Origin of the sequence: Mesorhizobium sp. J18, from assembly GCF_007829525.1 — a bacterium.
Classification (GTDB): Bacteria; Pseudomonadota; Alphaproteobacteria; order Rhizobiales; family Rhizobiaceae; genus VLJP01.
On record NZ_VLJP01000023.1, the window covers coordinates 57,672 to 173,014 of the forward strand.

The following is a 115,343-nucleotide window of genomic DNA, read 5'->3' on the forward strand; positions in this document are numbered from 1 at the left end:
ATTTCCGCAATTGCTCCAGGTATTTTTCGTCAGATCTTTGAGTATCGCTGAAGCTATTCGGGACGGATGAGGATATGCTTCTTCTTGCCGAGCGAAAGTTTTATCACGCCTTCCGCGGTCATATCGTCACTGCCGATCACCCGACGCTCGTCCGAGACCGGCTGATCGTTGATGCGCACCGCGCCGCCCTGGACATGGCGGCGAGCTTCGCCATTGGAGGCCGCAAGGCCGGCCGTAACCATCAGGGATAGCAGACCGGTACCGGTTTCGATTGCAGTTTTGTCTATGGTAACGGTGGGCAGGCTCTCGGCCAGAGCGCCTTCCTCGAAGGTCTTGCGGGCGGTTTCCGCCGCCCGCTCGGCCGCGTCGCGGCCGTGCAGCATGGCTGTGACCTCGGTGGCGAGCACCTTCTTGGCCTCGTTGATCTCGGAGCCTTCAAGGGCTGCAAGGCGTGCGATCTCGTCGAGCGGAAGCGTCGTGTAGAGCTTCAAGAAACGTTCGACATCCGCATCCTCGGTGTTGCGCCAATATTGCCAGAAATCATAGGCCGACAGCATGTCCGCGTTGAGCCAGACAGCGCCGCTCAGCGATTTGCCCATTTTGGCTCCGGAAGCGGTAGTCAGCAGTGGCGAGGTCAGGGCATAAAGCTGCGGCGTGCCCATGCGATGGCCGAGGTCGATGCCGTTGACGATATTGCCCCACTGGTCTGAACCGCCCATCTGCAGCCGCACGCCGTAGCGACGGTTGAGCTCCACGAAGTCGTAGGCCTGCAGGATCATGTAATTGAATTCGAGGAAGGATAGCGACTGGTCGCGATCGAGCCTGAGCTTGACGGAATCGAAGCTCAGCATGCGGTTGACTGAGAAATGCCGGCCGACATCGCGCAGGAATTCGAGATAATTAAGCGGTAGAAGCCACTCGGCATTGTTCACCATAACCGCATCCTTCGGACCGTCGCCGAAAGTGAGGTAGTTGGCGAAAACCTTCCTGATGCCCTCGATATTCTGGCGGATCGTCTCGGGCGTCATCAGCTTGCGCGCCTCGTCCTTGAAGGATGGATCGCCTACCATGCCGGTGCCGCCGCCCATCAGGGCCACCGGGCGATGGCCGGTCTGCTGCAGCCAGTAAAGCATCATGATCTGGATCAGTCCGCCGGCATGCAGACTTGGTGCCGTCGGATCGAAGCCGATATAAGCCGTCACCGTTTCCTTCGCGAAGAGGTCGTCGAGGCCGGTTTCATCCGAGATCTGATGAATGAAACCGCGCTCGGAAAGAGTGCGCAGGAAGTCGGATTTGAAGGCGGACATGTGCTTTGCTTTCTGAGAATATCGATCGCCCGCGAGGAATAGCCATGCGGACCGGGCGCCTTTAGCATTTGCGGCATGGGAATCACAAGAAAAGTGACCAGTCACGTGAAAGTTGGCCGGCAATGACCCTGAAATGCGCGATCGGACTGATGAGCGGCACCTCCATGGACGGTATCGACGTCGCTCTCGTTGCCAGCGATGGGGAGAACCGCGTCGAACGCGGGCCGTCCGTGTTCGTATCCTATGAAGCAGCTTTTCGCAGAAAACTGGAAAAGAGCCTTGAAACGGCGAAGGCAATCGCAACCCGTTGTGAAAGACCAGGCGATCTTGCCGAAATCGAAAGGGAGATCACCGAGCGACACGCCAAGGCAGTGAAGCACTTTGTGGCGGAGGCCACGGGAAGCCTCAAACCGTCCCTGATCGGCTTTCACGGCCAGACCGTGCTGCACCGCCCTGAAAAGGGCATGACCGTGCAACTGGGGGATGGCCCGCTTCTGGCCCGGCTGACGGGCCTGCCGGTCGTCTATGACATGCGGGCCAACGACATGGTGCATGGCGGGCAAGGGGCTCCGCTGGTGCCGATCTACCATATGGCTTTGGCGAAGTCTTTGCCAAGCGATCTGGCGCGCTTCCCTGTCGCCTTCGTGAATATTGGTGGCATTTCCAACGTCACCTTCGTGCCTGCCGAAAGCTCTCCGATCGCCTTCGATACAGGACCGGGCAATGCCCTTATCGATCAATGGGTTGCGCAGGAAGGAGGCATACCCTTCGATGCCGACGGCAGGATCGCCAGCGAAGGCAGGGTGGTGACAGAAGTCGTGCAGCGCTATCTGCAAAGTCCGTTCTTCGATGCACCGGCCCCAAAATCGCTTGACCGCAATGATTTTACGCTGGAGCCTGCGCGAGGTATGGAACTGGCGGATGGAGCACGCACGCTCGCCAGCCTTTCCGCCGAGGCTATCCTGAAGGCTGTAGCCCATCTGCCGGAAAAGCCGAGGCTGTGGATCCTCAGCGGCGGCGGAAGGAAGAACCCGCATATCGTCAGCGACATGCGGGCAAAGGTTGGCTCGGCCGCCGTCATCCTCGCCGAGGATGCCGGCCTGAACGGCGATTCCATGGAGGCCGAAGCCTGGGCCTATCTCGCTGTGCGCTCGGAGAAAGGCCTGCCGTTGACTTTCCCGACGACGACTGGCTGCAGCGAGCCGGTAACAGGTGGCGTGCTGGCTGCGCCGACTGACCCTACCTGATCCGCTTCGGCCGTGGCTCGGCCAGCTCGCCGCGTAGCCGTCGATCGAGATAGTCGGAGCACTCGGCTATGAGCAGATCGACATTGTCCGTGTAGAAGTGATTGATCCCGGGCAGAGTCTTCTGCGTGATCGTAATGCCTTTCTGCGACTGCAGCTTGTCGACGAGGCCCTGAACATCCTTCGGCGGCGCGACCTTGTCGGCATCGCCATGGATGATCAGGCCTGAGGAGGGGCAGGGTGCCAGGAAGGAGAAGTCGTAGATGTTCGGCTGCGGGGAAATAGAGATGAAGCCCTCGATTTCCGGCCTGCGCATCAGGAGCTGCATGCCGATCCAGGCACCGAAGGAATAACCGGCGACCCAGCAGCTTTTCGAGTCGGGGTGCAGCGACTGCACCCAGTCCAGCGCGGCCGCGGCGTCTGAAAGCTCGCCGGTGCCATGGTCAAAAGCGCCCTGGCTGCGGCCGATGCCGCGGAAATTGAAGCGCAAGGTTGTGAAGCCGCGCTTCTGGAACATGTAGAAGAGATCATAGACGATCTTGTTGTTCATCGTTCCGCCGAACTGCGGATGCGGATGAAGAACGATGGCAATTGGTGCGTTCTTTTCCTTCGAGGGCTGGTAACGCCCTTCGAGGCGGCCGGCGGGACCTGTAAAAATGACTTCGGGCATAGGTACTCCCCATGGAGCCGCGTTGAAGTGCGTGAAAACGGAACATATGTTCCGACTGCCCTTGACGCGGCTCGACTGCCTCCATAGAAGCTAGTTTAGAACTGTTCAAAAGTGAGTGAGATGGTCACTCTCTTGATAAGCCGGGTAGATAGGACGGCTGGCCTTGAAAATTCAAGGAAATAACGCTGTCCCTGCCACCGAATGATCAACCGGACGGATTTTCGTGCGATATGGCCGGACAACGCAGCTATCTCGACTATAATGCCAGCGCACCGCTTTTACCTTCGGCGCGCGAGGCGATGAGGGCTGCGCTTGAGGTGGATGCCAATCCTTCATCGGTGCATGGTGAGGGCCGTGAGGCCCGCAGGATCATAGAAACGGCGCGCCGGCAGGTTGCCGCGCTCGTCAATGCCAAACCAGATCATGTGGTCTTCACTTCCGGCGCCACGGAAGCCGCTGCGACGCTGCTTTCGCCCGACTGGACCATGGGCCGCGCTCCGCTGCGCGCCTCGAAGCTCTATGTGGCGGCGTCCGATCATCCCTGTCTTTTGAGCGGGGGGCGGTTTGCTGCCAGCGATATCCGCAAGATCGGCGTCGATCGAAACGGCATCCTTGATATCGAGGAATTGAAGGCGGCGCTTGCTGGCCACGACCGTTCGGCCGGTTTGCCGCTGGTGGCGGTTCATATTGCCAATAACGAAACAGGCGTCATTCAACCCGTGCGCGAGATCGGCGCGGTAGTCAAAGAGGCAGGTGGTATTGCCGTCTTCGATGCGGTGCAGGCTGCAGGAAGGATTCTGCTGGACATTACCAAAGGTTATGCTGATTTCCTGATCCTTTCCTCGCATAAGATTGGTGGCCCGAAAGGGGCCGGCGCTATGGTCGGCGCGTCCGATCTCATGATGCCGCGCCCTCTGATCTGCGGCGGCGGACAGGAAAAAGGTCACCGCGCAGGAACCGAGAACACAGCGGCTATAGCAGGTTTCGGGGCGGCAGCGGTAGAAGCCTCCGCTGCGCTGGGGAAGGCAGGCGCAATTGCCGAAATGCGCGACCGGATCGAGGAAGTGATTGGCTCCATCATCCCCGACGCCGTTTTCTTTGGACGCCATGCCCCGCGCATTGCCAACACGACCTTTTTTGCGATACCCGGCGTCAAGGCGGAAACAGGCCAGATCGCTTTTGATCTCGCGGGCGTTGCGGTGTCGGCAGGGTCGGCATGCTCATCCGGGAAGGTCGGGCCCAGCCATGTGTTGAAGGCTATGGGCGTCGGTGATGAAGAAGGCGCGCTGAGAGTTTCAATCGGCCCGGCGACCAGCGAGAATGATCTGGAGCGATTCCGGGCTGCTCTTGCCGGGATTGCGCGGCGGCGTCGCTCCAGTGCGGAAGCGGCTTGAGATGGAGTTTGGAGAGGCGAGGCGCAAAAACCTGACTCATTAGAGCAGATTTTATGCTCGAAGTGGGTGAATTGGCCTATGCGCCATACTAAATACGGCTCAAACCGCTTCAGGCGGAGCCGGAATTGAAACTGCCGGGCCTTGACCCCGGCCAGGACGGAGAGTGCTGATGCCTGCTGTGCAGGAGACGATCGAGCAGGTCCGCAAGATCGACGTGGACCAGTATAAATACGGTTTCGAGACCATTATCGAAAGCGAGAAGGCCCCCAAGGGACTGAACGAGGATATCATCCGGTTCATTTCCGGGAAGAAGGGCGAGCCTGAATGGATGCTTGAATGGCGTCTCAACGCTTTCCGGCGCTGGCTCACGCTTGAGGAGCCCACCTGGGCGCGCGTCAGCTACCCGAAGATCGATTTTCAGGACATTCACTACTATGCCGCGCCCAAGAACCAGACCGGTCCGAGATCCTTGGACGAGGTCGACCCGGAACTGCTGCGCACCTATGAGAAGCTTGGTATCCCGCTGAAGGAGCAGGAGATCCTTGCCGGCGTCCGCAAGGCCGGCGAGCCGAGCGCGCTCGACGGTGCCGAGAACGACAATGTCTACCAGTCGGGCCGCGTGGCGGTCGATGCCGTCTTCGATTCGGTCTCGGTGGTGACGACCTTCAAGAAGGAACTCGCCAAGGCAGGCGTCATTTTCTGTTCGATTTCGGAGGCAATCCGCGAGCATCCCGAACTCGTGAAGAAGTATCTTGGTTCGGTAGTGCCAATTTCGGACAACTTCTATGCGACGCTGAATTCGGCGGTCTTTACGGATGGCTCTTTCGTCTATGTGCCGAAGGGCGTGCGCTGCCCGATGGAACTTTCCACTTATTTCCGTATCAACGAAAAGAATACTGGCCAATTCGAGCGTACGCTGATCATTGCCGACGAGGGGGCCTATGTCTCTTATCTCGAAGGCTGCACCGCCCCCCAGCGCGACGAGAACCAGCTCCACGCTGCCGTGGTCGAACTGATTGCCCTGGACGATGCCGAGATAAAATATTCCACCGTCCAGAATTGGTATCCGGGTGATGCCCAGGGCAAGGGCGGTATTTACAACTTCGTCACCAAACGCGGCGACTGTCGTGGGGACCGCTCGAAGATTTCGTGGACGCAGGTCGAAACTGGCTCGGCGATCACCTGGAAATATCCGAGCTGTATCCTGCGCGGCGACGACAGTAGAGGTGAGTTCTACTCGATCGCCGTCTCCAATGGACATCAACAGATCGATTCCGGCACCAAGATGATCCACCTCGGCAGGAACACGTCGAGCCGCATCATCTCCAAGGGCATTTCCGCCGGGAATTCGAACAACACCTATCGCGGGCAGGTCTCGATCCACAGGAAGGCCGAGAACGCACGCAATTTCACCAATTGCGACTCGCTGCTGATCGGCAATGACTGCGGCGCGCATACTGTGCCATATATCGAGGCGAAGAACTCGACTGCACAAGTTGAGCACGAGGCGACTACCTCGAAGATCTCCGAGGACCAGAAGTTCTACGTCATGCAGCGCGGCATCCCTGAGGAGGAGGCCATCGCGCTTATCGTCAACGGCTTCGTCAAGGACGTCATCCAGGAATTGCCGATGGAATTTGCCGTCGAGGCGCAGAAGCTGATCGGCATCTCTCTCGAGGGGAGCGTGGGATGACCGTCAAGCGCATATGGCATGGCTGGACGACACCTGAAAAAGCCGACGAGTATCAGAACCTGCTCCAGCGGGAAGTCTCGGTTGGAATCGAAAAGATGGAGATCGCAGGTCTGACCCGCTTCGAGATGATGCGGCGTGACCTTGGAGACGTGGTTGAGTTTGTCACGATCATGGAGTTCACGGACATCGAGGCAGTCAAGCGCTTTGTCGGTGAAGACTATGAACAGTGCTACGTGCCGCCGGCCGCCCGCGCCGTGCTGAAACGCTTTGAAGAGCGCTCGGCCCACTATGAGCTGCTTGAAGCGCGTACTTATTGAATTGAATGGATCAAAAATGCTCGAAATCAGAAATCTACACGCCCGTATCGCCGAAGACGGCACTGAGATCATCCGCGGCTTGAACCTGACAGTGAAGGCCGGCGAAGTCGCCGCCATCATGGGGCCGAACGGCTCCGGCAAGTCGACGCTGTCCTACATCCTGGCCGGCAAGGAAGACTATGAGGTTACCGAGGGTGACATCCTCTATAATGGCGAATCGATCCTCGAAATGGATCCGGCCGAGCGCGCAGCCGCCGGCATCTTCCTCGCCTTCCAGTATCCCATGGAGATACCGGGCGTTGCGACCATGGAGTTCCTCAAGGTCGCGATGAATGCGCAGCGCAAGGCGCGTGGCGAGGAAGAGCTGAAGATCCCTGACCTTCTGAAGCGTGTGCGCGGTGCCGCCGACTCGCTCGGCATGGACATGAACATGCTGAAGCGGCCGCTCAATGTCGGCTTCTCGGGCGGCGAGAAGAAACGCGCCGAGATTCTTCAGATGAAACTGCTGGAACCGAAGCTTTGCGTGCTGGATGAGACCGATTCCGGCCTCGACATCGACGCATTGAAGATCGTTGCCGACGGCGTTAACACGCTGCGCTCCCCGGATCGCGCGATCGTCGTCATCACGCATTACCAGCGGCTGCTCGAATATATCGTGCCGGATTCGGTGCATGTGCTCTATCGCGGCCAGGTGGTCAGGTCGGGCGACAAGAACCTGGCGCTGGAGCTGGAGAAGAACGGCTATGCTGGCGTCATCGGCGAAATGGCATAGGTGGATGCGATGAATATTCATGCGCAAACGACGCGGACCGCCGCCGAAACGGCTCTCCTCGACGCCTATGCCGGGCGCATTGCGAAGCTGCCGGGCGACGCATCCGTAACCGTCAAGCGGGACAATGCCGTTGAAGCCTTGAAGGCAGGCTTGCCGACCCGCAAGGTCGAGGCGTGGCATTATACCGATCTGCGCCGGCTGCTCTCCTCGATCCCGGCCTTCGACGCAACGGCCTATGCCGAGAAGATCGCGCCGGTCCTGACCGGTTCCTCCGTCCTGCCGGTGCTTAACGGCGTGGCCGATAAAGCTCCGACCGTCGAAGGGGCGAGCATCGCTACACTTGGCGAGAAGCTGGCAGATGGCAGCCTAGGCGACGTTCTTGGCATTGCTGATCGTGACGATACGATCGGCGCTATCAATTCCGCCTTTGTCGCGGACGGTTTCGTCATTGAGATCGCCGAGGGCGCCAAGATCACCGCGCCCATCGAACTGCAGAATGTGCAGGCCGGCGGCCAGACGCACAGCCGCTTCGTCGTCAAGGCCGGTGCCGGGTCCAAGGCTACCATCGTCGAACGGCAGACCGGAACGGGTGAGGCTCTGGTTTCCTCCGTCACCAATCTCGATGTCGGCGAGGGAGCCGAGTTGTTGTGGCTCATCCTGCAGGAGCAGCCGGAGGGTGCGACGCATCTTGGCCAGTTCAATGTCCGCATCGGCAAGGGATCGAAGCTGACCCTTTTCGTGATGAATACTGGCGGCAGGCTCGTGCGGCAGGAGATCAGGGCTTCCGCGGCAGGCCAGGACTCCGAGTTCAAGTTGCGCGGCGTCAACCTCTTGGCGGGGCAGACCCACTGCGACGTGACCATGGTGCTCGATCATCTGGCGCCGGATACCTACTCGACCGAAACGCTGCGCAATGTGGTTACCGGCAAGGCGCAGGGCGTCTTCCAAGGCCAGATTCGTGTTGCCCGCGAGGCGCAGAAGACCGACGCCAAGATGGCCTGCAACACGCTGCTCCTGTCTGACGAGGGCGAATTCTCCACCAAGCCGGAGCTGGAAATCTTCGCCGACGACGTCGCCTGCGGCCATGGCGCGACCGTGACAGAGATCGAGCAAGACCATCTGTTCTATCTGATGGCGCGCGGCATCGACGAGAAGTCCGCTCGCGGGCTGCTGGTCAAGGCTTTCGTCGCCGAGGTGATCGAGGAACTGGAAGACGAGACGGTGGTCGATGCCCTTGAGGAGAAGATCGGCCACTGGTTCGCCGAGCACGGGTGATATCTCCATATAGGCGGATGTCATCCCGGCCGAGGTGAAAGCAGAGGTCCATTCCGTGGTGATTGGGCCGAGCTTCGGCTTTCCGGTACGACGAAGTGAGAATGTTCCATGGACCAGAAGGTCGAACAGGCACCTTATGACGTCGAGGCCATCCGTCGCGATTTTCCGATCTTGTCGCGCGAGGTCTACGGCAAACCGCTCGTCTATCTGGATAGCGGCGCTTCGGCTCAGAAGCCCCAGGCTGTCATCGATGCGGTCACACATGCATATTCGAATGAATATGCGAATGTGCATCGCGGACTGCATTTCCTGTCGAACGCGGCGACGGATGCATATGAAAAGGCGCGAGAAACCGTCCGTGCCTTCCTGAACGCTCCGAGCGTCGAGCAGATCGTCTTCACCAAATCCACCACGGAGGCGATCAATACCGTCGCCTATGGCTACGCCATGCCGAGGACCGGCGAGGGCGACGAGATCGTGCTCTCGATCATGGAGCACCACTCCAACATCGTGCCGTGGCATTTCCTGCGCGAAAGGCAGGGGGCAAAGCTAGCCTGGATACCCGTAGACGATGACGGCGTCCTGCACATCGAAGAGTTCGAGAAGCAACTGACCGGGCGTACGAAGCTCGTCGCCATCACGCATATGTCGAACGTGCTCGGCACCGTCGCGCCGATCAAGGAAATAGTGCGCATTGCCCATGAACGCGGCATTCCGGTGCTGGTCGACGGCAGCCAAGGCGCGGTGCATCTGCCGGTCGACGTGCAGGACCTTGGCTGCGATTTCTACGTCTTTACCGGCCACAAGGTCTATGGGCCGTCCGGCATCGGCGTGCTCTATGGGCGCAAGGAGATGCTGGAGGCGATGCGGCCGTTCCAGGGCGGCGGCGAGATGATCGAGGACGTCACCCTGGACAACGTCACCTACAACGATCCTCCCCACCGCCTCGAGGCCGGCACGCCGCCAATCGTGCAGGCGATCGGCCTGGGTGCGGCGCTCGAATATATGCAGGGCGTGGGACGCGAGGCGATAGCCGCGCATGAGGCAGATCTCGTCAAATATGCACACGAGACGCTCGGGCGCATCAACTCGCTGCGCATATTCGGCAATGCGCCGGGCAAGGGCTCGATCGTCTCCTTCGAACTGGAAGGTATCCATGCCCATGACGTTTCGATGGTGATCGACCGGTCAGGCGTTGCCGTACGCGCGGGTACGCATTGCGCTCAGCCGCTACTGAAGCGCTTCGGCGTGACCTCGACATGCCGTGCCTCCTTCGCCATGTATAGTACCAGGGCGGAGATCGATACTCTGGCCGAGGCGCTGGAAAAGGCGCGTAAATTCTTCGGATGAAGCGATGACGGAATCGACGGAACAGATCGAACCGGAAAAGGCGGAAGAGACGGGAAAGGGTGCTTTCTCGGCCTCGGCCATCCCGCAGGAAGAACTCGCCAGGATGACGGACGATATCATCTCGGCGCTGAAGACGGTCTACGACCCGGAGATCCCGGCTGACATCTATGAGCTTGGCCTGATCTACAAGATCGACATCGAGGACGACCGTTCGGTCAAGATCGAGATGACGCTGACGGCTCCCGGCTGCCCGGTTGCCGGTGAGATGCCGGGCTGGGTGCAGAATGCCGTCAGCTCGGTCGAGGGCGTATCGAACGTCGAGGTGGACATGGTGTTCGATCCGCCCTGGACACCGGATCGCATGTCGGAGGAGGCGCAGGTTGCGCTCGGCTGGTATTGAGCGCATTGGGCTTGCATGACGGTCGAATCTTTACCATGTTCGTGACAGCATCATTCCGTGGGCCTTTAACCCGCGACGAATGGAGAAAGTGATGGGTCGTTTCGCAGTCATATCCTTGACAGACGCCGCCGCGGCGCGTGTCCGTGAAATTGTGGGTTCGCGCGAGGGGGCGGCGGGAGTCCGCGTGGGCATCAAGAAGGGTGGCTGCGCAGGTATGGAATATACGATCGATCTGGTGACTGAACCCAATCCCAAGGACGACCATATCGAGCATGAGGGCGCCCATGTCTGGGTTGCGCCTGAGGCGGCGCTGTTTCTGCTCGGCACGGAAATGGATTTCGAGGTGACGAAGCTGCGCACCGGCTTCACTTTCCGAAATCCCAACCAGACCTCGGCCTGTGGCTGCGGCGAATCGATCGAGTTGAAGCCGGCGGATCTGAAGGCGCTGGCCGAGGCCAGAGCCGCTGCTGCCTCCTGACTCTGTTTAATCCCATCGTATCTTGAACTGCGCCTTCATTCGACGGTGCAATTGTCACCCTCGCCAATCAATCCACCCACACCCCATTGCGCCTGTGCCATTGCGCGATCGATTCCTCCGGATAGAGATCGAACATAAGGTCGCCGTCGCGAATGTCAGGCTCTACCCATGAAGCCTTATATTTGAGCATCAGGTGAACGCTGCTCGGCGGCGCGGGCAGATCGCTGTCGATGGCGGAAGCGAACGGGTGCACGAGGTCCGGCCAGGTCGGATCATAGAGCCATAAGGCGGAGCCACATTCACGACAGAAGCGCCGCTCTCCTGTCGAAATATCGCAATGGGGATGCTCTTCGTCCTCTATTTCGGCACGGTAAAGCCCGAGGCGCTTCTCTCCCTTTATTTTCAGCGTTCTCGCGTCCGCGCCGAGATTGATCGCATAACCGCCGCCGCCCTGCTGCTTCCGACAAATGGAGCAATAGCACCGCTGGTAGGGGACCGGCGTGTGGCTTTGAACCTCGAAGCTGATCGCACCGCAACGGCACGAACCTTTCAACAGCACGGGCATGATCATCTCCTAATCTGCTCAATGACCGATGTTGCGCCACGGTTTCGGCAATGACAAATTCCCGTTGCGGCTGCATTATGGCTGTATGGACGATGATTATCTTCGTGAAATCTTCGACGGCCTCGGCCATGTCAGCGTCCGCAGGCTCTTCGGCGGCAAAGGCATCTACCACAACGGCCTGATTGTGGGCATCGCCCTTCGCGGCGAGGTCATGTTGAAAGGCGATGAGCAGTCCGCAGCAGAATACGAGGCGGCGGGAGCCGAACGCTGGACCTATCAGGGCAAGCGCCGTCCCGTGCAGATGCCTTATTGGAGGCTTCCGGCAGCGATCCTCGACGAGCCTGACGAACTGGCCCGATGGAGCCGGAAGGCTTACGAGGTCGCGCTACGATCGGAAAGGAAGGGCTAAACCTTGCCCGGAACTTTCATGAAATCCGGGATATTGTCGCCGAAGCCGACCGGAACCGGGCCGTCATCCCATCTGTCGTCGCCGCCGCGATCGCGGCGCTGCCGCCGTTCCTGATTGTCGGTCTTGATGGCCTGGCGCCTTTCGTCCTTCTGCTTTTCGGACCTTGGCTTCTCTGCTTCTTTCGCTTCTGCTGCTCGCGGTCGTTTCTCGTCGCGCTTCGACTCGTTGCGGCGGCTAGTGCGTCCGCGTTTCGGAGTTGCCTCGCTCTCGTCCTCGGGCGACAGGGTACTCAGATCACCGTCTAGCCATTCGATATCCTGACCGATCAGCTTCTCGATCGCATCCAGATATTTGGTGTCGGATTTGGTGACGATGGTGAAAGCCTTGCCTAGGCGTCCCGCTCGTCCGGTACGCCCGATGCGGTGCACATAGTCTTCCGCGTGTGTCGGCACGTCGAAATTAAAAACGTGGCTGACATCAGGAATGTCGAGCCCCCGTGCCGCTACGTCTGAAGCGACGAGGAGCTTCAGTTTCCCATTGCGGAAATTCTCCAGCATGGTCATGCGCGCGCGCTGATCCATGTCGCCGTGCAGCGCGCCGGCGTCGAATTCATGCCTCACCAGAGAGCGGAAGAGCAGGGCCACCTCCGACTTGCGGTTGCAGAAGATGATCGCATTCTTGAGGCTATCGCCCTCGGCGCGGATGAGGTCGCGCAGGCGCTCGCGTTTCGCCCACGGCTTGGCGCCGGACTTCACGAGACGTTGCGTTATCGTGGACGAAGTGCTGGCGGGTTTTGACACCTCGATGCGCACCGGTGCCTGCAGGAACTGTTGCGTCAGCTTGGTGATCTCCGGTGGCATGGTCGCGGAGAAGAACAGCGTCTGCCGCGTGAAGGGGATCAGCTTGCAGATACGCTCGATGTCCGGGATGAAACCCATGTCCAGCATGCGGTCCGCCTCATCGATGACGAGGATTTCAACGCCGGTCAGAAGCAGCTTGCCGCGCTCGAAATGGTCGAGCAGGCGACCAGGCGTGGCGATAAGCACATCGGCTCCGCGCTCGAGCTTCCTTTCCTGCTCGTCGAAAGACACGCCACCGATCAGGAGCGAGATGTTAAGACGGTGGTTCTTGCCGTATTTGATGAAATTCTCTTCGACCTGTGCGGCGAGCTCGCGCGTCGGTTCGAGAATGAGGGTGCGCGGCATGCGCGCTCGGGCACGGCCTTTTTCAAGCCGGGTGACCATGGGCAATACGAAAGCCGCCGTCTTGCCGGTGCCGGTCTGGGCAATGCCCAGTACATCCTTGCCTTGCAGCGCATGCGGAATGGCGCCAGACTGGATTGGCGTCGGCACTGTGTAACCGGCGTCTTGAACTGCGGAAAGGACCTTCGGCGAAAGGCCAAGGTCTGCAAATGTCAACGCTTCCTGAGCGGTCTGTTCGTCTAACGACACGTTTTTTTGGCTGTCTTTATCTTATGCGCCACGACAAAGCCGTGCGCATGCGCCATTCCGGCGCATTGCCTGAACCTCCGGTCGGCCTACGTCCTGAAAGCCGCCTTGTCAACAGAAAGCCTTGGAATGCCGAAACTTCTCGCCAGTGCGTTGCTTTCTGGTCAATAGCGGAATTGTTCCGACAAGATGCGCTCGTTCCAGGAATGACTGGCGTCAAACAGAAGCGTGACAGTCATGTCTTGTGATTCATGGACAGTAACCGTCGTTACCGATTTCACCTCGGTATGGTCGGCTACGGCGTTCACAGGACGTTTGCCTTCCTCCAGTATATCGAAGCGGACGGTTGCTCGATTGGACAGGAGCGCGCCGCGCCACCGCCGCGGCCGGAAGGGGCTGACAGGGGTAAGGGCCAGCAGCGGCGCGTCGAGCGGCAGGATGGGCCCGTGGGCGGAAAGATTATAGGCCGTCGAGCCGGCCGGTGTCGCCACCATCACGCCATCGCAGATCAGTTCATCGAGCCTCACCTGACCGTCTATGGAAATACGGATCTTGGCGGCCTGGTAGGATTGGCGGAAAAGGGAGATTTCGTTGATTGCCAGCGCCTTGGACGACCTGCCGGCGGCATCGGTTACGTCCATTTCGAGCGGCCTTATGGTTTCAGCCACGGCGGCTGCGATGCGCTCGCGCAGACCCTCCTCGCGATATTCGTTCATGAGGAAGCCGATGGTGCCGCGGTTCATGCCGTAGATCTTCTTGCCGCTGCCCATGGTCTCGCGCAGGGTCTGCAACATGAAGCCATCGCCGCCGAGCGCGACGATGACGTCGGCATCCTCCGGCCTTTCCTGTCCATATAGAGCCGAAAGCCGCTTCGCGGCCAGGCGGGCATCGTCCCAATCGGCGGAAACGAAGGAAAGGGCCATTTGAGGCTGGGTCATAGGTGAAGGCCCGACAAGGGTTGGCGATATCGCGCCCGAATTGACATGGTGCCCCCGGCAGGACTCGAACCCGCGACCCCCTGATTACAAATCAGGTGCTCTACCAACTGAGCTACAAGGGCACGGCGGCTCCGTTAGCATAATCGGCGCGCGAGTGAAATGCATTCTGCGCAAAACCATGCCGAAGGTGTACGGTATCGGCATCACTGTTTCCGAAAAAGCCCGCCGGCCAAAAGTCCAGGCACGGCGGGCTTGAGCTTTGTTACCTGAAGGTGCCTGTGTCATCCAGGCTCATGCGGATACTCAAATACTCCACCCGCACGGCCACCAGCCTACAGGTTCACGGTAAATGCAAGTTTAAGCCGTGTCGGGGAGGTCAAGTCCGCCGTTGCGCGACCTTTGTCGGACCACCCATTTCCTGGGAAACTGGTGCGGTCGAGAAGACTCGAACTTCCACGGGTTGCCCCACAGCGACCTCAACGCTGCGCGTCTACCAATTCCGCCACGACCGCACGCAACGAAACGCCGGCTCGCACCGGCCCGGCGCATGTAGCAAATCGGTTCCTCCGAAACAAGTCCGCTGACGGGCAAATATTGCGATTTGCTCCGTGCCGTCGCGGCGAGCTTTTCAGCCTCGCATTCGCGTGATCCTTATCGTGGATTTCGCTCACGCATCGTTCAAAACAGGGTGCCGATCCGTCAACCATTTGTGCATTGCGAGAGCAGCCTGACGAACACACCTAAGCAGCATCGGACGACGCATTTGATACGCCGCCACGATGCGAAGAACGAAGCGTCCCGGTCCCGCTGGCAGATGCCGGTTCCGGGCAAAATTTCAAAGGTGTAATATCATGAAGCGTATTCTTCTTACCTCCATCGCTGTTTTGGGACTGGCTGGTGTTGCTGCCGCACAGGAGGCTCCTGTTGCTGTTGGCAACTATGATGCGGCAGTTTTGCAGAGCCTCGACCCCAATCAGGCTCCGGCCGCCAATATCGATCTTCAGACGACCCAGTCGGTCCGTACCGACTACGGTTTTGCTGCGGCTTCCAGTACCCAGCAGGATCCGCTAGGCAGTGACAATTACAGCCGCTAAGGCGCATTTATAGGGCGATCGTCAGATCCTCCTTTGAACAACGCCCGTACCGGATGGCCGGTGCGGGCGTTTTTATTTGTCATTGAGGCGGGCGGTTTGCGGATAATCAGGTAAAGTCCGGCGCAGGGGGTTGTATTCGGCTCAAGGCGCGCTACAGGTGCGTTGCCCTTCAACCTCGTGTGCTGGAGACGTCGTTGAGCGAGCCGGACGAACAGATCAGGGACGGCAGCGAGCCCGAGGGTGCGCGCGCGGAAATCTACGAGGATGGCGTCATCACGGCGGCCTTCCTTGCCCATATCGGTGCGGCCATAGCCGATCGGGACACGCTGACGCTCAAGCAGGACGTCTCTCATCTGCACCAGTCGGAAATAGGCGACCTGCTCGAGGCGCTCATGCCCGAGCAGCGGCGCGCCCTTGTCGAACTGATGGGCGACGACTTCGACTTCACCGCCCTGACGGAGGTCGATGAAGCGATCCGCATGGACATTGTCGAGCATTTGCCGAACGCGCAGATCGCCCAGGCTGTCCAACAGCTCGATTCCGACGATGCCGTCTACATCCTGGAGGATCTGGACCCGCAGGATCAGGACGAGATCCTTGCGCAGCTTCCCTTTACCGAACGTATCCGGCTGCGCAGGTCTCTGGGCTATCCGGAAGAGACCGCCGGCCGGCGCATGCAGACCGAATTCGTCGCCGTGCCGCCCTTCTGGACGGTCGGCCAGACGATCGACTACATGCGCGAAGACAAGAATCTTCCCGACAGTTTCTCGCAGATATTCGTCATCGATCCGACCTTCCGGCTCGTCGGCGCCGTGGACCTCGACCGGATCCTGCGCACGCAGCGATCGGTGAAGATCGAAGACATCATGCACGAGACCCGCCACGCCATTCCGGCCACGATGGACCAGGAAGAGGCAGCGCAGGTTTTCGAACAATACGACCTGCTTTCGGCCGCTGTCGTGGACGAGAACGACCGGCTCGTCGGCGTGCTGACCATCGACGACGTAGTGGACGTGATTCAGGAAGAGGCCGAGGAAGACCTGATGCGTCTTGGCGGTGTCGGCGACGAAGAACTGTCGGACACGGTACTCGACGCCTCCCGGTCCCGCGTTCCCTGGCTAATGGTCAATCTGGTCACGGCCTTCATCGCGGCTTCGGTCATCAGCCTCTTCGACGGAACGATCCAGCAGATCGTGGCCCTTGCCGTGCTCATGCCGATCGTCGCCGGTATGGGCGGCAATGCCGCTTCGCAGACCATGACGGTTACCGTGCGCGCGCTCGCCACGCGCGATCTGGATATCTACAATGCCGGCCGCATCATCCGCCGCGAAATGGGTGTCGGAGCGTTGAACGGTGTCATCTTCGCCATTCTCATTGGCGCTGTTGCCGCCACATGGTTCCAGGATTTCAATCTCGGCGGCATCATTGCCGTGGCTATGATTGTCAATATGTTCGTGGCGGCCCTTGCGGGAATCCTCATTCCGCTTTTGCTCGACCGGCTTGGGGCCGATCCCGCCGTTGCTTCCGCGGTTTTCGTGACGACAATCACCGATGTGGTGGGCTTCTTTGCCTTCCTCGGACTGGCGACCTGGTGGTTCGGCCTCTTGTAGCGGCTATGTCCTGATCCTAGGCGGCAGCGAGGCGCGTGCGGCCGTCGGTTTTGAGCAGAATAAGTATCATCGCGGCGATGTTGAGCAGGTTCCAGGCGATGCCGTTGATGAAAGCAGCCTGATAAGAGCCTGTAAGGTCGTAGATCCATCCCGAAAGCCATCCGCCGAGCGCCATACCGGCGATCGTGGCCATGACGACGATGCCGACGCGCTGGCCCGCTTCCCGTGCCGGCAGGTATTCGCGTACGATGATGGCATAGCACGGCACTATGCCACCCTGCGATAGGCCGAAGATCAGGGACACGACGTAAAGCGACACCAGGCCATCGAAGGGGATGTAGAGGAAGAGCGAGAGGCACTGCAGCACCGAGCCGAGCAGCAGGGTCCGCACCCCGCCGATATAGTCGGCGATGAAGCCGGAAAGAAGCCGGCTGACAATCCCGCCCGCCAGCATCAGCGAAAGCATTTCGGCGCCACGCGCGACGCCGTAGCCGAGATCCACGCAATAGGCGACGATATGCACTTGCGGCATCGACATCGCCACGCAGCAGCCCAGCCCTGCCACGATGAGCAGAAGTTGCAGGGTCCGTGGCGACAAATCGATCTGCTTCAGGCGCGAAACGGCTGGAACGCCTTCTTCTCCCTGCTGGCTGTCAAAATGCAGCGCTCGCCGACGCAATAGCAGGGTCAGCGGTATGATCGTCGCGACGCAGAATATTCCGATAAGGGCGAAAGTCGTCCGCCACCCCCAGTCGGATAATGCGGCATTGATTATGCCAGGCCATATGACGCCTGCCAGATAGTTGCCGCTTGCAACAGCGGCCACGGCGATACCGCGACGCCTTTCGAACCAGTGGGAAATATCGGCAATCAGGGGCCCGAAAGTCGCCGAGCATCCAAAGCCGACCGTAAGCTGCAGGATCGTGAACTGCCAAATGGAAGTGCTGAAGGCCGACAGGATGAAGCCGGCGCCGAGAATGGCGCTTGCCACCGCCACCGGGAGGGCAACCCCGAATCGGTCGACATAGCGGCCGATGATGACATTGCCGAGCGCGAAGCCGATCATGGTCGAGGTGTAGGGCAGGGAGGCCTGAGCACGCTCGACTGCAAAATCGGCCTGGACCGAGGGAAGCACGACGATGAACGCCCACATGCCGACACTGCCGATCGTGCCCAGCAGGACGGCAACAGCCAGCCGGTACCAGGCATAGGAGCCGTCAATGACAGCCTCTTTAGGCGTGGCGGGATCGATAGGGCGCACGAAATTCCTCCCCGGACGCCAAAAAGGGGTCCATGAGAGCAATAGCGACCGGATGCTGCCGTGCAATAGGGCCAAGAAGCATTTCTCGGCTGGCCTGCCTCGTTGCTGACAACTGGCGACATGGCAATAATTGACTTTTACGTAAATGCCGTGGCACTCTTTCGTTCTTGCGTGAAGAAAAGCCGGCGAATGAGCAGCGAAATGCGGGAATATTATTCAATTACGGAACTTACCCGCGAATTCGACATTTCCACTCGAACCTTGCGGTTCTACGAGGACGAGGGCCTGCTTCATCCTGTCAGGCGCGGCCGGACACGTCTTTTCCGCCCGTCGGACCGCCACCTCATCCGCCAGATCCTGCGCGGCCGGCGCCTCGGCTTTTCAATCGCCGAGATTCGCGAAATCATCCAGATGTATCGCGAACCGCCAGGTGAGGTGGGCCAGCTTAACCTCATGATCAAGCGTATCGAGGAAAAGCGCCAGGAGCTGCGGCAGAAGCGAAAAGATCTGGAGGATACGCTGGCCGAGCTCGATCAGGCAGAAGAGGCCTGCCTGGAACGTCTGGTGGAGCTGGGCGTGAGCACCTGACAAATCCGCGTCGGCTCAGATCCAGCGACGGACCTTCTTCGTATAGTCGCGATAGCGCTTGCCGAAACGGATGGACAAGTGCCGTTCTTCCGGCTCGATGGCAAGTTTCTGCGTGGCGAAGGCGGCGATCAGCGCCAGGACGAAGAACCAGATGAAACCGGTGATGAAGCCGATGCCGAACATCAGCGTAGTGTTTCCGAGATAGATCGGATTGCGGCTGAAGCCGAACGGGCCGCTGGTGACGAGGTGGTCCGCGCCGCGCGTCGGCATCACGGTCGTCTGCGCCTTGTGAAGTGTACGGATGGCCATAAAGTCGAGTGCTACCGCCGCAACGGCCAGAAGCCAGCCGATCGCGAACAGCAGGTCGGATAGGGGCGGGCCGAACCATGGCAGCGGCACGGTAATCGACAATATGATAGCGATTGCAATCCCCAGAAGATAGATCATCGGCGGCCAGGGGAACCGGCTGGGTGCCGAATTGGTCTCACTCATTGCCACTCTCCGGTGCCGGCGGAAAGGAGACCAAATTGGTGCAATAGAGCGAGATGTCGTTCATCCTGGTCCTGGTTTCCTCACTCGGATTGGCAACGAAAATCTCGCCAAGAAGACCTTGCTCCTCCACTGCTGCCAGTGCGCAGCTACAATAGCGCGTGCAGAAGGCGCTGTCTTGGGCCTCGGTGCATTGCATGTCGCACGCTTGCATGAAGTTCGCTTGCGGCGATTGCGTCGGCGCCGGCCAAACCTGAGCAATAAGCCAGACGCAGGCGATCAGCACCGGCTGGTGGACAAGATAGAAGGCAAGGCTGTGCCGGCCTAGGAAAATCAACGGCCTCCCCAAGTTTCCGGTACGGATCGGAGCGTTTCGGTCGAACAGTCCCGCACCGGCGGCAATTCTGGCGGTTGCTATCCCGAGAAGCACTGCCCCGAACCACGGAAAGAGCGGCACATAATCGTTCGCCCGCGGATTGGTAGAGGAAAGGCCGACCCACCACCAGACAGGATGATCGAAGAAGGGTGAGCGTAAATAATTCGGCGCCGCAATGATGAAGACGGCAACGATAACGGTCAGCCAGACCGGCACACGCAGGAACAGCAGCCCGAGCACGCTTGCCAGCGCTATCTGGTGGAGGATGCCGAAAAAGATAAAGCCATTCGGGACTGCAAACCAAGTCACGGCCGAGATCGCTGCTGCGGCAGCGGCGATCATCAGGAGGCGGCGACCGAAGGAAGGCCAGTGGATAGCCCGACCATGGGCGAGGAACAGTCCGACGCCGACCAGGAAAAGGAAGGAGGAGGCAATGCAGCGGGCGAAAAGCCGCCAGCCGCCATGGGCTGTCGTGCCGACATCCATATAGCCGAAGAATTCCAGGTCCCAGCCGAAATGGTAGATCGCCATGGCGACGAGCGCGAGTCCGCGCGCTATGTCGATCAGTTCGAGACGGGGTTTGTCAGAAGCGGCTGGCTGCATTAGTTCTCATATGCCCTTGAGATTTGCCGCAAGATGATCCGGATTTCTCGGCTGGATTGCGGCACATCTCGTCTCACGCCAACCATTCGGAAGGAAGCACATGCACGATGTGAAAGCCAACGGGGCTTCGATACCGGCGATCGGTCTCGGCACCTGGACCCTCAAGGGTGATGAATGCGTCGATCTTGTAGAGCATGCGCTGAAGAACGGTTATCGCCATCTCGACACGGCTGCAAGCTATGGAAACGAAGTCGAGGTCGGCGAGGGACTGCGTGGCTCGGGTGTCGATCGCGACCAGGTCTTCGTTACGACCAAGGTCTGGTGGACGGATATCGCGCCGGGCGATTTCGAGCGATCCGCGGAGGCCAGCCTGACGCGGTTGGGCCTTGACCGGTTGGATCTTCTGCTCGTCCATTGGCCGAACCCGAAGGTGCCTCTCGAAGGCACGATCCGCTCGCTGAACGCCATGCGAGAGCAGGGTATAACCAGACATATCGGCGTCTCGAACTTCCCGACGAAGCTTCTAGCAGAGGCTATTCGGCTCTCTGATGCGCCGCTGGTGGCTAATCAGGTAGAGAACCACCCCTATCTCGATCAGAGCAAGGTCTATGAGGCCTGCCGCAAGGCCGATATCGCGATGGTGGCCTATAGCCCCCTCTATCGAGGCGGCGAACTGCTGGAGGAGCAGGCGATCAGGACGGCGGCGGAACAACACGGCAAGACGCCGGGTCAGATCGTGCTCAGATGGCAGGTCCAGCAGGACGGGGTGGTGGCCATCCCGCGCACCTCCAGGAAAGAGCGGCTTGCGGAAAATATAGGCATCTTCGACTTCACCCTGAGCGAGGAGGAAATGTCGGATATCTCGGCTCTGCGGAATGCCAACCGGCGTATTGCCAACTACGACTTCTCGCCGGAATGGGATTCTGCGTGATCCAATTTCATCCGCTTCGTTTTTGGGGCGGGCAAGGTCGATTTCCTGCTATTGCCGCTCCTGAAGGGGCGGCAATGCTTGCCGGTGAGGAAGCTCTGGCAGGAATCGATCCTATAAAATGGCAACGCAGGTTCGTCATCCAATCTGGCTTCCTGCAGTCCGCCAGCCGGGCGCACGCACTTTCGCCATTCTCTATGCACTGGAATCCTTCGCGCGCGCCTCCATCACCAGTCTCATTCCCATACAGGCCTATGACCTGCTGCATGACGAGCAGGCAGTCTCGCTCCTCTACACGCTCGTTGCCTTGCTCGGCCTGTCGGCCACGCTCTTCATGCCACTGCTTATTGAGCGTTTTGCGCGGCGCTGGGTCTATACGGTGGGTGTGGTGGCGCTGGTCGCCGGCTCGCTTTTCCTGCTGACCAATACGCTCGGAGGCCAAATCCTCGGCATGCTGATACGCGTATGCGGAGCCAGCGCGCTGTCGATTACCCTCAACCTCTACATTATGGACCATATCCGCAAGACGGAGTTCATGACGGCCGAATCGCTGCGGCTTGCCTGGTCGACGCTGGCCTGGACCGGCGGTCCGACGCTTGGCGTCTTCCTCTACGCGCGATTCGGGCTTCTCGCAGCGCATGGCGCGGTCATTCTCTTTTCCGCGATCCTGCTGTTCCTGTTCTGGTATTTTCGGCTTGGCGACAATCCACTGATCCGGCCCGGAAAGCTCCGCGCGCAGAATCCGATGAAGAATATCGGCCGCTTTATTGTCCAGCCACGTTTGCGCCTGGCCTGGCTTATTGCTTTCGGCCGCTCCTGTTTCTGGTCGACCTTCTTCATCTATGGGCCGTTGCTGATGGTCGCGACGGGACAGGGGGAGCTGGCGGGTGGCCTGCTCGTCTCAGGAGGCAACGCACTTTTGTTCACCGCACTCATCTGGGGCTGGTTCGGCAGGCGCTATGGCGCTAGGCGCACCATGGGCTTCGCATTCTTCGCCATGTCTGCCGCCCTGCTGGCTGCCGGCTATGCGGGAGAGACCGCCCCTCTGACGGCTGGCGGTCTGCTCCTTGTCTGTACCTTTTTCTGCATCGCGCTCGACGCGCTCGGCTCGACCGTCTTTATGCGTGCAGTAAGAGCCTATGAACGGCCACAGATGACGGCAGTCTATCGGACTTATCTCGATCTTTCGGAACTGACGCCGCCGCTGGTCTACTCGGTTGTGCTTGCTTTTACCGGGCTCGGCGGCGTGTTCGTCACGCTCGGAATCTTCTGCATCATCTGCGGTTGGTTCACCTGGTACTATCTTCCGAAACGGATCTAGCCCTAAGCATCCACGATCGGAACGAAACCGCCGAAGATCATGCGCTGGCCGTCAAAAGGCATGCTGCTCATATCTCCTTGCAAGCGCGGATCTTCCATCGTCTTCTTCATACCAATGTCGCGGATTTCCTTGGAAGGCCATTCGATCCAGGAATAGACGACCAGTTCGTCGTCCTTCGCCTTCACGGCACGTTTGTAGTCGGTGACCTTGCCGTCGGGCACGTCATCGCTCCAGGCTTCCACCACGCGGATAGCGCCATGGTCCTTGAAAACGGTTGCCGCTTTCGCCGCCATATCGTGATAGGCGTCCTTGTTGGCGGACGGGACCGCAAGCAGGAAACCGTCGGTATATCCCATGCTTCCGCCTCCTGCTTCGTCCACGAAGGGAGCAAAACCGCCAAAGATCATGCGCTGCCCGTCGAAAGGCATTGTGTCACCCATCTGTTTCATGCGCGGGTCGCTCATCATCTTCTGGTTGGCAGCGTCCCGGACCTCCTTCGAGGGATATTCGAACCAGCCGAAGACGACAACTTCATCATCCTTCGCCTGAACGGCACCCTTGAAGTCGGTGACCTTGCCGTCGGGCACGTCGTCGCCCCAGGCTTCAACCAGGCGGGTCACGCCGAACTCCCTGAAAAGCGGTGCTGCCTCGGCGGCGTGCTTGCGATAGGTTTCCTTGTTGGCGGCGGGCACCGCGACGACAAATCCTTCAATGTAACCCATTATCTTTCCTCCTGGTTTTTGCCGGCTCACACGGCCTCGGCAAGTTCGTGTTTGCGGAAGTGAGAAAGCTGTGCTTCCAGCGCCCTCTGGAAAGCGGGGCGCGCCTCGCATCGCGCCTGATATCGCGCGAGATTAGGGTGTTCCGCGACGAGATCGGTGTGACGCAGAATGCGCAGCACCGTCGTCATCATCAGATCGCCGGCGGTGAAGCGGTCTTCCAGATAATCCCGTTCGCCCAGCCAGCTCGAAAGCCGGCCAAGCCGCTCGCGCACATCCCTCTCCACCTGGGGGCGGCGTGCGCGTGCCCATTCTGCACCGGCGTTGAAAATGTCGATGCCGGCAAGTTCGGCTATCATGGGCTCGATGCTGTTGAGCGCGGCAGTTACCCAGCAGGCGGTGCGCGCCCGCTCCGCCGGATCGCGCGGCATCAGCACCTCCGACCGCTCGGCGATGTGCAGGACGATGGCGCCGCTCTCGAACATATGGATATCGCCCTCGTTGTAGATGGGCACCTGGCCGAAGGGCTGTTCGCGGAAATAGTCCTGCGGACGCGCGGTCTTGGCGTCGAGCAGCCGCTCGCGATAGGGGAGGCCCGCTTCCTCCAGCGCCCAGCGCACGCGCAAATCGCGCACCACGCCCTGGGCGAAATCAGGGACCCAGGAAAAGGCGCTGATCTCGATCTCGGCTTGCGTATTGACGGGCATGGCGTTTCCTCGTTTTTTGAGCTTGACAATATAAGTTGATATCAACATAATTTCTGCATGTCAAATAACGAAATCATTCCATTCGAAACAACGCACTACGTCCGTGACCATTGCTTGTGTCTGGCAACCCAGCGGGCGGCACGTTTTCTCGCCCGTCGTTATGACGATGCGTTGCGTCCCATCGGCCTTACAAGCGGACAGTTCTCGCTGCTGATGTCGCTGAACCGTCCTGAGCCGCCCTCGATCGGTTCAGTGGCAAGGCTACTGGCGATGGACCGCACCACGCTTACCGCCAACCTGAAGCCGCTTGAAAGGCGAGGGCTGGTGGAGACGAAGGTGGACCCGGCCGACCGGCGCGGCCGCCTTCTGAAGCTGACGGGGGCGGGGGGCACACTGCTGCAATCGGCTCTGCCGATCTGGAAGCAGATGCAAGAAGAAACCGAAAAGCTGCTCACAGGCACCAGCGCCGACCGCCTGCGCGACGGCTTGCGCGCCTTGTCCTAATCGCACACACGGGGCATCTAAAATTTAATGTCGGTCGGGCCTTCCGTGTGTCGCGCAATGGGTATCCAAGGCAGCTCTCCACAACCGGGCAGGATTTCGCCGCAATTTATGCTAATAGCCCGACATTGGCTTCGCGAATTGCCGAATCGGGCTCTGAGCGCCCATGGAGAGAGGGATCCTGTATGCTGAAGAAATCCATTATCGCCTTTACCGTCGCTGCCTTTGCTGCAGGCTGTACAACCGATCCCTATACGGGCCAGCAGAAGATTTCCAACACGGCCGGCGGGGCTGCGCTGGGTGCCCTTGCGGGCGCCGGTGCCGGCCTTCTCGTGGGCGGCGATGATCGTCGCAACGCACTGATCGGCGCGGGCATCGGCATGCTTGCGGGCGGTGCGGTCGGTGGCTACATGGACCAGCAGGAAGCCGAATTGCGCGCGCAGTTGCAGGGGACGGGGGTCAGCGTTACGCGCAACGGCGATTACATAACCCTCAATATGCCGTCGAACATCACTTTCGAGACGGATCGTGATTCGATCATGCCGGCCTTCTATCCGACGCTGAATTCCGTCACTCTCGTTCTGCAGAAATACAAGCAGACGCTGGTCGATGTTTACGGCCACACGGATTCGACCGGTAGCGACCAGTACAACATGGACCTTTCGCAGCGCCGTGCCTCGGCTGTTGCGAGCTATCTGACCGCTCAGGGTGTCGACAGCCGCCGCTTTGCCATCATCGGCATGGGTGAAACGCAGCCGATCGCTTCCAATGATACGGAGGCCGGCCGCGCGCAGAACCGCCGCGTGGAGATCCGCCTGTCGCCGCTGACAGGCGCTTGAGGCATTCTCAAGCGAGTTTAGGAAGGCGTCTGGGGAAACCGAGGCGCCTTTTCCTTGCGATTTGCACCACTTTCCCGAATCGCCAAGGGCCCTTTAAGGCAAGCGCCTTTCATTGCTTTCGGGTTCGCGTTGCAGAGGCGCTGTTCGCGCATCTCCGCCCGGAATGAATTAAGAACAAAATCCGATAATACATATAGATCAATGTGTTATCTCCTATTGCAAAATGAGAACAAAAAAGGTACAAAAAATATCAGGAGATCGGCCGGCAGGCCTTCGTCGTTGAGCAAGGGGTGATATATGATGGCGCAGAATTCATTGCGGCTTGTAGAGGATAACTCGGTGGACAAATCCAAGGCTCTGGATGCTGCGCTGTCGCAGATCGAGCGCGCCTTCGGCAAGGGCTCGATCATGCGCCTCGGCGCGAATGAGCAGGCGGTTGAGATCGAGACGGTATCGACCGGCTCGCTCGGCCTCGACATAGCGCTGGGCGTCGGCGGCTTACCGCGCGGCCGCATCATCGAGATCTATGGCCCGGAAAGCTCGGGTAAGACAACCCTTGCGCTTCATACTGTTGCTGAAGCGCAGAAGAAGGGCGGCATCTGCGGTTTTATCGATGCCGAGCATGCTTTGGACCCGGTCTATGCCCGCAAGCTGGGTGTCGATCTGGAGAATCTCCTGATCTCCCAACCCGATACGGGCGAGCAAGCGCTGGAAATCTGCGATACGCTGGTGCGCTCCGGCGCGATCGACGTGATCGTGGTCGATTCCGTCGCTGCGCTGACTCCGCGTGCGGAGATCGAAGGCGAGATGGGCGATTCCCTTCCGGGCATGCAGGCCCGCCTGATGAGCCAGGCGCTGCGCAAGCTGACCGCCTCCATCTCGCGCTCCAACACCATGGTGATCTTCATCAACCAGATTCGCATGAAGATCGGCGTGATGTTCGGTTCGCCGGAGACGACCACCGGCGGTAATGCGCTCAAATTTTATTCCTCCGTGCGCCTCGACATTCGCCGTATCGGCTCGGTCAAGGACCGCGACGAGGTGATCGGCAATCAGACCCGCGTCAAGGTCGTGAAGAACAAGCTTGCGCCGCCCTTTAAGCAGGTTGAGTTCGACATCATGTATGGCGAGGGAGTCTCCAAGACCGGAGAATTGATCGATCTTGGCGTCAAGGCTGGCGTGGTGGAAAAATCCGGCGCCTGGTTCTCCTATAATTCCCAGCGTCTCGGGCAGGGACGCGAGAACGCCAAGATATTCCTGCGTGACAATCCGGAAATGGCACGCGAGATCGAGACGGCGCTGAGGCAAAATGCAGGCCTGATCGCCGACCAGTTCCTCGACGATGGCCGGCCCGACGATCTGGACGACGTGGCGGAAGGCTAAGCAGCGCCGTAGCTTGTAATAGCAAGACGCCGCCTGCGAAAACGGGCGGCGTTTTTTTGGAACCCGACGATGGCCTGTCGGATCCTTTGCCTTCCGGCGATTATCGCGAGTTTCTGGACAGCTTTATGCGCGGAGGCTAAAAGGCCTCTTCCTTTTCCCGTCTTCTGAAACTGCGGGCTCCTCGCAAAGGCAAAAAAATGAGTGGCGTCAACGACATCCGGTCGACATTTCTCGGCTATTTCAACAGGAACGGGCATGAGATTGTCTCGTCCAGCCCGCTTGTCCCGCGCAATGATCCGACGCTGATGTTCACTAATGCGGGCATGGTGCAGTTCAAGAATGTTTTCACCGGCCTTGAGACTAGGCCCTATTCGCGAGCCGTGACGGCGCAAAAATGCGTTCGTGCCGGCGGCAAACACAACGACCTCGACAATGTTGGCTATACCGCGCGCCATCACACCTTTTTCGAGATGCTGGGGAATTTCTCCTTCGGTGATTATTTCAAGGACCTCGCGATCGAACTCGCCTGGAATCTGATCACCAAGGAGTTTGGCCTCAGCCGCGACCGCCTGCTGGTCACCATCTACCATACCGACGACGAGGCGGCGAACCATTGGAAAAAGATCGCCGGCTTGCCTGACGACCGTATCATCCGCATCGCCACCAGCGACAATTTCTGGGCCATGGGCGATACCGGCCCTTGCGGTCCGTGCTCGGAAATCTTCTACGATCACGGCGAAGGCATTCCCGGTGGCCCTCCGGGCAGCCCCGACGAGGATGGCGACCGCTTCATCGAGATCTGGAATCTCGTTTTCATGCAATACGAGCAGGTGACGAAAGAGGAACGCGTGGACCTGCCGCGGCCCTCCATCGACACCGGCATGGGGTTGGAGCGTATGGCGGCCGTCCTACAGGGCGTCCATGATAATTACGACATTGACCTTTTCAGGGCGCTGATCCGGGCTTCGGAGGAGGCGACCGGCGTCAAGGCGGAGGGAAAGAACGCCGCCAGCCACAAGGTGATCGCCGATCATCTGCGCGCTTCTAGCTTCCTTATCGCCGATGGCGTGCTGCCTTCGAACGAAGGGCGCGGCTATGTGCTGCGTCGTATCATGCGGCGCGCCATGCGTCATGCGCAGCTTCTTGGGGCGAGCGAGCCGCTGATGTGGCGACTTGTCCCGGCCCTCATACGAGAAATGGGGCAGGCCTATCCAGAACTGCAGCGAGGCCAGGCGCTGATCACGGAGACGCTGAAACTTGAGGAGACCCGTTTTCGCAAGACATTGGCGCGTGGACTGAACCTTCTAGCGGAGGCGACCGAGGGTATGTCCGAGGGTGCGCGGCTCGACGGCGAGACTGCGTTCAAGCTCTATGACACCTATGGTTTTCCGCTCGATCTGACACAGGATGCCCTGCGCCAAAGGGGCATCAGCGTCGACCTGGCAGGCTTCGATGCCGCCATGGAGCGGCAGAAGGCCGAGGCACGGGCGAGTTGGGCCGGTTCCGGCGAGGCGGCTACCGAGACCATATGGTTCGCCGTCAAGGAGCAGACGGGAGTCACCGAGTTCCTCGGTTACGAGACCGAAACTGCCGAAGGCGTGATCCAGGCGCTGGTTAAAGATAATGCCATCGTCGCAGCGGCGGAGAAGGGCGATGCGGTTGCTGTCGTCGTCAATCAGACGCCGTTTTACGGCGAATCCGGCGGCCAGGTCGGCGACACCGGAACCATTCGCGGTGACGGTTTTATCATTGAGGTCACCGATACGCAGAAGAAGGGTGACGGTCTTCTGGTGCATTACGGCCGTGTGATGAGTGGCAAGGTCGAGCCCGGTGACGAAGTTGCGCTGGAAGTCGATCATGCGCGGCGCACCCGGCTACGCTCCAACCATTCAGCTACGCATCTCATCCACGAGGCGCTGCGCGAGGTGCTCGGCACGCATGTCGCGCAGAAGGGATCGCTTGTCGCTCCCGACAGACTGCGTTTCGATTTCTCCCATCCGAAGCCGGTGACACCGGAGGAACTGGAGCGCATCGAAGCCTATGCCAATGAAATCGTGCTGCAAAACAGCCCGGTCGAGACGCGGTTGATGTCGGTCGATGACGCGATTGCCGAAGGGGCGATGGCACTTTTCGGCGAAAAATATGGAGATGAGGTCCGTGTCGTCAGCATGGGTACGGCGCTGCACGGCGACAAGGCCGGCAAGACCTATTCGCTGGAGCTCTGCGGCGGCACCCATGTGCGCGCGACGGGCGACATCGGTCTTGTCCGATTGCTGGGTGACAGTGCTGTTGCCGCCGGCGTCCGCCGTATCGAGGCTTTGACCGGCGAGGATGCGCGTCGCCATCTCGACGAACAGGATCGCCGGCTGAAAGCCGCGGCTGCGGCGCTGAAGGTCGCGCCTGCCGATGTCGTGTCGCGTATCGAGACCGTTTTGGAGGAGCGCCGCCGGCTTGAGCGCGAGCTTTCCGATGCGCGCAAGAAGCTGGCTCTCGGCGGCGGCATGTCAGCCGGAGCGGCGGAGACAGGTCCGGAAAATGTCGCCGGGGTCGGCTTTGTCGGCCGCGTTGTCGAAGGCGTTTCGGCCAAGGAACTGAAGCCGCTGGCCGACGAGGGCAAGAAGGCAGTCGGCTCCGGCGTTGTCGTCTTTGTGGGAACGGATGACGGGAAGGCAAGTGTTGTGGTCGGCGTCACCGACGATCTTACCCAGCGCTTCAGCGCTGTTGATCTCGTGCGGGCCGCTTCCGCCGCGATTGGCGGCAAGGGCGGTGGCGGACGACCGGACATGGCTCAGGCAGGTGGTCCCGAAGCGGAGAAGGCTGCGGCGGCGGTGGAAGCGGTAAAGGCGGCCATGGCCGGCTAATCTGGGCGTCTGCCCTTCAGTCGAGACGTGAGAATGCGTCCGTAGACCGTAAGCCGCCGATCAGTCTTCGTAAGTTTCCAACCCGGAGATGGCATCGGCGTCAGCATTCAAGACAAAGCGGCTTTCCGTCATTTCGAACTGGTCGAACGGAACGATGATGTCGCCTGTCTGGCCGTAACCGGCGCTGTCGTCGAAATCGATGACCAGGGCCGTTGGTGTCGTCGCATCCGTACCTATCACTTCTTCGACTTCGGCGATGCGTTTGCCCGCAGCGTCATAGATATCCAGTTCCTCCATCTCGTCGGCGGTGAGATTGAATGGCGCCACCAAAATGTCGTCGTTGATTTCGACCCATTTGGTTTGCGCGGATGCGGTGCCACTTAACAGCGATGCGGCGATCATGGCGGTAATGGCAGGGAAAGGATTTAATATCATGGCGTAACTCCATCCACAGTCAGACAACGCCTACGACCTTGGATCGTTCTATCCTGGTTTCAAGAAATTTGGGCCGGCATCAGCTTTTCGGCTCGCTGGCGACAAAGCTCGGCAGCGTGGAAATGCAAGTCTGCGCGACGGGGAGGGCGGATGCAATCCTCGTCTCGTCGGGGTTTTCCCCTCCTTGGGCTTGAAAACCCGCTCGACATAGATGCCCCATACCATCGATCGGTATGCATAGGCATCGAGTAGACAGATGATCTGTTTCAGTCGCGCTCGCTGCTGCGGAGCCGACGGCTGCAGTGGCTGCCCTTCGAAAGCCTCGTCGACATAGCGTGCGATCGCCGAGGTTTCGAAGAGACAGAAGCCGTCATACTCCAAAGCGCGTACCAGTCGGGTGGGCCGTCGGAGAGAAGATGTCGACGGGGACCAGTTCGTGATCGACGTCCTTTCGAGCAGCACAAGCCGCGCGATGCGTATATAGACGCTGTAGTCGGCGCCAAACAGGCGCGGCTTGCTGCTCATTGCCGATGTCAGGCCATCGCCCTCTGCAGGTTCTCGTCGATCTTGTCGAGGAAACCGGTTGTCGAAAGCCAGGGCTGGTCCGCGCCGATCAGGAGCGCCAGGTCCTTGGTCATGAAGCCGGACTCTACCGTCTGGATGCAGACCTTTTCTAGTGTATCGGCGAATTTGGCCAGTTCCGCATTGTTGTCGAGCTTGGCGCGATGGGCGAGGCCGCGCGTCCAGGCGAAGATCGAAGCGATGGAGTTGGTCGAGGTCTCCTCGCCCTTTTGGTGCTGGCGATAGTGACGGGTCACTGTGCCATGCGCGGCTTCGGCTTCGACGGTCTTGCCGTCCGGCGTCATGAGAACCGAGGTCATCAGGCCGAGTGAGCCGAAGCCCTGCGCCACCGTGTCGGACTGTACGTCACCGTCATAGTTCTTGCAGGCCCAGACATAGCCGCCGGACCATTTCAGGCTGGAGGCCACCATGTCGTCGATCAGGCGATGCTCGTACCAGATCTTCTTTTCCTTGAACTTGGCTTCGAACTCGGCCTCGTAGATCTCCTGGAAGATGTCCTTGAAGCGTCCGTCATAGGCCTTGAGGATCGTGTTCTTGGTCGACAGATAGACCGGATAGCCGCGCTGCAGGCCATAATTGAAAGAGGCGCGGGCAAAATCACGGATGGAATCGTCCAGATTGTACATGGCCATGGACACGCCCGAGCCCGGAGCGTCGAATACATCATGCTCGATAACCTGGCCGTCCTCACCGACGAACTTGATCGTGAGCTTGCCCTTGCCGGGAAACTTGAAATCGGTGGCACGGTACTGGTCGCCGAAGGCGTGACGACCGACGATGATCGGCTTGGTCCAGCCCGGCACCAGGCGAGGCACGTTCTGGCAGATGATAGGCTCGCGGAAGATCACGCCGCCGAGTATGTTGCGGATCGTGCCGTTGGGTGACTTCCACATCTTCTTGAGGCCGAATTCCTCGACGCGTGCCTCGTCCGGCGTGATGGTGGCGCATTTCACGCCGACGCCATGCTCCTTGATCGCATTGGCGGCATCGATGGTCACCTGATCGTCGGTGGCGTCCCGGTTCTCTATGCCGAGATCGAAATATTTCAGGTCGATGTCGAGATAGGGGTGGATCAGCTTATCCTTGATGAACTGCCAGATGATGCGGGTCATCTCGTCTCCGTCGAGTTCGACGACAGGGTTTTCGACCTTGATCTTCGCCATAAGAAGTGCCTCGTTTCTGAAAGGGAACCGGAGGACCGCGTGGGAGGCTGCGGCCGCAAATGCGGCCCCTATAGCACTGTGCGCCTAGAAGGCAAAGCCGGTGCGGGAGGGCTAATAGCGGAACTGATCAAGGCTGCGACATGTCCGACAAGGAGTGACGGTTGCCCCTTGCCGAACTGATAACACGACGATGGGTAAGCGTGCGTGTGCCGCGCGGATCCTCACCGCCAGTTCGTTCATCACGAGCCCCTTCTATTCTCGGCGTGAGTATGGCAGGGACACGCGGCATTGCAACTTCATCGATCGGGCACAATGGCAGGCACGGACCGCGAGCGCGAAATGATCCAGGAGGGGCCGGCGATCATCCTCGTCGAGCCGCAACTCGGCGAAAATATCGGCATGGTCGCCCGCGCAATGGCGAATTTCGGCCTGGTTGAATTGCGCTTGGTGAATCCGCGCGACGGATGGCCGAATGAGAAGGCAAGGGCGGCGGCCAGCCGTGCTGATCATGTGATCGACGGCACAGTGGTATTTGCCGACCTGCGAGATGCTGTTGCCGACCTGAATTTCGTCTACGCAACGACGGCGCGGCTGCGCGACAATTTCAAGCCGGTGCGCGGGCCGGTCGAGGCAGGGCGTGTCCTTCGTGCCCGTTTTTCAGCCGGTGAGAAGACTGGCATTCTCTTTGGCCGTGAGCGCTTCGGCCTTTACAACGAGGAGGTCGGACTGGCTGACGAGATCGTGACTTTCCCGGTCAATCCGGCCTTTGCCTCCCTCAATATCGCGCAGGCCGTGCTGCTGATGTCCTACGAATGGATGAAGAGCGGTCTTGCCTCCGAAACCAGCACGGCCTTTTCGAGCCCGGACATTCATCCGGCACCCAAGCAGGCGCTTCATGGCTTCCTTGAGCATCTGGAAGATGCGCTGGAGGCAAGAGGTTATTTCCGGCCGGCGACGAAGAAGCCCAAGATGGTTGACAATCTGCGCGCCGTGCTGACGCGTCCGAGCTTTACCGAGGCCGAGATCAAGGTTCTGCGTGGCGTCCTGGCGTCGCTCGACTATTTCACGCCCAAAGAGCCGCGCGGCTCCGGCTATCCCGAGCGCAAGGCGCAAGCGGACCGCGCTGCGGAAAAACGGCGAGGCGAGGAAGATTAGCCCTCTGGCGAACCATGGCTGAGAGCGCCGAGGCGATCTATGCGAATTGCCATTGTCCCGCAGGGCGGATAGAAGCGGACCATGAAAGAACGTATTGCCTTCTATGCTGGGTCATTCGACCCGTTGACCAACGGCCATCTCGACGTGCTCAAGGCGGCATTGACGATTGCTGATATCGTCTATGTCGGTATCGGCCTACAGGCTTCGAAAACGCCGCTTTTCAGTTTGGAGGACCGCGTTGCCCTCATTGAGAAATCGGCGGCGGATGAATTGGGCGAGGATGCGAACCGCATCCGTGTGGTTTCCTTTAAGGGTCTGCTGATCGAAGCGGCGCGCCAGCACGGCGCCACGATCATGATCCGCGGCCTGCGTGACGGCACGGATCTCGACTACGAGATGCAGATGGCCGGCATGAACGAGACCATGGCACCGGAATTGCAGACCGTATTTCTGCCGGCGAGCCCTTCAGTCCGAACGATTACCGCCACACTTGTGCGCCAGATCGCCTCCATGGGCGGTGATATACGACCTTTCGTGCCCAAGGTCGTCGCAGACGCTCTGAAGGCGAAATTCGCGTCCTGAAAAGACAAACAGGGAGTTTCATTCGATGCAGCTTTCCAGGCTTGCTTCATCGCTGCTCGTTGCGGCTGGAGTCCTCGTCGGTGCTGGTTTGGCCCAGGCCGCCGATCCGGAAAACACCATGATCATCAAACTCAAGGACGGCGAAGTCGTCATCGCTCTGCGGCCAGATCTGGCGCCCAAGCATATCGAGCAGATCAAGGCGCTGGTGCGCGAGGGCGCCTATGACAATGTCGCTTTCCATCGCGTCATAGACGGCTTCATGGCACAGACGGGCGATGTGCAATTCGGGGACATGGAGGACGGTTATTCACCAGAACGTGCGGGCACAGGGGGCTCTGACAGACCGAACCTGCCGGCGGAATTCTCGCAGGAGAATTTCGTGCGAGGCACTGTAGGCATGGCCCGCGCCCAGGACCCGAATTCGGCCAATTCACAGTTCTTCATTATGTTCGCGCCGGCTCCATCGCTTGACGGACAGTATACGATCGTCGGCGAGGTCGAATCGGGAATGGAATTCGTCGACAACATCAAGAAGGGCAATGACGCCATGAACGGCGCCGTACAGAATCCTGACCGCATGATCGACGTGAGCATCGCGGCCGATTCCCAGTAACACGAACAGAAGGATAACAGCGATGGCCGAGATCAAGGATCCCGAAAACACTCTCATTCTCGAGACGACCAAGGGCAAGGTGGTGATAGAGATGCTGCCCGACCTTGCGCCGAAGCATGTCGAGCGCATCAAGGAACTCGCCCGCGAAAAGGCCTATGACGGCGTGGTTTTTCATCGCGTCATAGACGGCTTCATGGCGCAGACGGGCGACGTGCGCTATGGCAAGACTGACTCAAAGTCCTTCAATCAGGCGCGTGCCGGTATGGGAGGTTCCGACAAGCCGGACCTGCCCGCGGAATTCTCGAATATGAGTCATGTGCGTGGCACTTGCTCTATGGCCCGCTCGCAGAATCCGAATTCAGCCAACTCGCAGTTCTTCATCTGCTTTGAAGATGCTCCCTGGCTCAACAGGCAGTATTCCGTCTGGGGGCAGGTGATCGAAGGCATGGACAATGTCGACCAGATCAAGCGCGGCGAACCTGTGAAAGATCCTGATCAGATCGTTTCGATGCGCGTCGCTGCTGACATCTGAGCGACAATGCGTTTACTGGCAGCCGCTCTCCTGTCGGTCGTCATCCCGGCGAAAGCTTTGGCGAGCGGCTCTATATCCTGCTCGTCGGAGGACGGGCAGGCTTCCGTCGAACTGACTGTCGGCAGCCTCCCGGTCCTGAAGATCGTGCGGGCAACCTTGTCGGCAGGCGGGCGGCAGTGGCATACGGATGGTTCCGGCGAAGCGGCGATGGCCATAAGTCAAGCCTTCCAGGACGACGAAACGCTGCGCGTCGATTTTACCGATCCGAATGTCGAGCGCGTCTTGGCAAAACTGCGCCTGTTCCATGTCGTCGAAGGCAAGGATGCAGCCATGGCCGGCACAGTGCAGGTGGCCGGCGATGGCGTGTGGCCGCTTGCTTGCATCGGACCTTGATTTTGTGGGCCTAAGAAGCCGTGCGCGTTGAGCTTTTCGATTTCCATCTCCCGGAGGAGCGCATTGCGCTGAGGCCAGCGAGCCCGCGCGATTCCGCGCGCATGCTCGTCATACGCCCGGACGGGCTGGAGGACCGAATCGTTCGCGAGCTTCCTGATCTCTTGCGGGCGGGTGATGCGCTCGTATTCAACGATACCAAGGTTATTCCCGCCCAACTTACCGGCCTCAGGAGGCGTGACGGATCCGTTGCCCAGATCGACGCGATGCTGCATATGCGCGCCGGGCCGGATCGCTGGAAAGCTTTTCTGCGCCCGGCCAAGCGCGTGGCCGAGGGTGAGCGCATACAGTTCGGCCATGGCGGCAATGCCTGCCTGCTTGGCTCGCTGGACGCCACGGTCGCCGAAAAAGGCGAAGGAGGGGAGGCGCTTCTGGTCTTCGATCTTTCCGGCCCTGCATTGGACGAGGCGATAGCGGCTGCCGGGCATGTCCCTCTGCCCCCTTACATTGCTGCGCGCCGGCCCGACGACGAGCAGGACTGGGAAGACTACCAGACTATCTACGCGCGTGAGAAAGGGGCGGTCGCCGCGCCGACAGCGGGCCTGCATTTCACGCCGGAGCTGATGACGGCGTTGGATGCACGCGGCATTGAACGGCATTTCGTGACACTGCATGTCGGTGCCGGCACGTTCCTGCCGGTCAAGGCGGAGGATACGGCCGACCACAAGATGCATGCGGAAAGCGGCTATGTCAGCGCTAACACTGCCGAAGCCCTGAATGCGGTGAAGAAGAGGGGGGGCAGGATAGTCTCAGTCGGCACCACTTCCTTGCGGCTTCTGGAGAGTGCTGCGAACGAGCAGGGACGGATCAGCGAGTGGTCCGGTGCAACGGACATCTTCATCACACCGGGCTATCGCTTTCGCACGGCCGATATCCTGATGACCAATTTTCACCTGCCGCGCTCAACCTTGTTCATGCTGGTCTCGGCTTTCTGCGGGCTGGAGACGATGCGCGCTGCCTATGCCCATGCGATTGAAAATAAGTACCGCTTCTATTCCTATGGGGATGCAAGCCTCCTTCTCAGGGAGAAGTGAAATGGACGAAGATCTGAACGGCATGGATCGCATGGCGCTGATAGCCGAGGTCAAAAGGCTGCGTGCGGGAATTCGCACGCATCGAGATTCGACAGGTCATGAGCTTTGCTGGCATCAACCCGATCTGTGGGCTCTTCTGCCAGAACAAACTGAGCCTTCCATAGCGGTGCCGCCATGGCCGAAATTCATGCGCGGTTGCATCCGTTATCGCCAATCCCTCGATGAACAGGCGCCCAATGCGGCTGTCCATGACAAAGAATTCGATGGCTGACGCATTCTCCTTCCGCGTGATAGCCACCGATAGCAAGGCGCGTCGCGGTGAGATCACCATGCCGCGCGGTACGGTACGTACGCCGGCTTTCATGCCGGTCGGCACCGGCGGCACGGTCAAGGCCATGTATATGGATCAGGTGCGGGCGCTGGGTTCCGACATCATTCTCGGCAACACCTATCACCTGATGCTGCGGCCCGGTGCCGAGCGCGTGGCCCGACTCGGCGGCCTGCACGAATTCGCGCGCTGGCGCTATCCGATCCTGACCGATTCCGGTGGCTTCCAGGTCATGTCGCTGGCGCAGTTGCGCAAAATCAATGAGAAGGGCGTCACCTTCCGCTCGCATGTCGACGGTCATGTCTACGAGATGTCGCCCGAGCGCTCCATCGAGATCCAGGGGCTTTTGGACTCCGACATCCAGATGCAGCTTGACGAGTGCGTGCGGCTYCCGGCCTCGCAAGACGAGATCCGCCGCGCCATGGAAATGTCGCTGCGCTGGGCGGAGCGATGCAAGACGGCTTTCGGTGACCAGCCGGGCAAGGCCATGTTCGGCATCGTTCAGGGCGGCGACGTGGCGGCATTGCGCGAGCAATCGGCCCATGCTCTGGCGGCGCTGGACCTGAAAGGCTACGCCATCGGCGGTCTTGCAGTCGGCGAGCCACAGGAGATCATGCTGGCAATGCTTGACGTGACCTGTCCGGAACTCCCGGCTGAGAAGCCGCGCTATCTGATGGGCGTCGGCACCCCTGACGATATCCTGAAGTCGGTGGCGCGGGGCATCGATATGTTCGATTGCGTGATGCCGACCCGGGCAGGGCGGCATGGGCTGGCCTTCACGCGTCATGGCAAGATAAACCTGAAGAATTCGCGCCATGCGGAGGACCCGCGACCGCTCGACGAGGAAAGCGATTGCCCTGCGGCCCGCGACTATTCGCGCGCCTATTTGCATCACCTTGTGAAATCGGGCGAGTCGCTTGGCGGCATGCTGCTGACCTGGAACAATCTGGCCTACTACCAGAACCTGATGCAACAAATCCGTGAAAGCATCGAAACGCGTACTTTTGCCGAAAGGGCGGCCCAACTCGCCGAGGGCTGGGAGCGTGGCGACATTCCGCCACTTTGAACATATCCCGACTGATCTGGCCTGAAATGCCGTGGTGTCCGGCCTTTGCTGCATAGTTTACCGGCAAGGACACGTGCAATTGCCGCATTAGCGAGCAAAAATCCCGGCCGGTTCCCACTGCGAATGCCTAACCTGTCGAATACACTTGCTTTTTTATTTTTCGCCCGATGAAATGAGGCTCGGAGAGGAGAAGTCGCGGTGGCATTCGACGAGATGCGCCTGGACGAATCCGGGCTCAGGGAACCCTATAGAGGCTACGATCGCTGGTTCCGGCAACAGGACCCTTTGCGCCTGACCGAAAAGATGCAGGACGCTGAAAGGGTTTTCCGCAAGACCGGCATTACCTTTGCCGTCTATGGTGAGGAAGAAGCCTCCGAGCGTCTCATCCCTTTCGACATCGTGCCGCGCATCATCTCCGGCTCCGAATGGCGCAAGCTCACCCAAGGCATCGAGCAGCGAGTGCAGGCGCTCAACGCCTTTCTCGATGACATCTATCACCGGCAGGAAATTTTGCGGGCAGGGCGGGTACCTAAGGACATCATTGCCCGCAATGAAGCATTTCTGCCGGAAATGATCGGCGTGCGACCGCCGGCGGGCGTATATACCCATATCATAGGCACCGATATCGTGCGCACTGGCGAAAATGAGTTTTTCGTCCTGGAGGACAATGCCCGCACGCCTTCCGGCGTCTCCTACATGCTAGAGAACCGTGAGACGATGATGCAGCTCTTTCCCGAGCTGTTCCGGCAAGTGAAGGTCATGCCGGTCGAGAATTATCCTCAGTTGCTCCGCCAATCCCTTTCTGCCGTGAAGCCCGCCAGTTGCGAAGGGGTGCCGACGGTGGCGGTTCTGACACCCGGCATCTTCAATTCGGCCTATTTCGAACATGCTTTCCTGGCCGATCAGATGGGAGTGGAACTTGTCGAAGGACAGGATCTGCGCGTGGTAGACGGCCACGTGGCCATGCGCACGACGGAAGGTTACAAGCAGATAGATGTTCTTTATCGCCGGCTCGATGATGCCTTCCTAGACCCGCTGACCTTTCTGCCGGATTCGGTTCTTGGCGTGGCCGGCATCATGGACGTTTACCGGGCCGGTAATATCACCATAGCCAACGCACCCGGCACCGGCATTGCCGATGACAAGGCGATCTATTCCTACATGCCGGAAATCATCGAGTTCTACACCGGACGCAAGGCGGTTCTTGGCAATGTGCCCACCTGGCGTTGCTCCGAACCGGACAGCCTTAAATATGTGCTGGAGCATCTGCATGAGCTGGTGGTCAAAGAGGTACACGGCTCTGGTGGCTACGGCATGCTGGTCGGTCCCGCCGCTTCTAGGAAGGAACGCGAGGATTTCGCGAGAAAGCTTTCAGCGCGGCCGAGCAACTATATCGCGCAGCCTACACTTTCGCTTTCCACATGTCCGATCTTGACCAAAAGCGGCCTGGCTCCCCGTCACGTCGATCTGCGGCCTTTTGTGCTCGTCTCAGATCGCATCCGCATCGTTCCGGGAGGCCTGACGCGCGTTGCGCTCAAGGAAGGATCCCTGGTGGTGAACTCGTCCCAGGGCGGCGGCACCAAAGACACATGGGTTTTGGACGACTGATGTTGCTCGGCCGCGCCGCAAACGGACTTTACTGGATGAGCCGTTATATCGAACGGGCCGAAAACATGGCGCGCCTGGTCGATACGGGGTTGCGCCTTGCGCTTACCCAGACGAGCACGTCTGCAGACGAATGGGCTTCTGTAGTGACGAGTGCAGGTGCCCGCATAGCTTTCGCCGAGCGTTATTCCGAGTTTGATGCCGTAACCGTTTCCGATTTTCTCCTCCGCGACATCACCAACCCATCGAGCGTCATGGCCTCGATGGAAACCGCCCGCAACAATGCTCGAATGGTGAGGACGGCGTTGACGCGGGAAACCTGGGAAAGCATCAATGAAGCCTGGATGGCGCTGAAGCGCATACTTGCCGATCCCATTGATGAGCGGGAACTACCGAAAGTGCTGGATGCCATCAAACGCGAGACAGCGCTGATCCGGGGTGCCTTTCAGGGCACGATGCTGCGTAACGAAATCTTCGATTTCGCGCAGATGGGCACGCTGATCGAGCGCGCGGACAACACCGCGCGCATTCTGGACGTCAAATATTACGTGCTGCTTCCTTCCGTGGCATGGGTCGGCTCATCGCTCGACAATCATCAGTGGGAGACGATCCTGCGCTCGGTCTCGGCCCATCGCTCCTATCGATGGGTCTATGAAGCCGAATACAAACCGGCCAATGTAGCCGACTACCTCATCCTGGACCGGCGGATGCCGCGGTCGCTCGCTTTCTGCTATCGTGGTATTGCAGAGGCATTGGATTATCTGGCTGACGCCTATGGTCAGAGGCATGCGTGCCATCAGCTCGTCCACACCAAGCTCACAAAGCTGAAAACCTGTGCCATCAAGGATATTTTCGAAGAAGGACTGCATGAGTTCCTGACCGATTTCATCAGGGATAACAGCGCGCTTGGCGATCAGATTGCCAAGGATTACCGCTTCTATTGACCGGAATACCGAATGCGGTTGAAGATCACTCATCGCACTGAATACTCCTACGACGCGCCGGTGAGCTATGCGCTCCAGCGATTCCGTCTATCCCCGCGCAGCGATCGCACCCAGACGATTCATTCCTGGTCGTTGACCGTCGAAGGAGCGCGCGAAGAAGTCCGCTTCGATGACCAATATGGCAATGACACAAGGCTGGTCAGTGCCGAGAATGGGCAGGAAACAATTAAAGTGACTGCCTCGGGCGAGGTGGAAACGCTCGAAACCAATGGTGTCACCGGCCCGCATCGGGGATTTGCACCGCTATGGCTTTTTCAGAACGAGACGGCGCTTACTGCTGCCGGCCCGGAGATTGTCGATCTGGCTGAGAGGGTGGGCGAAGGAAACGAATTGGACCGCCTCCACCGGCTGATGGGCTTGGTGCGCGAAAAAGTCGCCTATGAGACAGGCTCGACCGATTCGGCGACGACGGCAGAACAGGCACTCGCACAAGGCAGGGGCGTATGTCAGGATCATACGCATGTTTTTTTGGCTGCAGCGCGCCATCTTGGTTTCCCCGCGCGCTATGTAAGCGGATATCTGAAGCTCGATGAGGCGGACGAGCAGGCAGCCAGTCACGCTTGGGCAGAGGCCCATGTGGACATGCTCGGATGGGTCGCCTTCGATTGTTCCAACGGCATCTCCCCGGACGAACGCTATGTGAGGTTGGCGATCGGACGTGACTATCGCGAAGCCATGCCTGTTTCCGGGATAAGGCATGGCGCTGCGCAGGAACGGCTTGCGGTTCACATTACTGTCGAGCAGTAATTCTGATATCGATTCTTACCCGGATTGGAAGCGATGACCTATTGTGTCGGCCTCAAGATCGATTGCGGTCTGGTTTTTATGTCCGATACCCGGACCAATGCGGGCGTCGACAATGTTTCCACATTCCGCAAAATGTACACTTGGACCAATCCGGGGGAACGCGTCGTCGTCCTTCTGGCCGCGGGGAATCTGGCGACCACGCAGGCCGTTGTGAGCCTGCTTAACGAGCGGACCAAGGCGCCTTCGGAACGCGTTCAGTCCGTTCTTGAAACTCAGTCGATGTTTCAGACTGCCTGCCTCATCGGGGATACCGTAAAGGAAGTTGTCAATCTTTCGGTCCCGGCCGGGCAAAAGGCGGATGCCTTTGGTGCCTCTTTCATCCTTGGCGGGCAGATCAAGGGTATGGAGCCGAGACTGTTCCTGATTTATCCCGAAGGCAATTTCATCGAATCCGGCGAGGACACGCCGTTTTTTCAGATAGGTGAAACCAAATATGGGAAGCCGATTCTGATCCGTGCTTACGATCCCAAAATGCGCTTCGCGGAAACAGTGAAGCTCCTTCTCTTATCTTTTGATTCCACTTTGAAATCCAACCTTTCTGTCGGATTACCTCTCGATCTTCTCTATTACGAGCGTGACAGCTTCAAAATCGGCTATCAAAGGCGGATGGGGGTCGATGATCCCTATCTGAGAACGATTTCAACCGGTTGGTCCGATGCGCTGAAAAGTGCATTCCGCAGCCTGCCGGACTTTCAGGAGTAAACACTTCTCGCAACGCAGAAACCCGCGCGTTTCCGCGCGGGTCAATTCAGCTATCCCGATCCTCCAACCTTACGAATAAGGCGAGATGCACGGCCGGCGGGGTCCGCTATAAGGCTGGAACGTATTGTCCGACGCGCGATAAGACCGGTAGCGATTGTAGCACCACTGGACATGCGCATTGCCATAAGACGGCGTGGTGCTGCTTACGGCGCCACCTACGATCGCACCGGCGACGAAGGCCGCGGCCGGAAACCACCAGCCGTTATACTGCCGGTAACCTGGACGGTAATGACGATAACCGCGATGGCCATGGTAATAATAGTGGTCACCACGGCGGTAGAACGCCCGCCGATCCCGGCGGACTTCGCGGCGGTACTCCCTGCGATCACGCCGCAATTCGCGTCTGAATTGACGTCTGTCCCGGCGATTCTGCACCTTGATCACATTCTGCTGCTCGGCCTGAGCGACAGGCGGAGTAATGACGGGAACGGCCGCCGCCGGCAGAATGCTGCTGCCGATCACCGACAGCACTACCGTCCCGATGCACAGTTTCTCTAAAAGGGGCTTCATTTTGAACCTCGTCTCCAAATCTGTCCCTTGCCGTCGGAACGATACCATCCACAGCGTTCCGAATTTTCCTATGGTTTCACTCCAAGTAGTGGGGATTACTGACCGCGGCGGAGAGACCGGTCAACGGCCTCTCCGTTAAATTTTAGTAATAAGGCGAGCGGCACTCCCTCCGCGGCCCATGATAGGGCTGGAAACTATTGTCTGACGCGCGGTAGGAGCGGTAGCGGCTGTAGCACCAGTCCACATGCGACCGGCTGTAGCCGTAGCTCCGATAAGCGGGATAACGCGGCTGGCTCAAGGCACTTCCAATAAGCGCGCCGGCGATAAAGGCGCCGGGAGCGATCCATGCGTCGCTGTGACGATGACGGTGCCTGTAGTGGTGACGCCGGTGGCTATGGTGATGCCGCCAGTGACGGGCGCCACGATAATGCCGCGAATAGCCGCCGCGTCGGCGCTCACTGTACTGCGCCTTCTGGACGAGACCCTGGCCGTTAACCGGAACAGTGGCTGCAAGATCTGCACCAGCACGAGCCATCGGCATGGCAGACGCTGTCATCGGAGCGCCTGCGGTGGATAATGCCACAGCTGCCACACATAAGGGGGTCAGGAACTTGTTCATGTTGCCTCCTCGGACGCGGTTTGCGCGGTCCCGAATCGTTCCACTGATCAACCGTAAAACGATACAAGGTGCGGGAAGGTTCCCACGCAGTCCGAACCGGTGAATGCGCCGGCTGTGACATGAGCTTGAAGGGCAGGGTAAGCCAGAGGTTTAAATTACTCTGCTGGCGCTTGATCCTGTTCGGGTGCTTGCGGCGGTTCTCCCGAAGGCGAGTTCGGCGCCTGCTGTGCTGGTTCCGCAGGGGAGGTGGCTGTAGGATCCGGTGCAGACTGGGCTGCATCTTCCTGTGTCAGAGCCTCGTCCGTCTTCGACTTGATCTCATCGGCTGTCTGTTGACTGATGAGGCCGTAACTTACGGCAAAGCCGACAACGAGAGCGATAACGGCTCCGACAATCGCAGTCTTCAACTTCTTTGGCATTCGTTGGGCCTTCTTGCGGCCGATGCGCTGGTCAAGCGCCTCGGTCTACGATACCCTCCAACCCGCAATTAAGGTGCCGCAACCTCAGCGAGTGGTCAATCCTTGCGTGGCGGCTCCCTCCTTGCAAGGAGTGGAGGTAAAGCAGTCCGTTCGAGGCAAAACATAGCTTGCCATCTTTCGGTAGGTATCTGGCTATACCTGACTTTTTGGTGAGCGCGCTGGGGCTCGAACCCAGGACCTACTGATTAAAAGTCAGTTGCTCTACCGGCTGAGCTACGCGCTCCTGCAGGACGGATGCTGCCCGCGAAGTGGGCGGAACATAGAGAGAGCGGATTTAAGGGTCAACCGCAAAAAAGCTTTCCTTTTTCCCTGGCTTTTGGAATCGAACCCACAACGAGAACTCCCGGCACGATAGTTGCTTCACATTCTCCCGGCCATGCGTCTGATCGTGCAACTCCGGCCGACCTTGCACTGCATGAAAACGCTGCAGCAGGCGCGTGGGGCTTTCATCGAGACTGCCTGCGGGGCGGACATGCTGATCATATAGAGCCAGGTAGAGCGACGGTTTGCCACGCGATGGTGATTGGAGCAGACGCACCAGGTTCGCTATAGGGTTGCGCATCGCAAAGAGCCCAAAAGCAGGACTGAGTTTGGCACTCGATATCGGGTATATGACGGCTGTCGGCGCGGGCGCGCTTTCCTTCCTGTCGCCCTGCGTTTTGCCGCTCGTGCCGCCATATCTTTGCTATATGGCTGGCGTTACGGTCGAGGATTTCCGCGGCGGAACGGCAGGTGCCGAGGCGGGATCGAGACGGCGGGCCCTTTTGACGGCTTCACTTGCCTTCGTTCTTGGTTTCTCGACGGTTTTCGTCGCGCTGGGGGCAGGAGCTTCGACCATTGGGGCTCTTTTGCGTGTATGGCAACAGGAACTTGCGCTCGTTGCCGGCGTCCTCATCATCCTGATGGGGTTGAATTTTCTCGGCATATTGCGCATTCCGCTTCTGTCTCGCGAGGCGCGTTTCCAGGCCAATGGCCGACCGGCGAGCATCGTTGCCGCCTATGTCATGGGGCTGGCCTTCGCTTTCGGCTGGACGCCTTGTATCGGCCCGGTGCTCGGTCCTATCCTGACACTTGCCGGCGGGCGAGAGACAGTGGGCGAGGGCGCCTTGCTGCTGGCCGCCTATTCCGCCGGACTTGGAATACCCTTCCTCGTTGCAGCCTTGTTCTCCGGTGCCTTCATGCGCTTCCTTGGCCGCTTCCGCGTCCATCTGGGGCGCGTCGAAAAGGTGATTGGCGGCCTTCTTGTCGTTGCCGGTGTTCTGTTCCTGACCGGCGGCATTCAATCCGCTTCGTTCTGGCTGCTCGAAACCTTCCCGGCTCTGGGGTCCCTTGGCTGAAATCCGACGACATTGGATGCCATGCGGCGCAATGCTAGAAGGGGCCAGAATCCAGAACGGAAACGGATCCTTTCATGAGCGAACGTAGCTGCCTTTCGATCATCCTTGCCGCGGGCGAAGGCACCCGCATGAAGAGTAAGCTGCCCAAGGTCCTGCACAAGGTCGCCGGCCTCGAAATGGTGCTGCACGTCATGCGCGCGGCACAGTCGGCAAAGGGCGGCGACATTGCGCTTGTTGTGGGGCATGGCGCCGATAGGGTGCGCGCGGCAGCCGAATCCTTCATGCCGGGCGTCAGGACCTTCGTGCAAGGCGAAAGGCTGGGAACCGCCCATGCCGTGCTGGCTGCGCGAGATGCCATTGCTGAAGGCTATGATGACGTGCTCGTCATGTTCGGAGACACGCCACTGGTGGAAGCCGAAACGCTCGTCAGGATGCGCGAAGGGCTTGCGGCCGGCTTGGACGTTGTCGTCATGGGATTCCGCACGGAGCGGCCGGCAGGTTATGGCAGGCTCATCGAGAAGGATGGCGCCTTGCTCGCCATACGCGAGGACAAGGACTGTTCCGAGGCGGAGAGGCGTATCACCTTCTGCAATGGCGGCCTGATGGCGATTGCAGGGCGTCATCTGCCCGGATTGCTCGAAGCGGTCGGCAAGGATAACGCCAAGGGCGAATATTACCTGACCGATATCGTCTCCATCGCCAACGACCGAGGTCTCAAGGTCTCAGCTGTAGAGGCCGCCTACGAGAATGTGCTTGGCATCAACAACCGCTCCGAACTGGCTGAGGCGGAAGCGATCTGGCAGGAGCGCAAGCGTCGGGAGATGATGCTTTCCGGGGTAACTCTCGTTGCGCCGGAAACAGTGTTCTTCTCCTTCGATACGGCCATTGGCGCAGATACCGTCATCGAGCCCAATGTTTTCTTCGGCCCAGGCGTCGTAATCGACGGCGGTGCGGCAATCCATGCCTATTCCCATATCGAGGGGGCCCACATAGCCACTGGCGCCTCCATTGGCCCCTTCGCCCGGCTGCGGCCCGGAGCCGACATTATGGAAAAGGCGAAGGTCGGCAATTTCTGCGAGATCAAGAAGACACGGCTGGGGCCGGGCGCAAAGGTGCCGCATCTGAGCTATGTTGGAGACGCGGTAGTAGGGGCGAAGGCCAATATCGGGGCCGGTGCGATTACCTGCAACTATGACGGCTACGGCAAGAGCCTGACTGAGATCGGGGAAGGTGCCTTTGTGGGCACGAACTCGTCGCTTGTGGCGCCGCTGATCATCGGGGAGGGCGCTTACATCGCCTCGGGAAGCGTCATCACCGATGATGTTCCGGCCGACGCACTTGCCTTCGGACGCGCCCGACAGGTTACCCGTGAGGGCCGGGGAAAACTGCTGCGCGTGAAGCTTTCGGCTGCACGAAAAAAATGAGAATATAGACGTACGCATCGAAAGACGGAAACAACTGCTTCCTGCCGTTTCTGATGATATGAGGCGTAATCTTTTGTGACTTTCATGAGCAGGCCGCCGCCACTAGAAGGCGGCTGTCTCAGGCAACACCGAGATATCAGGGGGAATCATGTGCGGCATCGTGGGGATGGTAGGGCATTCGCCCGTCGCGCCGCTGATCGTCGACGCGCTGAAGCGGCTCGAATATCGCGGCTATGATTCCGCCGGCCTGGCCACGATAGAAGCAGGGCAGCTTGTCCGTCGCCGGGCCGAGGGAAAGCTGATCAACCTCGAAAAGCGCCTGCGCGAGGAGCCCCTTGGCGGCACGATTGGTATCGGCCATACGCGCTGGGCGACACATGGCGTCCCCAACGAGACCAATGCGCATCCGCATTTTTCCAAGGATGTTGCCATCGTCCATAACGGCATTATCGAGAATTTTGCCGAACTGCGCGAGGAATTGACCCGCGAAGGCTACGAGTTTGCCTCGCAGACCGATACCGAGGTCGTGGCGCATCTGATCTCGCGCGAGCTGGCGCGCGGGGCTGAACCGCAGCATGCGGCCTTCAATGCTCTGAAGCGCCTGAAAGGAGCCTTTGCACTGGCCATCATGTTCCGCGGCGACGAGGATCTTATCGTCGGTGCCCGCAACGGCCCGCCGCTCGCGGTCGGGCATGGCGAAGGCGAGATGTATGTCGGCTCCGATGCCATTGCGCTGGCGCCGTTCACGGATTCGATCACCTATCTGGAAGATGGCGACTGGGTAGTCGTTCGCCGTTCCGGAATGCAGATCTACGATATGAATGGCGCTCCGGTGGATCGCAAGCGTCAGCAATCGGTCGGCATCAGCTTCCTTGTCGATAAGGGGAACCACCGGCATTTCATGGAGAAGGAGATCCATGAACAGCCGGAGGTGATCTCCCATACGCTGGCTCACTATCTCGACTTCACAGAAGGCCGAACCAAGTCTTTCGACATGCCGTTCGATTTCGGCAGGATCGAACGGCTGGCGATCTCCGCTTGCGGAACAGCCTATCTTGCCGGGCTGATCGGGAAATACTGGTTCGAGCGCTATGCGCGGCTGCCGGTCGACATCGATATCGCCTCGGAATTCCGCTATCGCGAGATGCCGTTGCCGAAGAACAGCGCAGCGCTCTTCGTTTCGCAGTCGGGGGAGACGGCCGATACGCTCGCCTCCTTGCGCTACTGCCGTACCGAGGGCGTTCCGATCGGCGCGATCGTCAATGTGCGTGAATCGACGATCGCGCGAGAGAGCGACGGCGTGTTCCCGACGCTCGCTGGACCCGAGATCGGCGTCGCCTCCACCAAGGCCTTCACATGCCAGCTTTCCGTACTTGCCTCCCTTTGCCTCCGAGCAGCGTCCGAACGGGGGCATATTTCGCGGGAGGAGGAAAAGCGTCTCGTCCACGAGCTTTCGGAAGCTCCGCGCTTTGCAACACAGGCGTTGAAGCTCGGCGATCAGATCGAGAAGGTCGCTCGCGAGCTCTCACAGGTGCATGACGTCCTCTATCTCGGTCGTGACACAAGCTATCCGCTCGCCATGGAAGGCGCGCTGAAGCTCAAGGAAATCTCCTACATTCATGCGGAAGGCTACGCGGCCGGTGAGTTGAAGCATGGCCCGATCGCGCTGATCGATGAATCTATGCCCGTCATCGTGATAGCGCCGCATGACCGCATCTTTGAAAAGACGGTGTCGAACATGCAGGAAGTCGCCGCTCGCGGCGGCAAGATCATCCTGATCACGGACGAACAGGGCGCGGCGCGCTCTATGATCAAGACTCTCGAGACGATCGTCATGCCCGAGGTGCCCGAGTTCATCGCTCCGATCGTATATGCCCTGCCGGTGCAGATGCTTGCTTACTACACGGCGACCATCATGGGGACGGATGTCGATCAGCCGCGGAACCTGGCGAAATCAGTGACCGTGGAATAATCGTGGTCTCGCCTCTCAAGTTTCACGGATTCGTTATTCAAAACGATTGGATGCTGGATTAAGGTCTCACACGGCATCGCATTCGCGGTTGCGAAATTTCCGCGTTATCAATCTTGAGGCCGCCGCTTGATGACCCGCCTGCGCAACTATTTCCTGACGGGTTTCATCGTCACCGCGCCTTTGGCGATCACTGCCTATCTTGTCTGGGCGCTGGTGCATTGGGTGGATTCCTGGGTCAAACCTCTAATTCCCGGCCGCTATAACCCGGATAATTATCTTCCCTTCGCGGTGCCGGGTTTTGGGCTGATCGTCGCTCTCGTATTGATCACTCTTGTGGGTTTCCTCACGGCCAACTTCATTGGCCGCACGATCATCAGCGCTGGTGAGCGCCTGCTCGACCGTATGCCCCTGGTGCGCAACATCTATCGCGCGCTCAAGCAGATTTTCGAGACGGTGCTGGCCAACCGGACGGAGCTCTTCAAGGGTGTCGGCCTGGTCGAATGGCCGCGACGGGGCGCATGGTCGATCGTTTTCATTCCGAAGCAGCAGCCCTCGGAACTGAACGAGGCTCTGCACGAAATCGAGGGCGAGACCATTGCGGTCTTCCGCCCGATTTCGCCCAACATAACCACGGGCTACGTCATGTATGTTTCTGCGAAGGATGTCGTGCCGATCAAAATGACTGTAGAGGAAGCCGCCCGATTCCTCGTTTCGGCCGGTCTGGTTCTGCCTGATCGGAGGCATTTGCCGATAGATATCGCCTCGCTGGAACAAAAGCGGCGTGGGACCTCATCCGGCTCTTAACAGGCGGATGGCGTCGTCACGGCCGAAGAGATAGAGCAGCAGACGCAGCGCTTTTCCTCTGTCCGACTGCAACTCTGGATCCCGTGCCACGACCAGACGCGCATCGTCTCTTGCCGCCTCCAGAAGGTCGGCATGCAGGTCGATGCGGGCGATGCGGAAGCCAGGTGAGCCGGATTGACGCGTGCCAAGCAGGTCGCCTTCGCCGCGAAGCTTCAGATCCTCCTCGGCGATGCGGAAGCCATCTTCCGACTGGCGCAGGATATCAAGCCGCTGCCGCGCGATCTCTCCGAGCGGTCCCTTGTACAGCAGCACGCAGGAGGAAGATCGGTCGCCCCGCCCGACACGGCCGCGAAGCTGGTGAAGCTGGGCCAGACCAAAGCGCTCGGCATGTTCGATGACGATAATGGTGGCGTCAGGAACGTCTACGCCGACCTCGATGACTGTGGTGCCTACGAGAATGCGCGTTTCACCGGCCTTGAAGGCACGCATGGCCTCGTCCTTCTCGCGCCCGGACATGCGGCCATGCACGAGACCGACCGTGGAGCCAAATTCGGCCTGTAGGGAGGCATGGCGATCATCTGCCGACATTAGCCGAATTTCCTCGGATTCCTCGACCAGCGGGCAGATCCAATAGACCTTCTGCCCCGTGGCGACGGCATCGCGAATGCGCGATATCAGCTCGCCGAGGCGTTCCATGGGCAGCGTCACTGTGCGAATCGATTTGCGGCCGGCTGGCTTTTCGGTGAGGCGGGAAACGTCCATGTCGCCAAAAGCCGACAGCACCAGCGTACGCGGAATGGGCGTGGCTGTCATGACAAGCATGTCGGGCGCATTGCCCTTTGCTGTGATTGCCAAGCGCTGATGGACTCCGAAGCGGTGCTGCTCGTCGATGACGGCCAGCGCCAGGTCGTGGAAGCGTACGCTTTCCTGGAAAAGCGCATGGGTGCCGATGACGAAATTGATCGTTCCGTCCGCGATTTCCTCCAGGATGCGTTCGCGTTCGCGCCCTTTCTCCCGCCCTGTCAGAACGGTGGTTCGCAATCCTGCTGCCTCGGCCAAAGGGGCAATGGTTGCATGATGCTGCCGGGCAAGAATTTCCGTAGGCGCCATCAACGCCGCCTGGGCGCCCGCTTCCGCTGCGCGCGCCATCGCCAGGAGCGCCACAATCGTCTTGCCCGCGCCGACATCACCCTGCAGTAGTCTCAGCATACGGTCTGGCTCGGCCAGGTCGGCATAAATCTCCTCAAGCGCCTTTTCTTGTGAAGCGGTCAGCGAATAGGGCAGCTTCTGCCGTATCCGCGTCTCTATTGTTCCATCGCCTGTAAGGGGACGGCCGGAAAGCTTACGCACGCGCTGGCGCACCAGCGCCAAGGACAATTGTCCGGCAAGGAATTCATCATAGGCGATGCGCCGCCAGGCCGACCCTTCCGGATCGGCATCCGAAACCTTGCGTGGGTTGTGCAACCGATAGAGCGCTTCGCGCAGCGGGGGCAGAGTGCGGCTTCGCATGAATTGCGGGTCCAGCCATTCTGGCAGGTCGGGTAACCGCGCCAGAGCCTGCCCGATGGCTCTGCGCAGGACCTTGCCGGAAAGGCCTGCTGTCAGCGGGTAGACGGGTTCGATCGGGGGGAGGGAGATGGCATCCTTCGCAGGGACTACATAGTCCGGGTGAACCATGGAAGGCCGGCCGTTGAACCATTGCATGCGCCCGCTGACGAGCTCTGTTTCCCCAACCGGAAGGATCTTTTCGATCCAAGCCTGCTTGGCGTGGAAGAAGGTGAGGGCGATCTCGCCCGTTTCGTCATGAGCAAAGACGCGATAGGGAACGTTGGACCGGCCGCGCGGCACTGGCTGGTGCCGGTCGATCCTGACTTCCAGCGTTACCACTGCCCCCTCTGGCGCAAAGGCTATGCCTGGGCGAAAACTGCGGTCAATGACGGAATGAGGCAGGATGAAGATCAGGTCGCCGACGCGCACCTCGCGGTCGGAAAGGTCCGCAGGCACGATTTTGGCGAAAAGGTCTGCCAGCCGGCCCCCGATGCCGTCGAGGGATGTGATGGGCGCAAACAGCGGATCGAGAATGGACGGACGCATGATGTCAGCTTAGATGCCGGAAACGCCTGCGCAAGGCTGACAAGGCCGGCATCAGACGCTATATGCGCATCACACCCAGAAAAGGCAGAGAAATGACGGGCACTGTGCGCTCGAGCGCCGAACTCGATATCCGAAGACGCCGGGCGCATTTCCGCTCCTGGCATCGTGGCACCCGCGAGATGGATCTCATCCTGGGCAGGTTCGCCGATTTGGAGCTTTCTCGCCTGACCCTTCAGGAACTCGATCAATTCGAGGCTCTTCTGGAAGTGGCCGATACCGAGCTCTTCAAATGGGTCACTGGCGAAAAACCGGTGCTGCCGGCCTATGATACACCTCTTTTTGCCCGCATTGCCAAAGGCAGCCGGGCGCAGCAAGACTAGAACAAGACTGAAATGAGCCTCATCGATCCTATCGGTTTGCCAAAAGGGCGCGCCGGGCTGACGACCGTCGACGGCGTTGCGGACGGTTACGAAGCCTTCGCACTCGCCGCTGCTGCAAGCGAGGTCGCGCCGGAAGGGCCGCTGATTTTCGTCGTACGGGACGGACAGCGCATACCGTCGATCGCCGAAATTCTGCATTTTGCAGCCCCTGGCCTGCCGGTGCTGGAGCTTCCGGCCTGGGACTGTCTGCCCTATGACCGTGTCTCGCCGGGCTCGGATGCCGCGGCTCGCAGGCTGGAAGCGCTTGCAGCCATGGTGACGCTGCGCAAGAAGCCGCATCGGGCAATCGTGCTCGTCAGCGCTAACGCGATCCTGCAGCGGATTCCGCCGGCTGATTTGATAGAGGCGCAGGGTTTCTCGGCGCGGCCGGGCAACCAGGTCGATATGAACGCCCTGATCGGGCGGCTGGAAAACAGCGGCTTCGAACGCGTACCGACTGTTCGCGATGTCGGCGAGTTCGCCGTGCGCGGCGGCATTATCGATATTTTTGCGCCGGGTTGGGATGAGGCTTTGCGCCTCGATTTCTTCGGTGACACGCTGGAGACGATTCGCGCCTTCGACGTGGCGACGCAGCGCACCACCGGCCAGCGCAAGGACGTATCCCTGCAGGCCATGAGCGAGGTAACGCTGTCACCGGAAACGATCAGCCGCTTCCGCCGCAATTATATCGAAGCCTTTGGAGCGCCTTCACGCGACGACGCGCTTTATGCGGCCATCAGCGAGGGACGCCGCTTCGCCGGCATGGAACACTGGCTGCCGCTTTTCTACGACAAGCTGGAAACCGTCTTTGACTATCTGCCGGATGTCCCGATTGTCTTCGATCATCTGGCGAAGGAAGCCCTCGGCGAGCGTCATGCGTTGATCATTGATCACTACGAGGCCCGCAAACGCCAGTCGGACAGCTCCGGTCTTGGCGATTCCGTCCCCTACAAGCCGATCACACCGGAGCGTCTCTATCTCGACGCAGATGAAGTGGTGAAGGCAGCAGAGATGCGTCAGGCCGTGCGCTTCACAGCCTTTGACGCGCCCGAGACCGAAGGAGGCATGCTGCGCCATGCGGGCTCTCACGCCGGACGCAGTTTTGCCGAAGAGCGCGCCGATCCGAATGCCAATGTCTTCGATCATGTCGTGCGGCACATAGGAGATTTGCGCTCATCCGGCCGCCGCGTCCTTATAGCGGGCTGGAGCGAAGGCTCGCTTGACAGACTCGGTCAAATTCTCGCTGAGCACAATCTCGGCAATGTGAAGCGGGTCGAAAGCCTTTCCGAGCTCGACAAGCTGCCCGAACAGCAGGTCGGATTGGCGGTGCTGCCGCTGGAAGCAGGCTTCGAGACACGGAAACTGGTCACCATTGCCGAGCAGGACATCCTCGGCGATCGGCTCATCCGGCGCGCCAAGCGGCGCAAGCGTGCCGCCGACTTCATCGCCGAGATCGGCGCGCTTTCGGCAGGCGACATCGTGGTCCATGCGGATCATGGCATAGGCCGCTTTGTCGGCTTGCGGACGATCGAGGCCGCGGGTGCGCCGCATGATTGCCTGGAAATTCGCTATGCCGGAGATGACCGCCTGTTCCTGCCGGTGGAGAATATAGAGCTTCTGTCCCGCTATGGCTCGGACGCGGCCGATGCGGTTCTCGACAAACTGGGTGGCGTTGCCTGGCAATCGCGCAAGGCACGACTGAAGAAGCGCTTGCTGGAAATGGCAGGCCAGCTGATACGTCTTGCCGCCGAACGGCAAATGCGTCCCGCCGCCAAGCTGGTGCCGCCCGAAGGGCTCTATGGCGAATTCGCCGCCCGCTTCCCGTACGAAGAAACCGACGATCAGCAGAACGCGATCGATGCCGTGCTGGACGATCTCGCGACGGGCCGACCGATGGATCGGCTTATCTGTGGTGATGTAGGTTTCGGCAAGACGGAAGTGGCGCTGAGAGCTGCCTTTGTCGCCGCTATGGAAGGATTGCAGGTGGCTGTGGTCGTGCCGACCACACTCTTGGCGCGCCAGCATTTCAAGACCTTCCGGGAGCGCTTCGCCGGTCTGCCGGTCAAGGTGCGGCAGGCGTCCAGACTCGTCGGTTCGAAGGAATTGGCCGACACCAAGAGGGGCCTTGCCGACGGTACGGTGGATATCGTCGTCGGTACGCATGCGCTGCTCGGCTCATCGGTCTCTTTCAAGAATCTCGGCCTCCTGATCATCGACGAGGAGCAACATTTCGGCGTCAAACATAAGGAGCGGCTGAAGGAGCTGAAGACCGATGTGCATGTTCTGACGCTGTCGGCAACGCCCATCCCGCGTACGCTGCAACTCGCGCTGACAGGCGTGCGGGAACTGTCGTTGATAGCGACCGCTCCGGTGGACCGCATGGCGGTGCGTACCTTCATCTCGCCTTTCGATCCGCTGGTCATTCGCGAGACGCTGTTGCGCGAGCGCTATCGCGGCGGGCAGAGCTTTTATGTTGTTCCGCGAATTTCTGATTTGAGCGAAATCAAGGACTTCCTGGCGGAATCTGTTCCGGAACTCAAGGTGGCGACGGCGCACGGTCAACTGCCGCCGGGGGAGCTCGATGACATCATGAACGCCTTTTATGATGGGCAGTATGATGTTTTGCTGTCTACCACGATCGTTGAATCCGGACTCGACATTCCGACTGCCAACACGCTGATCGTGCATCGGGCCGACATGTTCGGGCTGGCCCAGCTTTACCAGCTTCGCGGCCGCGTCGGTCGCTCCAAGCTACGCGCCTACGCGCTTTTCACTCTGCCAGCCAATCGTACGCTGACCGCGACGGCGGAACGGCGGCTGAAAGTCCTGCAATCACTCGACACGCTCGGCGCCGGTTTCCAGCTTGCCAGCCATGATCTGGACATCCGCGGCGCTGGCAATCTTCTCGGCGAGGAACAGTCGGGTCATATCAAGGAAGTCGGCTACGAACTCTATCAGCAGATGCTGGAAGAGGCGGTAGCAGAACTTCGCGGCACAGGCGAGGCCGTGGACACGGGCTGGTCGCCGCAGATCACCGTCGGCACTGCTGTCATGATCCCAGAAGACTACGTGCCGGACCTGCAATTGCGTCTTGGTCTCTATCGTCGCATAGCCGAACTGGAGACCACCGAAGACATCGATGCTTTCGGCGCTGAACTCATCGACCGTTTCGGGCCGATGCCGGAAGAGGTCCAGCATCTGCTGAAGATCGTTTTCATCAAGGCGCTCTGCCGCCGTGCCAATGTCGAGAAACTGGATGCAGGGCCGAAGGGGGTCGTCATTCAATTCCGTGGCAAGGAATTTGCAGATCCGGTGGCGCTGGTGCGCTTCATCGGCGAGCAGGGACCGCTGGCCAAGATCAGGGCCGACCAGAGCGTGGTCTTCATTCGCGATTGGCCGACCGCCGAGAAGCGGCTTGCCGGTTCGGCCGTCATCATGACGCAACTCGTCCGCTTGGCCGAGAAACAGGCGGCGTGAGGCGGGCTGGTCGTTCGGCGAATCCGAATGAGGATTCCCTGCGGCAGCAAGCGAAGAAGTTCCGATAACCATTTGAGCCGGCGAACTCGCCTCCGCTGGCCCATTGCCAGCGGATTGACCCTGCGATAGAGCCTCCGGTCGTCCGATATCCGACGGGCGCGTTTTCCGCTCCCGGGCACGAACCGATTCCCCCAGAGGAGAGGGGTTCATTCATGGCTGGAATAGCCGCCGTGGCGGTAGCCTATGTACTTTCGCAGTTCTACCGCTCGTTTCTGGCCGTTCTGACGCCGGCATTGATAACGGAACTGGGTGCTACCAAGGCAGAACTGTCTTTTGCCTCCGGCGCCTGGTTCGCTGCTTTTGCCCTGATGCAGTTTGCCGTCGGCGTATCGCTCGACCATTACGGACCCAAGCGCACGGTGGCCGTAATTCTTGGTCTTTGCGGGGGAGGTGGCGCATTCTTGTTCGCAGCCGCAACGGCGCCTTGGATGATCGTTCTGGCCATGGGTTTGATCGGCGGAGGCTGTGCGCCGGTGCTCATGGCGGGCATGTACATATTCGCGCGCAGCTTTCCGCCAGCTCGATTGGCGGTGCTTACCTCTTGGCTGATTGCCTTCGGCTCCGCTGGAAATGTCGTCGGCACGACGCCGCTCGCCACCATTGCCGAAATCTATGGCTGGCGACCGGTCATGTTCGTCTTTGGCCTGCTTACTCTTCTAACTGCGCTCGCATTATTGGTGCTCGTGCGCGACCCGCCGCGCGCGGAAGGAAATCCAGGCGATGCGAAGGGATTTTCCGGTTACTTTCACGTCGCCAGGATAAGGGAATTGTGGCCGCTCATTCCCTTGGTGGGCATGAACTACGCGCCGCTGATCGGCATACTCGGGCTTTGGGCCGGGCCTTATCTGGCAGATGTCCATGGCGCCGATTCGCTCGCCATCGGCCATGTGACGCTGTTCATGGCTATCGCGGCTATTGCCGGTTCGTTCATCTACGGCCCGCTCGACACGATTTTTGGAACACGCAAATGGGTTGCCGTCGCCGGCAATACGGGATCGATCCTCGTTATCGGCTGGCTCGCGCTGTTTCCGGTGCAGGGTGTCGCCACCATCACGGCGGCATTCGTCCTGATCGCGCTATTCGGGTCGAGCTTCGCCCTGATCATGGCGCATGCCCGCTCCTTCCTGCCGGTGCATCTGACAGGGCGGGGCATCACCTTGCTCAACTTCTTCTCCATCGGCATGGTAGGCATCGTCCAATTCCTGACCGGAGTCGTCGTTACCGCGGCCACAAGGCCTGAAGAGCCGGCGGCAGCTTATGCTGCGCTCTTCACCTTCTACGTGGTCATGCTTGCCGCCGCCGTCCTGGTCTATCTGTTCGCCAGGGACGCCCGACCGGAGAGGTCCTAGGACCTTCTCCTGTCGCGGGGGCCGATCGGCCGCTTGTCCCAGCCCGTAATCTTGTAGAGAAGCCAGAAGCGGATCGGCTGCGGTACGAGGCGAAGAAACTTCAATGACCATGTGAGCCGGCGTGGGAATGTTACTTCGAACCCGCCCGACTGGAAGGCCTTAAGAATGCGTCGCGACGCATCTTCGACCTTCATCAGGGCTGGCATGGGGAATTTCGCCTTTTCGGTGAGCGGAGTGGCAATGAAGCCCGGATTGAAGACCTGCAGGCGGATATTCATCTTTTCCAGATCGAAGCGCAGGGATTCAACGAGATTGTTGAGCGCCGCCTTTGTCGCACCGTAGGCCGCCGCTGAGGGCAAACCGAAATAGGAGGTGACCGAACCGGTGACAGCCACCTGTCCGAAGCCGCGCTCACGCATGCGATCGACCACCGGCACAAGTCCGAAGATGACGCCCAAGACATTAATCTCGAAGGATCGCACGAAATTCGTTGTTTCCATACGATCGCCGCGGATCGGCAGATACGTCCCGGCATTGAGCAGGGCGAGCACGATGGGGCCGGCTTCCTTCTCGATCGCTGCCACTGTCCGCTCCATGCCCTTTTCATCGCTCACATCGCAGGGGAAAGCGAGAATCCGTCCGGGAAGCCCCATGGCTTCCTGTTCAATGAGCTTGAGATCGGCCTGATCCCTCGCGGTCGCCGCGACCGTATAGCCAGCGCGCGCAAGGTCGAGCGCAACGGCCTTGCCGATGCCGGTGCTGGCTCCTGTGACCCAGGCAACGCCGTCTTTGGGGCTCGCCCTGTAAAGCGGCATGATTCCTCCGTTGCTTCGTCGCCAGACAATTAGCCGCGCGATCCGGGAATGGGAAGGCGTGTGCAAGAGCATGCTCGCGAAACGGCCATTGAAAGAAAATCCCCGCTTGAAAGCGCGCGGCGTGGTTTCTAGGGTTTCGCGGCAAGAAAAGAGGTAAGCCAAAATGCACCGCTCTGTCGTCGACGTCATCGGCAACACGCCGCTCATCCGCCTGAACCGTGCCTCCGAAGAGACCGGCTGCGAAATCCTCGGCAAGGCCGAATTCATGAATCCCGGACAGTCGGTCAAGGATCGTGCCGGGCTCTTCATCATCCGTGATGCGGAAAAACACGGCCTTCTGCGGCCTGGCGGCGTCATCGTAGAGGGAACGGCAGGCAATACCGGAATCGGCCTCACGGTGGTTGCCAAGGCGCTCGGCTACCGCACCGTCATCGTGATTCCCGATACTCAGAGCCAGGAGAAGAAGGATGCGCTGCGGCTTCTCGGAGCGGAACTGCTGGAAGTTCCGGCCGTCCCCTACAAGAATCCGAACAACTATGTGAAGGTTTCCGGTCGCCTTGCCGAACAATTGGCAGAAAGCGACCCGAAGGGCGCTATTTGGGCCAACCAGTTCGACAATATCGCCAATCGCGAAGGTCATGTGCGCACGACCGCGCAGGAGATCTGGGAACAGACCGGCGGCAAAATCGACGGTTTCGTCTCCGCTGTCGGCACCGGCGGAACCTTGGCCGGCGTGGCGGAAGGCCTGCGTGCCAAGAGCAACTCGGTCAAGATCGCAATCGCCGACCCGATGGGCGCGGCGCTTTTCAGCTATTACACGACCGGTGAGCTGAAATCCGAGGGGAGCTCGATCACCGAAGGTATCGGGCAGGGACGTATCACTGCGAATCTCGAAGGCTTTACGCCTGATTTCTCCTATCAGATACCTGATGCCGAGGCGCTGCCCATCATCTTCGATCTGCTGCAGGAGGAAGGACTGTGCCTGGGCGGCTCGACCGGCATCAACATTGCCGGTGCAATCCGATTGGCAAAGGACCTCGGCCCTGGCCACACCATCGTAACGATTCTTTGCGATTATGGAACGCGCTATCAGTCCAAGCTGTTTAATCCGGAATTCCTGCGTTCAAAGGATTTACCGGTGCCGGAATGGATGGACAAAAAGCCGGATATCGAAATCCCCTTCGAGGGGGTCGCGTGATGGCCCCGACACAGGCGCTGTTTCGCGAGGACGCTTATCTGAAAACCGCCGATGCGCAAGTTGTCGCCCTGAACGATCGCGGCGGACTGATACTCAACCGAACCATATTCTATGCCACATCCGGAGGACAGCCCGGCGATACCGGCTTCTTGGAATGCGCCGACGGTTCACGCATCGTGATTGCGGGCACGATCACCGGCGAAACCAAGGATGAAATCATCCATCTGCCGGCACCCGACCAGCCGATGCCGAAGCCGGGCGAGGTGGTCAAGCTCGCAATCGACTGGGAGCGCCGGTTCAAGCTGATGCGCATGCATACAGCCTGCCATCTGCTGACCGTTGTCTGCCCGTTTCCGATCACGGGAGCTGCAGTGAACGAGGAGGACTCTCGCGTCGATTTTGACCTGCCGGATGCCGGCGTGACGAAGGAAGATGTCACCGCCAGTCTGCAGGAACTCATCGCCGCCGATCACCCGGTTTTCACCCGCTGGATCACAGATGACGAACTGGCCGCGAAGCCGACTTTGGTGAAGTCAAAGAATGTCCGCCCTCCTGCCGGGACCGGCCGCATCCGTCTCGTCTGCATAGGGGAAAGCGCTTCGGTGGACAGTCAGCCTTGCGGCGGCACACATGTTGCCCGCACAGGAGAGATAGGCGAGATTCATGTCGGAAAGATCGAGAAGAAGGGGCGGGAGAACCGCCGTTTCCGGCTACGCTTCGGCCCGCTGCCGGTCGCTTGAGGGAGGTTGCTATGGGCGAGAAAAGCCGCTTCGTCGTATCTGCCGACTGGCTTCAGGAGCGTTTGGGCCAGCCGGGTCTCTCCATCGTGGACGGCTCTTGGTATCTGCCACAACAGGGCCGTGACGCACGTGCCGAATATGAGGCCGCCCACATTCCGGGTGCGATCTTCTTCGATCAGGACTTGGTGGTCGATCCTGATTCCGATTTGCCCCATGCACTGCCCAGTCCTGGAGTCTTCGAAAGACATGTCAATGCCATGGGCATTTCGGAGAGGGATACGATCGTCGTCTATGATGGAATGGGCATGGTCTCCGCTCCGCGCGTCTGGTGGCTCTTCCGCGTGATGGGCGCCGGGGAAGTCTACGTTCTCGATGGTGGCTTCGACCGCTGGAAGCGGGAAGGCCGGTCGGTTACGGACGAGATGACCAAGATTGCGCCTTGCGCATTCAAAGCGGATTTCGATGAAAAGCGGGTTGCCTCGCTGGCCGACATGCTGGAGATCGTCAGGACAGGTGTCAGCCAGATCGCCGATGCCCGTCCGGCCGGTCGTTTCACGGGCAGGGATCCCGAGCCACGGCCGGGCATGCGGTCCGGTCATATGCCGGGGGCACGCAATGTTCCAGCGGCGAGCCTTTCAGAGAACGGCGAGCTCCTGCCGGTGGAGCGTCTGCGCGAGGTGTTTCGCGATGCTGGAATAGACCTGGGCAAGCCGGTAGTGACCTCCTGCGGTTCCGGCGTCACGGCCGCTGCCATCACGCTGGCGCTGGAATCCGTAGGGCATGCCGACAACCGGCTCTATGACGGCTCCTGGAGCGAATGGGGCTCGCGCGAGGAAACACCGGTCGCAGTCGGTGATGCATAGCCGGGAGCCGGTGCTTGTCCCGGAACACCAAACCACGGTTTCTCACTGCGCGGATCACCCATCTGGAGATGACGGCGCCGAGCGGCCGCCATGTCCACCCTCCGCTGGGCTTCCGCATTGCCATTATGCGCGCGGAGAAGATGCCGCCCGCCTTTTACCGATTCCTCTATGAACAGGTGGGGCGTACGCATCATTGGTCGCTACGCCGGGACATGGAAGACGACGAGTTGCGTGCGGTGATCCATGCCGAAGCCACGGAAATCTCTGTCCTCTATGTTGACGGATCGCCCGCCGGCTTCTTCGAACTTGATACCGCGCGCAAGCCGGACGAGGTCGAAATCGTCTATTTCGGTCTGGTGCCGGATTTCCAGGGCAGGGGGCTCGGCGCCTTCTTCCTTTCGGAAACCGTTTCGGCTGCTTGGGCGCATGATCCTGCCAAGGTGACAATCCACACCAACACGCTCGACAGCCCACGTGCACTGCAGCTCTATCAAAAGGCAGGCTTCACGCCCGTCTCGTGGAGTGAGGAAACCATCCAGGCCTGGGACTGACAACCGGGCAGGAATCGGGTGGAAAAGCCTTTTGGCGAGACGCAAACTGCTCTTCATCCACGCAAAGGTTGGAGAATACTCATGGGTTTAATCAAATTCGTTGCCATGCCGAGCGAGCAGGCACAAGCCTATCGCAACGGTGCGGCCGATGCTTATGGAATGTCACCGGAAAGGCGCGTTTCCGATGGCAGCAACATACCGTGCCGGCATTGTCTGCGCACGGTGCCGGAGGGGCGGCCCTATCTGATCCTGGCCTATCGGCCATTTCCCGGATTGCAGCCTTACGCTGAAACCGGTCCGATTTTCTTGTGCGCGGAAGAATGCGAACGGGCGCCGGAAAGCGACGTCATGCCGGGAATGTTCCGCATGGTTCCTGACTATATTGTTCGCGGCTACGGATATGACGACCGGATCGTGTACGGCACGGGAGCAGTTACCCCAAAGAAGGATATATGCACCTACGCGCATATGCTCCTGCAACGGGACGATATCGCCTATCTGCATATGCGCTCGGCCCGCAACAATTGCTACCAGGTGCGTATTGACCGAGCCTGACGCCGGCCGTCGCGGGCGGTAATCCAATGAAAAGATCCGCCGGAATCTCACGGCGGACCAAATGGTTGTGCGGTTAAGTTCGGATTTTCAAGCTGCGGCAAGCGCCGTCTGTGGCTCTGCCATTTCGTAGCCGAGTGCCTCGGCTACAGCCTGATTGGTGATACGGCCCTTATGAACGTTCAGACCGTTGCGCAGGTTCTGGTCGTCCATAATTGCCTTCAAACCCTTGTCGGCAAGCTGAAGGCCGTAATGCAGGGTCGCATTGTTCAGCGCGTGCGCCGAAGTGACCGGTACCGCACCCGGCATATTGGCGACACAATAGTGGATGACGCCCTCGACCTCATAGGTCGGGTCGGAATGGGTGGTCGGATGGGAAGTCTCGAAGCAACCACCTTAGTCAATGGCGACATCGACGAGAACCGAACCCTTCTTCATGCCGGTCAGCATTTCGCGGCTGACGAGCTTCGGCGCGGCGGCACCCGGAATCAAGACTGCTCCGACGACGACATCAGCGGCAAAGCATTCCTCTTCCAGTGCTTCGACGGTGGAGTAGCGTGTGCGTACGCGGCCGTTGAAAATGTCGTCGAGTTGGCGCAACCGAGGGATGGAGCGGTCGATGATGGTAACCTCTGCACCAAGGCCTACAGCCATCTTGGCCGCATTCAGGCCAACTACGCCGCCGCCGATGATTGCCACCTTGCCAGGCAGGACGCCGGGAACACCGCCGAGCAGCACACCGCGGCCGCCATTGGCCTTTTGCAATGCGGTCGCACCGGCCTGAATCGCCAGCCGGCCCGCGACTTCAGACATCGGCGCAAGCAGGGGCAGCCCGCCGCGCTCATCTGTGACCGTCTCGTAAGCAACGGCTGTGACGCCAGATTCAATAAGGCCCTTCGTCTGTTCCGGATCAGGGGCCAGGTGCAAATAAGTGTAAAGAATCTGCCCCTCGCGAAGCTGAATCCATTCGACCGGCTGCGGCTCTTTCACTTTCACGATCATGTCGGACTTGGCGAAAACTTCCTCGGCAGTCTTCGCGATGACAGCGCCTGCGGCGCGGTATGCATTGTCATCGGCGCCGATGCCGGCTCCGGCTCCGGTTTCGATCAAAACATCATGGCCATGGGCCACATATTCGCGTACGGCGCCGGGAGTAAGCCCGACGCGATATTCATGGTTTTTGATTTCCTTCGGGCAGCCAACGCGCATTGAGATTTCCATTGTGAGAGCCAGGATTGTCTATACTCCCACAAAACGCATTGCACGTGTTTGCGAATCCGTTTGCTTGGTTGCGCCCCAATCGATAATTCTTGCGCCAAAGAACGCAAAGCTCGAAGGAAATTCACTTCATGGCGCTAGACAGGATCGATATCGCCATTCTGGACACGCTTCAGCAGGATGGGAGGATTTCCAATGCCGCCCTGGCGGAGAAGATCGGGCTTTCGCAATCGGCCTGCTCGCGACGCCTCGACAACCTGGAAAGAAGTGGCGTCATCAGGGGATATCACGCCGAATTGTCGAACGCGGCCCTTGGCTACCGAATGACCGCGATCGTCCACATCTCGCTGTCGGGCCAATTCGAAAAAACTCTTTCGGAATTCGAGGCAGCGGTGAAACGTTGCCCGAATGTTTTGTCCTGTCACCTTATGTCGGGGGAATATGACTACATCCTGCGGATCGCCGCGCGCGATCTTGAGGATTACGAGCGCATTCACAAGGAATGGCTGACCGGGATGCCGCATGTCATCAAGATCAACTCCTCTTTCGCCCTGCGCGAGGTGGTCGACCGCACCGCGACCGGCATCCGTCCCGAAATGGCGTGACCGAAATCAGTCCTGGATGCCCGCATCGGTGATGATGACATCCATCGGGATGTCATGGGGCTGCGGATAGATGGTTGGAATGCGGGCAATGCCGTAACCGATACCGATGGTGAGCGGCTTTCGCGGCAGTGCTGCCAGGGTGCGGTCGAAGAAGCCTCCGCCATAGCCGAGACGATAACAACGCGCATCAAATCCCACCACGGGAGCGATGACGACATCCGGCACAACTTCCTCGCCGGTGGCTGGAACCGGAATATTCCAGACGCTGCGCTCCAGCGGATCGCCGGTCCGGTAGGAGCGGAAAATGAGCGGCCTGCCCTTCTTGACCACGAGGGGGAGGGCCGTCCGGCCGCCTCTTTCGTTGATCGAAGCAAGCCAGGAACGAAGATCCGGTTCGCCACGAAACGGCCAATAGATGCTGACCATACGGCCCGCCGGATCACCGATGGCCTGATCGAGGCTGGCGACAATGCCCTGCGTCATCGCTGCGCGGTCATCGGCGGAGACGGCAAGCCGTGCCTCGATCAGCCGCTGCCGCTCGGCTTTGCGCCAGCGAGCGATGTCATTCCATTGAGCAACGTCAGCGGTCACGGCTTCAGGGTGGCCGTCGAGTTCATGCATGAAACATGGCGGCGATGCATATTGCGCCGACGGCTTGTCTTGATTCATGGCCTCTTCCATTCGTGCCTATATTAGCTGGAAAACGGGAAGAGGCTGTCCACGAAGCGACATCGAACGGCGAAGCACTTTTGTAAGTTTCAATTCAAGCGCGCAAGCAGGCCGGCCATCAGCCGAGCGCGTTCGACAAGGCTGTCGATCTCGATATGTTCGTTCAGCGTGTGCAGGCCCGCACCGCGCACACCTATGGAATCGAGCGTCGGGATTCCGAGGGCGCCAGTGAAATTGCCGTCGGAACCGCCGCCGGCGCTGCCATGGGTAAGGTCGAAGCCCAGTTCGGTGCAAATTCCGCGCGCGATTTCATAAAGCGCCATCGTGCCTTCGTCCGGCTCCCAGACGGGGCGGGTCACGCCACGGGTCACCTCGAACCGGACATCGTTAGCCTCGCCTGACAGCGCTAACATCGCTTCCACACCGCGATCGAGATCGTCCTGCCGTTTGGCCATGCTGAGCACTTCGGCATGGCAGACGGAGGAGACGCAATTGACCCATTGTCCGGCATGGACGACGCCGACGGAGAAGGTGCAATCTTCCGTGGTCATAGCCTCGACCTCGAGGATCTTCTTCGCCATGGCTGCGATCGCAGAGCGCCCGTCCTTGAGCGCCCAGCCGGCATGGCTGGGCCGTCCCTCGGATTTGAGGTTGAAACGGGCGATGGCATAGCGCCCGGTGACGGCCCCGCCGTCGGGGCGGGCAGGCTCGGGCACGAGCACATATTTGTTCTTGCGCGCCTCCATCTCGATCAGCTCCCGCGTGCTCGGCGTGCCGACTTCCTCGTCGGGCGTGAACAGGACGGTGACGGGGAGGGGCGTCTCTATACCGGCAAGGGCGAGCTGCCGCAGCGCCTCAACACTGATGAAGTTGCCGCCCTTCATGTCCTGGATGCCGGGGCCGTAGCATTTCCCGCCCTCGATCCGGAATGGCAGCTTTTCGAGTGTGCCTACAGGATGAACCGTATCGAGATGGCCGGAAATCAGGATGCCGGGCTTGCCGAAATCCTTGTGCGGGAAGCGGGCACGCACTGATCCGCCATAGCCCATGCGGCCAGGAATACGTTCGATCTCGGCGCCGGCTGCTGCCAGATCATATGCAGCCAGATCCATCATCCGGTCGACGGCGGCGGCGTCAAAGGTCGGGCTTTCGCATTCGATCCAGGGCTTCAGGCCGGCAAGCATCTCGTCCGCGTCAAACGGAAGGGCGTTCACATCCATGATATTCCTCGATTTCAGGTATTGAGTTTCAGAGCGGCAGGCGCTTCTCGACGATACGCGCCATGATGCTGGCGCCTACGGGAAGAATTGCGTCGTCGAGAATGAAGCCGGGGTTATGCAGTGGCACGCCGCCGGAATGGCCCAGCATACAATAGGCGCCGGGCACTGCGTTCAGCATATCGGCGAAATCCTCACTGCCGGTGATCAGCTCGTTGCCCAGCGTGACATTCTCCTCGCCGACGATCTCGCTCGCGGCCTCGAGATAGGCTTTCGAGAGATCGGCGTCATTCACGAGCACGTCGAATATGTCGCGCAAATCCGCCGTCACCTCGATACCGTAGGTTTTCTCGTAGCCAGAGCACATGTCTCGGATGCGCTCGTGGATCAGCTTCTTCACTTCGTCATCGAAATAGCGGATCGTGCCCGAGATCACGGCGCGGTCCGGCACGACATTATAGGCAGAGCCGGCATGAATCTGGGTAACCGAGAAGACGGCCGGCTTGGTCGGATCGACATTGCGGCTGACGATCGACTGCAAATTCTGCACCAGCGAGGTGGCGGCGACGATCGGATCCTTCGATTGATGCGGCATGGCGCCGTGGCTGCCGACACCTTTGACCGTGATGTCGAAGAAGGTCGCTCCCGCCATGGCAGGCCCGGGCTTGACGTTGAAATTATTTGGCGCGGCCATGGGATTGTTGTGCAGGCCATAGATCTCGTCGCAGGGGAAACGATCGAATAGACCTTCCGCCAGCATGGCGCGCGCCCCGCCGAGACCCTCCTCGGCCGGCTGAAAGATGAAAACGGCCTTGCCGTTGAAATTACGGGTTTCGGCCAGATAGCGTGCCGCTCCGAGAAGCATGGTCGTATGGCCGTCATGTCCGCAGCCATGAAACTTTCCCGGTGATTTAGAGCGGAAGGGGAGGTTCGTTTCCTCGTCCATGGGCAAAGCGTCCATATCGGCTCGCAGGCCCACAGTGCGGCCGTTTCCGTTACCTTTTCCCTTGAGCACGCCGATCACGCCCGTCTTGCCGATGCCGGTGTGGACTTCTATGCCCCAGGACTTCAACTTCTCTGCCACGATGCCGGAGGTGCGCGTCTCCTCAAAGCCGATCTCCGGATTTTCGTGCAGGTCGTGGCGGATGGCGGTCAGTTCGTCGGCAATCTCGGCGATACGAGGAATGGCAGGCATAGTCTTCTCCTTGAAAGTCTGATCGGTCGTCAGGCCGGTTCGAGTTCCTTGAAATTGGCGAAATCCCAGTGACGACCGGGCGCTGCCTCTATGAGCGCGCGGGTGTAGTCGTGTTGCGGGTGCATCAATACATTGGCTGCTGTATCATGCTCGACGATGCGGCCATGCTGCATGACGACGACCTCGTCGCAAATCTGCGCAGCAACGCGAAGGTCATGCGTAATGAAGAGGATGGCGATGCCGAGCTTTTCTTGCAGTTCGTCCAGAAGCTGCAGCACCTGCGCCTGGACCGAAACGTCGAGGGCCGATACCGCCTCATCTGCGACCAGCACATCCGGGCGCATGGCAATGGCGCGGGCTATGGCAATGCGCTGGCGCTGCCCTCCGGAGAATTGGTGCGGATAGCGCTTCAGCGCATCAGCCGGCAGGCCGACCAGTTCCAGCAACTCGCCGGAACGCTTGATGGCCTCGCTTCGGCTGGTGCCGTAGTTGAGCTGGCCCTCAATGAGGCTCTGACCGATCGTCCAGCGCGGATTGAGCGAGCGGAACGGATCCTGAAAGACGATCTGGATATGTCTGCGATGCGGCCGCAACTCGCGGCGGGAGAGGCGGGCAATGTCCGTCGACGCCACCCGGATCTCGCCTTCGGTCGGATCGATCAGACGCATGATGCAGCGCGCCACGGTGGATTTTCCCGAACCGCTTTCGCCGACGATGCCGAGCGTGCGGCCGCGGATTATCGAGAAGCTGACATCCTGAGCTGCAAGGGTCGGCTTGGCACGTGAAAACAGCCTTCTGATGCCATAGACTTTGCGCAAGCCCTCGACGTCCAACACTTCGACGGCTCCATTTCTCTCGCGGGCCGGACGCGGGATCAGGCTCGGCACCGCCTGCAGAAGGCGGCGCGTATATTCCTCCGTCGGATGGCGCAGCAGCGTCTCGACCGGCGCGTGCTCGATGATCTGGCCGTCCTTCATGACGTAGACGGTATCGGCGATCTCCGCGACCACGCCCATATCGTGGGTAATGAACAGCACCGCCGTGCCGTGCTTTTCCTGCAGTTCGGTGATGAGGGCAAGCACCTGGTTCTGCGTCGTGACGTCAAGAGCGGTGGTCGGCTCGTCGGCAATCAGCAGTTTCGGTTCCAGGATCAGCGCCATAGCGATCATGATGCGCTGGCGCTGGCCGCCGGAGAGCTGGTGCGGATAGGAATTGTAGATGCGTTCGACATCGGGAAGGTGCACTTGGTTCATGATGTCGACGACACGCTTCTTCTTCTCGCGCGGCGGCAGTTTCGTATGGCTGTCGAGCACTTCCTCGATCTGGGCGCCTACCTGCATGACAGGATTGAGGGCCGTCATCGGCTCCTGGAAGATCATTGAAATGCGGCGTGCCCGCATCTGGCGCATCGCCTTATGATCGAGCTCGAGCAGGTTTTGCCCTTCAAGGTCGATCACGCCGCCGGTAACCGTCAATGCATCCTTGGTGAGGAGACCCATAACGGCAAGCGAGGTGACGGACTTGCCAGAGCCGCTCTCCCCAACAAGGCAGACGGTTTCCCCTTGGTGGATCGTGACATTGACCTTGTCCAGGATCGGCCTTTGATGGCCACCGCTCAGTGAAACGCTGAGATCGCGGATGTTCAGGACCCGATCGGCGTCGTCGAAGCGTCTGTTCTTGAACCGCATCGTCTCAACCCTCCCGCTTCTTCAACCGCGGATCGAGCAGGTCGCGCGCGGTGTCGCCAAGAAGGTTGATGGACAGGATGCAGAGCGAAAGCATCAGGCCGGGCCAGAAGATCAGTGACGGCTTGATCTGGAAGTAAATGCGGCCCTCGGCCATGATGTTACCCCAGGTGGGTATCTCGGTGCTGACGCCGGCACCAAGGAAGGAAAGGATGGCTTCGGTCAGGATTGCCGAGGCGCAGATATAAGTGCCCTGGACGATCAGGGGCGCCAGCGTGTTAGGCATGAGGTGCTTCCACAATATCTTCGGCATGCTGGAGCCGACGGCTATGGCTGCTTCCACATAGGGCTCCTCGCGCGCCGAAAGAACGACGGCACGCACCAGACGCACCACGCGCGGGATCTCCGGAATGGTGATGGCGAAGATGACTGACCAAAGGCTGGGTCCGTTGAGGGCCACCAAGGCGATGGCGAGCAGGATCGACGGGATGGCCATCAGGCTGTCCATGATGCGCATGATGATGGCGTCTGCGATGCGGAAGAAGCCGGAAACGAGGCCGATCAACAGGCCGATGAAGACGCTTACGATTGCAGCGCCGACGCCGATGAACAGCGACACCTGACCGCCGATCATGACGCGAGAAAACAGGTCTCGGCCATAGGCATCGGTGCCAAGCCAGTACTCCGAGCTAGGTCCCTTGAGGCGCTGGACCGCGTCCATGCTTAAAGGGTCATGCGGCACGTAGAGCGGCGCGAACAGGGTAGCCACCACGATAATTGCAAGCACGATGGCGGCGATGATCGGGCCGATGCCGAGCTGCCAGTGCCGCGGAACGGCCACGGCGCCGAGGATGAACTGAAGCGAAGAGGTCGGCTGTGGTGCAGCGGCCATCAGTAGCGGATCCTCGGATCGATGAAGGTGTAGGAGATGTCGATAAGCAGATTGACGAAGACGTAGATCGCGCTCGTCAGAAGGATCATTGCCTGGATCACCGGATAGTCGCGCGCCAGGATCGCATCGACCGTCAGGCGACCTATTCCAGGGATATTGAAGACGCTTTCTGTGACCACCACGCCGGAGATGAGCAAAGCAAAGCCGGTACCGATGATGGTCATGATGGGCACGGCCGCATTGCGCAGGGCATGACGGAACAGGACATATTTCTCTTTCACGCCCTTGGCGCGGGCCGTACGCACATAGTCCTCTCCCAGAACTTCGAGCAGGCTGGCGCGCGTCATGCGCGCAATCAGCGCCACATAGATGGTTGCCAGTGTCAGGCAGGGCAGGAGAGCACGCGAAAAGAAGGCGCCGATACCGTCGGACGGCGAGGCATAGCCCTGAACCGGCAGCCATCGCAGCTCAATGGAGAAGATCTTGATCAGGATATAGCCGATGACGAAGACCGGCACGGAGAAACCAAGGACCGAGAAACTCATGACGGCATAATCGATCCAGGAGCGGTGACGCCAGGCGGCGATGACGCCCATGGGTACCGCGATGAGGACCGAGATGATGATGGTCAGTGTTCCGACTTGCAGCGTCGGCCAGATTCGGCTGCCGATCATGCTCATGACCGGCGTGTTCGAGATCAGGGATGTTCCGAGGTCACCCTGCAGCAGCCGCCCGACCCAGTTGATGAACTGGATATGGATCGGATCGGTCAATCCGAGCGACTCGCGTATTCGCGCCAATTGTTCGGGTGTGGCCATGTCGCCGGCAAGGATCGCTGCCGGATCGCCGGGTGTCAGGCGAAGCAGCAGAAAGACAAAGACCGCAACGATCGCCATGACGGGGATGACGGCGAGGATGCGGCGGATGATATAGCCGAGCATTGGTCCTTACTGTCCTTGTCAATGCTTTGAGCAGGACCGGGACGGATGCAAATCGAGAGCCGCCGCCACGGTACGCCTGAGCAATCCTGATCTCGCTTGGTCTGGCCGCTGGCGCGGCCAGACCCGTCGTCACAAGGGCATGGGGCTATTCTGTCTTGTCGACATTCCAGAATACGGGCACTGGCGACGGAAGCATGCCGGTGATGGTGTTGCGGCGTGCCTGCGGCGGCACATACTGGCCGAGCGGAACGTAGATGACATTCTCCAGCGTGTAAGCCTGCAAACGCTTGGCGACTTCCTTTTGCGCCTCGACGCTGTCGGCCGCAATAAACTCGGCACGCAGTTCCTCCAACTTCGGATCGTCAGGCCAGCCGAACCACGCCTCGTCGCCGCGGCCGTTCAGCATCGGGTTGACGATCGGCGAGCTGATTTCCGGCACCATCCAGTTGGTGAAGAAGAGATTCCAGCCTCCTTCGGCCGGCGGGGACATGCTGGCCCGGCGGGTCACCAGCGTCTGCCAATCCATCGGCTGCATGTCCACCTTGAAACCGGCCTCGCGCAGCGCCTGTGCCGTAACCACCGGCTGGGCTGTGAGGGTCGTGACATCGGTCGGCTGCATCAGCACGACAGGCGTACCATCATAACCGGCTTCTTCCAGCAGTGCCTTGGCGCCCTCGATATCGCCGCCGCTGGTCAGCGTTTCAGCACCGGTTTCGTCACCCAGCGGCGTGCCGCAGCCGAAGATGGCCCCGCACACGGAGTAATATTCCGGATTGCCAACCAGCGTGCCAAGCACATCCTCCTGGCTCATTGCCATCAAAGCCGCTTGACGGATCTTTACGTTGTCGAAGGGCGGATGTTTAAAATTCATCCGACCCATCGTCTGATAGCCGAGCGTGTCACGCACTTCGACAGTTACGTCGGGACTGCCCTGCAGGATCGGCAACAGATCAAATTGCGGCTGCTCGATATAGTCGATTTCGCCAGCCACCAGCGCGTTGATAGCCGTCTGCGCGTCGGGCATGGTCACCCATTTGACGCGTTCGACATTGACCACCTTGCCGCCGGCCATCCAGCTCGCCTCCTCCTCACGCGGAACATAGTCGGCGAATTTCTCATAGGTGACGCTGACGCCAGGTTGGTATTCCTCCTCAACGAAGACGAACGGGCCAGAGCCGATATATTCCTTGATCGGCTCGCTCGACGGGGTCTCGGCGACACGCTTCGGCATGATGAACGGCGGCACGGCCGATTGCTTTGCTACCGTTTCGAGGAAGGGTGGGAATGGCTCCTTGAGTTTCCAGGTGATCGTCTTCTCGTCGGTTGCCTCCAGGCTCTCCGTGACGTCGAAGATCAGCTGGCCACCGGAATCGCGCTCGCCCCAGCGCTTCAGCGAGGCCACCGCATCTTCGGCCGTCACCGGTGCGCCATCATGGAACTTCAGACCGTCGCGCAGCGTGAAGGTGTAAACGAGATTGTCGTCGGATACCTCCCAGTCCGCCATCTGCGGCTGCGGTTCGAAATTCTCGTCCTCAGCGATGAGCACGTCATAGATCATGTAGCCATGGTTGCGCGTGATATGCGCCGTGGTGATGATCGGATCAAGCACGCGCAGGCCCGAATGCATCACCGCGGTAATCGTGTCGGGATCGGCATGGGCAGGAGCGGCAGCGCCCAGCGCAGTTGCGGCCGCAAGCGCCGCGGCAAAGACCGAAGTGCGCGCATTGTGCCAACGACGATGAAAGGTTTTGTCTATGAACATCTTTTTCCCTCTGCTGGTTTGATTTGGTTTCTTGATTGTCTCTCCGGCGGTCTTGGTGCCGCCTTCCTGATTGAACCTGCATGGTTGCGCATCGCCGGGATGCGTCAAGCCTCCTTTCTTCGCTGCCTGCCGTCGGCCGCGAATGCCGGTCCGTTCGGTGAGAGGCGTATGCCGGGCGCCAGACGGGTGAAAGGCAGGTCTGCCGGATCGAGCGCCATCGGACCCGGTGCCTTGGCGACAAGGATCGTCTCGGCGATGGGCTCGAAATCAGCGCGGAAATGGACCGAGCTTTTGTTGACGAGGATCGCCTGCTGCTCCGGCTCGATGCCGACGAAACGGTACATTTCGCGATCGGCCATCTGCGCCTTGTAAGTGGCCACCACGATCCGCACACCGCCGATCGAAAGGCATGCGGAGGGGCCGAGGTTCATGTCCGTGCCGCCATAATAAGGACCAATCGCCTTGAATCGCCCATCCGAGAGCTTCTCGATACGGAAAGTCCCTTCGAGCGGGCTATCGCCCGGTATCCTCGAATGCCCGCCGAGCGACAGCCGGACTTCGGCGCCTTCACCAGCCGCATGCGCCCGGCGAGCCGATTCAGGGTCAACAATGATTCCGATGGCGGCGCGTTCCGCTCCGTTCCTGATCAATGCGCGCAGCATGCCCGTGGTGTCGGAATCGCCTCCGGCACCGGGATTGTCCTGCGTGTCGGCGATAACAACTGGCCTGGACGCATGCCGGGCGATCCGCATCGCTTCGCGCACGGCCTCATCGGCCTCGTAGGCTTTGCCGGCAAAAGCTGTTTCGCTTTCCAGTACCATCTGCTCGATATGGTCGGCCGCACGGTCGGCATCGGCCTGTGTTTCGCCATAGGTAACCACCGTCGGCGCGCATTCCTCGAAATCGGCGGCAGGAAAACCAGGCAGGAATGAGGTGCTGGCGACCGGGCCGTGCTCCAGATCGGCCACCAGCGTATAGATCGTCCTGGCTGGCTCCAGTGCAGTACATTGCCATGGGATGGGAATAAGGAAGGGCAGGCGGCGGAAGGCTTTGGCGAAAGGCCGCCGCCGCGTCATCAAAGAATCGAGTTGCACCGCCGTGCGGCGTCCGGTCTCGGCCATGTCTACATGCGGATAGGTGCGGAAGGCGACAAGCATATCGGCTTCGTCAACCATCTGCCGTGTAACATTGCCGTGCAGATCGAGGCTCACCGCAATCGGCACATTGGGGCCGACGACGCGGCGCACCCGCGCGATCAGCTCGCCTTCGCCGTCGTCCAGATGCTCGGCAACCATGGCGCCATGCAGATCCAGATAAACGCCGTCGAGCCGGCCAGCGGCGGCGATGCCGTCCACGATTTCACCGGCAATCCGCTCATAGGCTTCTTTTTCGACATGGGCGGACGGGATTGCACCAGTCCAAAGGACCGGAAGCATTTGCCATCCCGCGGTTTCACCGTGGGCGATCGCACCGGAAATGCCGAGATTGACGTTCTTGCAGCGCTCAAGAATTTCCTGCTCACGGCTCAGCGGCAGATAGCCGCCCCCTTGGACGAAATTCTCGTAACGGGCCTTTGACGGCGCGAAGGTGTTGGTTTCGTGTAGAAATCCGGCCAGCGCGACCCGCTTCGCCATCAAGCGCCTCCGCGGAAAATGAATTCTGCACGACGGATCGTCGAGCGGAGTTGCCTGTGCCTTGACCAGTCAGGCGCAAAACATGAACTGCCCCACATCCAGCGATAGTCCTTGGCAGAGACGGTTTTGTATATCGAGCAGCGATATAGCTGTATCGAAACAGATTAGCTATGCTGTGTCAGACCTGTCAACGCCGTTGCGAGGGGAAATGCAGAGGAGCATCTTCAGAGCGGAACTGGGGGAGCGGCCCATCGAGGGGCATGAGGACGATCCGCTTTTTGTTCAGTCCGTTGCGAGGGCTATGCAGGTTCTCTCAGCGTTCCATCGCAGCGAGAAGCCGCTGACATTGGCCGAGATCTCGGCCGGGTGCGGCATAGGAAAAAGTGCCGTGCAGCGCGTGGTTCATACGCTACGCATCATGGGATATATAGAACGCGATCAGGATGACCGAGGCTATGTTCCGGGAATCCGCATTCTCGATCATGCACTCGACTATCTGCGGCTCGATCCGCTTATAGAGCGGGCGACCCCGGTGCTTCTGGAGTTGAGGCGGGCGGCTCGCGAGCGGGTCGATCTGAGCCTGTTCGACGATCTGCGCATGGTCTATGCAGCGCGGCTTCAGAGCAAGCGCGAAAATTTCTTCGCCACCCTGGTCGGCCATAGCGTGCCGGTTTTCTGTACCTCGGGTGGGCGCGCCGTCCTGGCGCAGCTTCCCGATGCCGAGGTGGAAGACATCATCGCCCGTTCGGATCGCCGGCCCTTCACCGCCAAGACGATCACCGAACCGGCAGGCATATGGACCAAGATCCGCGAGGCGCGGGAGATTGGCTATGCTTTCACCATAGAGGAGGTGCTGGTGGGCGAGGTCGCTGTCGGTGTGGCCGTGCGGGGGCCGGACGGCCGGCCGCGAGGAGCCATTCATCTGGCCGGCTCTCTCGCCGAATGGACCGCCGAAGAATTCTGCCAGCGCTTCGCGCCGCTCGCCAACGAAGCCGCCCGCGCCATCAACCGTTTCTGATCACGATCCTTCAGCGAAAATCATGACCAAGATATCCGTCAACGGCCTTATCGCGCCCGCAGAGATCCGGATCGACCGCTGGGGCATTCCCCACATTTCTGCGGAAAGCCTTGCAGATCTGTTCTTCGTCCAGGGCTTCAATGCGGCTCGGGACCGGCTCTGGCAGATCGATCTTTGGCGCAAGCGCGGGCTCGGTCTGCTGTCTGCCGATTTCGGTCCCGGTTATCTGCTGCAGGACCAGGCCAGCCGCCTTTTCCTCTATCGCGGCGACATGGCCGCCGAATGGCGTTGCTACGGCGACGACGCCGAGACGATCTGTACGGCCTTTGCCGAGGGTATCAACGCCTATGTCGGACTTGTCGAGAAAGGTGTGATGCCGCTTCCCGAGGAATTCGAACGGCTCGGCACGCGGCCTGCGCGTTGGCGACCGGAAGACGTGGTGCGCATCCGCACCCATTGCCTGAGCCGCAACGCTACTTCCGAGGTTCTGCGCGCCAATGTGCTGGCATCGGCTAGTCCCCAAACCGATCTTTTACGCGCAAATCTGCAGCCGCCTGTGCCTTTGGAGGAGTGGACGAAGACGGCGCATGTGCCGATAGAGGCGCTTCAGCTTTACGAACTCGCCACTGCGCCGGTCTCCTTCTCGCCAGAGCGGCTTTCCGCCACTGTCGAAGATGCCGAATATTGGGCACGTGTGACTGCGCGTAAGGAAGTGGTACGTGCCGATCTGAAGGAAGGCTCCAACAACTGGGCAATCGCCGGCAGCCGCACGGAAAGCGGTCGACCGATCATGGCCACCGATCCGCATCGCGCTCATGCCGCACCATCCTTGCGCTATCTCGTTCATCTTACGGCGCCAGGCCTCGACCTGATCGGCGCGGGGGAACCTTCCTCGCCTGGCATCATGGCCGGTCACAACGGTCACTCCGCCTTCAGCCTGACGATCTTTCCGGCCGACCAGGAGGACGTCATGGTCTATGAAACCGACCCGCAGGCGCCTGACCGCTACCGTTATGGCGACGGTTTTGAGACCATGGAGTCGGTAACCGAAACTTTTCAGGTCAAAGGCGCACCGGACCAGAAGCGCGAACTCCGCTTCACCCGGCATGGACCGGTCATCCATCGTGACAAGGCAAAGAATATTGCGGTGGCGCTGCGCACCGTTTTCACTGAGCCCGGCAGCGCGCCCTATATGGCCAGCCTCACCGGCATGCGGGCGAAGAGCTATGACAGTTTCAGGCAGGCCATGGCGCGTTGGGGTGCTCCGACCGTCAACCAAGTCTATGCCGATGTGACCGGCACGATCGGCTGGCTGCCGGCGGGCTATATTCCGAGGCGAAAAGGCTGGCGCGGGCTGGTGCCGGTTCCCGGCGACGGACGTTTCGAATGGCAGGGTTTTCTCGAGCAGTCCGATAAGCCGGAGAGCGTCAATCCGGTATGCGGCTTTGTCTTTTCCGCCAACGAGATGAACCTGCCTGCAAGCTGGAATCATGATGCGTTGCCCGTTTCCTTCGAGTGGCACGAAGATGGCCGTGCCGAGCGGATTGCGTCGGTGCTCGGGCAGGGAGGCAGGCTTGGGACCATGGATTCGTGCGCGCTGCAAACCGATGTCCTTTCTCCAATGGCGGCGCGGCTTGTGCATCTTCTGCCGGATGACGCCGAAGACGATGCTATTGCAATGCTGAAAGCATGGGATTGCCGAGTAGATTCTGACTCTGCAGCCGCTCTTCTGTTCGAGTATTGGTGGAGCATTTTCCTGAAACCCACAGTTCTAAAACGTGCAGCAGCCGATCCGGTGCTTCGAACATTGCTGGGGGCCGGCAATACTGCAGCTATCCTTGCCGCACTCGAGCGGAATGAGGATTCCATTGTCCACGAAGGGGCTGAGGACCGCGCGGAATTTCTGAGGAGCACGCTCCGTCAGGCCCATGTGGCGCTTGGAGAGAGGTTCGGCATGGATACCGCCAATTGGCGCTGGGGCGATTTGCACAAAGGCTATTTCGCCCACGTGGTCTCGCGCGTAGGCGTGAAGCCCGGCCTGGATGTAGGGCCACTCGCCAAGGGCGGCAGCGATACAACAGTGATGATGGCTGCCTATGGCCCGGGCAATTTCCACGTCACCACAGGCGCCTCGGTCAGGATGGTCATCGATGTCGGCGCGTGGGACCAAAGTGTTGCCATCAATGCGCCGGGGCAGTCCGGCGATCCTTCGTCACCGCACTATGCCGATCTGGCGCCGCTATGGGCGAAAGGTGAATATGTTCCTCTGCTCTATTCAAAGGAGGCCATAGCCGCTGCGACAGAGACCGTAATCAGGTTGGAGCCCGCTCAGGACTGAAAAGCTTTGTTCGGGACCGTTCTACCGCTCTTGCGCGGCCGCTTCCAGTTCTGCAACTATCTCTCGAGGTGCTGCCAGCCCGGATTGCCCGGCATGCAAGCGATGCGCGTGCTTTGATCGGCCGGGAATATGGACGCCATAGTCGTCCGACAACCTTCTCAACTGCTTTTCCATACGATGTTCGAAATCCGGTTCCATCACCTTTGGATCGATGGCAAGGATGAAGAGGCCCGAACCGGGAGACTCGGAGCCGGAGGTGAAGGATGGCGCGTCGAGTGACCAGTTGGCGCCCGTAAGTCCGGCGGACAGCACTTCGAGCATCAACGCGATATTCGCGCCGCGCGTCCCGCCGAAGGCAAGCAGGGCGCCTTTCATCGCTTCCTGCGGGTCGGTGGTATTCTTGCCGTCGCTGCCGACCGCCCAGCCTTCGGGTATCGGTTCGTTGTTTTGGGCGGCATTGCGGATGTTGACGAAGGCCGTGGCGCTTGAAGCCTGGTCGATCAGCAAGGGGCCGTCCGCGCCGCCGGGCGCGGCGAAGGCCAGCGGATTGGTGCAATAGACCGGCTGTGTGGAGCCCGAACCCGCCATGAGGGCAGGGCCGTTGGTCGCTGCGAATGCGACCAGTCCTTGCTCTGCCAGCCGGCCGGCGAAATAGCCGAGCGCCCCACATGTGAAGGCGTTCGATTGGGAGAAAATGGCGACACCGAAATTTCGTGCCGCCGAAACCAAGTCATCGAAAGCAAGGTCAAAGCCGAGATGAGCCAGTCCACCGGCGGCATCCGACCTGATGACAGTGGGAAGAGGCCGGGTCAGCATGGGCGTTACACCGGCGGCTATCCGTCCGGTGCGATAGCCGTCGAGATAATCTGTCAAATGGCTGAGGCCCAAGGTCGGTTGACCGTCAGCTTCCGCTGCAACCGTCGCCCGCGCGAGGGAGCGGGCGGCCGCTACATCCGCGCCGACGCCGAGTGTCGCCCGAAAGCATAGTTCTTCAGCTTCCTGCATCGAAAGTACAATGGTTTCGGCACTGGTCATAACGACAATGCTATCTTTCGACCGTCATGGATGGCGAATGCCGCTTGTCGCGCGGCCGTGCAGTCGCCGATGGCCGTGAAGGCAATGCCGCGCGCCTCGAGCTCCATGGCGAGACTGTCATCTGCGATATTGGTTGCGGCGGATACCAGCGCATCGGCTTCGATCCGCTGTTCGCTTCCATCCAGTAGCGAAGCCGCGCGCGCAACGCTTCCATCCCACTCCACAACCGCGCTTTCGGTTATGAAGCGGACGCCGAGCTTCGCAAGAATACGCCGCAACGGCACGTCGGCCGCCGTCCGCTGGAGTTCCTTGCCGACCATAGGGTCAGGTGTGACAAGCACAACCTCATGGCCATCTTCGGCGAGCTTCCAGGCCGTGCCGCAACCCTTCCAATTGCCGCCGTCGTCAAGCACGATGACTCTTTTGCCCGGTCGCGCCTCGCGCGCCATTATGGCTTCGGCCGACAGGACCTGTCCGCCGCCGGGCAGGGATTCGAATTGGGGGAGGGCTCTCTGGAAGCCGCCCTCCGGCGGCAGGGAGCCTGTCGCCACGATCACCTCGTCCGCATCCTCGCGCTCGATATCCTCAGCCTCGATATAGCTGTTGTAGCGGATTTCCACCTGAAGTTTCTCGAGCTGGCGCTGATACCATTCGATCAGGTCGAGGATCTGGGTCCGACGCGGCTGCATCCCGGCCAAACGGTATTGCCCGCCCAGTCGATCCGAGGCTTCGGCAAGAACGACGCGGTGGCCACGTTCGGCCGCAACGCGCGCCGCCTCCAGCCCGGCAGGACCGCCGCCGACCACCAATACTCGCTTTGGCTTCTCTGATGGCGAGAAGCGGTCTCCGCTCCATTCCCATTCGCGGCCGACGGAGGGATTTACCACGCAACTTATCCAGTAGTCGCGATGGCGCCGGCCCCAGCACATCTGGTTGCACGAAAGGCAGCCACGAATGTCCTGCGGCCTGCCTGCGGCAGCCTTGGCCGCTAGATGCGGATCGGCGATCTGCCCGCGTACGATCGAGACGAGGTCGGCCTTTCCTTCGCTCAGCACGCTCTCAGCGTTCTCCGGTGTCCGGATATGGCTTTCCGCCGTCACCAGCGCATGTCGGACGGCGGATTTCAGAACCCCGGCGAGGTCGGCGCCGAGCTTCTCGGGATAGAGGAAGGTCGGCATCAGCTTGTAAAAATCGAAATAACTGCCCGAGCCGCAGGTGACATAGTCGAACAGCGCGTCGCGATCATGATAGGCGACGATCTCGGCCAGGGCCTCGCGTCCGAGCGCCACCTCCACATCCGGCTCGTCGTTCACAGCAAGGCCTATGATGAAATCCTCGCCGCAGAGCTTGCGGATACGGGTCATGATTTCCCGGCTGAACCGGGTGCGGTTTTCCAGGCTCCCGCCCCAGCGATCGTCGCGGCGGTTCGACCATGGCGTCCAGAACTGGTCGAGGAGGGCATGATATGCGGCCCAAACCTCGACTCCATCGAAGCCCGCTTCGCGGCAGCGGCGCGCGGCCTGCACGAACCCGTCAATGGTCTGCTCGATCTCCGCCTCGCTCATGCGATGCGAGCCGTCGGAATCGTGATAGCTCGGCAGGCCGGAAGGTGACCAGGCGGGATGAAAGGAATTGTCGGCATCGCCATGCTGGCCGACATGATAGAGCTGCTGAATAGCGATGGCGCCGTTGCCGCGGATCGCGCCGGTTACCTTCCGGAAATGCGGGATCACGCTGTCGTCGGAGTGGCGGAAATTGCCGCGCGTCAGCACTGCCGCGGCATGCACCGGCATGGGCTCGACCACGATCATCGCAGCACCACCGATAGCGCGCTCGGCATAATAGGCAACATGTCTCTCAGTAGGCAGCCCGTCGACCGCCATATTCGCCGTATGGGCGCCAAAAACGATCCGGTTTCTCAGCGTCTTGCCACGAAGGGCGATTGGCGTGAAAAGCCGGCCGAAGACCCGTTCCTCCATGCGCCTCCTCCCTTAGGGTCAGCGCGTTTCCTGATACTCAAGGCAGAATCTTATCCGCACAGGAAAACGACTGTTGCACATCGACAAGCAACCGAGGCTAATAGTCAAGGTGAACGAAATTCTCCTGCGATTGAGCCACAGGCAATCGACAGGAGAATATTGAGGCGACGCGCAACGCGCGGTCAGGAGCCGGATGGTCCGCCGATTCTACAGCCTGCCTTCGTTGATTGCGCTCGCCGCCTTCGAAGCGGCGGCACGGCACCTCAGCCTGACCAAGGCGGCGGAAGAACTCAACGTCACGCCCGGCGCCATCTCCAAGCAGGTCCGGATGCTGGAGGAAGAACTCGGCGTCCCGTTGTTTCTGCGCCGCCACAGGGCGCTCGAACTGACGCGCGAAGGCGAAACGCTGGCGATTGCGCTGCGCGAAGGGTTCGAGCGGATATCCTCGACGTTCCGTCAGATCAAATCGCTGGGCGGACAGGCCGTGGTGACCATCGGCAGCACCATGGCGATGGCGCAACTCTGGCTGATGCCTCGCATGGGAGCTTTCTGGAACCGGCACCACGACATCGTTGTGGACCATGTGATCTCGGACCATCCTCACGGTCTCGACCGGCCGGACGTGGACCTGCGCATCCGTTACGGAGACGGCGAGTGGCCGGACGAACTTTCGGCGAAGCTGTACGACGACCGCATCTTTCCCGTCGCAAGCCCCGCCTTCGCCAAGGCGTACCCCGTTAAGTCGATACAGGATCTGGCGCAGTTGCAACTTCTGTCCGTTGAAGGCATCGACTGGACCTGGACCACTTGGGCAGAGTTCTTGCGTGCGGTCGGCCACCCGGATCGGCACGTCAACGTACGGCGTTTCAACAGCTATGTCATCGCCTTGCAGGCCGCCCGCAGCGGGCAGGGTGTGGCGCTCGGCTGGGAGAGCCTTGTCGCGCCGCTGATCGAAGCAGGCAACCTTGTGCGGGTGACCGACGCCGAGATCGCCGCGCCGCAATCATCCTTCGTGACATGGAGCGCCCGCCGGCCTCTCAGCCCACAGGCAACCTTGCTTAAGGACTGGCTGCTCTCCCTTGGACCATTGAGTTCAACTCAAGCGAGCCGGCTTCCTATTTCGCTTGAACAACCGCTTCGCAGGCGCTCTCCTAGAGGCAAGGGAGAGCCGTGATGAGCATGACAGACATGGATGCAACGCAAGCGTCGTCGTCTCCTCGCCGTGGCGGCGGTCGCTTGGGTCGCAAGGCTCTGCGGAGTGCCCCCATGGCGTCGTTCCCGACCCTGGCGCGCAAGATTCCTGTCTACCAGATGGTGCCGGACGAGGCCGTGGACCTAATCCACGAGGAGTCTCTCAACATCCTCGAGGAGGTGGGGTGCGAGTTCCGCGACGACGAGGCGATCGCCATATGGAAAGCGGCCGGTGCCGATGTCTCCGACACGAGAGTACGGATCGACCGCACTCTCCTGATGGAACTCGTATCCATGGCTCCGTCGGAATTCACCCTCACCGCGCGCAATCCGCAGCGGTCGGTACGGGTGGGTGGCCAGAACAGCATCTTCGTGCCGATGTACGGGGCGCCCTATGTGCGCGACCTCGACAACAACAGGCGCTATGCATCGCTTGCGGATCTCAACGATCTCCACAAGCTCGCATACATGGCGCCGGCGCTGCATTCGTCGAGCTCGATCATCTGCGAACCGATGGATATTCCGGTGCCGAAACGGCACCTGCACATCATCCACTCGGCGCTGAAGCATTCCGACAAGCCGTTTATGGGCATCGTCACCTCGAAGGAGCGCGCCGAAGACACGATGAAGATGGCCGGCATCGTGTTCGGCGATGAGTATGTCCGCGATAATCCGGTGCTGGTGTCGGTCACCAACTGCAATTCGCCGCTCGTATGGGACGCCACCATGCTGGACGCGATGAAGGTCTACGCACGCCACAACCAGCCGCTGATTCTCGCGCCCTTCGCGCTCTGCGGCGCTTCCACCTCGGCGTCCGCCGTCGGTGCTGTCGCGCAGGTCAATGCCGAAGCGCTGGCGGGCGTAGCGTTCACGCAGCTTGTCCGGCCCGGTTCGCCCCAGCTTTACGGGCAGTTCATGGTCACAGTCGATATGAAGACCGGTGCTCCAATGGGCGGTACGCCCGAAGCCGCCCAAATGATGTACCTGATGGGCGCACTGGCGCGGAAGTACCAACTGCCGTGGCGAACGTCCGGGTTCCATGTCGGCTCGAAGCTGAACGACGCGCAGGCGGGGTACGAAGCGAACATGCTCATGCATGCCGCAATCCTGGCCGGAGCCAATTATATCTGGCATGTTGCCGGATGGCTGGAAGCCGGCCTTACCTGCGGCTATTCGAAGTTCGTCACTGACTGCGAGCAACTTGTCGGCTGGTACAAATATGCAGGCGGATTGCCGTTCGACGATTTCAAGGAGGCGCTGGCGGCAATTCGCGAGGTTGGCCCTGCCGGGCACTTCTTGGGGACCGCGCACACGCTCGAGCATTTCGAATCGGCGTTTTTTATCCCGAGCCTGATGGATTTCAATTCGTTCGAGCAATGGAGCGCCGAGGGAGCCAAAGACCACGATACGCGCGGCCGCGAAAAGGCGCGCGCGATGCTGCGGGACTACGAGGAACCTAGGCTTGACGAGGGTATCGCCGAGGGTCTGCGCGATTTCATCGCGCGGCGGGAAGAGCGGTTGCCAGACAGTGTCAATTAATGCGACGGTTGAGAGCGTGATTATAGGGAAGGTTCAGAATACGACGGCGCGCGGACTGCGGGGATGGTCCTTACTTCGTGCAGAAAGCGCAGGTCCATGAGCGCTGCGCTGTCGAACGATCCGCTGCTCCAGCCCTTCCGCCTCAAGCACTTGACGCTGAAGAACCGCGTCATGTCGACCTCGCATGAGCCGGCCTATTCCGAGGACGGCATGCCGAAAGAGCGCTACCGGCTCTATCATGCGGAGAAGGCGAAGGGCGGTATTGCGCTTACCATGACTGCAGGCTCGGCGCTGGTCTCACGCGACAGCCCGGCCGCTTTCGGCAACCTTCATGCATTCCGTGACGAGATCGTGCCGTGGCTTCGTGAACTGGCCGATGCCTGCCATGAGCATGACTGCAAGGTGATGATCCAGCTCACTCATCTCGGTCGCCGCACCGGCTGGAACAAGGCCGATTGGCTGCCTGTGCTCAGCGCGTCGCCGGCACGTGAATCGGCTCACCGGGCTTTCCCGAAACAGGCCGAGGACTGGGATATCGAGCGCATCGTTGCCGATTATGCAGCGGCGGCACAGCGCATGCAGGCAGCCGGCCTCGACGGTATCGAGTTCGAATCCTATGGCCATCTGATGGACAGTTTCTGGTCCCCGGCAACCAACTGGCGCGAGGACGAATATGGCGGCTCCCTCGACAACTGCCTACGCTTCACCTGGCGCGTCATTGACGCCGTGCGGGCTGCCGTCGGACCGGATTTCATCGTCGGTATCCGGATGGTCGCCGACGAGGATCTTGAAAAGGGCCTCAGCCGGGAGGAGGGAGTGGAGATCGCCCGGCGTTTGGCCGCCTCCGGCAAGTTCGATTTTCTCAACATAATACGCGGTCATATTGATACCGATGCCGCACTTGCCGATGTCATCCCGATCGCCGGCATGCGTTCTGCGCCGCATCTCGACTTTGCCGGCGAAGTGAGGGCGGCGACGAAATTTCCGGTTTTCCATGCTGCACGGATTTCCGATGTCGCTACAGCCCGGCACGCCATAGCTACCGGCAAGCTCGACATGGTCGGCATGACCAGGCCCCACATCGCCGATCCCTATATCGTGGCCAAGGTCATGGCGGGTGAGGAGCACCGTATTCGCCCATGCGTCGGGGCAACCTATTGCCTCGACCGCATCTACGAAGGGGGCGAGGCGTTGTGCATCCACAATGCTGCCACCGGTCGCGAGACCAAAATCCCGCATGTCATCCCGCGCGCTCAGGGACCTGCAAAGAAAGTCGTTGTGGTCGGTGCCGGCGCCGCCGGGCTGGAGGCCGCGCGGGTTGCCGCCGAGCGGGGGCATTCGGTGACAATCCTGGAAGCGGCCTCGGCGCCTGGCGGTCAGGTCAGGCTCGCGACCCGGAATCCGCGCCGGAAGGAACTGATCGGGATCGTCGACTGGCGTGTCGCCGAACTGGAGAGGCTGGGTGTTGAGATCCGCTACGATACCTGGGCGGAGAAGGCCGACGTGTTGGCGCTGGAGCCGGACGTGGTGGTGATCGCCACCGGTGGAATACCACAGAACCCACCGCTGGAAGCCGGCGACGACCTGGTCGTTTCGACCTGGGATATCGTTGGCGGTACGGTTAAGCCGGGCCAGAATGTGCTGCTTTATGACGACAATGGCGGTCACTCGGGGATGACAGCCGCCGAGATTGTCGCCGAAGCCGGTTCGACACTCGAACTGGTTTCGCCCGAGCGCTTCTTCGCGCCGGAAATGGGCGGCATGAACCATGTTCCTTATATGCGCGTCTTCCACGAGAAGGGCGTGCGCATCACCATCAACACCCGGCTGCATTCCGTTAAGCGCGACGGCAATGCGCTCGTGGCGGAGCTTTCTTCCGATTTCGCGCCGGGCTGGCGCGACCGCCGTTGGGTCGACCAGGTGATCGTGGAGCACGGGACGCTGCCGCTCGACGAGCTTTATTTCGAGCTCAAGCCGCTATCCCGCAATCGGGGCGCAGTCGATTATGAGAATCTTGTCTCGGGAGGACCAATCTTTCCTGAAAACGATGCGGACGCCACGTTCGTCCTTTTCAGGATCGGCGATGCCGTTGCCTCGCGCAACATTCACGCGGCAATCTATGACGGCATCCGCTTCTCTCTACGTATCTGAAACTATAAACCGGGAACCAATGGGAGATTGAAATGGCATTCTTCAGGAACAATGGCGACAAAGTGCCGGCCGCTGTTCACAAACTGGCCGAGCATGCACGTTCGGGAAAGATAGACCGTCGTGAGTTTCTGTCGCTGGCAAGCGCCATGGGCGCTTCGGCGGTGATGGCATACAGTCTGGCCGGCCTTGCTGTTCCCACTCCTGCTCGCGCACAAGAGCCCAAGAAAGGCGGGGTGCTCAAATGCTCCATGTCGGTCAAGGCGCAGAAGGATCCGCGCTCCTATGACTGGGTCGAACTCGGCAACGCCGCCCGGACCTTCCTCGAACCGCTGGTGAACTACACGCGCGAATTCACCTTCGAGCCTGTGCTTCTGGAAAGCTGGGAGGTCAATGATGATGCAACGGAATATGTGCTTCATGTTCGCCAAGGCGTGACCTGGAATAATGGTGACGAGTTCAATGCCGACGACGTGGTTTTCAACCTGATCCGCTGGTGCGACAAGAATGCCGAGGGCAATTCCATGGCCGCCCGTATGGCATCCCTCATTGACCCGGAGACGGGCAAGGCCCGTGAAGGCGCGATCACAAAGGTCGATGATCATACCGTTCTGCTGAAACTGGCTTCGTCCGATATTTCGATCATCCCGAACTTCACCGACTATCCGGCGCTGATCGTGCATCGGAATTTCGAAAAGGATGGCTCGGATCTCGTTGCCCATCCGATCGGCACCGGCGCTTTTGAACTCGTTTCTTATGAGGTCGGATCGAGAGCCGTGGTCAAACGTCGGGAGAACGGCAAGTGGTGGGGAGGTGAGGCCTATCTCGACGGAGTCGAGTTCATCGACTACGGAACGGACGCCAATGCCACGGTGAATGCCTTCGAATCCGGCGAAATCGATCTGAATTTCGAAACGCCGTCGGAATTCATCGAGATTCTTGATGCAATGGATCTCGTGAAGTCGGGGATCGAGACGGCGACGACACTGGTTGCCCGCACCAATGTCACCAACAAGCCCTATGACGACCAGAAAGTCCGCAACGCGCTCCAGATGGCGGTCGACAACAATGTCGTCTTGCAGCTCGGATATGGCGGCAGGGGTACGGTAGGAGAGAATCACCATGTCGCTCCGATCCACCCGGAATATGCCGAACTGCCGAAGAAGGAACGGGATCTGGAGGGGGCCAAGAAGCTGATGGAGGAGGCCGGCCAGCTCGATTTCGAGCATGAGCTGATCACCGTCGATGACGACTGGCAGAAGAATACCGGCGATGCCATTGCCGCGCAGCTCCGGGAAGCAGGCTTCAAGGTCAAGCGCACCGTCCTGCCGGGCTCAACCTTCTGGAATGACTGGACGAAGTTTCCCTATTCGCTGACCATTTGGTACATGCGCCCGCTGGCCGTGCAGGTATTGGCCCTCGGTTATCGAACCGGCGAAGCGTGGAACGAGACCGGCTATTCGAATCCGGAATTCGACGCCAAGCTGGAAGAGGCGCTGGCCATCAGCGATCCCGACGAGCGGCGGGAGGTCATGAAGGATGTCGAGCAGATCCTGCAGGATTCCGGCATCATCATCCAGCCTTACTGGCAGTCGCTCTTTTGCCACATGCAGCCGAGTGTGAAGGGTCACGCCATGCACCAAACCTATCAGCTCGACTTTCAGAAGACCTGGCTCGACGCCTGATAAAGAAAGAGAGTTTTGGCGGGGAGGGCTAAAGTGGCCTCCCCATCGGGGACTGGTATCGGGCAGGCCGAAATACAGCTTGATATGAGCACTCATTGTGAATGAGGCTCATAGGTGTCTGAGCAACATGCTTCGAACTTGCCACTCGAAACCGCTGCCACTCGATCTGGCACTTCCGGAAACTTTCAAAAATGGCTCCCCGGGCCGGATTCGAACCAGCGACCAACCGGTTAACAGCCGGTTGCTCTACCGCTGAGCTACCGGGGAATGCCTCCGCTCACGAGAGTGTGGCAGCCTATAGCAAAGAGCATTCCGATTTGCAAAGAAGCAATCGTGAATTTTTTTTACGGGTTCTTCGTGTTTGTTCGCATTTCGCCGCATCTGCCGACATATGTTGGGAGAAGAGGTCATTGCCGGTACTTTGACGGGTGAACAAAGAGGTGTTCATGGATGCTCAGCGCCACAAGGAGCCGTATGATTTGCGGTCATCGCAGAAACCTGTGAACGGAACCGACGGGCCATCCATCCAGGTATTTGGCCGCCGGATTCCGATGCCGCGCTCGCGTCTCTTGCGCATCCTGATCGGCGTCCTGTTCATTATTTTGGGCTGTTTCGGCTTTCTGCCGGTGCTCGGCTTCTGGATGATACCGGTCGGTCTTCTCATCCTTTCTTATGAATTCGCTGCCATTCGGCGCCTGCGTCGCAGGGTTTCCGTCTGGTGGGGCCGGCGCAACGGAAAATAGTTGAAGGCGAATGGAATGCCTCAGATTTCCTGCTTGGTATGATGTAGAAACTTTTCGAAGCCTTCATCGCCGGCTTGACGCTTGCCGAGGTGCAACCTATTGAGACGCGCATTGCCGGCGAACGGTGAGGCCTCGTGGCGGAGTGGTTACGCAGAGGACTGCAAATCCTTGCACCCCGGTTCGATTCCGGGCGAGGCCTCCAATCCCTGATCCAAAATATTTGATACTTATTCGAAGCGCTCTCGGGTGCCGCTTGCGCGCGCATTGCCGATGGTCAATAGCCAATTTTCCGCAACGGGATACGAAGATCGAAGCCCGTTACCAATTATGCCATCGAATAATCCGAAAAGCCGTGGCCGTCGGCCAGTGGTGTCGATTGACGGTGCCGCAGTTTTTTGCCACATCACGCGCCAACCATGTGATTTCCAAGGGGACTCTTCTCCAAGATCGCGGGTAGAAAGGAAAGCGGATCAATGCCGCCTTTCCGATGTGAATCAGCAAAGGCGCTCGGCGCCAGGAGAAACAGGCAAGCAGATGATGATGGCTGATTTTTCCGAACAGCGCGCCACCATGGTGGAAGGCCAACTCCGCACGACCGATGTCACGCATGTTCCGCTCCTGAACGCGATGCGTGAGATTCCGCGCGAGGAATTTGTTCCGAGCCGTCGCCGCGCGCTAGCATATATTGACGAGGATCTGGAGGTCGCGCCCGCAAGTGTCGGCTCGCCGGCTCGCTATCTCATGGAGCCTTCTCCCTTTGCCAAGCTGGCGCAGCTTGCCGACATTTCGCCATCGGATTTCGTTCTCGATATCGGGTGCGGCACCGGCTATTCGTCAGCGGTGTTCTCGCGCATCGCCAGTTCGGTGGTCGCGCTGGAAAGCGATCCGGCCTTGGCGGAGGCGGCTTCCTCGACCCTCTCGGAACTCGGTTGTGACAATGTGGCTGTGGTGCAAGGGCCGCTGCAGGAAGGCTACGCCTCGGAAGCGCCATATGATGCCATTTTCATAGGTGGCGCTGTCGAGATCATGCCGGATGTCATTCTCGATCAATTGAAGGATGGCGGCAGGCTCGTGGCGGTGGTCGGTCAGGGAAACGCCGGTGTTGCCCGGCTTTACGTGAAGGATAATGGAATCGTGTCCAGCCGCAGGGCTTTCAATGCAGCCGTAAAACCCTTGCCAGGCTTCGAACGGGAAGCATCCTTTGTATTTTGAATGTCGATATGTTGCCAATCGGCAACGGAATTGATCAAGCCTTTGATGTATCGTCGCGCTGGTGATTACACCGGTGCGGTGCTTCCGCGATCGGAAGTGGGTGGGGCTTCGGATCGAATGTTCAAACGGTGTGGGCCGCACTAAAGCAGACCCACGAGGAATTTTGAGGTGGCTCGTGTCGTTGTTTCGCACGAAGATTTTTGCGGCCCTGGTTGTTTCCACTGCCGCATTTCTCCCGGCGCATGCGTCTGCTGAAAGCATCCTTGGAGCTCTTGCCAAGGCCTACAACAACAATTCGAGCCTGAATTCGGCGCGTGCTGGTGTGCGGGTAACGGATGAGGGGGTCGCGATAGCGAAATCCGGTTACCGCCCTCAGATTGCCGCCTCGGGCGGCATCAATGTAACCTCACAAGAAGGGATGGAGATCACAGCCGGTTCCTTCGGTGTTTCGATTCGTCAGAATCTGTTCGACGGCTTTCAGACGCGCAACAATGTCCGCGCGGCCGAGGCTCAGGTGAACGCCGCTAACGAGACGCTGCGCAATACCGAGCAGAATATCCTTTTCAATGCTGCCGCTTATTACATGGACGTCATTCGCGACCGGCGGATTGCGGTTTTGCGGGAGCAGAATCTCGAATTCCTCAGCGAGCAGGTCCGCGCGGCGCAATCGCGCTTCGATGTTGGAGAGGGTACGCGCACCGACGTTGCCCAGGCCGAGGCAAGCCGGCAGGCCGCTTTGGCTCAGTTGAGCGCGGCGCGCGCCCAGGCCACAGCGAGCGAGGCTTTGTACCGTCAGTTCATTGGCGAAGACCCCGGCAATCTTGAACCGGCCCAGCCGCTTTCCAAGCTGTTGCCCAACGGGCTCGCCCAGGGACTGGCGATTGCGGCAAGCGAGCATCCGGCGATCGTTGCTACCCAGCATCTCGTCGATGCGGCCGCCTTTACGGTCAAGTCGGCGGAAGGTTCCATGCTTCCGCAGGTCTCGGCGAATGCTGGCGTGACGACGGAGTACAGCCATACTAGTGGTGGCGACGGTTTCAGTGGTCTGCCCGGCGTCGGTAGTGGAGGCACTTCAGATTCAGCCAACATAGGTCTGAGCCTCACCATTCCAATCTATCAGGGCGGCCTTGCTTCGGCGCAAGTGCGTCAATCCAAGGAGCAGCTCGGCCAGGCCCGGATCGAAATTGATGTGACCCGTGACCAGGTGCGGGCAGCGCTCACTTCGGCCTGGACTCAGTATCAGGCGGCGATCGAATCGGTTGCTGCCAACCGTGAACTGGTTGCAGCGGCAAGGCTTGCCCTCAATGGCGTCATAGAAGAGCGCAATGTCGGCCAGCGCACCACGCTGGACGTTTTGGATGCGCAGGACGATGTCATTGCTGCCCAGATCAATCTGGTCAGCGCAGAGCGCGACGTGGTGGTTGCCAGCTATGCCATCCTGCAATCCATGGGCCGGCTCTCGGCTAGCCGCCTTGGCCTCAATGTGGCTGTCCACGATCCGCGAGAGCACTACAATGCCGTCAAGGACAAGTGGTATGGTCTGAGGACGCCTGACGGCCGCTGATATCCGTAAGCTACGGCGACCTATCGGCCTGTTGTCCGTCCTCCCATTCCTTGTGTGAAAGGCCTGGCTGTCCCTCTTGGGGGATTCTCTCTGCTGTCTCCGTCAGTTACCCTTACTGTTGATTCGAGGAACCGCTTGCTCAGGCGCAGGCGGACAACGGCAGACGGTCGGGAAGGCGGCGGATTCAGATGGCACAGGCAAGCAGCGCGCAGCGCGAACCATCAATGGAAGAGATTCTGGCTTCCATCCGCAGGATCATCGAGGACAGCGATCCGGCACGCAATGAAAGCAGTCTGACTGCTTTTTCCTCTGTCGAAGACGATCATGACGAGGAGGATGTCGGCACCGAGATTGCGGAGGCCGAAAGCTTTCGTGGCAAGCTGACACCATATCGGGATTTCGTGGCACAGCCTGATTCAATGCGCCCTGCGGATATGCAAGCCTCGCGGCACGAGGACGGCGAAAAGGCGCCCTCTCGCCCTGAGACGGGCGGGAAGGCTCCGGAAATCGAAAGGCCAACGGAAGCGCCAGCCGCAGACTTCGAGGAGCGGGCCGGGGAGGACAAGGCTGCCGAAGTTGTGGCTCCAGAAGCGTCCCGTATGGTTGAACCAACTCCCCCCGAGTCCATGCAGGATGCGAAAGCGGACGGAGCGGTTGCCACCAAACCTGCAATCATTTCCGAATTCACAGGCCGTAAGGTCGCGGCCGCATTCGAAGAGTTGAACGAGGCTGTCGAGGCCACCCGCCGCAGGAATCTTGATCAGCTTGCCGAAGAAATGCTTCGGCCCATGCTGCGGGAATGGCTCGATAGCAATCTTCCGGCCCTGGTGGAACAACTGGTGCGGGAGGAAATCGAGCGGATTGCTCGAGGTGGTGTGAATTAATTTCGATCTTCGGTTGCCAGTAGTGCCATCCCGCCGGTACGGCTGGCGCAGAATCTCTTATGCCTGGATTGACCTCTCTTTTGCCTTGAGGCGGGGCATCATTGATCCTTGGGTCGTCTTGCACATGCACTTCGGTTGACTTGCGGCGAGGCATCCGGTTTACACCGTCCCTACGCATTTTCCGTACATTGCGGGACCTCCATGCTTGAGAAAACCTACGACGCGGCGAGCGTCGAGCCGAAAATCGCTGAAAGATGGGAGAGGGCGGATGCCTTCCGGGCCGGCGCTGGGGCGGAGCCCGACGCCGAGCCGTTCACGATTGTCATCCCGCCACCCAATGTGACCGGCTCATTGCATATGGGCCATGCGCTCAACAACACGCTACAGGACATTCTCATCCGCTTTGAGCGGATGCGCGGGAAGAACGTGCTCTGGCAGCCAGGCATGGATCATGCCGGCATCGCCACGCAGATGGTGGTGGAGCGCAAGCTCATGGAGCGGCAGATCCATCGCCAGGATCTCGGCCGTGACGAGTTCGTGGAGAAGGTCTGGGAGTGGAAGGCCGAGTCGGGCGGTGCGATCATCAATCAGCTCAAGCGCCTTGGTGCCTCATGCGATTGGTCGCGCGAGCGCTTTACCATGGACGAGGGGCTTTCCAAGGCCGTCCTGGAAGTCTTCGTCACCCTCTACAAGCAGGGGCTGATCTACAAGGACAAGCGCCTCGTCAATTGGGATCCCAAGCTGCTTACAGCCATCTCCGACCTAGAGGTCGAACAGGTCGAGGTGAATGGCAATCTCTGGCACTTCCGCTATCCGATCGAGGGCAAGAGTTTCGATCCGGAGGACGACACGACCTTCATCACGGTCGCCACGACGCGCCCTGAAACCATGCTCGGCGACACCGGCATTGCTGTGCACCCGGAGGATGATCGCTACAAGCATCTGGTCGGCAAAAATGCGATATTGCCGCTAGTCGGCCGCCGTCTGCCGATCATCGCGGACGAATATTCCGATCCCGAAAAGGGCACAGGCGCAGTCAAGATGACGCCGGCGCATGACTTCAACGATTTCGAGGTCGGCAAACGTCACAACTTGCGCATGGTCAATGTCCTGAGCACGGAGGCAGCCGTAAATCTCAAGGAAAACGAGGATTTCCTCGAACAACTTGAGGAAACGCCTGAGCTTTCGGCGACGATTGCCACGCTGCACGGGCTGGATCGTTTCGATGCGCGGCGCAAGATTGTCGAAATGATGGAGGCCGGCGGTTTTCTGGCCAAGGTCGAACCGCATCGGCACATGGTTCCTCACGGCGATCGCGGGGGTGTTCCGATCGAGCCTTTCCTGACCGACCAGTGGTATGTCGACGCCAAGACGCTGGCGAAACCGGCAATCGCCGCCGTTCGCGAGGGCCGCACGAAATTCGTGCCCAAGAACTGGGAAAAAACCTATTTCGAATGGATGGAGAACATCCAGCCCTGGTGCATTTCGCGACAGCTCTGGTGGGGTCACCAGATTCCTGCATGGTATGGTCCGGACGGCCAGGTTTTTGTTGAAAAGGACGAGGAAACCGCGCTTGAGGCGGCAATTCAGCATTACCTCTCCCATGAAGGGCCATGGAAGGCCTGGGTCGAGGAGAAGCTGGAGAATTTCCGGCCCGGCGAGATCCTGACCCGTGACGAGGATGTGCTCGACACGTGGTTCTCTTCCGCGCTCTGGCCGTTCTCGACGCTTGGCTGGCCGGACAAGACGCCGGAGCTGAAGACCTATTATCAGACCGATGTCCTTGTGACCGGCTTCGACATCATCTTCTTCTGGGTTGCCCGGATGATGATGATGGGACTCCATTTCATGCACAAAGAGCCGTTCCACACCGTTTATGTGCATGCACTGGTGCGCGACAAGAACGGCGCCAAGATGTCGAAGTCCAAGGGCAATGTCATAGACCCACTGGAACTGATCAACGAATACGGCGCCGACGCACTTCGCTTCACGCTGGCGATCATGGCCGCGCAAGGCCGCGACGTGAAGCTCGACCCGCAAAGGGTTGCAGGCTATCGCAATTTCGGCACCAAGCTATGGAATGCTACGCGCTTTGCCGAGATGAACGGAGTGGCGCGCAATGACGAGTTCTGGCTGCACGATGCGAAGCTGCCGGTCAACCGCTGGATCCTGACCGAACTGACGCGGGCATCGCGCGAGATCACCAAGGGAATCACGGCCTATCGCTTTAACGAGGCGGCCGGCGCGGCCTACAAATTTGTCTGGAATTTGTTCTGCGACTGGTACCTGGAACTCCTGAAGCCGGTCTTTACCGGTGATGACGAGGCGGCGAAAGTCGAGAGCCGCACGGTTGCCGCCTTCGTGCTCGACGAGATCTACAAGCTGCTTCATCCTTTCATGCCCTTCATGACGGAAGAGTTGTGGGCGCATACGGCCGGCGAGGGGAGGGAACGCTCGACGCTGCTGTGCCATGCCTCATGGCCGCAGCCCGATTTTGAGGATGACGAGGCGGCAAGCGACATCAACTGGCTGGTCGATCTGGTCTCCGGCATCCGCTCGGTCCGCGCGGAGATGAACGTGCCGCCGGCCGCGATCGCGCCATTGGTCATTGTGGGGGCTTCCAAGTTGACCCGGGAAAGGCTTGCCCGTCACGATGCTGCCATTCGCAGGCTGGCAAGGATCGGCGACACCGGATTTGCCGAAGATGCCCCCAAGGGATCGGCGCAGATCGTGATTGGCGAGGCGACCTTCTGCCTGCCGCTTGGCGAATTGATCGATCTCAAGGCAGAGGCAGCTCGCCTGGAAAAGGAGCTTGCCAAGCTAAATGGGGAGATGCAGCGCATCGAGAAGAAACTTGGCAACGAGAAGTTCGTGGCCAATGCGCCCGAGGAAATTGTCGCGGCTGAGCGAGAGAAGCTGGCTGAATTCACTGACGCGCGTTCAAAGCTGGAAACGGCACTTATCCGGGTCAAGGAAGCCGGCTGAGAAGTGGAGAGCCGGTCGAAAGGCCCGCTTTCCAGTTGGAAGGCCCCGTAGGTTCCTGGGCTTTCTGCCTTTTCAGGATGTGCTGGTGATAACAAACCCTGTTGCGGCGAGAATGCCGCAGCGGACTTGAAAAGCCAGACCCTGCGCAGCAAATAAGAGCTTGTCACCCGGGCCGGGCCCCTCTGGCAGGCGAGGCGTCGCTTGTGATGTCGGTCCGATCGACAGCGCGCTCACGCGGCGCAGGAACCTCAACCCTCATACCATGACTCTTCATGACTGGCTCTGGCCCGGCTTTCTGGCTTTCGTCGCAATAATCCTTTTCTTCGATCTTTTCGTCCTCCATCGGAAAGACCATGCCATCTCCACCCGGGAGGCATTGGTTACTGTTGGCGGTTATGTAACCCTAGCCATGCTTTTTGCAGCAGGGGTTTTCTATTTCGGCGGTCCTGGCCGCGGGGCGGAATTCCTGACGGGTTATTTGATCGAGCAAGCCCTTTCGCTCGACAACATCTTCGTCATCGCCCTGATATTCACCTATTTCAAGGTGCCGGCGGAGGCGCAATATCGCGTGCTTTTCTACGGAATTGTCGGCGCCATCGTCATGCGGCTTTCGCTGATCGTGCCGGGCGTCCATTTGGTAGAGCATTTCTGGTGGGTCGGCGCGCTTTTGGGGCTCGTCCTCCTCGTATCCGGCTATAAAATGATGACTTCCAAAGAGGAGATGGCCGATCCGGGCAACAGTCGTGTCGTCAAGTGGCTCCGCAGCACGGGCCGTGTGACCGAGGAATATGAGGGCTCGAAGTTCCTCACGCGCCGCAACGGCCTCCTTTTCATGACGCCGCTTTTTCTCGTTCTGGTCACGGTGGAAGTCACGGATCTCGTCTTCGCCATCGACTCTATCCCGGCCGTGCTGGCGATTTCGAACGATCCTTTCATCGTTTTTTCCTCGAATGTCTTTGCCATCATGGGGTTGCGAGCGCTGTTCTTCGTGCTTTCAGGCATGATGCGCGAGTTTCGCTTCCTTAAACACGGCCTCTCGCTGGTCCTGATTTTCGTAGGCTTCAAGATGCTGATCCAGCATTGGTACAAATTACCGGCGGAAGTCTCGCTCGGCGTGGTGGCGGTGCTTATCCTGGGTTCCGTGCTCGCTTCCGTCGTCATCAAGGACGAGGACCGAGGGCAGACACCAGAGGAAGTGCTCAAGCATCGGCGTCAAGGGAGCGACCGGCTGGCCGAATAGGAACCAGTCGGCAGCGCCGTTCTGCAAAAACGACAGCAATTCCACATCGCGGCTGGTCGTCGGCCGCGATGATCTTCAGCCTGTCATTAATGCAAATAATCACACCTGATGGGCGCGAGCCAAACTGCAGACGTGCTCTGAAGATTCCTACCAGATTTCATGTTCTGGGTGGGATTTTTCCATCCACTCACTATGGCCGACGAGAGCAAAAAATCGTCCACAACCATCTGTGTCGATTTGGCAACAGTTTCTCAATATGGATTGCGCTAAAAGCGGGCGGGGGCAATTTGCCTACATCCCGCCATAAACCCGGCGCACCTCGGAATGCTCTCCGAGCGCGTTTGGTGAAGGTGCGTGTCTATTTTGGGAGAAGCCGTGATTTTGCGGCAGGGATATTATGGACGCAAAGGCGATTTCGAAAGCGAATCTCCCCAGCCGCCATGTGACGGTCGGTCCCGAGCGGGCGCCGCACCGGTCCTACCTCTATGCGATGGGGCTTTCGCGGGAAGAGATCGCTCAGCCGCTCGTTGGTGTGGCGAGCTGCTGGAACGAGGCCGCTCCCTGCAATATTTCGCTCATGCGTCAGGCGCAGGTGGTGAAGAAGGGCGTTGCGGCCGCTAACGGGACGCCACGCGAATTCTGCACCATCACCGTCACCGACGGAATCGCCATGGGGCATCAGGGCATGAAGGCCTCGCTGGTCTCGCGAGATGTCATTGCCGATTCGGTCGAACTCACAGTGCGCGGACATTGCTACGACGCCCTGGTCGGCCTTGCCGGATGTGACAAGTCGCTGCCCGGGATGATGATGGCCATGGTGCGTCTCAATGTACCGTCAATCTTCATCTATGGCGGTTCCATCCTTCCCGGCTCTTTCCGTGGGCGGCAGATCACCGTTCAGGACGTGTTCGAGGCGGTTGGCCAGCATTCCGTTGGTGCCATGTCCGACGACGACCTCATGGAGATCGAGCAGGCAGCCTGTCCGTCGGCTGGTTCCTGCGGCGCGCAGTTCACTGCTAATACCATGGCAACCGTGGCCGAGGCGATTGGGCTTGCGCTGCCCTATTCCTGTGGTGCGCCAGCTCCCTACGAGATGCGCGACCGCTTCAACTATGCCTCTGGCGAGAAGATCATGGAACTGGTCGCCAAGCAGATCCGGCCGCGCGATATCGTGACGCGCAAGGCGCTGGAGAATGCGGCTGCCGTGGTTGCTGCTTCGGGCGGCTCCACCAACGCCGCCTTGCACCTGCCGGCGATCGCGCATGAGGCCGGCATCGAGTTCGACCTGTTCGACGTGGCGGAGATATTCAAGCGTACCCCCTATGTCGCAGACCTCAAGCCGGGCGGCAAATATGTCGCCAAGGACCTGTTCGAAGCAGGCGGCATACCGCTCCTGATGAAGACCCTGCTGGAGCACGGATATCTCCATGGCGATTGCATGACTGTGACGGGTCGTACAATTGCCGAAAATATGGAGCACATTCGCTGGAATGACGGTCAGGATGTGGTCTATCCGGCGGACAAGCCGATTACCAGAACCGGTGGTGTCGTGGGCCTCAAGGGCAATCTGGCTCCTGAAGGCGCGATCGTGAAAGTCGCCGGAATGAGTAACCTCAAATTTACCGGGCCGGCGCGCTGTTTCGACTCCGAAGAGGAATGCTTTTCGGCCGTCACGAACCGTGCCTACAAGGAAGGCGAAGTGCTCGTCATCCGCTACGAAGGGCCGAAGGGCGGACCCGGAATGCGCGAGATGTTGGCTACCACGGCCGCTCTTTATGGCCAGGGGATGGGCAGCAAGGTCGCGTTGATCACCGATGGCCGGTTTTCCGGCGCCACACGGGGCTTCTGCATCGGCCATGTCGGCCCGGAGGCCGCCGTCGGCGGTCCGATCGGCCTCCTGAAGGACGGCGACATCATCACCATAGACGCCGTCGAGGGCACGATTGATGTCGCGGTGTCAGAGGAGGAATTCGCAAAGCGCCGCAAGGAATGGAAGCCGCGTGAAACGGACTACCAGTCCGGCGCCATCTGGAAATATGCCCAAACGGTTGGTTCGGCCCGCCTTGGTGCGGTCACCCATCCTGGTGGAGTGAAAGAAACACACTGCTATGCGGATATCTGAAGGGACAAGGGCGGGTATCCTGGCGGCGACCGTGGCTTTCGGCACGGTCGGCGGCGCCGAACAGGCGCTAGCGCTGGATGAAAAAACGGTCGTTCAGCAGGAACGACGCAGCCCTTGGGCTGTCTTCCGTTTCGGCTTCTCGGCCTACAAGAAAGGCAACAAGGACGAGGCTGTCGAAGCTTATCGCTATGCCGCCGAAAATGGCCAGCTTGGCGCGAGTTGGAAACTGGCCCGAATGTATGCGGAAGGCGATGGCGTCGCGCGCGACGATTATGAGGCGTTCAAGTTCTTCGCCGCGATTGCGCAGCAGGATGTGCGCCCCGGAAGCCCTGAGGAGACTTATGTGTCCGATGCGCTGGTGGCGCTGGGGACCTACCTCAAGAATGGTATTCCGGGCAGTCCCGTGAAGGCTGATCCAGTCGCCGCCCAGGAATATTTCATGAGGGCGGCCGCGACCTACCGCAATCCGAACGCTCAATATGAAGTAGGCAAGATGTTCCTCAAAGGCGAAGGTGTTACCCCGAGCGTGCGGCAGGCTGCACGCTGGTTCCAGCTTGCCGCTGAAAAAGGCCATGCGGGCGCCCAGGCAACGCTTGGAAATCTACTTTTCCAAAGCGGAAAGGTGGTGCGCGGCCTCGCTATGATGACGGCGGCGCTCGATCGAGCCTCGCCGGCGGACGCGCCTTGGATACGTGCGATGCAGGAAGAGGCCTTCGCATTGGCCGGCGAATCCGATCGACGCACTGCTATCGCGCTTGCCGCTGATATTCTCTCGAACGGCACGAAATAGCCGCTTCTACACAGGACAAAGGCCGAGTTCGACCGTTACGGGCACGTGGTCCGAGGGCTTTTCCCATGCTCGTGTATGCTTGTCGATTGATACGGATCGCAGTTGGTCGGTAGCTTCCGGCGAAAGCAGAAGATGGTCGATCCGGATGCCGTTGTTCTTCTGCCACGCTCCTGCCTGGTAGTCCCAGAAGGTATAGATGTTACCGCTGTCATTCGTGGCCCGGAGCGCTTCGGTGAAACCGAGTCCGGTAAGCCGGCGGAATGCCTGCCGGCTTTGAGGCTGGAACAGGGCGTCATCGATCCAGCTTTCGGGATGGCGGGCGTCGATAGGGTCCGGAATGACATTGTAGTCACCGGCAATCACCAGAGGCTCCTCGGTAGAGAGGCGGTCAGCCGCCCACCGTTCSVGCCTATCCATCCAGGAAAGCTTGTAGGTGAATTTTTCCGTGCCGATCGGGTTGCCGTTTGGCAGATAGATCGAGGCCACCCTCAAGGCGCCCTGAGCCGTCGAGAACACCCCTTCGATGAAACGTGCCTGCTCGTCGGCATCATTGCCCGGCAGGCCGCGATAAACCTCGTCAAAGCGGAGCTTTGAGAGTATGGCCACCCCGTTGAAACCCTTCTGGCCGTGGGTTTCCACGTGATAGCCGAGCGCTTCGACCGGTTCACGCGGAAACTGCTCATCCACCGACTTGATCTCCTGCAGGCAGACGATATCCGCGGCACTTTCGGTCAACCAGTGAAGCAGGTTCTCGATACGCGCCTTGACGCCGTTGATATTCCAGGTGGCGATTTTCATAAAGTGGGTCCGGATCGGCCTTGTGTGAAGGAAAGGGAGCCACTGGCGTGGCGCTTTTTCACCTTATGCCGCCTCGGCCACACGGGCAACGGTACTCGCATGAGTCGTAGCCGAAAGAGACTTTCTCAGAAAAATTGATACTGGTTCAAATATTCTGGCGGCAATCGAAAGCCTCTTATCTAGAATTTTAGCATCGATTTGGGCCTTAAAGACCCGGACTCACCCGGAAAAGATCAGGAATCCAAGCTACGACAAACCTGGCTATCAGGCCGAAGGACAAACAATTCTTGCGGATTGGCAATATTGCGCCGATCCTGCACTGCCGACCTTGGGAATCCTGATTTCGGCGAAGATCGTAGACTAAAGAGGGGAATACTGAGAGATGTCATTAGCAACTCAACCTGTCGACGAGATGCTGCCTGCACCGCGACTTTTCGCACTGGGCCTGCAGCACGTGCTCGTCATGTATGCAGGTGCGATCGCAGTTCCGCTAATCGTGGGGAGGGCTCTGCAGCTCGAACCGGAACAGGTCGCATTTCTGATCTCTGCCGATCTTTTTACCTGCGGCATCGTGTCGATCCTGCAGTCTTTGGGAGCGTCCCAGTGGTTCGGCATCAGGCTGCCGGTCATGATGGGTGTCACATTCGCCGCGGTCGGCCCTATGGTTTCTATGGCTGTCGCCAATCCGGGCGTCGAGGGCGCGCGCATGATCTTCGGGGCAATTATTGGAGCGGGCATCATTACGATCCTGATTGCGCCCTTCATCAGCCGGATGCTGCGCTTCTTTCCGCCGGTGGTGACAGGCACAATCATTCTTGTCATTGGCGTGACGCTGATGAAGATCGGCATAAGCTGGATATTCGGGCTGCCGGTCGGACCAACCGCACCGAGGATCGTTGATCCCGAGCATGCTGCGTGGCTGAAGGCGGTCACGGACGCTGCCGGGACAGGTGGAGCATCCTTGCCAGCCGTGCCGGAAGGCCTTGCCCTGGCGCCGAAAATGCCCAATCCTGCCTACGCTCCAATCTCCAACATCGTGCTTTCCCTGATTGTTCTCGCAGTCGTGATCGTCCTGGCGCGATATGCGAAAGGCTTTCTCGCCAATATCGCCGTGTTGACGGGCATCGTGGTCGGCGGCGTGCTGGCAGCGGCAATGGGTATGATGCATTTCGACAAGGTGGCGAGCGCTGGATGGTTTGCGCCGATCATGCCGTTCCATTTCGGCGCGCCGATCTTCGATCCCGTGCTGATTCTGACCATGGTCCTGGTGATGATCGTCGTCATGATCGAATCGACCGGCATGTTCCTTGCTCTTGGCGAAATGACCGGCAAGAAGGTGACGCAACCCATGCTTTCGGCCGGCCTCAGGATGGACGGCTTGGGGACCGTGCTCGGAGGCATCTTCAACACCTTCCCCTATACAAGCTTCTCCCAGAATGTCGGGCTGGTGGGCGTCACCGGCATCAAGAGCCGCTTTGTCTGTGTGGCGGGCGGCATGATCCTCGTGGTGCTGGGGCTCATTCCGAAGATGGGCGCGCTGGTGGAGGCGCTGCCGACGGTGGTGCTCGGCGGCGCCGGAATCGTCATGTTCGGCATGGTGGCGGCGACCGGCATCCGCATTCTCACCGGCGTGGATTTCAAGACCAGCCGCAACAATCTGTTCATCGTCGCTATCTCGCTTGGTCTCGGCATGATCCCGGTCGTCGCTCCGGATTTCCACATGTGGCTGCCGAAGGTTATCGGCCCGCTGATCGATTCCGGAATCCTGCTTGCATCGATCTCGGCGGTGCTGCTCAACATGTTGTTCAACGGAGCCACCGGCGACGAAGCCGCAGTCCGCGAAGCGGCAATGTCAGCGGAAAGCTGAGCAGAACCAAGGAGAAAGGACCGCCTGTGCAGGCGGCCCTTTCAGGGAATTGGTTTGGTTACTGGTTTACACGGTCCTGGCTGGTCCACGGGACATATCGTCCTTGCCGGCGTTCCTGCCGACGCTCCCGGCGCTCTTCTCTACGATCCACACGACGGTCGGCTCTCCGCTCCTGCCGGCGTTCCTGACGCACTTCCTGCCGCCTTTCGCGGCGCTGCTCGGCACGATTTTCCCGGCGCTGCTCGCGGATAGCGTCCCGCCGTTCTTCCCGGCGTTCGCGACGTGCTTCTTCACGACGTTCTTGTCGCCGCTCCTGGCGTGCTTCCTGCCGCCTCTCGCGCCGCTGCTCGGCACGGTTTTCCCGGCGCTCCTGGCGCCATTCACGACGGGCCTCACGACGCTCGTGACGTATCCATCGACGGAAATCACTGCGATGGCCGTGATAGTGGCGATGGCGATAGACATTGTAGTCGTAGGTGACGATGGGAAGGCCGATCGCTACGCCGACGCTGGAAACCGGACGACGGTAGTAGCGTTCGCCGAGATAAGCGAGGTAGTCGCCGGACACCCAGCCCCGCAACCCGTCCCATTCGATGTCACACCAACCGTAGCCGCTGAGGCAGCCATGAACCAGAACAGTGTCGCCGCCGGGTATCGTATCGATGCGCTCGTAGCCGGTGCTGGGGCCGAGGCGCATGTTGAGGTCGGTCGTGGTGATGGCGCGCTCCGCCGCTGACGCAATTGCAGGCGCCATCAGCCCAGCCGCCAGTGCTGCGACCCTGAGCTTGTTGTTCAGCATTCTCTGCTCCTTCCTCATGCATTCCTCGCTGCGGAGGTAACCGGGTGAGAGCAGGCTAGTTCCCGACCGCTGAATTGGCTTTGAACAGCAAATTCACCCTGCATTCATGTCGAAAGGATCGGATTGCAATGAAAAGGCCGCGCAAAACGACTATTTTCGACCCTGAAATAGAACTTAAATAGAAAAGCTTGTGCCGCAGCCGCAGGAGGCGACGGCGTTCGGATTTCGTATCTGGAAAGACTGCCCCATGAGGTCATCGACGAAATCGATGACCGACCCGCCCATATAGATGAGCGACAGATCGTCGACGAGCACCGTCGCGCCATTCTTCTCGAAGGCGATGTCATCGTCATTGCGGGTATCGGCGAGGTCAAATTTATAGGAAAATCCCGAGCAACCGCCGCCTTCCACCGTGACCCGAAGCCCGATCTTGCCCCGCTCCTTGCCGACGATGTCGGCAATGCGCTTCGCAGCGGCATCGGTCACTTCGATAGCGTTCATCTGGGACTTGGCATCTGCGCCCATAGGAGTCACCTTGCGTTCGCATTCGCACAATAGGTATGAAGCCGCAAAGGCCAAGTCAACCGGTGGTGAGAGACGGAGCCGATCGTGGGAAGCCTGAAGGATATCGGCTTTGGATATCGGCCGCGCGCATCCTATGCCAGCGACCCGGTCAAGTCCCGCGGCAGGTTCTACGACGAGACCGAAAGCCGGACGCGCACGCCCTTTCAGCGGGATCGTGACCGCATCATCCATTCAACGGCGTTCCGCCGCCTCAAGCACAAAACGCAGGTTTTCATTGCACATGAAGGCGATCACTACCGCACGCGGTTGACGCATTCGATCGAGGTTGCGCAGATCGCACGGGCGCTGGCGCGTTCGCTCTGTTGCGACGAGGATCTGGCCGAGGCCGTGGCGCTGGTGCATGACTTCGGCCACACGCCTTTCGGCCATACCGGTGAGGACGCCCTGAACGACAAGATGAAGCCCTGGGGCGGTTTTGACCACAATGCGCAGTCGTTGCGCATCGTTACACGGCTGGAACGCCGCTATGCCGAATTCGACGGCCTGAACCTCACCTGGGAAACGCTGGAAGGGCTGGTGAAGCACAATGGCCCGCTGACAGACCGTGCCGGTAACGGTCTTCACGGCCCGATACCGCAGCCCATCAGCGACTATACGCAACTGCATGACCTGGAGCTCTGGCGATTTGCCAGCCTGGAGGCGCAGTGCGCGGCGATCGCTGATGACATTGCCTACAATGCCCACGATATCGATGACGGGCTGCGCTCCGGCCTGCTTTCGCTGGAAATGCTGGAAGAGGTGCCCCTGCCGGCGGCCATATTGCGGACCGTCCGCGATCTCTACCCTCAGCTTGATCCGGTGCGTACCGGACATGAGCTGATGCGCCGGCAGATCACGGCCATGGTGGAAGATGTCATCACGGCGGCTCAGGCCAGGCTCTCCGAACTGGCGCCGGACAATATTGATGCCATCCACGATGCCGGCTTTACGGTCGTAACCTTTTCCGAACACATGGCTTCTCAGGAGAAGGAACTGAAACAATTCCTCTATGCCAATCTCTACCGGCACCCGGTCGTCATGCGGATCAGAGCCGGAGCGGATCGGATCGTGCGCAATCTGTTCGATGTCTATTTCGCTGATCCGCGCCAGATGCCGGAAGGCTGGAGAGAAGGGCTCGACCGGGCGGAAGATCGCGTCAAAGCACGGGACGTGGCGGACTTCCTGGCCGGCATGACCGATACCTATGCAATCAAGGAACACCGCCGGCTGTTTGACCGCTCGCCGGAATTGAGCTAGGCGAAAGCCCGATTTTCGGCAGTCGGGCCGCAGAATCCGAGAATTTACCGGGACATCCTTCATGAATATCTTTGCCGATTTCAGCGATCGGATCATAAAAGCCGTAGAAGCGCTTGATTTGAAAACACAAAGCGGGGAAGCGCCTGTCCTTTCCCGCATTTCCGTGGAGCCACCCCGTGACCCGACTCATGGGGATCTGGCGACAAATGCCGCCATGGTTCTTGCCAAGCCGGCGGGGCAGAATCCGCGCGTTTTGGGCGAGCGGATAGCAGAGGCGCTGCGCGCCGATCCCGATGTGGCGGAAGCGAGCGTTGCCGGCCCGGGATTTGTCAATCTGAAGCTTGGCGACGGTTTCTGGCAGGCGCGGCTTGGCGAAATCCTCGACCAGTCGACGGAGTACGGCCGCTCGGATATGGGCGGCGGACGCAAGGTCAATGTCGAATATGTTTCGGCCAACCCGACGGGACCGATGCATGTCGGCCATTGCCGTGGGGCCGTCGTGGGTGACGCACTCGCCAATCTGCTCGCCTTTGCCGGCTATGACGTGGTGAAGGAATATTATATCAACGATGCGGGCGCCCAGATCGATGTGCTCGGTCGCTCCGTTCTCCTGCGCTATCGGGAAGCACTGGGCGAGGACATCGGAAAGATACCGGAAGGCCTTTATCCGGGCGATTATCTGGTGCCGGTAGGCGAGGCGTTGGTTAAGGAGTTCGGGCGACAGCTCAATCAGATGCCCGAGGACGAAGCGCTGGACATCGCCAAGGATCGTGCGATCGACGCCATGATGGTGATGATCCGTGAGGACTTGGCCGCGCTGAACGTGCACCACGAGGTCTTTTTCTCGGAGCGTTCGCTGCATGTCGACAACGCAAAGGCAATCCGCTCGGCCATCAATGACCTGACCCTGAAGGGCCATGTCTACCGCGGCAAGCTGCCGCCGCCAAAGGGACAGAAGCCGGAAGACTGGGAGGATCGCGAACAGACGCTATTCCGGTCCACCGAGGTTGGTGACGATATCGACCGGCCGCTGATGAAGTCCGACGGCTCTTTCACCTATTTCGCTGCCGACGTGGCCTACATGAAGGACAAATATGCGCGCGGCTTCGAGCATCTTATATTCGTACTCGGCGCCGACCATGGCGGTTATGTAAAACGGCTCGAGGCGCTGGCGAAAGCGATCGCCGGCGACAAACTTGAGATCACCGTTCTGCTCTGTCAACTCGTGAAGCTCTATCGCGGCGGCGAGCCGGTGCGCATGTCCAAACGGGCAGGAGAGTTCATCACGTTGCGCGATGTCGTGGACGAGGTGGGTCGCGATCCGATCCGTTTCATGATGCTGTATCGTAAGAACGACGCGCCGCTGGACTTCGATTTCGCCAAGGTGACCGAGCAGTCGAAGGACAATCCTGTCTTCTACGTTCAGTATGCGTCCGCACGTTGCCACTCGGTTTTCCGGCAGGCGAAGGAACAGTTCGGTGTCGAAGGTTTTGACCGGTCGGTCATGAAGGCGGCTTCCCATCGTCTTGCCGATGAAGGGGAGATCGCGCTGGTCAAGAAGCTCGCCGAATATCCCAGACTTATCGAAAGTGCGGCGCAATCACTGGAGCCGCATCGACTTGCTTTTTACCTTTATGATCTTGCCAGTCTTTTCCACGCACATTGGAATCGCGGTACGGAGACACCGGGCTTACGTTTTGTTAAGGTTAACGACCCAGAATTAACCCATGCCAGACTGGGTCTGGTGCAGGCCGTGTCCGATGTGCTGACATCGGGACTGACGCTGGTAGGAGCCGAGGCGCCCGCCGAAATGCGCTAGAAACCGCGGAAAACCTGTCACCATTTGCCCACATTGCGCTGGTACGGCCAATTGCAAGTAATGTGACGTCGCCGGCGTCCTACCAAGTGTAAGCGTGGGAAAAAACATGGCAGATTCGAATCGTTCAAGAATAGCCGACTACGACGGCTTCGCAGACAACGATCCCTTTGCCGAGCTCACCAGGATCATGGGACATGATCCTTGTCCTCAGCCGGCGAGTTCTGATGAGGATCTCGAGGTCGACTTGGAGAACGAACTCATGGGCGGCCTGGCCGATATGGAAGGTCAGGCGAATCGCTCTGCCGAGCCGACGGCCTTTGTGCCCCAAGAGGCCGGGGAAGAGCCTGTCGCGGTCGATCCCGACCTTGAGCAGGCGATGGAAGATGAGCTCGACATCCCGCTCGATCTTGAGGGCGAGTTCGCCTCAGTCTTCGAGGAGGAGTTCCGGCCCGAGGCCGCGCAAGCCGCCAAGGAACATCGGAGGCATGTGCCGGAGGAGGCGGTTCCCCAGCTTGTCGACGAGGGGAGTTCTCTGTCCATGCAGGACAGTCCGGCTCCCGTCTATGATGAACCGCAGGCTTTCCAGTATCAGGACTATATATCGGAAGCTTCGGATCCCCGGCAGGCGGAAGCAGAGGAACTGCCTGATATCGATTTTGACGATGACGACCTTGCAGCGGTGGACGCTGATTTCGGACCCGAATCCAGTCAGGAATCCAGCGCCGACGAAACTGGAAAGCCAATCACTCATAATGAGGAGTCTTTCGAGAAGGCCGATTGGTCCCCGGTCGAATCAATAGCGACGTTGAGTACCGACGAGGCCGCAAGCGCAGCGGGATGGAATGCTGCCTCCGCGCAGGTTCAAGACGAGGCCGAAGAGGCTTTCCTGGCAGATTCAGCCGATGATGCAGAACCAGAAGAGCCGGTTGCGGAAGTCGATTGGCAGCAAGACGAGACAGATGGTGCTGTTGCCCCCGATTTTGAGACCATGGAGCCTGTGGAGCTTGTCGCTCGAGATTCTTCCGCGGATACGGATCAGGATGTTTCGGCCGATTTTGCGGCCTTCACCGAGGAGCATCGTGATCTTGAAGATGAACTGACGGCTCTCTTGTCGGAACAGGAGGCGGGAGCCGCTGCGCTTGCTGGTTTGACCTCGACGGGAGCCGATGAAGCGGTCGCCTCGGATGGAGAAGAGGCATTCGACTATTCGTTGGCGGCGTCGGATCGCCACGATTTCCTGGCGGCCGAAGATCCAGTTGTGGCCGAAGAGTCGTCGGATGAAGAGTTCGATCTGCCTGATGATTTTGCCGAACTGGGTGAAGAGGACCTTATGGCAGAGGACGCGTGCCAACCGGCCACCGAAGCCGTAGAGGACGACGATCCTGCGCCATACATTCCCCTTTCCTCACCGTCCGGTTCCTACCACTCCGAGGCCAATTCCGAGCCTGCCTTGACTGACGCGGACAACTATCAGCCTGAACTGGATGAAAGCACTTTCGCGGCCGATCAGGAAGTGACAGAAGGAGATCATCAGGCCGCCTTTGCCACGGCTGACGCCGGAGGTGACGTTGCGAATATGCCTGAAATCGAGACAGTCGAAGTGCCGGACCAAGCGGTCGCCATAGCTGACGATCTCGATATTCCCGATCTGGACCTTGAAGAAGACGTTCCACCGGCATCGGAATTCGATGAGCTGGAAGCCGAACTTGCCGGTGCCTTCGGCGAGATACCGGTCGAGAGCGTCGGACATACCGCTGCAACGCCGGAAATGACTGCCTCGCCGATGGCAGGACGTGACGGAACCGCTGCCGAACATCATATCGATCCGGCGCAGGACGAGCGGGCCTACCTGACAGAGCCGGAACTCGCTGCCGGCTATGCAGCCGCTGTGACCGGTTATCATGGCATCGCGCCTGCCAATGCCGAGGATGATTTCGAATTCGATCGAACCGGGTTTGACGGCATGGCTTCCGTAAATTCGCAGGGCCATGCCGATGAGGAGAAACCCGCGCGGCGCGGCCTGCTTATCGCGGCGGCCGTCGCCGGTATTGCCGTCCTCGGTGGTATTGGAGCCTACGCTTTCTCCTTTGGCGACGGCGGTTCTTCGACGCCGGCGCTTGTCGAAGCGAGTAACGAGCCGTTCAAGGTAAGGCCGGAAAATCCCGGCGGAACCCAGGTGGCGAACCAGAACAACGAGGTCTATCGCCGCGCATCCGGGATAAGCTCTGACGAGAGGCCGGCCCAGGAAAGACTGGTGACCACGACCGAGGAGCCGATCGACGTCGCAGCGCGTACCGGAACCGAGCCGCGGCTTGCAGATACGTCTGCGGACTCCGTGGAAGGCGAGCAATCGGCTTCTGTGGGAGACACAGTGGCCAAATCCGATGATCGGCTTGATCCGGCAGTCGATGATACCGGTGCGGGAGATGAAGTTGTAGCCGTGGCCCCTCGCAAGGTAAGGACGCTTGTTGTCCGTCCGGATGGAACTATGGTGCCCACCGAGATGCCGGCTGATACGGCAGGCGAGCAGATGGTGGCTTCTGTCGGTGACGGAAGCGCAGCGGAGGCGATGCGCCAACCGTCGTCACCTTCCGATGCCAATGCGGCTCCCAATGCGCCATCAATCGGTGCAGTGAATGGTGAAAACCCCTTGGCCGAAGCCGTGCCTGTTCCGACTTCCCGGCCTGCCGATGCGCCGGTGGCACAGCAGCCCCGCCAGGAAGCGCCTCGTCAGGAGCAGCCTCAGCAAGTGGCATCGGCCGCGACCACTGGAGCGGCGGCCGGCGCCTCCACGCCTGTCGCCTCGGAGCCGACCAGCAGCTGGTCAGTACAAATATCGTCCCAGCCGACGGCCGAGAGCGCGCAGCAATCCTACGAGGACCTTGCCCGCCGCTATGGCGAACTTCTCTCGGGGCGCGGTGTGAATATCGTGAAGGCTGACATAGCGGGGAAGGGAACCTATTATCGCGTGCGGGTCCCTTCCTCTTCCAAGAATGACGCGATTGATCTGTGTTCGCGTCTGAAGGCTGCAGGCGGAAGCTGCTTCGTCTCCCAGTAGTCCCTGCGGGACCGTCACTTTGAAAGCCGCCGTGGGTCCCACGGCGGCTTTCATGCTTTCCTACAGACGATTCAACTTGGAGGCATGTTGCTTTATGCTCTGTCAAATGAGCGAATCAAAAGCGATGATCCTCGGCGTGTCCGGGGCACAACTCACCAAAGAGGAAGCGACCTTCTTCCGTGGCGAAATGCCGTGGGGATTCATACTCTTCGCGCGTAATGTGAAAGAGCATAATCAGCTCAGCGATTTGGTCGAGGCGATGCGCGACTGCGTTGGCCGGCCGGATGCTCCCATCTTCATCGACCAGGAAGGCGGCCGCGTCCAGCGCCTGCGTCCGCCGCTGGCTCCCGACTATCCTCCCGCCGCCGCGCTGGGCGAACTCTACTTTAGGGACCGCGAAGCCGGTTTGCGCGCTGCCTGGCTGATGTCGCGGCAGCATGCCTTCGATCTGGCGCGCTATGGTATTACGGCCGACTGTTTGCCGGTGTTGGATGTGCCTGTGGAGGGCTCGAGCGATGTCATCGGGAGCCGCGCCTATGGCAAGGATCCCCAAGTCGTTACCGCTCTTGGCAGAGCGGCCGCTGAAGGCCTGATGGCTGGAGGTCTTTTGCCGGTGATGAAGCACATACCCGGCCACGGGAGGGCATTTGTCGACAGCCATCACGAACTGCCGAAGGTTGATGCTTCGCTCAGAGATCTGCGCAAACACGACTTCGTACCTTTCACTGCCTTGAACGACCTGCCGATGGCGATGACGGGCCATGTCGTCTATACGGCGATCGATCCAGACAATCCGGCCACGACCTCCGGCAAGGTCATTTCGGAGATTATCCGGGCAGAGATCGGCTTCGACGGCTTGCTGATGAGCGACGATACCTCCATGAAGGCGCTTTCTGGGGATTTCTCGGAGAGAGCCAAGGCGATCCTTGCAGCAGGCTGTGATCTGGTTCTTCACTGTAACGGTGTCATGGAAGAGATGTCTGCCGTGGCCAGAAAGACATCTGGTTTGGAGGGGGGAAGTCTTGAACGCGCCCGGCGCGTGCTCTCTCGGCTGAAGCCTGCCGATGACACCGAGGAGGCGTCCGCGCGTGAGGAATTCGGAGAACTTTTAAACGCCGTAGCCTAAGGAGACGGTAGCGAATTGGCCCAGTCCAACGAACAGCAGGCCGGAAAGCCGATCCCCATGGACAAGCTGTGGGACGACAATCAGGAGGAGCGCGGGGTGTCTGAGCCGGCGCTGACAGTTGACGTCGCGGGATTCGAAGGGCCGCTGGACTTGCTGCTGCATCTGGCGCGCAACCAGAAGGTCGATCTGGCACGTATCTCGATCCTGGCGCTGGCGGAGCAATATCTCGAATTTATCGAGCGCGTGCGCCAGATGCGGCTGGAATTGGCTGCTGATTATCTGGTCATGGCTGCCTGGTTGGCCTATCTCAAATCGCGGCTTCTGATCCCGAAACAGCGGGACGATGAGGGGCAGAGCGGTGAGGACCTGGCAGCCGTTCTGCAATTTCGGCTGAAGCGGCTCGAAGCCATGCGCGACGCGGCGGCGCGTCTGGTCAACCGCAACCGGCTCGGACGCGATGTCTTTGCGCGTGGCATGCCGGAAGCCGTCATCATGGAGAAACAGAGCCAGTACACGGCGACTCTCTACGACCTGCTGACAGCCTATGCAGCGCAGCGGCAGCGCCGCGCGATCACCAATGTGCGCATTGCCAAGCGCGGCGTCTGGTCCCTGAAGGAGGCGCGCGACATCCTCACGCGCATGATTGGCCAATTCAGTGACTGGACCGCGCTCGACCGCTTCCTGATCCAATATATGACCAGTTCCGAGGAAAGGGCGACTGCGCTCGCAAGCTCGTTCGCGGCGAGCCTTGAGCTTGTGCGGGAAGGCGAATTGGAAATTCGCCAGCATGAGGCCTTTGCTCCCCTCTATATGAGAAATCGCCGGAAAACGCCGAATATGGCGGAGGTAATCCATGACTGAAGGTGGCAATGTAGTGCCCTTCGTGAACGACGAAGAGGAACACGGACCCGAATCTGCGGGCAACCCCGCCAAGCGCCTCTATCTCATGGAGGCCAAGCGTATGGTCGAAGCCATGATTTTCGCTAGCGCCGAACCGATCTCGGAAAAGGCACTTGTGGCGCGGCTTCCCGACGGGATCGATGTCGCTCCGGTGCTGCAGGACCTGAAACGCGACTACGAGCGGCGCGGCGTCAATCTGGTGCGCGTGGGAGAGGCTTGGGCCTTTCGCACGGCCAGCGATCTTTCCTTCCTGATGAGCCGTAATGCCGTTCAGCAGAAGAAGCTCTCGCGGGCCGCTCTCGAAGTGTTGGCCATTGTCGCTTACCACCAGCCGGTCACGCGGGCCGAGATCGAGGAGATCCGGGGTGTAGAGACATCCAAGGGTACGCTGGACACGCTCATGGAGACCGGCTGGGTCAGGATGCGTGGCCGCCGTCGTACGCCCGGCAGGCCGGTGACATACGGCACGACGGATGCGTTCCTGGACCATTTCGGGCTCGAGGAGCTTCGCGATCTGCCCGGCATAGAGGAATTGAAGGGCGCTGGGTTGTTGTCACCGCGCATGCCGTCCAACTTCTCCGTGCCCCAGCCGCTTTCCGATCCCGATGCTCTCACCGAGGACGAGGATCCGCTGACGGATATCGATCTTGAGGAACTTGGTCTGTTGACACCTCGCGTCGAGGATGATTGACCGCATTGGAGCCGGCAAATGAAGCCGGTCGAATGCGATCTTTCGGAAGGCGCGGTCGGATGACTGAGGCAGCGCAGAAGTCTACTGCGGGTGTCACATTCGCCGCCCGCCTGTCCTTTGAGCATATCAGCCACCGCTTTTCCGACCACACTGCTGCTCTTCACGATGTCACGCTCACGGCGGAGCCAGGCGAGGTGCTATGCCTCCTTGGTCCCTCCGGCTCAGGCAAGACGACGTTGCTCAGGATTGCCGCCGGCATAGAGCCTCAAAGCGCGGGCAGGGTGCTTCTCAACGATCGCGAGATAGCGGGGCCGTCTGTATTCCTGCCGCCGGAGCAGCGGTCTATAGGCTTGGTTTTCCAGGATTTTGCGCTGTTTCCCCATATGACGATCCTCGACAATGTGCGCTTCGGGCTGACGGCGCTTTCACGCGAGGAAGCCCGGCGCGAGGCGATCATCGCGCTGGAGCGGGTAGGGCTTGCTCACTATGCGGCTGCCTATCCGCACATCCTTTCTGGCGGCGAGCAGCAACGTGTCGCATTGGCGCGGGCGCTTGTACCCCGTCCTGCCGTGCTTCTGATGGACGAGCCCTTTTCCGGTCTCGATTCCCGCCTCAAGGATTCCGTGCGCGCCGAAACGCTGGATATATTGCGGCAGAGCCGGGCCACAGCCATCGTCGTGACCCACGATGCGGAGGAAGCAATGCGCATGGGCGACCGCATTGCGCTTTTGAAGGATGGCCGGCTGATCCAGGTAGGAAGGGCGCAGGAACTTTATCAGTCTCCTGCAAGTCTTTTCGTCGCCGGCTTTTTCTCCGAACTCAATATCCTGGATGCAGATGCCAGACATGGCGCTGTCGAGACGCCGCTTGGCCGGTTCGAAGCACCCGGCCTTGCCGATGGAACGCCGGTGGCCGTAGCCATCCGGCTTTCGGGATTCGATGTGGGCGAAAGGATTGGCGATATTCCCGCCCGGGTGGTATCACGCCGTTTCCTAGGCGTCGTCGAACTCCTGGAGTTGGCGGTGCCGGGCGCGGATTTTCACCTTCGCGCCAGAGTGCGCTGCGGCGCATTGTCATCCCAGGCGAAGGATATCTGGCTGTCGATCAGAAAGTCTGATGTTCTTGTGTTTGAAAGACAGCCCGAAAACGCATAAATCAATGAGAGCCTGTCTTAGGCTTGGGAAAAGTTCGAAAGAGACGAATAAATGGGTTCCTTTTCTATTTGGCACTGGCTCATCGTGCTCGTGGTCGTTCTCCTGCTCTTCGGTCGGGGCAAAATCCCCGAGCTGATGGGAGACATGGCCAAGGGCATCAAGAGCTTCAAGAAGGGTATGTCGGAGGACGAGGAGAACGCCGACGATACCCGAACGGTCGAGCATCGCACCGACGAGACGGTGAAGGCACCGAAGGAAAAGGCAAGCAAGACCTGAGCTGCGTGGCCGGTTTTGCCTGCCGTTTCGCCTTGCTATCTGGATTGATGGTCCATGTTTGACGTCGGCTGGCCTGAACTGCTGGTGATTGCGATCGTCATGATCGTGGTCGTGGGGCCGAAGGATTTGCCGCGAATGCTGCGGCAGTTCGGCCGCACGACAGCCAAGTTGCGCGCAATGGCGGGCGATTTTCGCAAGCAATTTGATGAAGCGCTCAAGGAAGCGGAACTGGACGAGGTCCGCAACATTGCCAATGAAGCGCGCAAATTCGATCCTCGCAATGAGATCAGGAAGCATCTGAGTCCGATGGAGAAAGCCGCGCAGGATGTGCGAGACGGCTTCGACGCGGCCATGAAGCCGAAGCCGTCAACCTCGGCAGAACCAGCCAGCGCAACGGCCCATCCGGCCAAGCCACTCAAGGCAGGGCCGACCGGCATGGCCACAGAGGCGATCCGGTCCTCCAGCGTGCCCGCGGTCGAAAAGTCGAAGACGACACCCAAGCCGAGAGCGAAGGCAGGTGTGGCCAAAGCCGTTTCTCCGGCCGCCGCGAAAAAGTCCAGATCAGCGGCACCCAGGAAGGCTGCGGCTACCAAGCCTGCCAGCGGCAAGAAAACATCCGGAACGAGCAAGTGAGCGCCGAAGACGACGAAATCGAGAAATCCTCGGCCCCCCTTATCGAGCACCTGATCGAACTGCGCCAGCGGCTGATATGGGCGATCGCAGGGTTCTTTGTGGCATTCCTGGCCTGCTTCTTTTTTGCAAAGCAGATATTCAACCTGCTGGTCATTCCCTTTCAATGGGCGACCGAGTGGGCTGGCCTGGATTCGGACAAGGTCGATCTGATCTATACTGCTCCGCAGGAATTCTTTTTCACGCAGATCAAGCTGGCGATGTTCGGTGGGCTCGTGATTGCCTTTCCGGTTATCGCGACACAGATTTATAAATTCGTTGCTCCGGGCCTTTACCGTAATGAGCGGCGGGCCTTTCTGCCCTTTCTGATTGCTTCGCCTATCCTGTTTCTGCTAGGCGGTGCGCTCGTTTATTTCTTCTTCACCCCTATGGTGATGCTGTTCTTCCTGTCGATGCAGCAGGTGGGGCCTGACAACGAAATCCAGATTTCCTTGCTGCCGCGGGTTTCCGAATATCTCGGTCTCATCATGACCCTGATTCTGTCCTTCGGACTCGTATTTCAGCTTCCCGTGGTCACCACGCTGATGGCTCGCGTCGGACTGCTCAGTTCGCAGGGACTGGTGGATAAGCGCAAATATGCAATCGTCGGTGCCTTCATTGTCGCAGCGGTGCTGACGCCGCCTGATCCTGTCAGCCAGATCGGCCTTGCGATTCCGACCATCCTTCTCTACGAGATTTCCATCTGGACCGCCCGGATGGTGGAACGGAAACGCGAGGAAGAGAAAGCGGCGAACGAGCAGGCAGCAGCGGAAGCCAACGCTGAACCGGTCGTTGCCAATGCCAAGGCAAAGGAAGGCGGCGCTTAGCCGATTTCCCATTCTGATTCGCATTTTCTCACTCTTCCGGCAGCGGTCTCATACGCAATCCCGCGACCGGAAGTCTGATCATGCTTGACATAAAATGGATTCGCGAGAACCCAGCCGCACTGGACGCGGCGCTTAAAAAGCGCGGCGCGGCGCCCGCAAGCGCACGAATCATTGAACTCGACGAAGCCCGGCGCGCGCATCTGACGAGGCTTCAGGAAGCGCAGGAGCGCCGCAACGCAGCTTCCCGTGAAATCGGCAACGCAATGCGCGCAGGCGACCGTGACGCGGCGGAGCGGCTGAAGGCCGAAGTCGCCGGCATCAAGGAATTCATCCAGGACGGCGAGGCCGAGGAACGGCGGCTGGATCAGGAACTGATCGGCGCGCTTGCCGGCATGCCCAACATCCCGCTTGATGACGTGCCTGTCGGCAAGGACGAGAATGATAACGTGGAAATCCGCGTGGTTGGCGAAAAGCCACAGCGGAACTTCCCGCCGAAGGAGCATTTCGAGATCGGCGAGGCGCTTGGCCATATGGATTTCGAGCGTGCAGCGAAGCTCTCTGGCAGCAGGTTCACTGTACTGAGCAGCCAGCTTGCACGTCTCGAGCGGGCACTTGGCCAATTCATGCTCGATCTGCACACCACGGAGCATGGCTATACGGAAGTGCAGCCGCCGCTGCTGGTACGAGATGATGCCATGTTCGGCACCGGTCAATTGCCGAAATTCGGTGAGGATCTTTTCCGTACAGGTGAAGGATTCTGGCTTATCCCGACCGCTGAAGTCCCGCTCACCAATCTGGTGCGCGAGGAAATCATCGAACAGGAAAGATTGCCCTTGCGGTTCACCGCGCTGACGCCTTGCTTCCGTTCTGAGGCGGGAGCAGCCGGTAAGGATACACGCGGCATGCTGCGCCAGCATCAGTTCAACAAGGTGGAACTCGTCTCGATCACCGACGCCGAGAGCTCAAACGCTGAGCATGAGCGCATGACCGAATGCGCCGAGACGGTATTGAAGCGTCTGGGCCTGCCGTTCCGCACGGTGGTCCTCTGCACCGGCGATATGGGCTTTGGTGCGCGCAAAACCTACGACATCGAGGTCTGGCTGCCCGGGCAGAATACCTATCGTGAAATTTCCTCCTGCTCGGTCTGTGGCGATTTCCAGGCGCGGCGCATGAATGCGCGCTACCGCGGCAGGGATGAAAAGGGCACCCGCTTCGTCCACACCCTCAATGGCTCCGGTGTTGCCGTCGGTCGAGCTTTGATTGCCGTGATGGAAAATTATCAGGAAGAGGACGGCAGCGTCACGATTCCTGAAGTTTTGCAGCCTTATATGGGCGGAGTGACAAGAATCGAGGCAAACAAGGACTGAGACTATTGCGCATATTGCTGACCAACGACGACGGGATTCACGCAGAGGGCTTGGCGGTTCTCGAACGGATCGCCAGTACGATTTCCGACGATGTCTGGGTAGTGGCCCCGGAAACCGACCAATCCGGTTTTGCGCATTCACTTTCACTTTCCGAGCCGCTGCGCATGCGCAAGATCGATGACCGGCACTATGCGTTGCGCGGCACACCTACCGATTGCGTTATCATGGGCATACGCAAGGTTATGGATTCGCCGCCGGACCTGATCCTCTCGGGGGTCAATTCAGGATCCAACATCGCCGATGACGTGACCTATTCCGGCACGGTTGCCGGCGCCATGGAGGGAACCCTGCTCGGCATTCGCTCGATCGCGCTTAGCCAAGCCTATGACGTTTCCGAGGAAGGGCGGATCGTGCCGTGGGACACGGTCGAGCAACTCGCTCCGGCTCTGCTGAAGCGTCTGCTCGAAACCAGCCTTCCGCCCGGCGTTTTCCTCAATCTGAACTTTCCAAATCGGGCACCTGAGGGAGTGAAGGGAGCGCTCGTCACGAGCCAGGGCAAGCTTGTCCACGGTCTTTGGATCGATGAGCGTAAGGACGGTCGCGGTTTTCCCTATTTCTGGCTTCGATTCGGCCGGCAGCAGGCCGACATCCGGGATGGCAGCGACCAGGCGGCAATGCGGGATGGCTATATATCCGTTACGCCGTTGCATCTCGACCTCACCGCCTACGAAGTGAAGGAAAGGTTGGCGAAGGCGCTTTTATGACCGGATCGGATGACGAACGCGAGGGGTTCGCGGCATTCATGCTGCGGATGCGGACCCGGGGGATCGGATCGAAGGAACTTTTCGCGGCAATGGAGATCACGCCAAGGAGCAGCTTCATTCCCGCGCAATGGAAGACGGTCGCGTGGTCCGACCGCATGGTGCCGATAGAATGCGGCGAGGCGATCGAGGGCTGCG

General features: G+C 59.8%; 103 protein-coding genes, 5 tRNA genes and 1 pseudogene (2 of these 109 cut by a window edge). 74 read left to right on the forward strand and 35 right to left on the reverse strand.

The features are described 5' to 3' along the window. Nucleotides 1–51: the 3' portion of a DUF3971 domain-containing protein gene (locus L598_RS10365; protein ID WP_144862233.1), read on the forward strand. Its footprint begins 3,360 nt before the window's first position; the window shows 51 of its 3,411 coding nt (coding positions 3,361–3,411); its start codon lies beyond the left edge, outside the window; it ends in the stop codon at nucleotides 49–51. A 2-nt stretch (nucleotides 52–53) separates the two neighbouring features. On the opposite strand, the gene tyrS is transcribed toward L598_RS10365, so the two are convergent. Beyond that, nucleotides 54–1,307, reverse strand: coding sequence for a tyrosine--tRNA ligase (tyrS, locus tag L598_RS10370; protein WP_144862234.1), 1,254 nt, complete (start codon nucleotides 1,305–1,307; stop codon nucleotides 54–56). Between the two features lie 122 nt (nucleotides 1,308–1,429). Here tyrS and L598_RS10375 point away from each other — a divergent pair, with 122 nt between their 5' ends. After that, a complete protein-coding gene (locus L598_RS10375; protein WP_144862236.1) occupies nucleotides 1,430–2,554 on the forward strand; it encodes an anhydro-N-acetylmuramic acid kinase in 1,125 nt (374 codons plus the stop codon). Here the strand turns inward: L598_RS10375 and L598_RS10380 are convergent. Further along, complete coding sequence (locus L598_RS10380) at nucleotides 2,547–3,221, reverse strand: alpha/beta hydrolase (protein ID WP_144862238.1); 675 nt, start codon at nucleotides 3,219–3,221, stop codon at nucleotides 2,547–2,549. The two genes, L598_RS10375 and L598_RS10380, sit on opposite strands and share 8 nt — an antisense overlap. A 230-nt stretch (nucleotides 3,222–3,451) precedes the next feature. Between L598_RS10380 and L598_RS10385 the strand changes: the two genes are divergently transcribed. The 8 genes from L598_RS10385 (at nucleotide 3,452) to sufA (ending at nucleotide 10,900) form a co-directional block, all read left to right on the forward strand. After that, nucleotides 3,452–4,615, forward strand: coding sequence for a cysteine desulfurase family protein (locus L598_RS10385; RefSeq protein ID WP_144862240.1), 1,164 nt, complete (start codon nucleotides 3,452–3,454; stop codon nucleotides 4,613–4,615). Between the two features lie 169 nt (nucleotides 4,616–4,784). Further along, entirely contained in the window at nucleotides 4,785–6,308 is a 1,524-nt protein-coding gene (gene sufB / locus L598_RS10390) for a Fe-S cluster assembly protein SufB (RefSeq protein WP_144862242.1), read from the forward strand. Next, nucleotides 6,305–6,625 (forward strand): antibiotic biosynthesis monooxygenase, encoded by a 321-nt coding sequence (locus L598_RS21765; protein WP_144862244.1) that lies wholly within the window; start codon nucleotides 6,305–6,307, stop codon nucleotides 6,623–6,625. Before sufB ends, L598_RS21765 begins: the two co-directional genes overlap by 4 nt. Nucleotides 6,626–6,641: 16 nt before the next feature. Then, the gene (sufC, locus tag L598_RS10400) at nucleotides 6,642–7,397 is read left to right on the forward strand and encodes a Fe-S cluster assembly ATPase SufC (protein WP_144862246.1); all 756 of its coding nucleotides are present in this window, start codon (nucleotides 6,642–6,644) and stop codon (nucleotides 7,395–7,397) included. Between the two features lie 9 nt (nucleotides 7,398–7,406). Then, a complete protein-coding gene (gene sufD / locus L598_RS10405; RefSeq protein WP_144862248.1) occupies nucleotides 7,407–8,672 on the forward strand; it encodes a Fe-S cluster assembly protein SufD in 1,266 nt (421 codons plus the stop codon). Between the two features lie 108 nt (nucleotides 8,673–8,780). Then, entirely contained in the window at nucleotides 8,781–10,022 is a 1,242-nt protein-coding gene (locus L598_RS10410) for a cysteine desulfurase (RefSeq protein ID WP_144862249.1), read from the forward strand. A 4-nt stretch (nucleotides 10,023–10,026) separates the two neighbouring features. Then, complete coding sequence (locus L598_RS10415) at nucleotides 10,027–10,422, forward strand: SUF system Fe-S cluster assembly protein (protein WP_144862251.1); 396 nt, start codon at nucleotides 10,027–10,029, stop codon at nucleotides 10,420–10,422. Nucleotides 10,423–10,513: 91 nt separating this feature from the next. Beyond that, a complete protein-coding gene (sufA, locus tag L598_RS10420; protein ID WP_144862253.1) occupies nucleotides 10,514–10,900 on the forward strand; it encodes a Fe-S cluster assembly scaffold SufA in 387 nt (128 codons plus the stop codon). Nucleotides 10,901–10,967: 67 nt separating this feature from the next. Here the strand turns inward: sufA and L598_RS10425 are convergent, their stop codons facing one another. After that, on the reverse strand, nucleotides 10,968–11,465 hold the full coding sequence (locus L598_RS10425) for a GFA family protein (RefSeq protein ID WP_144862255.1): 498 nt from the start codon (nucleotides 11,463–11,465) through the stop codon (nucleotides 10,968–10,970). Between the two features lie 85 nt (nucleotides 11,466–11,550). Between L598_RS10425 and L598_RS10430 the strand changes: the two genes are divergently transcribed. Further along, nucleotides 11,551–11,874: a TfoX/Sxy family protein gene (locus L598_RS10430; RefSeq protein ID WP_144862257.1), complete on the forward strand. Its 324-nt coding sequence runs from the start codon at nucleotides 11,551–11,553 to the stop codon at nucleotides 11,872–11,874. Here L598_RS10430 and L598_RS10435 read toward each other — a convergent pair. The 4 genes from L598_RS10435 to L598_RS10450 form a co-directional block, all read right to left on the reverse strand. Beyond that, the gene (locus L598_RS10435) at nucleotides 11,871–13,292 is read right to left on the reverse strand and encodes a DEAD/DEAH box helicase (RefSeq protein WP_144862259.1); all 1,422 of its coding nucleotides are present in this window, start codon (nucleotides 13,290–13,292) and stop codon (nucleotides 11,871–11,873) included. The genes L598_RS10430 and L598_RS10435 overlap by 4 nt on opposite strands. Nucleotides 13,293–13,486: 194 nt before the next feature. Then, entirely contained in the window at nucleotides 13,487–14,260 is a 774-nt protein-coding gene (locus tag L598_RS10440) for an NAD kinase (RefSeq protein ID WP_144862261.1), read from the reverse strand. Between the two features lie 46 nt (nucleotides 14,261–14,306). Continuing rightward, a tRNA-Thr gene (locus tag L598_RS10445) sits at nucleotides 14,307–14,382 on the reverse strand. Nucleotides 14,383–14,687: 305 nt separating this feature from the next. Then, nucleotides 14,688–14,772: transfer RNA gene (locus tag L598_RS10450), tRNA-Leu, on the reverse strand. A gap of 339 nt (nucleotides 14,773–15,111) precedes the next feature. Here L598_RS10450 and L598_RS10455 point away from each other — a divergent pair. Together L598_RS10455 and mgtE are read left to right on the forward strand one after the other, a co-directional pair. Beyond that, nucleotides 15,112–15,354 (forward strand): hypothetical protein, encoded by a 243-nt coding sequence (locus L598_RS10455; protein WP_144862263.1) that lies wholly within the window; start codon nucleotides 15,112–15,114, stop codon nucleotides 15,352–15,354. 194 nt (nucleotides 15,355–15,548) lie between these two features. Beyond that, the gene (gene mgtE, locus L598_RS10460) at nucleotides 15,549–16,964 is read left to right on the forward strand and encodes a magnesium transporter (RefSeq protein ID WP_144862265.1); all 1,416 of its coding nucleotides are present in this window, start codon (nucleotides 15,549–15,551) and stop codon (nucleotides 16,962–16,964) included. A 16-nt stretch (nucleotides 16,965–16,980) separates the two neighbouring features. Here the strand turns inward: mgtE and L598_RS10465 are convergent, their stop codons facing one another. Then, entirely contained in the window at nucleotides 16,981–18,225 is a 1,245-nt protein-coding gene (locus L598_RS10465; protein WP_246658708.1) for an MFS transporter, read from the reverse strand. 201 nt (nucleotides 18,226–18,426) lie between these two features. On the opposite strand from L598_RS10465, the gene L598_RS10470 reads away from it, so the two are divergent. Next, nucleotides 18,427–18,813 (forward strand): MerR family DNA-binding transcriptional regulator, encoded by a 387-nt coding sequence (locus L598_RS10470; protein ID WP_144862502.1) that lies wholly within the window; start codon nucleotides 18,427–18,429, stop codon nucleotides 18,811–18,813. A gap of 15 nt (nucleotides 18,814–18,828) precedes the next feature. On the opposite strand, the gene L598_RS10475 is transcribed toward L598_RS10470, so the two are convergent. Continuing rightward, nucleotides 18,829–19,305: an isoprenylcysteine carboxylmethyltransferase family protein gene (locus L598_RS10475; RefSeq protein ID WP_144862267.1), complete on the reverse strand. Its 477-nt coding sequence runs from the start codon at nucleotides 19,303–19,305 to the stop codon at nucleotides 18,829–18,831. After that, on the reverse strand, nucleotides 19,298–20,281 hold the full coding sequence (locus tag L598_RS10480; protein WP_144862269.1) for a DUF1624 domain-containing protein: 984 nt from the start codon (nucleotides 20,279–20,281) through the stop codon (nucleotides 19,298–19,300). The genes L598_RS10475 and L598_RS10480 overlap by 8 nt, the downstream gene beginning before the upstream one ends. A gap of 100 nt (nucleotides 20,282–20,381) precedes the next feature. On the opposite strand from L598_RS10480, the gene L598_RS10485 reads away from it, so the two are divergent. Then, nucleotides 20,382–21,212 carry an aldo/keto reductase gene (locus tag L598_RS10485; RefSeq protein ID WP_144862271.1) on the forward strand — a complete coding sequence of 277 codons (831 nt, stop codon included), beginning with the start codon at nucleotides 20,382–20,384 and terminating at the stop codon, nucleotides 21,210–21,212. Nucleotides 21,213–21,330: 118 nt separating this feature from the next. After that, nucleotides 21,331–22,530 carry an MFS transporter gene (locus L598_RS10490; RefSeq protein ID WP_144862273.1) on the forward strand — a complete coding sequence of 400 codons (1,200 nt, stop codon included), beginning with the start codon at nucleotides 21,331–21,333 and terminating at the stop codon, nucleotides 22,528–22,530. A gap of 2 nt (nucleotides 22,531–22,532) precedes the next feature. Here L598_RS10490 and L598_RS10495 read toward each other — a convergent pair whose 3' ends face one another. After that, a complete protein-coding gene (locus L598_RS10495; RefSeq protein WP_144862274.1) occupies nucleotides 22,533–23,252 on the reverse strand; it encodes a DUF1428 domain-containing protein in 720 nt (239 codons plus the stop codon). A 26-nt stretch (nucleotides 23,253–23,278) separates the two neighbouring features. Next, nucleotides 23,279–23,956 carry a glutathione S-transferase family protein gene (locus L598_RS10500; RefSeq protein ID WP_144862277.1) on the reverse strand — a complete coding sequence of 226 codons (678 nt, stop codon included), beginning with the start codon at nucleotides 23,954–23,956 and terminating at the stop codon, nucleotides 23,279–23,281. 57 nt (nucleotides 23,957–24,013) lie between these two features. Here L598_RS10500 and L598_RS10505 point away from each other — a divergent pair, with 57 nt between their 5' ends. The 4 genes from L598_RS10505 (at nucleotide 24,014) to alaS (ending at nucleotide 29,540) form a co-directional block, all read left to right on the forward strand. Further along, entirely contained in the window at nucleotides 24,014–24,460 is a 447-nt protein-coding gene (locus tag L598_RS10505; RefSeq protein WP_144862279.1) for a MarR family winged helix-turn-helix transcriptional regulator, read from the forward strand. A 182-nt stretch (nucleotides 24,461–24,642) separates the two neighbouring features. Further along, on the forward strand, nucleotides 24,643–25,296 hold the full coding sequence (locus tag L598_RS10510) for an OmpA family protein (RefSeq protein ID WP_144862281.1): 654 nt from the start codon (nucleotides 24,643–24,645) through the stop codon (nucleotides 25,294–25,296). 300 nt (nucleotides 25,297–25,596) lie between these two features. Continuing rightward, nucleotides 25,597–26,679: a recombinase RecA gene (gene recA, locus L598_RS10515; protein ID WP_144862283.1), complete on the forward strand. Its 1,083-nt coding sequence runs from the start codon at nucleotides 25,597–25,599 to the stop codon at nucleotides 26,677–26,679. 197 nt (nucleotides 26,680–26,876) lie between these two features. Beyond that, on the forward strand, nucleotides 26,877–29,540 hold the full coding sequence (alaS, locus tag L598_RS10520; protein ID WP_144862285.1) for an alanine--tRNA ligase: 2,664 nt from the start codon (nucleotides 26,877–26,879) through the stop codon (nucleotides 29,538–29,540). 60 nt (nucleotides 29,541–29,600) lie between these two features. Here alaS and L598_RS10525 read toward each other — a convergent pair whose 3' ends face one another. After that, complete coding sequence (locus L598_RS10525) at nucleotides 29,601–29,975, reverse strand: PRC-barrel domain-containing protein (protein WP_144862287.1); 375 nt, start codon at nucleotides 29,973–29,975, stop codon at nucleotides 29,601–29,603. 533 nt (nucleotides 29,976–30,508) lie between these two features. Continuing rightward, a complete protein-coding gene (locus tag L598_RS10530; RefSeq protein WP_144862289.1) occupies nucleotides 30,509–31,720 on the reverse strand; it encodes an NADP-dependent isocitrate dehydrogenase in 1,212 nt (403 codons plus the stop codon). A 312-nt stretch (nucleotides 31,721–32,032) separates the two neighbouring features. Here L598_RS10530 and L598_RS10535 point away from each other — a divergent pair, with 312 nt between their 5' ends. The 12 genes from L598_RS10535 (at nucleotide 32,033) to L598_RS10590 (ending at nucleotide 41,598) form a co-directional block, all read left to right on the forward strand. Beyond that, nucleotides 32,033–32,875 (forward strand): RNA methyltransferase, encoded by an 843-nt coding sequence (locus L598_RS10535; RefSeq protein ID WP_144862291.1) that lies wholly within the window; start codon nucleotides 32,033–32,035, stop codon nucleotides 32,873–32,875. Nucleotides 32,876–32,956: 81 nt separating this feature from the next. Next, nucleotides 32,957–33,457 (forward strand): pantetheine-phosphate adenylyltransferase, encoded by a 501-nt coding sequence (gene coaD, locus L598_RS10540; protein ID WP_144862293.1) that lies wholly within the window; start codon nucleotides 32,957–32,959, stop codon nucleotides 33,455–33,457. Nucleotides 33,458–33,482: 25 nt separating this feature from the next. Continuing rightward, nucleotides 33,483–34,070: a peptidylprolyl isomerase gene (locus tag L598_RS10545; RefSeq protein ID WP_144862295.1), complete on the forward strand. Its 588-nt coding sequence runs from the start codon at nucleotides 33,483–33,485 to the stop codon at nucleotides 34,068–34,070. A gap of 22 nt (nucleotides 34,071–34,092) precedes the next feature. Further along, nucleotides 34,093–34,602, forward strand: a complete 510-nt coding sequence (locus tag L598_RS10550) for a peptidylprolyl isomerase (RefSeq protein ID WP_144862297.1) — start codon at nucleotides 34,093–34,095, stop codon at nucleotides 34,600–34,602. Between the two features lie 6 nt (nucleotides 34,603–34,608). Then, on the forward strand, nucleotides 34,609–34,995 hold the full coding sequence (locus tag L598_RS10555) for a hypothetical protein (protein WP_144862298.1): 387 nt from the start codon (nucleotides 34,609–34,611) through the stop codon (nucleotides 34,993–34,995). A gap of 20 nt (nucleotides 34,996–35,015) precedes the next feature. After that, nucleotides 35,016–36,086, forward strand: coding sequence for a tRNA preQ1(34) S-adenosylmethionine ribosyltransferase-isomerase QueA (gene queA, locus L598_RS10560; RefSeq protein WP_144862300.1), 1,071 nt, complete (start codon nucleotides 35,016–35,018; stop codon nucleotides 36,084–36,086). 1 nt (nucleotide 36,087) lies between these two features. Next, nucleotides 36,088–36,357 (forward strand): hypothetical protein, encoded by a 270-nt coding sequence (locus L598_RS10565; RefSeq protein WP_144862302.1) that lies wholly within the window; start codon nucleotides 36,088–36,090, stop codon nucleotides 36,355–36,357. After that, entirely contained in the window at nucleotides 36,350–37,480 is a 1,131-nt protein-coding gene (gene tgt / locus L598_RS10570; protein ID WP_144862304.1) for a tRNA guanosine(34) transglycosylase Tgt, read from the forward strand. The genes L598_RS10565 and tgt overlap by 8 nt, the downstream gene beginning before the upstream one ends. Before the next feature lie 213 nt (nucleotides 37,481–37,693). Next, complete coding sequence (locus tag L598_RS10575) at nucleotides 37,694–39,088, forward strand: circularly permuted type 2 ATP-grasp protein (protein WP_144862505.1); 1,395 nt, start codon at nucleotides 37,694–37,696, stop codon at nucleotides 39,086–39,088. Further along, a complete protein-coding gene (locus L598_RS10580) occupies nucleotides 39,088–40,029 on the forward strand; it encodes an alpha-E domain-containing protein (protein WP_144862507.1) in 942 nt (313 codons plus the stop codon). The genes L598_RS10575 and L598_RS10580 overlap by 1 nt, the downstream gene beginning before the upstream one ends. 12 nt (nucleotides 40,030–40,041) lie before the next feature. After that, nucleotides 40,042–40,836, forward strand: a complete 795-nt coding sequence (locus tag L598_RS10585) for a transglutaminase family protein (protein WP_144862305.1) — start codon at nucleotides 40,042–40,044, stop codon at nucleotides 40,834–40,836. 33 nt (nucleotides 40,837–40,869) lie between these two features. Continuing rightward, nucleotides 40,870–41,598: a proteasome-type protease gene (locus L598_RS10590; RefSeq protein ID WP_144862307.1), complete on the forward strand. Its 729-nt coding sequence runs from the start codon at nucleotides 40,870–40,872 to the stop codon at nucleotides 41,596–41,598. 69 nt (nucleotides 41,599–41,667) lie between these two features. On the opposite strand, the gene L598_RS10595 is transcribed toward L598_RS10590, so the two are convergent. The 4 genes from L598_RS10595 to L598_RS10610 all read right to left on the reverse strand — a co-directional run bounded on the left by L598_RS10595 (nucleotide 41,668) and on the right by L598_RS10610 (nucleotide 43,489). Then, nucleotides 41,668–42,168 carry a BA14K family protein gene (locus L598_RS10595; RefSeq protein WP_144862309.1) on the reverse strand — a complete coding sequence of 167 codons (501 nt, stop codon included), beginning with the start codon at nucleotides 42,166–42,168 and terminating at the stop codon, nucleotides 41,668–41,670. 142 nt (nucleotides 42,169–42,310) lie between these two features. Beyond that, nucleotides 42,311–42,724, reverse strand: a complete 414-nt coding sequence (locus L598_RS10600; RefSeq protein ID WP_144862310.1) for a BA14K family protein — start codon at nucleotides 42,722–42,724, stop codon at nucleotides 42,311–42,313. Nucleotides 42,725–42,942: 218 nt separating this feature from the next. Then, complete coding sequence (locus L598_RS10605) at nucleotides 42,943–43,206, reverse strand: hypothetical protein (protein ID WP_144862312.1); 264 nt, start codon at nucleotides 43,204–43,206, stop codon at nucleotides 42,943–42,945. A gap of 207 nt (nucleotides 43,207–43,413) precedes the next feature. After that, a tRNA-Lys gene (locus L598_RS10610) sits at nucleotides 43,414–43,489 on the reverse strand. Nucleotides 43,490–43,856: 367 nt separating this feature from the next. Here L598_RS10610 and L598_RS10615 point away from each other — a divergent pair. From L598_RS10615 to L598_RS10630, 4 genes are all read left to right on the forward strand, one after another. After that, entirely contained in the window at nucleotides 43,857–44,603 is a 747-nt protein-coding gene (locus L598_RS10615; RefSeq protein ID WP_144862314.1) for a cytochrome c biogenesis CcdA family protein, read from the forward strand. A gap of 74 nt (nucleotides 44,604–44,677) precedes the next feature. Beyond that, the gene (glmU, locus tag L598_RS10620) at nucleotides 44,678–46,027 is read left to right on the forward strand and encodes a bifunctional UDP-N-acetylglucosamine diphosphorylase/glucosamine-1-phosphate N-acetyltransferase GlmU (RefSeq protein ID WP_144862316.1); all 1,350 of its coding nucleotides are present in this window, start codon (nucleotides 44,678–44,680) and stop codon (nucleotides 46,025–46,027) included. Nucleotides 46,028–46,175: 148 nt separating this feature from the next. Next, nucleotides 46,176–47,999, forward strand: a complete 1,824-nt coding sequence (glmS, locus tag L598_RS10625) for a glutamine--fructose-6-phosphate transaminase (isomerizing) (protein ID WP_144862317.1) — start codon at nucleotides 46,176–46,178, stop codon at nucleotides 47,997–47,999. A gap of 129 nt (nucleotides 48,000–48,128) precedes the next feature. Then, complete coding sequence (locus tag L598_RS10630; RefSeq protein ID WP_144862319.1) at nucleotides 48,129–48,803, forward strand: DUF502 domain-containing protein; 675 nt, start codon at nucleotides 48,129–48,131, stop codon at nucleotides 48,801–48,803. Here the strand turns inward: L598_RS10630 and recG are convergent. Beyond that, on the reverse strand, nucleotides 48,789–50,897 hold the full coding sequence (gene recG, locus L598_RS10635) for an ATP-dependent DNA helicase RecG (protein WP_144862322.1): 2,109 nt from the start codon (nucleotides 50,895–50,897) through the stop codon (nucleotides 48,789–48,791). The genes L598_RS10630 and recG overlap by 15 nt on opposite strands. A gap of 92 nt (nucleotides 50,898–50,989) precedes the next feature. Between recG and L598_RS10640 the strand changes: the two genes are divergently transcribed. The 3 genes from L598_RS10640 (at nucleotide 50,990) to L598_RS10650 (ending at nucleotide 56,202) form a co-directional block, all read left to right on the forward strand. Beyond that, nucleotides 50,990–51,277 carry a succinate dehydrogenase assembly factor 2 gene (locus L598_RS10640; RefSeq protein ID WP_144862324.1) on the forward strand — a complete coding sequence of 96 codons (288 nt, stop codon included), beginning with the start codon at nucleotides 50,990–50,992 and terminating at the stop codon, nucleotides 51,275–51,277. 12 nt (nucleotides 51,278–51,289) lie between these two features. Beyond that, nucleotides 51,290–54,793, forward strand: a complete 3,504-nt coding sequence (gene mfd / locus L598_RS10645; protein ID WP_144862326.1) for a transcription-repair coupling factor — start codon at nucleotides 51,290–51,292, stop codon at nucleotides 54,791–54,793. Between the two features lie 212 nt (nucleotides 54,794–55,005). Then, the gene (locus L598_RS10650; protein ID WP_144862328.1) at nucleotides 55,006–56,202 is read left to right on the forward strand and encodes an MFS transporter; all 1,197 of its coding nucleotides are present in this window, start codon (nucleotides 55,006–55,008) and stop codon (nucleotides 56,200–56,202) included. On the opposite strand, the gene L598_RS10655 is transcribed toward L598_RS10650, so the two are convergent. Continuing rightward, complete coding sequence (locus L598_RS10655; RefSeq protein WP_144862330.1) at nucleotides 56,199–57,017, reverse strand: SDR family NAD(P)-dependent oxidoreductase; 819 nt, start codon at nucleotides 57,015–57,017, stop codon at nucleotides 56,199–56,201. The genes L598_RS10650 and L598_RS10655 overlap by 4 nt on opposite strands. A gap of 163 nt (nucleotides 57,018–57,180) precedes the next feature. Between L598_RS10655 and L598_RS10660 the strand changes: the two genes are divergently transcribed. The 5 genes from L598_RS10660 (at nucleotide 57,181) to L598_RS10680 (ending at nucleotide 60,924) form a co-directional block, all read left to right on the forward strand. After that, nucleotides 57,181–58,215: a cysteine synthase A gene (locus L598_RS10660; RefSeq protein WP_144862332.1), complete on the forward strand. Its 1,035-nt coding sequence runs from the start codon at nucleotides 57,181–57,183 to the stop codon at nucleotides 58,213–58,215. Beyond that, the gene (locus tag L598_RS10665; RefSeq protein WP_186444998.1) at nucleotides 58,212–58,955 is read left to right on the forward strand and encodes an alanyl-tRNA editing protein; all 744 of its coding nucleotides are present in this window, start codon (nucleotides 58,212–58,214) and stop codon (nucleotides 58,953–58,955) included. The genes L598_RS10660 and L598_RS10665 overlap by 4 nt, the downstream gene beginning before the upstream one ends. Before the next feature lie 11 nt (nucleotides 58,956–58,966). Next, nucleotides 58,967–59,818, forward strand: a complete 852-nt coding sequence (gene sseA / locus L598_RS10670; protein WP_144862336.1) for a 3-mercaptopyruvate sulfurtransferase — start codon at nucleotides 58,967–58,969, stop codon at nucleotides 59,816–59,818. A 68-nt stretch (nucleotides 59,819–59,886) separates the two neighbouring features. Further along, nucleotides 59,887–60,369 carry a GNAT family N-acetyltransferase gene (locus L598_RS10675; protein WP_144862509.1) on the forward strand — a complete coding sequence of 161 codons (483 nt, stop codon included), beginning with the start codon at nucleotides 59,887–59,889 and terminating at the stop codon, nucleotides 60,367–60,369. Between the two features lie 81 nt (nucleotides 60,370–60,450). Next, complete coding sequence (locus L598_RS10680; RefSeq protein ID WP_144862338.1) at nucleotides 60,451–60,924, forward strand: DUF1203 domain-containing protein; 474 nt, start codon at nucleotides 60,451–60,453, stop codon at nucleotides 60,922–60,924. A gap of 87 nt (nucleotides 60,925–61,011) precedes the next feature. On the opposite strand, the pseudogene ald reads toward L598_RS10680, so the two are convergent. Further along, nucleotides 61,012–62,130, reverse strand: a pseudogene (ald, locus tag L598_RS10685) (alanine dehydrogenase). A gap of 140 nt (nucleotides 62,131–62,270) precedes the next feature. Between ald and L598_RS10690 the strand changes: the two are divergent. Next, a complete protein-coding gene (locus tag L598_RS10690; RefSeq protein ID WP_144862340.1) occupies nucleotides 62,271–62,744 on the forward strand; it encodes an Lrp/AsnC family transcriptional regulator in 474 nt (157 codons plus the stop codon). 6 nt (nucleotides 62,745–62,750) lie between these two features. Here L598_RS10690 and L598_RS10695 read toward each other — a convergent pair whose 3' ends face one another. The 8 genes from L598_RS10695 to L598_RS10730 all read right to left on the reverse strand — a co-directional run bounded on the left by L598_RS10695 (nucleotide 62,751) and on the right by L598_RS10730 (nucleotide 72,739). Next, nucleotides 62,751–63,413, reverse strand: coding sequence for a 5-formyltetrahydrofolate cyclo-ligase (locus L598_RS10695; RefSeq protein ID WP_246658709.1), 663 nt, complete (start codon nucleotides 63,411–63,413; stop codon nucleotides 62,751–62,753). An 89-nt stretch (nucleotides 63,414–63,502) separates the two neighbouring features. Continuing rightward, a complete protein-coding gene (locus L598_RS10700; protein WP_144862342.1) occupies nucleotides 63,503–64,633 on the reverse strand; it encodes a M20/M25/M40 family metallo-hydrolase in 1,131 nt (376 codons plus the stop codon). A 28-nt stretch (nucleotides 64,634–64,661) separates the two neighbouring features. Next, nucleotides 64,662–65,825, reverse strand: coding sequence for a M20 aminoacylase family protein (locus tag L598_RS10705; RefSeq protein WP_144862344.1), 1,164 nt, complete (start codon nucleotides 65,823–65,825; stop codon nucleotides 64,662–64,664). Between the two features lie 29 nt (nucleotides 65,826–65,854). Next, complete coding sequence (locus L598_RS10710; protein WP_144862346.1) at nucleotides 65,855–67,513, reverse strand: ABC transporter ATP-binding protein; 1,659 nt, start codon at nucleotides 67,511–67,513, stop codon at nucleotides 65,855–65,857. A 4-nt stretch (nucleotides 67,514–67,517) separates the two neighbouring features. Further along, nucleotides 67,518–68,402 (reverse strand): ABC transporter permease, encoded by an 885-nt coding sequence (locus L598_RS10715; RefSeq protein ID WP_144862348.1) that lies wholly within the window; start codon nucleotides 68,400–68,402, stop codon nucleotides 67,518–67,520. Beyond that, entirely contained in the window at nucleotides 68,402–69,343 is a 942-nt protein-coding gene (locus tag L598_RS10720; protein WP_144862350.1) for an ABC transporter permease, read from the reverse strand. Before L598_RS10720 ends, L598_RS10715 begins: the two co-directional genes overlap by 1 nt. A gap of 145 nt (nucleotides 69,344–69,488) precedes the next feature. Further along, nucleotides 69,489–71,105 carry an ABC transporter substrate-binding protein gene (locus tag L598_RS10725; protein WP_144862352.1) on the reverse strand — a complete coding sequence of 539 codons (1,617 nt, stop codon included), beginning with the start codon at nucleotides 71,103–71,105 and terminating at the stop codon, nucleotides 69,489–69,491. A 104-nt stretch (nucleotides 71,106–71,209) separates the two neighbouring features. Further along, the gene (locus L598_RS10730; protein ID WP_144862354.1) at nucleotides 71,210–72,739 is read right to left on the reverse strand and encodes a M81 family metallopeptidase; all 1,530 of its coding nucleotides are present in this window, start codon (nucleotides 72,737–72,739) and stop codon (nucleotides 71,210–71,212) included. Between the two features lie 208 nt (nucleotides 72,740–72,947). Here L598_RS10730 and L598_RS10735 point away from each other — a divergent pair, with 208 nt between their 5' ends. Both L598_RS10735 and L598_RS10740 read left to right on the forward strand, forming a co-directional pair. After that, entirely contained in the window at nucleotides 72,948–73,757 is an 810-nt protein-coding gene (locus tag L598_RS10735) for an IclR family transcriptional regulator (RefSeq protein WP_144862356.1), read from the forward strand. A 22-nt stretch (nucleotides 73,758–73,779) separates the two neighbouring features. Next, the gene (locus L598_RS10740; protein WP_144862358.1) at nucleotides 73,780–76,095 is read left to right on the forward strand and encodes a penicillin acylase family protein; all 2,316 of its coding nucleotides are present in this window, start codon (nucleotides 73,780–73,782) and stop codon (nucleotides 76,093–76,095) included. A gap of 21 nt (nucleotides 76,096–76,116) precedes the next feature. On the opposite strand, the gene L598_RS10745 is transcribed toward L598_RS10740, so the two are convergent. Further along, nucleotides 76,117–77,130: an Ldh family oxidoreductase gene (locus tag L598_RS10745; RefSeq protein WP_144862360.1), complete on the reverse strand. Its 1,014-nt coding sequence runs from the start codon at nucleotides 77,128–77,130 to the stop codon at nucleotides 76,117–76,119. Continuing rightward, a complete protein-coding gene (locus L598_RS10750; RefSeq protein ID WP_144862362.1) occupies nucleotides 77,127–79,109 on the reverse strand; it encodes an FAD-dependent oxidoreductase in 1,983 nt (660 codons plus the stop codon). Before L598_RS10750 ends, L598_RS10745 begins: the two co-directional genes overlap by 4 nt. Before the next feature lie 223 nt (nucleotides 79,110–79,332). Between L598_RS10750 and L598_RS10755 the strand changes: the two genes are divergently transcribed. The 4 genes from L598_RS10755 to L598_RS10770 all read left to right on the forward strand — a co-directional run bounded on the left by L598_RS10755 (nucleotide 79,333) and on the right by L598_RS10770 (nucleotide 85,672). Next, nucleotides 79,333–80,283 (forward strand): LysR substrate-binding domain-containing protein, encoded by a 951-nt coding sequence (locus L598_RS10755; RefSeq protein WP_186444999.1) that lies wholly within the window; start codon nucleotides 79,333–79,335, stop codon nucleotides 80,281–80,283. Beyond that, entirely contained in the window at nucleotides 80,283–81,839 is a 1,557-nt protein-coding gene (locus L598_RS10760) for a trimethylamine methyltransferase family protein (protein WP_144862367.1), read from the forward strand. Before L598_RS10755 ends, L598_RS10760 begins: the two co-directional genes overlap by 1 nt. Before the next feature lie 96 nt (nucleotides 81,840–81,935). Beyond that, nucleotides 81,936–83,990, forward strand: a complete 2,055-nt coding sequence (locus tag L598_RS10765; RefSeq protein ID WP_144862369.1) for an NADH:flavin oxidoreductase — start codon at nucleotides 81,936–81,938, stop codon at nucleotides 83,988–83,990. Between the two features lie 32 nt (nucleotides 83,991–84,022). Further along, a complete protein-coding gene (locus L598_RS10770; protein ID WP_144862371.1) occupies nucleotides 84,023–85,672 on the forward strand; it encodes an ABC transporter substrate-binding protein in 1,650 nt (549 codons plus the stop codon). A gap of 192 nt (nucleotides 85,673–85,864) precedes the next feature. Here the strand turns inward: L598_RS10770 and L598_RS10775 are convergent. Next, nucleotides 85,865–85,939 (reverse strand) — tRNA-Asn (locus L598_RS10775). 179 nt (nucleotides 85,940–86,118) lie between these two features. Between L598_RS10775 and L598_RS10780 the strand changes: the two genes are divergently transcribed. The 9 genes from L598_RS10780 (at nucleotide 86,119) to L598_RS10820 (ending at nucleotide 97,212) form a co-directional block, all read left to right on the forward strand. Then, on the forward strand, nucleotides 86,119–86,415 hold the full coding sequence (locus tag L598_RS10780) for a hypothetical protein (RefSeq protein ID WP_144862374.1): 297 nt from the start codon (nucleotides 86,119–86,121) through the stop codon (nucleotides 86,413–86,415). Between the two features lie 128 nt (nucleotides 86,416–86,543). Further along, nucleotides 86,544–86,617 (forward strand) — tRNA-Cys (locus tag L598_RS10785). Nucleotides 86,618–86,952: 335 nt separating this feature from the next. After that, complete coding sequence (locus L598_RS10790) at nucleotides 86,953–87,627, forward strand: protein-L-isoaspartate O-methyltransferase (protein WP_144862513.1); 675 nt, start codon at nucleotides 86,953–86,955, stop codon at nucleotides 87,625–87,627. A 175-nt stretch (nucleotides 87,628–87,802) separates the two neighbouring features. Continuing rightward, the gene (locus L598_RS10795) at nucleotides 87,803–89,191 is read left to right on the forward strand and encodes a TolC family outer membrane protein (RefSeq protein ID WP_144862376.1); all 1,389 of its coding nucleotides are present in this window, start codon (nucleotides 87,803–87,805) and stop codon (nucleotides 89,189–89,191) included. A 188-nt stretch (nucleotides 89,192–89,379) separates the two neighbouring features. After that, nucleotides 89,380–90,075, forward strand: coding sequence for a DUF2497 domain-containing protein (locus L598_RS10800; protein WP_144862378.1), 696 nt, complete (start codon nucleotides 89,380–89,382; stop codon nucleotides 90,073–90,075). 201 nt (nucleotides 90,076–90,276) lie between these two features. After that, nucleotides 90,277–93,060, forward strand: a complete 2,784-nt coding sequence (locus tag L598_RS10805) for a valine--tRNA ligase (protein WP_144862380.1) — start codon at nucleotides 90,277–90,279, stop codon at nucleotides 93,058–93,060. A 262-nt stretch (nucleotides 93,061–93,322) separates the two neighbouring features. Then, complete coding sequence (locus L598_RS10810) at nucleotides 93,323–94,300, forward strand: TerC family protein (RefSeq protein WP_144862515.1); 978 nt, start codon at nucleotides 93,323–93,325, stop codon at nucleotides 94,298–94,300. 397 nt (nucleotides 94,301–94,697) lie between these two features. Further along, on the forward strand, nucleotides 94,698–96,422 hold the full coding sequence (gene ilvD / locus L598_RS10815; RefSeq protein ID WP_144862382.1) for a dihydroxy-acid dehydratase: 1,725 nt from the start codon (nucleotides 94,698–94,700) through the stop codon (nucleotides 96,420–96,422). Further along, on the forward strand, nucleotides 96,409–97,212 hold the full coding sequence (locus tag L598_RS10820; protein ID WP_144862384.1) for a tetratricopeptide repeat protein: 804 nt from the start codon (nucleotides 96,409–96,411) through the stop codon (nucleotides 97,210–97,212). Before ilvD ends, L598_RS10820 begins: the two co-directional genes overlap by 14 nt. Before the next feature lie 6 nt (nucleotides 97,213–97,218). On the opposite strand, the gene xth is transcribed toward L598_RS10820, so the two are convergent. After that, complete coding sequence (xth, locus tag L598_RS10825; RefSeq protein WP_144862386.1) at nucleotides 97,219–98,010, reverse strand: exodeoxyribonuclease III; 792 nt, start codon at nucleotides 98,008–98,010, stop codon at nucleotides 97,219–97,221. Between the two features lie 382 nt (nucleotides 98,011–98,392). On the opposite strand from xth, the gene L598_RS10830 reads away from it, so the two are divergent. Further along, on the forward strand, nucleotides 98,393–99,877 hold the full coding sequence (locus L598_RS10830; RefSeq protein WP_144862388.1) for a nucleobase:cation symporter-2 family protein: 1,485 nt from the start codon (nucleotides 98,393–98,395) through the stop codon (nucleotides 99,875–99,877). 58 nt (nucleotides 99,878–99,935) lie between these two features. Here the strand turns inward: L598_RS10830 and L598_RS10835 are convergent, their stop codons facing one another. Continuing rightward, nucleotides 99,936–100,676, reverse strand: coding sequence for an SH3 domain-containing protein (locus L598_RS10835; protein ID WP_186445000.1), 741 nt, complete (start codon nucleotides 100,674–100,676; stop codon nucleotides 99,936–99,938). A 174-nt stretch (nucleotides 100,677–100,850) separates the two neighbouring features. Beyond that, nucleotides 100,851–101,201: an iron-sulfur cluster insertion protein ErpA gene (gene erpA, locus L598_RS10840; RefSeq protein ID WP_144862393.1), complete on the reverse strand. Its 351-nt coding sequence runs from the start codon at nucleotides 101,199–101,201 to the stop codon at nucleotides 100,851–100,853. An 81-nt stretch (nucleotides 101,202–101,282) separates the two neighbouring features. Between erpA and L598_RS10845 the strand changes: the two genes are divergently transcribed. The 13 genes from L598_RS10845 to L598_RS10905 form a co-directional block, all read left to right on the forward strand. Next, complete coding sequence (locus L598_RS10845) at nucleotides 101,283–102,497, forward strand: deoxyguanosinetriphosphate triphosphohydrolase (protein ID WP_144862395.1); 1,215 nt, start codon at nucleotides 101,283–101,285, stop codon at nucleotides 102,495–102,497. Between the two features lie 61 nt (nucleotides 102,498–102,558). Next, entirely contained in the window at nucleotides 102,559–104,316 is a 1,758-nt protein-coding gene (argS, locus tag L598_RS10850) for an arginine--tRNA ligase (RefSeq protein ID WP_144862397.1), read from the forward strand. Between the two features lie 106 nt (nucleotides 104,317–104,422). Further along, nucleotides 104,423–107,374 (forward strand): SPOR domain-containing protein, encoded by a 2,952-nt coding sequence (locus L598_RS10855; protein ID WP_144862399.1) that lies wholly within the window; start codon nucleotides 104,423–104,425, stop codon nucleotides 107,372–107,374. A gap of 106 nt (nucleotides 107,375–107,480) precedes the next feature. Next, a complete protein-coding gene (gene nagZ / locus L598_RS10860; RefSeq protein WP_144862401.1) occupies nucleotides 107,481–108,500 on the forward strand; it encodes a beta-N-acetylhexosaminidase in 1,020 nt (339 codons plus the stop codon). Nucleotides 108,501–108,557: 57 nt separating this feature from the next. Then, nucleotides 108,558–109,361 carry a ScpA family protein gene (locus L598_RS10865; protein WP_186445004.1) on the forward strand — a complete coding sequence of 268 codons (804 nt, stop codon included), beginning with the start codon at nucleotides 108,558–108,560 and terminating at the stop codon, nucleotides 109,359–109,361. Then, complete coding sequence (gene scpB, locus L598_RS10870; protein ID WP_144862405.1) at nucleotides 109,354–110,091, forward strand: SMC-Scp complex subunit ScpB; 738 nt, start codon at nucleotides 109,354–109,356, stop codon at nucleotides 110,089–110,091. The genes L598_RS10865 and scpB overlap by 8 nt, the downstream gene beginning before the upstream one ends. Nucleotides 110,092–110,150: 59 nt before the next feature. Continuing rightward, nucleotides 110,151–111,245, forward strand: coding sequence for an ABC transporter ATP-binding protein (locus tag L598_RS10875; protein WP_144862407.1), 1,095 nt, complete (start codon nucleotides 110,151–110,153; stop codon nucleotides 111,243–111,245). Nucleotides 111,246–111,296: 51 nt separating this feature from the next. Continuing rightward, nucleotides 111,297–111,521 carry a twin-arginine translocase TatA/TatE family subunit gene (locus tag L598_RS10880; RefSeq protein ID WP_144862409.1) on the forward strand — a complete coding sequence of 75 codons (225 nt, stop codon included), beginning with the start codon at nucleotides 111,297–111,299 and terminating at the stop codon, nucleotides 111,519–111,521. Between the two features lie 54 nt (nucleotides 111,522–111,575). Next, nucleotides 111,576–112,154: a Sec-independent protein translocase protein TatB gene (tatB, locus tag L598_RS10885; RefSeq protein WP_144862410.1), complete on the forward strand. Its 579-nt coding sequence runs from the start codon at nucleotides 111,576–111,578 to the stop codon at nucleotides 112,152–112,154. Next, a complete protein-coding gene (gene tatC / locus L598_RS10890) occupies nucleotides 112,151–113,017 on the forward strand; it encodes a twin-arginine translocase subunit TatC (RefSeq protein WP_144862412.1) in 867 nt (288 codons plus the stop codon). Before tatB ends, tatC begins: the two co-directional genes overlap by 4 nt. 80 nt (nucleotides 113,018–113,097) lie before the next feature. Beyond that, nucleotides 113,098–114,384, forward strand: coding sequence for a serine--tRNA ligase (gene serS, locus L598_RS10895; protein WP_144862414.1), 1,287 nt, complete (start codon nucleotides 113,098–113,100; stop codon nucleotides 114,382–114,384). A gap of 5 nt (nucleotides 114,385–114,389) precedes the next feature. Beyond that, nucleotides 114,390–115,148 carry a 5'/3'-nucleotidase SurE gene (surE, locus tag L598_RS10900; protein WP_144862417.1) on the forward strand — a complete coding sequence of 253 codons (759 nt, stop codon included), beginning with the start codon at nucleotides 114,390–114,392 and terminating at the stop codon, nucleotides 115,146–115,148. Further along, nucleotides 115,145–115,343: the 5' end (the start) of a protein-L-isoaspartate(D-aspartate) O-methyltransferase gene (locus L598_RS10905; RefSeq protein WP_144862419.1), read on the forward strand. It continues 455 nt past the right edge of the window; only the first 199 of its 654 coding nucleotides appear in the window; the start codon lies at nucleotides 115,145–115,147; its stop codon lies off the right edge, out of view. The genes surE and L598_RS10905 overlap by 4 nt, the downstream gene beginning before the upstream one ends.

Bases quoted from the DNA above. Each gene is read 5' to 3' on its own strand.
- tyrS (WP_144862234.1), bottom strand. From the start codon at position 1,307: ATGTCCGCCTTCAAATCCGACTTCCTGCGCACTCTTTCCGAGCGCGGT.
- L598_RS10375 (WP_144862236.1), top strand. From the start codon at position 1,430: ATGACCCTGAAATGCGCGATCGGACTGATGAGCGGCACCTCCATGGAC.
- L598_RS10380 (WP_144862238.1), bottom strand. From the start codon at position 3,221: ATGCCCGAAGTCATTTTTACAGGTCCCGCCGGCCGCCTCGAAGGGCGT.
- L598_RS10385 (WP_144862240.1), top strand. From the start codon at position 3,452: ATGGCCGGACAACGCAGCTATCTCGACTATAATGCCAGCGCACCGCTT.
- sufB (WP_144862242.1), top strand. From the start codon at position 4,785: ATGCCTGCTGTGCAGGAGACGATCGAGCAGGTCCGCAAGATCGACGTG.
- L598_RS21765 (WP_144862244.1), top strand. From the start codon at position 6,305: ATGACCGTCAAGCGCATATGGCATGGCTGGACGACACCTGAAAAAGCC.
- sufC (WP_144862246.1), top strand. From the start codon at position 6,642: ATGCTCGAAATCAGAAATCTACACGCCCGTATCGCCGAAGACGGCACT.
- sufD (WP_144862248.1), top strand. From the start codon at position 7,407: ATGAATATTCATGCGCAAACGACGCGGACCGCCGCCGAAACGGCTCTC.
- L598_RS10410 (WP_144862249.1), top strand. From the start codon at position 8,781: ATGGACCAGAAGGTCGAACAGGCACCTTATGACGTCGAGGCCATCCGT.
- L598_RS10415 (WP_144862251.1), top strand. From the start codon at position 10,027: ATGACGGAATCGACGGAACAGATCGAACCGGAAAAGGCGGAAGAGACG.
- sufA (WP_144862253.1), top strand. From the start codon at position 10,514: ATGGGTCGTTTCGCAGTCATATCCTTGACAGACGCCGCCGCGGCGCGT.
- L598_RS10425 (WP_144862255.1), bottom strand. From the start codon at position 11,465: ATGCCCGTGCTGTTGAAAGGTTCGTGCCGTTGCGGTGCGATCAGCTTC.
- L598_RS10430 (WP_144862257.1), top strand. From the start codon at position 11,551: ATGGACGATGATTATCTTCGTGAAATCTTCGACGGCCTCGGCCATGTC.
- L598_RS10440 (WP_144862261.1), bottom strand. From the start codon at position 14,260: ATGACCCAGCCTCAAATGGCCCTTTCCTTCGTTTCCGCCGATTGGGAC.
- L598_RS10455 (WP_144862263.1), top strand. From the start codon at position 15,112: ATGAAGCGTATTCTTCTTACCTCCATCGCTGTTTTGGGACTGGCTGGT.
- L598_RS10470 (WP_144862502.1), top strand. From the start codon at position 18,427: ATGCGGGAATATTATTCAATTACGGAACTTACCCGCGAATTCGACATT.
- L598_RS10475 (WP_144862267.1), bottom strand. From the start codon at position 19,305: ATGAGTGAGACCAATTCGGCACCCAGCCGGTTCCCCTGGCCGCCGATG.
- L598_RS10480 (WP_144862269.1), bottom strand. From the start codon at position 20,281: ATGCAGCCAGCCGCTTCTGACAAACCCCGTCTCGAACTGATCGACATA.
- L598_RS10485 (WP_144862271.1), top strand. From the start codon at position 20,382: ATGCACGATGTGAAAGCCAACGGGGCTTCGATACCGGCGATCGGTCTC.
- L598_RS10490 (WP_144862273.1), top strand. From the start codon at position 21,331: ATGGCAACGCAGGTTCGTCATCCAATCTGGCTTCCTGCAGTCCGCCAG.
- L598_RS10495 (WP_144862274.1), bottom strand. From the start codon at position 23,252: ATGGGTTACATTGAAGGATTTGTCGTCGCGGTGCCCGCCGCCAACAAG.
- L598_RS10500 (WP_144862277.1), bottom strand. From the start codon at position 23,956: ATGCCCGTCAATACGCAAGCCGAGATCGAGATCAGCGCCTTTTCCTGG.
- L598_RS10505 (WP_144862279.1), top strand. From the start codon at position 24,014: ATGTCAAATAACGAAATCATTCCATTCGAAACAACGCACTACGTCCGT.
- L598_RS10510 (WP_144862281.1), top strand. From the start codon at position 24,643: ATGCTGAAGAAATCCATTATCGCCTTTACCGTCGCTGCCTTTGCTGCA.
- recA (WP_144862283.1), top strand. From the start codon at position 25,597: ATGGCGCAGAATTCATTGCGGCTTGTAGAGGATAACTCGGTGGACAAA.
- alaS (WP_144862285.1), top strand. From the start codon at position 26,877: ATGAGTGGCGTCAACGACATCCGGTCGACATTTCTCGGCTATTTCAAC.
- L598_RS10525 (WP_144862287.1), bottom strand. From the start codon at position 29,975: ATGATATTAAATCCTTTCCCTGCCATTACCGCCATGATCGCCGCATCG.
- L598_RS10530 (WP_144862289.1), bottom strand. From the start codon at position 31,720: ATGGCGAAGATCAAGGTCGAAAACCCTGTCGTCGAACTCGACGGAGAC.
- L598_RS10535 (WP_144862291.1), top strand. From the start codon at position 32,033: ATGGCAGGCACGGACCGCGAGCGCGAAATGATCCAGGAGGGGCCGGCG.
- coaD (WP_144862293.1), top strand. From the start codon at position 32,957: ATGAAAGAACGTATTGCCTTCTATGCTGGGTCATTCGACCCGTTGACC.
- L598_RS10545 (WP_144862295.1), top strand. From the start codon at position 33,483: ATGCAGCTTTCCAGGCTTGCTTCATCGCTGCTCGTTGCGGCTGGAGTC.
- L598_RS10550 (WP_144862297.1), top strand. From the start codon at position 34,093: ATGGCCGAGATCAAGGATCCCGAAAACACTCTCATTCTCGAGACGACC.
- L598_RS10555 (WP_144862298.1), top strand. From the start codon at position 34,609: ATGCGTTTACTGGCAGCCGCTCTCCTGTCGGTCGTCATCCCGGCGAAA.
- L598_RS10565 (WP_144862302.1), top strand. From the start codon at position 36,088: ATGGACGAAGATCTGAACGGCATGGATCGCATGGCGCTGATAGCCGAG.
- L598_RS10575 (WP_144862505.1), top strand. From the start codon at position 37,694: ATGCGCCTGGACGAATCCGGGCTCAGGGAACCCTATAGAGGCTACGAT.
- L598_RS10580 (WP_144862507.1), top strand. From the start codon at position 39,088: ATGTTGCTCGGCCGCGCCGCAAACGGACTTTACTGGATGAGCCGTTAT.
- L598_RS10585 (WP_144862305.1), top strand. From the start codon at position 40,042: ATGCGGTTGAAGATCACTCATCGCACTGAATACTCCTACGACGCGCCG.
- L598_RS10590 (WP_144862307.1), top strand. From the start codon at position 40,870: ATGACCTATTGTGTCGGCCTCAAGATCGATTGCGGTCTGGTTTTTATG.
- L598_RS10595 (WP_144862309.1), bottom strand. From the start codon at position 42,168: ATGAAGCCCCTTTTAGAGAAACTGTGCATCGGGACGGTAGTGCTGTCG.
- L598_RS10600 (WP_144862310.1), bottom strand. From the start codon at position 42,724: ATGACAGCGTCTGCCATGCCGATGGCTCGTGCTGGTGCAGATCTTGCA.
- L598_RS10605 (WP_144862312.1), bottom strand. From the start codon at position 43,206: ATGCCAAAGAAGTTGAAGACTGCGATTGTCGGAGCCGTTATCGCTCTC.
- glmU (WP_144862316.1), top strand. From the start codon at position 44,678: ATGAGCGAACGTAGCTGCCTTTCGATCATCCTTGCCGCGGGCGAAGGC.
- glmS (WP_144862317.1), top strand. From the start codon at position 46,176: ATGTGCGGCATCGTGGGGATGGTAGGGCATTCGCCCGTCGCGCCGCTG.
- L598_RS10630 (WP_144862319.1), top strand. From the start codon at position 48,129: ATGACCCGCCTGCGCAACTATTTCCTGACGGGTTTCATCGTCACCGCG.
- recG (WP_144862322.1), bottom strand. From the start codon at position 50,897: ATGCGTCCGTCCATTCTCGATCCGCTGTTTGCGCCCATCACATCCCTC.
- L598_RS10640 (WP_144862324.1), top strand. From the start codon at position 50,990: ATGACGGGCACTGTGCGCTCGAGCGCCGAACTCGATATCCGAAGACGC.
- mfd (WP_144862326.1), top strand. From the start codon at position 51,290: ATGAGCCTCATCGATCCTATCGGTTTGCCAAAAGGGCGCGCCGGGCTG.
- L598_RS10650 (WP_144862328.1), top strand. From the start codon at position 55,006: ATGGCTGGAATAGCCGCCGTGGCGGTAGCCTATGTACTTTCGCAGTTC.
- L598_RS10655 (WP_144862330.1), bottom strand. From the start codon at position 57,017: ATGCCGCTTTACAGGGCGAGCCCCAAAGACGGCGTTGCCTGGGTCACA.
- L598_RS10660 (WP_144862332.1), top strand. From the start codon at position 57,181: ATGCACCGCTCTGTCGTCGACGTCATCGGCAACACGCCGCTCATCCGC.
- sseA (WP_144862336.1), top strand. From the start codon at position 58,967: ATGGGCGAGAAAAGCCGCTTCGTCGTATCTGCCGACTGGCTTCAGGAG.
- L598_RS10675 (WP_144862509.1), top strand. From the start codon at position 59,887: ATGACGGCGCCGAGCGGCCGCCATGTCCACCCTCCGCTGGGCTTCCGC.
- L598_RS10680 (WP_144862338.1), top strand. From the start codon at position 60,451: ATGGGTTTAATCAAATTCGTTGCCATGCCGAGCGAGCAGGCACAAGCC.
- L598_RS10690 (WP_144862340.1), top strand. From the start codon at position 62,271: ATGGCGCTAGACAGGATCGATATCGCCATTCTGGACACGCTTCAGCAG.
- L598_RS10695 (WP_246658709.1), bottom strand. From the start codon at position 63,413: ATGAATCAAGACAAGCCGTCGGCGCAATATGCATCGCCGCCATGTTTC.
- L598_RS10700 (WP_144862342.1), bottom strand. From the start codon at position 64,633: ATGGATGTGAACGCCCTTCCGTTTGACGCGGACGAGATGCTTGCCGGC.
- L598_RS10705 (WP_144862344.1), bottom strand. From the start codon at position 65,825: ATGCCTGCCATTCCTCGTATCGCCGAGATTGCCGACGAACTGACCGCC.
- L598_RS10710 (WP_144862346.1), bottom strand. From the start codon at position 67,513: ATGCGGTTCAAGAACAGACGCTTCGACGACGCCGATCGGGTCCTGAAC.
- L598_RS10715 (WP_144862348.1), bottom strand. From the start codon at position 68,402: ATGGCCGCTGCACCACAGCCGACCTCTTCGCTTCAGTTCATCCTCGGC.
- L598_RS10720 (WP_144862350.1), bottom strand. From the start codon at position 69,343: ATGCTCGGCTATATCATCCGCCGCATCCTCGCCGTCATCCCCGTCATG.
- L598_RS10725 (WP_144862352.1), bottom strand. From the start codon at position 71,105: ATGTTCATAGACAAAACCTTTCATCGTCGTTGGCACAATGCGCGCACT.
- L598_RS10730 (WP_144862354.1), bottom strand. From the start codon at position 72,739: ATGGCGAAGCGGGTCGCGCTGGCCGGATTTCTACACGAAACCAACACC.
- L598_RS10735 (WP_144862356.1), top strand. From the start codon at position 72,948: ATGCAGAGGAGCATCTTCAGAGCGGAACTGGGGGAGCGGCCCATCGAG.
- L598_RS10740 (WP_144862358.1), top strand. From the start codon at position 73,780: ATGACCAAGATATCCGTCAACGGCCTTATCGCGCCCGCAGAGATCCGG.
- L598_RS10745 (WP_144862360.1), bottom strand. From the start codon at position 77,130: ATGACCAGTGCCGAAACCATTGTACTTTCGATGCAGGAAGCTGAAGAA.
- L598_RS10750 (WP_144862362.1), bottom strand. From the start codon at position 79,109: ATGGAGGAACGGGTCTTCGGCCGGCTTTTCACGCCAATCGCCCTTCGT.
- L598_RS10760 (WP_144862367.1), top strand. From the start codon at position 80,283: ATGAGCATGACAGACATGGATGCAACGCAAGCGTCGTCGTCTCCTCGC.
- L598_RS10765 (WP_144862369.1), top strand. From the start codon at position 81,936: ATGAGCGCTGCGCTGTCGAACGATCCGCTGCTCCAGCCCTTCCGCCTC.
- L598_RS10770 (WP_144862371.1), top strand. From the start codon at position 84,023: ATGGCATTCTTCAGGAACAATGGCGACAAAGTGCCGGCCGCTGTTCAC.
- L598_RS10780 (WP_144862374.1), top strand. From the start codon at position 86,119: ATGGATGCTCAGCGCCACAAGGAGCCGTATGATTTGCGGTCATCGCAG.
- L598_RS10790 (WP_144862513.1), top strand. From the start codon at position 86,953: ATGATGGCTGATTTTTCCGAACAGCGCGCCACCATGGTGGAAGGCCAA.
- L598_RS10800 (WP_144862378.1), top strand. From the start codon at position 89,380: ATGGCACAGGCAAGCAGCGCGCAGCGCGAACCATCAATGGAAGAGATT.
- L598_RS10805 (WP_144862380.1), top strand. From the start codon at position 90,277: ATGCTTGAGAAAACCTACGACGCGGCGAGCGTCGAGCCGAAAATCGCT.
- L598_RS10810 (WP_144862515.1), top strand. From the start codon at position 93,323: ATGACTCTTCATGACTGGCTCTGGCCCGGCTTTCTGGCTTTCGTCGCA.
- ilvD (WP_144862382.1), top strand. From the start codon at position 94,698: ATGGACGCAAAGGCGATTTCGAAAGCGAATCTCCCCAGCCGCCATGTG.
- L598_RS10820 (WP_144862384.1), top strand. From the start codon at position 96,409: ATGCGGATATCTGAAGGGACAAGGGCGGGTATCCTGGCGGCGACCGTG.
- L598_RS10830 (WP_144862388.1), top strand. From the start codon at position 98,393: ATGTCATTAGCAACTCAACCTGTCGACGAGATGCTGCCTGCACCGCGA.
- L598_RS10835 (WP_186445000.1), bottom strand. From the start codon at position 100,676: ATGCTGAACAACAAGCTCAGGGTCGCAGCACTGGCGGCTGGGCTGATG.
- erpA (WP_144862393.1), bottom strand. From the start codon at position 101,201: ATGGGCGCAGATGCCAAGTCCCAGATGAACGCTATCGAAGTGACCGAT.
- argS (WP_144862397.1), top strand. From the start codon at position 102,559: ATGAATATCTTTGCCGATTTCAGCGATCGGATCATAAAAGCCGTAGAA.
- L598_RS10855 (WP_144862399.1), top strand. From the start codon at position 104,423: ATGGCAGATTCGAATCGTTCAAGAATAGCCGACTACGACGGCTTCGCA.
- nagZ (WP_144862401.1), top strand. From the start codon at position 107,481: ATGAGCGAATCAAAAGCGATGATCCTCGGCGTGTCCGGGGCACAACTC.
- L598_RS10865 (WP_186445004.1), top strand. From the start codon at position 108,558: ATGGACAAGCTGTGGGACGACAATCAGGAGGAGCGCGGGGTGTCTGAG.
- scpB (WP_144862405.1), top strand. From the start codon at position 109,354: ATGACTGAAGGTGGCAATGTAGTGCCCTTCGTGAACGACGAAGAGGAA.
- L598_RS10875 (WP_144862407.1), top strand. From the start codon at position 110,151: ATGACTGAGGCAGCGCAGAAGTCTACTGCGGGTGTCACATTCGCCGCC.
- L598_RS10880 (WP_144862409.1), top strand. From the start codon at position 111,297: ATGGGTTCCTTTTCTATTTGGCACTGGCTCATCGTGCTCGTGGTCGTT.
- tatB (WP_144862410.1), top strand. From the start codon at position 111,576: ATGTTTGACGTCGGCTGGCCTGAACTGCTGGTGATTGCGATCGTCATG.
- serS (WP_144862414.1), top strand. From the start codon at position 113,098: ATGCTTGACATAAAATGGATTCGCGAGAACCCAGCCGCACTGGACGCG.